The organism is Streptomyces pallidus (ex Mingjun et al. 2026) (assembly GCF_051550185.1).
Lineage (GTDB): Bacteria > Actinomycetota > Actinomycetes > Streptomycetales > Streptomycetaceae > Streptomyces.
This window is the reverse complement of record NZ_CP196181.1, coordinates 5,138,038-5,249,226: the sequence shown is the minus strand read 5'-3', so window position 1 is coordinate 5,249,226 and position 111,189 is coordinate 5,138,038. Positions and strand designations below refer to the sequence as shown.

100 protein-coding genes and 3 tRNA genes (2 of these 103 cut by a window edge) are annotated in these 111,189 nt (G+C 73.0%); 48 read left to right on the top strand and 55 right to left on the bottom strand.

Going from position 1 to position 111,189, the window contains the following annotated elements:
- Window positions 1-325 carry the 5' portion of a pirin family protein gene (locus ACSHWO_RS23210; protein ID WP_361083685.1) on the bottom strand. The gene continues 329 nt to the left of window position 1, outside the view, so 325 of the gene's 654 nt are visible here — the first part of the coding sequence; the start codon lies at window positions 323-325; its stop codon lies off the left edge, out of view.
- 69 nt (window positions 326-394) lie between these two features.
- Here ACSHWO_RS23210 and ACSHWO_RS23205 point away from each other — a divergent pair, with 69 nt between their 5' ends.
- The 5 genes from ACSHWO_RS23205 (at window position 395) to fabF (ending at window position 5,282) form a co-directional block, all read left to right on the top strand.
- Window positions 395-1,600, top strand: coding sequence for a PucR family transcriptional regulator (locus ACSHWO_RS23205; protein WP_361083688.1), 1,206 nt, complete (start codon window positions 395-397; stop codon window positions 1,598-1,600).
- An 89-nt stretch (window positions 1,601-1,689) separates the two neighbouring features.
- The gene (locus ACSHWO_RS23200; protein ID WP_361083691.1) at window positions 1,690-2,607 is read left to right on the top strand and encodes an ACP S-malonyltransferase; all 918 of its coding nucleotides are present in this window, start codon (window positions 1,690-1,692) and stop codon (window positions 2,605-2,607) included.
- A gap of 19 nt (window positions 2,608-2,626) precedes the next feature.
- The gene (locus ACSHWO_RS23195; RefSeq protein WP_361083694.1) at window positions 2,627-3,631 is read left to right on the top strand and encodes a ketoacyl-ACP synthase III; all 1,005 of its coding nucleotides are present in this window, start codon (window positions 2,627-2,629) and stop codon (window positions 3,629-3,631) included.
- 57 nt (window positions 3,632-3,688) lie between these two features.
- The gene (locus ACSHWO_RS23190; RefSeq protein ID WP_361083696.1) at window positions 3,689-3,937 is read left to right on the top strand and encodes an acyl carrier protein; all 249 of its coding nucleotides are present in this window, start codon (window positions 3,689-3,691) and stop codon (window positions 3,935-3,937) included.
- A 79-nt stretch (window positions 3,938-4,016) separates the two neighbouring features.
- Entirely contained in the window at window positions 4,017-5,282 is a 1,266-nt protein-coding gene (fabF, locus tag ACSHWO_RS23185; protein WP_438314453.1) for a beta-ketoacyl-ACP synthase II, read from the top strand.
- Window positions 5,283-5,386: 104 nt separating this feature from the next.
- Here the strand turns inward: fabF and ACSHWO_RS23180 are convergent, their stop codons facing one another.
- Window positions 5,387-5,881, bottom strand: coding sequence for a DUF3145 domain-containing protein (locus ACSHWO_RS23180; protein ID WP_361083702.1), 495 nt, complete (start codon window positions 5,879-5,881; stop codon window positions 5,387-5,389).
- Between the two features lie 248 nt (window positions 5,882-6,129).
- On the opposite strand from ACSHWO_RS23180, the gene ACSHWO_RS23175 reads away from it, so the two are divergent.
- Both ACSHWO_RS23175 and ACSHWO_RS23170 read left to right on the top strand, forming a co-directional pair.
- The gene (locus ACSHWO_RS23175) at window positions 6,130-7,026 is read left to right on the top strand and encodes an SGNH/GDSL hydrolase family protein (RefSeq protein WP_438314450.1); all 897 of its coding nucleotides are present in this window, start codon (window positions 6,130-6,132) and stop codon (window positions 7,024-7,026) included.
- Window positions 7,027-7,121: 95 nt separating this feature from the next.
- On the top strand, window positions 7,122-7,835 hold the full coding sequence (locus ACSHWO_RS23170; RefSeq protein WP_438314447.1) for a carbon-nitrogen hydrolase family protein: 714 nt from the start codon (window positions 7,122-7,124) through the stop codon (window positions 7,833-7,835).
- Between the two features lie 129 nt (window positions 7,836-7,964).
- On the opposite strand, the gene ACSHWO_RS23165 is transcribed toward ACSHWO_RS23170, so the two are convergent.
- The 3 genes from ACSHWO_RS23165 to ACSHWO_RS23155 form a co-directional block, all read right to left on the bottom strand.
- Window positions 7,965-9,557: a DUF2142 domain-containing protein gene (locus ACSHWO_RS23165; RefSeq protein ID WP_438314444.1), complete on the bottom strand. Its 1,593-nt coding sequence runs from the start codon at window positions 9,555-9,557 to the stop codon at window positions 7,965-7,967.
- Window positions 9,558-9,570: 13 nt separating this feature from the next.
- Complete coding sequence (locus ACSHWO_RS23160; protein ID WP_438314441.1) at window positions 9,571-11,277, bottom strand: hypothetical protein; 1,707 nt, start codon at window positions 11,275-11,277, stop codon at window positions 9,571-9,573.
- A gap of 309 nt (window positions 11,278-11,586) precedes the next feature.
- Window positions 11,587-12,213: a DUF1707 and DUF4190 domain-containing protein gene (locus ACSHWO_RS23155; RefSeq protein WP_361083714.1), complete on the bottom strand. Its 627-nt coding sequence runs from the start codon at window positions 12,211-12,213 to the stop codon at window positions 11,587-11,589.
- Window positions 12,214-12,337: 124 nt separating this feature from the next.
- Between ACSHWO_RS23155 and ACSHWO_RS23150 the strand changes: the two genes are divergently transcribed.
- Entirely contained in the window at window positions 12,338-13,063 is a 726-nt protein-coding gene (locus ACSHWO_RS23150) for a hotdog fold domain-containing protein (RefSeq protein WP_438314438.1), read from the top strand.
- Window positions 13,064-13,088: 25 nt separating this feature from the next.
- Here the strand turns inward: ACSHWO_RS23150 and ACSHWO_RS23145 are convergent, their stop codons facing one another.
- A complete protein-coding gene (locus ACSHWO_RS23145; RefSeq protein ID WP_361083719.1) occupies window positions 13,089-13,433 on the bottom strand; it encodes a winged helix-turn-helix transcriptional regulator in 345 nt (114 codons plus the stop codon).
- A gap of 97 nt (window positions 13,434-13,530) precedes the next feature.
- On the opposite strand from ACSHWO_RS23145, the gene ACSHWO_RS23140 reads away from it, so the two are divergent.
- Window positions 13,531-14,421, top strand: a complete 891-nt coding sequence (locus ACSHWO_RS23140) for an NAD(P)-binding domain-containing protein (protein ID WP_385841993.1) — start codon at window positions 13,531-13,533, stop codon at window positions 14,419-14,421.
- A 27-nt stretch (window positions 14,422-14,448) separates the two neighbouring features.
- Here the strand turns inward: ACSHWO_RS23140 and ACSHWO_RS23135 are convergent, their stop codons facing one another.
- The 3 genes from ACSHWO_RS23135 to ACSHWO_RS23125 all read right to left on the bottom strand — a co-directional run bounded on the left by ACSHWO_RS23135 (window position 14,449) and on the right by ACSHWO_RS23125 (window position 17,015).
- On the bottom strand, window positions 14,449-15,429 hold the full coding sequence (locus ACSHWO_RS23135) for an EI24 domain-containing protein (protein ID WP_438314434.1): 981 nt from the start codon (window positions 15,427-15,429) through the stop codon (window positions 14,449-14,451).
- Between the two features lie 70 nt (window positions 15,430-15,499).
- The gene (locus ACSHWO_RS23130; protein ID WP_361083724.1) at window positions 15,500-15,922 is read right to left on the bottom strand and encodes an organic hydroperoxide resistance protein; all 423 of its coding nucleotides are present in this window, start codon (window positions 15,920-15,922) and stop codon (window positions 15,500-15,502) included.
- Window positions 15,923-15,986: 64 nt separating this feature from the next.
- Window positions 15,987-17,015, bottom strand: coding sequence for an NADP-dependent oxidoreductase (locus tag ACSHWO_RS23125; RefSeq protein ID WP_438314430.1), 1,029 nt, complete (start codon window positions 17,013-17,015; stop codon window positions 15,987-15,989).
- Window positions 17,016-17,107: 92 nt separating this feature from the next.
- On the opposite strand from ACSHWO_RS23125, the gene ACSHWO_RS23120 reads away from it, so the two are divergent.
- On the top strand, window positions 17,108-17,530 hold the full coding sequence (locus tag ACSHWO_RS23120) for a MarR family winged helix-turn-helix transcriptional regulator (protein WP_361083730.1): 423 nt from the start codon (window positions 17,108-17,110) through the stop codon (window positions 17,528-17,530).
- 15 nt (window positions 17,531-17,545) lie between these two features.
- Here the strand turns inward: ACSHWO_RS23120 and ACSHWO_RS23115 are convergent, their stop codons facing one another.
- Complete coding sequence (locus ACSHWO_RS23115; protein WP_438314427.1) at window positions 17,546-18,307, bottom strand: SCO2400 family protein; 762 nt, start codon at window positions 18,305-18,307, stop codon at window positions 17,546-17,548.
- A 79-nt stretch (window positions 18,308-18,386) separates the two neighbouring features.
- Between ACSHWO_RS23115 and ACSHWO_RS23110 the strand changes: the two genes are divergently transcribed.
- Window positions 18,387-19,052, top strand: coding sequence for a hypothetical protein (locus tag ACSHWO_RS23110; RefSeq protein ID WP_438314424.1), 666 nt, complete (start codon window positions 18,387-18,389; stop codon window positions 19,050-19,052).
- A gap of 83 nt (window positions 19,053-19,135) precedes the next feature.
- Here the strand turns inward: ACSHWO_RS23110 and ACSHWO_RS23105 are convergent, their stop codons facing one another.
- The gene (locus tag ACSHWO_RS23105; RefSeq protein ID WP_438314421.1) at window positions 19,136-19,858 is read right to left on the bottom strand and encodes an esterase/lipase family protein; all 723 of its coding nucleotides are present in this window, start codon (window positions 19,856-19,858) and stop codon (window positions 19,136-19,138) included.
- A gap of 221 nt (window positions 19,859-20,079) precedes the next feature.
- Here ACSHWO_RS23105 and ACSHWO_RS23100 point away from each other — a divergent pair, with 221 nt between their 5' ends.
- Both ACSHWO_RS23100 and ACSHWO_RS23095 read left to right on the top strand, forming a co-directional pair.
- Window positions 20,080-21,117 carry a rod shape-determining protein gene (locus ACSHWO_RS23100; RefSeq protein WP_179172501.1) on the top strand — a complete coding sequence of 346 codons (1,038 nt, stop codon included), beginning with the start codon at window positions 20,080-20,082 and terminating at the stop codon, window positions 21,115-21,117.
- On the top strand, window positions 21,114-22,748 hold the full coding sequence (locus ACSHWO_RS23095; RefSeq protein WP_438314418.1) for a GAF domain-containing protein: 1,635 nt from the start codon (window positions 21,114-21,116) through the stop codon (window positions 22,746-22,748). The genes ACSHWO_RS23100 and ACSHWO_RS23095 overlap by 4 nt, the downstream gene beginning before the upstream one ends.
- On the opposite strand, the gene ACSHWO_RS23090 is transcribed toward ACSHWO_RS23095, so the two are convergent.
- A complete protein-coding gene (locus tag ACSHWO_RS23090) occupies window positions 22,745-23,200 on the bottom strand; it encodes an Lrp/AsnC family transcriptional regulator (RefSeq protein WP_438314415.1) in 456 nt (151 codons plus the stop codon). The genes ACSHWO_RS23095 and ACSHWO_RS23090 overlap by 4 nt on opposite strands.
- A 70-nt stretch (window positions 23,201-23,270) precedes the next feature.
- Between ACSHWO_RS23090 and ACSHWO_RS23085 the strand changes: the two genes are divergently transcribed.
- Window positions 23,271-24,005, top strand: coding sequence for a LysE family transporter (locus tag ACSHWO_RS23085; protein WP_438314412.1), 735 nt, complete (start codon window positions 23,271-23,273; stop codon window positions 24,003-24,005).
- 17 nt (window positions 24,006-24,022) lie between these two features.
- Complete coding sequence (locus ACSHWO_RS23080; RefSeq protein WP_438314409.1) at window positions 24,023-25,381, top strand: carboxyl transferase domain-containing protein; 1,359 nt, start codon at window positions 24,023-24,025, stop codon at window positions 25,379-25,381.
- A 42-nt stretch (window positions 25,382-25,423) separates the two neighbouring features.
- On the opposite strand, the gene ACSHWO_RS23075 is transcribed toward ACSHWO_RS23080, so the two are convergent.
- Window positions 25,424-28,081, bottom strand: a complete 2,658-nt coding sequence (locus ACSHWO_RS23075) for a tetratricopeptide repeat protein (RefSeq protein ID WP_438314406.1) — start codon at window positions 28,079-28,081, stop codon at window positions 25,424-25,426.
- A 133-nt stretch (window positions 28,082-28,214) separates the two neighbouring features.
- On the opposite strand from ACSHWO_RS23075, the gene ACSHWO_RS23070 reads away from it, so the two are divergent.
- Window positions 28,215-28,337 (top strand): hypothetical protein, encoded by a 123-nt coding sequence (locus ACSHWO_RS23070; protein WP_438314403.1) that lies wholly within the window; start codon window positions 28,215-28,217, stop codon window positions 28,335-28,337.
- Between the two features lie 350 nt (window positions 28,338-28,687).
- Here the strand turns inward: ACSHWO_RS23070 and ACSHWO_RS23065 are convergent, their stop codons facing one another.
- Entirely contained in the window at window positions 28,688-30,040 is a 1,353-nt protein-coding gene (locus ACSHWO_RS23065; RefSeq protein WP_438319243.1) for an MFS transporter, read from the bottom strand.
- 154 nt (window positions 30,041-30,194) lie between these two features.
- Here ACSHWO_RS23065 and ACSHWO_RS23060 point away from each other — a divergent pair, with 154 nt between their 5' ends.
- A complete protein-coding gene (locus tag ACSHWO_RS23060) occupies window positions 30,195-31,364 on the top strand; it encodes a carboxylate-amine ligase (RefSeq protein ID WP_438314400.1) in 1,170 nt (389 codons plus the stop codon).
- A gap of 161 nt (window positions 31,365-31,525) precedes the next feature.
- Here ACSHWO_RS23060 and ACSHWO_RS23055 read toward each other — a convergent pair.
- From ACSHWO_RS23055 to ACSHWO_RS23045, 3 genes are all read right to left on the bottom strand, one after another.
- A tRNA-Ile gene (locus ACSHWO_RS23055) sits at window positions 31,526-31,599 on the bottom strand.
- 200 nt (window positions 31,600-31,799) lie between these two features.
- Window positions 31,800-31,872: transfer RNA gene (locus tag ACSHWO_RS23050), tRNA-Asn, on the bottom strand.
- Window positions 31,873-31,877: 5 nt separating this feature from the next.
- Window positions 31,878-31,950: transfer RNA gene (locus tag ACSHWO_RS23045), tRNA-Asn, on the bottom strand.
- A 145-nt stretch (window positions 31,951-32,095) separates the two neighbouring features.
- On the opposite strand from ACSHWO_RS23045, the gene ACSHWO_RS23040 reads away from it, so the two are divergent.
- The 4 genes from ACSHWO_RS23040 to ACSHWO_RS23025 all read left to right on the top strand — a co-directional run bounded on the left by ACSHWO_RS23040 (window position 32,096) and on the right by ACSHWO_RS23025 (window position 37,788).
- Window positions 32,096-32,404, top strand: coding sequence for a YtxH domain-containing protein (locus ACSHWO_RS23040; RefSeq protein WP_361083764.1), 309 nt, complete (start codon window positions 32,096-32,098; stop codon window positions 32,402-32,404).
- Window positions 32,405-32,555: 151 nt separating this feature from the next.
- Complete coding sequence (locus tag ACSHWO_RS23035) at window positions 32,556-34,010, top strand: FGGY family carbohydrate kinase (RefSeq protein WP_385842051.1); 1,455 nt, start codon at window positions 32,556-32,558, stop codon at window positions 34,008-34,010.
- 125 nt (window positions 34,011-34,135) lie between these two features.
- A complete protein-coding gene (locus ACSHWO_RS23030; RefSeq protein ID WP_385842060.1) occupies window positions 34,136-35,869 on the top strand; it encodes an ABC transporter ATP-binding protein in 1,734 nt (577 codons plus the stop codon).
- Window positions 35,866-37,788 carry an ABC transporter ATP-binding protein gene (locus ACSHWO_RS23025; RefSeq protein ID WP_385842068.1) on the top strand — a complete coding sequence of 641 codons (1,923 nt, stop codon included), beginning with the start codon at window positions 35,866-35,868 and terminating at the stop codon, window positions 37,786-37,788. Before ACSHWO_RS23030 ends, ACSHWO_RS23025 begins: the two co-directional genes overlap by 4 nt.
- 148 nt (window positions 37,789-37,936) lie before the next feature.
- Here ACSHWO_RS23025 and ACSHWO_RS23020 read toward each other — a convergent pair whose 3' ends face one another.
- Window positions 37,937-39,103 (bottom strand): RNA polymerase sigma factor, encoded by a 1,167-nt coding sequence (locus ACSHWO_RS23020; protein WP_385842272.1) that lies wholly within the window; start codon window positions 39,101-39,103, stop codon window positions 37,937-37,939.
- Between the two features lie 174 nt (window positions 39,104-39,277).
- On the opposite strand from ACSHWO_RS23020, the gene ACSHWO_RS23015 reads away from it, so the two are divergent.
- Window positions 39,278-39,868 carry a hypothetical protein gene (locus ACSHWO_RS23015; RefSeq protein WP_385842072.1) on the top strand — a complete coding sequence of 197 codons (591 nt, stop codon included), beginning with the start codon at window positions 39,278-39,280 and terminating at the stop codon, window positions 39,866-39,868.
- A complete protein-coding gene (locus tag ACSHWO_RS23010) occupies window positions 39,865-40,884 on the top strand; it encodes a nucleotidyl transferase AbiEii/AbiGii toxin family protein (protein ID WP_438314393.1) in 1,020 nt (339 codons plus the stop codon). The genes ACSHWO_RS23015 and ACSHWO_RS23010 overlap by 4 nt, the downstream gene beginning before the upstream one ends.
- Before the next feature lie 30 nt (window positions 40,885-40,914).
- Here ACSHWO_RS23010 and ACSHWO_RS23005 read toward each other — a convergent pair whose 3' ends face one another.
- The 3 genes from ACSHWO_RS23005 to ACSHWO_RS22995 form a co-directional block, all read right to left on the bottom strand.
- A complete protein-coding gene (locus ACSHWO_RS23005; RefSeq protein WP_438314390.1) occupies window positions 40,915-42,996 on the bottom strand; it encodes a molybdopterin oxidoreductase family protein in 2,082 nt (693 codons plus the stop codon).
- 105 nt (window positions 42,997-43,101) lie between these two features.
- On the bottom strand, window positions 43,102-43,866 hold the full coding sequence (locus ACSHWO_RS23000; RefSeq protein ID WP_438319240.1) for a glucose 1-dehydrogenase: 765 nt from the start codon (window positions 43,864-43,866) through the stop codon (window positions 43,102-43,104).
- A gap of 134 nt (window positions 43,867-44,000) precedes the next feature.
- Complete coding sequence (locus ACSHWO_RS22995) at window positions 44,001-44,705, bottom strand: SanA/YdcF family protein (RefSeq protein WP_438314387.1); 705 nt, start codon at window positions 44,703-44,705, stop codon at window positions 44,001-44,003.
- Window positions 44,706-45,139: 434 nt separating this feature from the next.
- On the opposite strand from ACSHWO_RS22995, the gene ACSHWO_RS22990 reads away from it, so the two are divergent.
- From ACSHWO_RS22990 to dnaG, 4 genes are all read left to right on the top strand, one after another.
- Window positions 45,140-45,859: a sirohydrochlorin chelatase gene (locus ACSHWO_RS22990; RefSeq protein ID WP_438314385.1), complete on the top strand. Its 720-nt coding sequence runs from the start codon at window positions 45,140-45,142 to the stop codon at window positions 45,857-45,859.
- 63 nt (window positions 45,860-45,922) lie between these two features.
- Complete coding sequence (locus tag ACSHWO_RS22985) at window positions 45,923-47,275, top strand: deoxyguanosinetriphosphate triphosphohydrolase (RefSeq protein WP_438319238.1); 1,353 nt, start codon at window positions 45,923-45,925, stop codon at window positions 47,273-47,275.
- Between the two features lie 93 nt (window positions 47,276-47,368).
- Window positions 47,369-48,643, top strand: coding sequence for an NAD(P)/FAD-dependent oxidoreductase (locus ACSHWO_RS22980; protein ID WP_385842094.1), 1,275 nt, complete (start codon window positions 47,369-47,371; stop codon window positions 48,641-48,643).
- Between the two features lie 33 nt (window positions 48,644-48,676).
- Window positions 48,677-50,599, top strand: a complete 1,923-nt coding sequence (dnaG, locus tag ACSHWO_RS22975; protein ID WP_385842097.1) for a DNA primase — start codon at window positions 48,677-48,679, stop codon at window positions 50,597-50,599.
- A gap of 70 nt (window positions 50,600-50,669) precedes the next feature.
- Here the strand turns inward: dnaG and ACSHWO_RS22970 are convergent, their stop codons facing one another.
- Window positions 50,670-51,152 carry a gamma-glutamylcyclotransferase family protein gene (locus ACSHWO_RS22970; RefSeq protein WP_385842106.1) on the bottom strand — a complete coding sequence of 161 codons (483 nt, stop codon included), beginning with the start codon at window positions 51,150-51,152 and terminating at the stop codon, window positions 50,670-50,672.
- 258 nt (window positions 51,153-51,410) lie between these two features.
- Between ACSHWO_RS22970 and ACSHWO_RS22965 the strand changes: the two genes are divergently transcribed.
- Both ACSHWO_RS22965 and ACSHWO_RS22960 read left to right on the top strand, forming a co-directional pair.
- Window positions 51,411-51,989 (top strand): hypothetical protein, encoded by a 579-nt coding sequence (locus ACSHWO_RS22965; RefSeq protein ID WP_438314380.1) that lies wholly within the window; start codon window positions 51,411-51,413, stop codon window positions 51,987-51,989.
- A 142-nt stretch (window positions 51,990-52,131) separates the two neighbouring features.
- Complete coding sequence (locus ACSHWO_RS22960) at window positions 52,132-52,758, top strand: class F sortase (RefSeq protein ID WP_385842116.1); 627 nt, start codon at window positions 52,132-52,134, stop codon at window positions 52,756-52,758.
- 23 nt (window positions 52,759-52,781) lie between these two features.
- Here ACSHWO_RS22960 and ACSHWO_RS22955 read toward each other — a convergent pair whose 3' ends face one another.
- Window positions 52,782-53,549, bottom strand: a complete 768-nt coding sequence (locus ACSHWO_RS22955) for a sulfite exporter TauE/SafE family protein (RefSeq protein WP_438319236.1) — start codon at window positions 53,547-53,549, stop codon at window positions 52,782-52,784.
- Between the two features lie 248 nt (window positions 53,550-53,797).
- On the opposite strand from ACSHWO_RS22955, the gene ACSHWO_RS22950 reads away from it, so the two are divergent.
- From ACSHWO_RS22950 to nirD, 3 genes are read left to right on the top strand one after another with little or no spacing between them, the layout of a single operon-like run.
- Complete coding sequence (locus tag ACSHWO_RS22950) at window positions 53,798-55,114, top strand: NAD(P)/FAD-dependent oxidoreductase (protein ID WP_438314377.1); 1,317 nt, start codon at window positions 53,798-53,800, stop codon at window positions 55,112-55,114.
- A 2-nt stretch (window positions 55,115-55,116) separates the two neighbouring features.
- Complete coding sequence (nirB, locus tag ACSHWO_RS22945) at window positions 55,117-57,666, top strand: nitrite reductase large subunit NirB (RefSeq protein ID WP_438314374.1); 2,550 nt, start codon at window positions 55,117-55,119, stop codon at window positions 57,664-57,666.
- Complete coding sequence (gene nirD / locus ACSHWO_RS22940; RefSeq protein WP_361083819.1) at window positions 57,663-58,007, top strand: nitrite reductase small subunit NirD; 345 nt, start codon at window positions 57,663-57,665, stop codon at window positions 58,005-58,007. Before nirB ends, nirD begins: the two co-directional genes overlap by 4 nt.
- On the opposite strand, the gene ACSHWO_RS22935 is transcribed toward nirD, so the two are convergent.
- The 5 genes from ACSHWO_RS22935 to dusB all read right to left on the bottom strand — a co-directional run bounded on the left by ACSHWO_RS22935 (window position 57,901) and on the right by dusB (window position 65,840).
- Window positions 57,901-59,085: an endonuclease/exonuclease/phosphatase family protein gene (locus ACSHWO_RS22935; RefSeq protein WP_438314371.1), complete on the bottom strand. Its 1,185-nt coding sequence runs from the start codon at window positions 59,083-59,085 to the stop codon at window positions 57,901-57,903. The two genes, nirD and ACSHWO_RS22935, sit on opposite strands and share 107 nt — an antisense overlap.
- Window positions 59,086-59,361: 276 nt before the next feature.
- On the bottom strand, window positions 59,362-59,823 hold the full coding sequence (locus ACSHWO_RS22930) for a group III truncated hemoglobin (RefSeq protein WP_385842140.1): 462 nt from the start codon (window positions 59,821-59,823) through the stop codon (window positions 59,362-59,364).
- A 346-nt stretch (window positions 59,824-60,169) separates the two neighbouring features.
- The gene (locus tag ACSHWO_RS22925) at window positions 60,170-61,222 is read right to left on the bottom strand and encodes a helix-turn-helix domain-containing protein (RefSeq protein WP_438314367.1); all 1,053 of its coding nucleotides are present in this window, start codon (window positions 61,220-61,222) and stop codon (window positions 60,170-60,172) included.
- A 390-nt stretch (window positions 61,223-61,612) separates the two neighbouring features.
- Window positions 61,613-64,321 (bottom strand): pyruvate, phosphate dikinase, encoded by a 2,709-nt coding sequence (ppdK, locus tag ACSHWO_RS22920; RefSeq protein ID WP_385842147.1) that lies wholly within the window; start codon window positions 64,319-64,321, stop codon window positions 61,613-61,615.
- Between the two features lie 376 nt (window positions 64,322-64,697).
- A complete protein-coding gene (dusB, locus tag ACSHWO_RS22915; RefSeq protein ID WP_438314364.1) occupies window positions 64,698-65,840 on the bottom strand; it encodes a tRNA dihydrouridine synthase DusB in 1,143 nt (380 codons plus the stop codon).
- A gap of 64 nt (window positions 65,841-65,904) precedes the next feature.
- Here dusB and ACSHWO_RS22910 point away from each other — a divergent pair, with 64 nt between their 5' ends.
- Entirely contained in the window at window positions 65,905-67,350 is a 1,446-nt protein-coding gene (locus tag ACSHWO_RS22910) for an MFS transporter (protein ID WP_438314362.1), read from the top strand.
- Here ACSHWO_RS22910 and ACSHWO_RS22905 read toward each other — a convergent pair.
- Together ACSHWO_RS22905 and ACSHWO_RS22900 are read right to left on the bottom strand one after the other, a co-directional pair.
- Complete coding sequence (locus ACSHWO_RS22905) at window positions 67,347-68,345, bottom strand: IS481 family transposase (protein WP_438309881.1); 999 nt, start codon at window positions 68,343-68,345, stop codon at window positions 67,347-67,349. The genes ACSHWO_RS22910 and ACSHWO_RS22905 overlap by 4 nt on opposite strands.
- Before the next feature lie 161 nt (window positions 68,346-68,506).
- Complete coding sequence (locus ACSHWO_RS22900) at window positions 68,507-69,628, bottom strand: IS630 family transposase (RefSeq protein WP_438310239.1); 1,122 nt, start codon at window positions 69,626-69,628, stop codon at window positions 68,507-68,509.
- A gap of 253 nt (window positions 69,629-69,881) precedes the next feature.
- Between ACSHWO_RS22900 and ACSHWO_RS22895 the strand changes: the two genes are divergently transcribed.
- From ACSHWO_RS22895 to ACSHWO_RS22885, 3 genes are all read left to right on the top strand, one after another.
- A complete protein-coding gene (locus ACSHWO_RS22895) occupies window positions 69,882-70,922 on the top strand; it encodes an aldo/keto reductase (RefSeq protein ID WP_438314359.1) in 1,041 nt (346 codons plus the stop codon).
- 21 nt (window positions 70,923-70,943) lie between these two features.
- On the top strand, window positions 70,944-71,537 hold the full coding sequence (locus tag ACSHWO_RS22890; RefSeq protein ID WP_385842166.1) for a TetR/AcrR family transcriptional regulator: 594 nt from the start codon (window positions 70,944-70,946) through the stop codon (window positions 71,535-71,537).
- Window positions 71,538-71,671: 134 nt separating this feature from the next.
- Window positions 71,672-72,397: a VC0807 family protein gene (locus ACSHWO_RS22885; RefSeq protein WP_438314356.1), complete on the top strand. Its 726-nt coding sequence runs from the start codon at window positions 71,672-71,674 to the stop codon at window positions 72,395-72,397.
- A 68-nt stretch (window positions 72,398-72,465) separates the two neighbouring features.
- Here the strand turns inward: ACSHWO_RS22885 and ACSHWO_RS22880 are convergent, their stop codons facing one another.
- A complete protein-coding gene (locus ACSHWO_RS22880; protein WP_361083847.1) occupies window positions 72,466-73,848 on the bottom strand; it encodes a glycine--tRNA ligase in 1,383 nt (460 codons plus the stop codon).
- Window positions 73,849-74,001: 153 nt separating this feature from the next.
- Between ACSHWO_RS22880 and ACSHWO_RS22875 the strand changes: the two genes are divergently transcribed.
- The 4 genes from ACSHWO_RS22875 (at window position 74,002) to ACSHWO_RS22860 (ending at window position 77,193) form a co-directional block, all read left to right on the top strand.
- A complete protein-coding gene (locus tag ACSHWO_RS22875; protein ID WP_438314352.1) occupies window positions 74,002-75,003 on the top strand; it encodes a metal ABC transporter substrate-binding protein in 1,002 nt (333 codons plus the stop codon).
- Window positions 75,004-75,026: 23 nt separating this feature from the next.
- Window positions 75,027-75,818 carry a metal ABC transporter ATP-binding protein gene (locus ACSHWO_RS22870; RefSeq protein ID WP_438314349.1) on the top strand — a complete coding sequence of 264 codons (792 nt, stop codon included), beginning with the start codon at window positions 75,027-75,029 and terminating at the stop codon, window positions 75,816-75,818.
- Window positions 75,818-76,696: a metal ABC transporter permease gene (locus tag ACSHWO_RS22865; protein WP_361083856.1), complete on the top strand. Its 879-nt coding sequence runs from the start codon at window positions 75,818-75,820 to the stop codon at window positions 76,694-76,696. The genes ACSHWO_RS22870 and ACSHWO_RS22865 overlap by 1 nt, the downstream gene beginning before the upstream one ends.
- 62 nt (window positions 76,697-76,758) lie before the next feature.
- A complete protein-coding gene (locus ACSHWO_RS22860) occupies window positions 76,759-77,193 on the top strand; it encodes a Fur family transcriptional regulator (protein ID WP_361083859.1) in 435 nt (144 codons plus the stop codon).
- A 74-nt stretch (window positions 77,194-77,267) separates the two neighbouring features.
- Here ACSHWO_RS22860 and ACSHWO_RS22855 read toward each other — a convergent pair whose 3' ends face one another.
- From ACSHWO_RS22855 to ACSHWO_RS22835, 5 genes are all read right to left on the bottom strand, one after another.
- The gene (locus tag ACSHWO_RS22855; RefSeq protein WP_438314344.1) at window positions 77,268-77,825 is read right to left on the bottom strand and encodes a YcxB family protein; all 558 of its coding nucleotides are present in this window, start codon (window positions 77,823-77,825) and stop codon (window positions 77,268-77,270) included.
- A 64-nt stretch (window positions 77,826-77,889) separates the two neighbouring features.
- Window positions 77,890-78,717: an isoprenyl transferase gene (locus ACSHWO_RS22850; protein WP_438314341.1), complete on the bottom strand. Its 828-nt coding sequence runs from the start codon at window positions 78,715-78,717 to the stop codon at window positions 77,890-77,892.
- A 23-nt stretch (window positions 78,718-78,740) separates the two neighbouring features.
- Window positions 78,741-79,487 (bottom strand): DNA repair protein RecO, encoded by a 747-nt coding sequence (recO, locus tag ACSHWO_RS22845; RefSeq protein WP_361083866.1) that lies wholly within the window; start codon window positions 79,485-79,487, stop codon window positions 78,741-78,743.
- 85 nt (window positions 79,488-79,572) lie between these two features.
- A complete protein-coding gene (locus tag ACSHWO_RS22840) occupies window positions 79,573-81,027 on the bottom strand; it encodes a nucleobase:cation symporter-2 family protein (protein WP_385842202.1) in 1,455 nt (484 codons plus the stop codon).
- A 488-nt stretch (window positions 81,028-81,515) separates the two neighbouring features.
- The gene (locus tag ACSHWO_RS22835) at window positions 81,516-82,211 is read right to left on the bottom strand and encodes a TerB family tellurite resistance protein (RefSeq protein ID WP_438314336.1); all 696 of its coding nucleotides are present in this window, start codon (window positions 82,209-82,211) and stop codon (window positions 81,516-81,518) included.
- Between the two features lie 202 nt (window positions 82,212-82,413).
- On the opposite strand from ACSHWO_RS22835, the gene ACSHWO_RS22830 reads away from it, so the two are divergent.
- A complete protein-coding gene (locus ACSHWO_RS22830; protein ID WP_385842212.1) occupies window positions 82,414-83,172 on the top strand; it encodes an SDR family NAD(P)-dependent oxidoreductase in 759 nt (252 codons plus the stop codon).
- A 134-nt stretch (window positions 83,173-83,306) separates the two neighbouring features.
- Here ACSHWO_RS22830 and leuA read toward each other — a convergent pair whose 3' ends face one another.
- Window positions 83,307-85,070, bottom strand: a complete 1,764-nt coding sequence (gene leuA, locus ACSHWO_RS22825; RefSeq protein ID WP_361083878.1) for a 2-isopropylmalate synthase — start codon at window positions 85,068-85,070, stop codon at window positions 83,307-83,309.
- Window positions 85,071-85,432: 362 nt separating this feature from the next.
- On the opposite strand from leuA, the gene ACSHWO_RS22820 reads away from it, so the two are divergent.
- The 4 genes from ACSHWO_RS22820 to ACSHWO_RS22805 all read left to right on the top strand — a co-directional run bounded on the left by ACSHWO_RS22820 (window position 85,433) and on the right by ACSHWO_RS22805 (window position 88,498).
- Window positions 85,433-86,524 (top strand): M4 family metallopeptidase, encoded by a 1,092-nt coding sequence (locus ACSHWO_RS22820; protein WP_438314331.1) that lies wholly within the window; start codon window positions 85,433-85,435, stop codon window positions 86,522-86,524.
- A gap of 28 nt (window positions 86,525-86,552) precedes the next feature.
- Window positions 86,553-86,822 (top strand): protealysin inhibitor emfourin, encoded by a 270-nt coding sequence (locus ACSHWO_RS22815; protein ID WP_361083883.1) that lies wholly within the window; start codon window positions 86,553-86,555, stop codon window positions 86,820-86,822.
- Window positions 86,823-86,849: 27 nt separating this feature from the next.
- A complete protein-coding gene (locus ACSHWO_RS22810; protein ID WP_438314327.1) occupies window positions 86,850-87,677 on the top strand; it encodes a GNAT family N-acetyltransferase in 828 nt (275 codons plus the stop codon).
- Window positions 87,678-87,793: 116 nt separating this feature from the next.
- A complete protein-coding gene (locus tag ACSHWO_RS22805) occupies window positions 87,794-88,498 on the top strand; it encodes a class I SAM-dependent methyltransferase (RefSeq protein ID WP_385842233.1) in 705 nt (234 codons plus the stop codon).
- 116 nt (window positions 88,499-88,614) lie between these two features.
- On the opposite strand, the gene era is transcribed toward ACSHWO_RS22805, so the two are convergent.
- From era to ACSHWO_RS22790, 3 genes are all read right to left on the bottom strand, one after another.
- The gene (gene era, locus ACSHWO_RS22800) at window positions 88,615-89,565 is read right to left on the bottom strand and encodes a GTPase Era (RefSeq protein WP_385423281.1); all 951 of its coding nucleotides are present in this window, start codon (window positions 89,563-89,565) and stop codon (window positions 88,615-88,617) included.
- A 65-nt stretch (window positions 89,566-89,630) separates the two neighbouring features.
- Window positions 89,631-91,046 carry a beta-xylosidase gene (locus tag ACSHWO_RS22795; protein ID WP_438314323.1) on the bottom strand — a complete coding sequence of 472 codons (1,416 nt, stop codon included), beginning with the start codon at window positions 91,044-91,046 and terminating at the stop codon, window positions 89,631-89,633.
- A 63-nt stretch (window positions 91,047-91,109) separates the two neighbouring features.
- Window positions 91,110-92,153: a GlxA family transcriptional regulator gene (locus ACSHWO_RS22790; RefSeq protein ID WP_385842245.1), complete on the bottom strand. Its 1,044-nt coding sequence runs from the start codon at window positions 92,151-92,153 to the stop codon at window positions 91,110-91,112.
- Between the two features lie 122 nt (window positions 92,154-92,275).
- Here ACSHWO_RS22790 and ACSHWO_RS22785 point away from each other — a divergent pair, with 122 nt between their 5' ends.
- Window positions 92,276-93,601 (top strand): MFS transporter, encoded by a 1,326-nt coding sequence (locus tag ACSHWO_RS22785; protein WP_438319234.1) that lies wholly within the window; start codon window positions 92,276-92,278, stop codon window positions 93,599-93,601.
- Window positions 93,602-93,763: 162 nt separating this feature from the next.
- Here ACSHWO_RS22785 and ACSHWO_RS22780 read toward each other — a convergent pair whose 3' ends face one another.
- From ACSHWO_RS22780 to hrcA, 12 genes are all read right to left on the bottom strand, one after another.
- Window positions 93,764-94,120 (bottom strand): cytidine deaminase, encoded by a 357-nt coding sequence (locus ACSHWO_RS22780; RefSeq protein WP_361083902.1) that lies wholly within the window; start codon window positions 94,118-94,120, stop codon window positions 93,764-93,766.
- A gap of 229 nt (window positions 94,121-94,349) precedes the next feature.
- Window positions 94,350-94,712: an MmcQ/YjbR family DNA-binding protein gene (locus tag ACSHWO_RS22775; RefSeq protein WP_361083905.1), complete on the bottom strand. Its 363-nt coding sequence runs from the start codon at window positions 94,710-94,712 to the stop codon at window positions 94,350-94,352.
- Entirely contained in the window at window positions 94,709-96,019 is a 1,311-nt protein-coding gene (locus ACSHWO_RS22770; RefSeq protein ID WP_361083908.1) for a hemolysin family protein, read from the bottom strand. Before ACSHWO_RS22770 ends, ACSHWO_RS22775 begins: the two co-directional genes overlap by 4 nt.
- A complete protein-coding gene (gene ybeY, locus ACSHWO_RS22765; protein WP_361083911.1) occupies window positions 96,016-96,513 on the bottom strand; it encodes an rRNA maturation RNase YbeY in 498 nt (165 codons plus the stop codon). The genes ACSHWO_RS22770 and ybeY overlap by 4 nt, the downstream gene beginning before the upstream one ends.
- Before the next feature lie 13 nt (window positions 96,514-96,526).
- On the bottom strand, window positions 96,527-97,582 hold the full coding sequence (locus ACSHWO_RS22760; protein ID WP_438314317.1) for a PhoH family protein: 1,056 nt from the start codon (window positions 97,580-97,582) through the stop codon (window positions 96,527-96,529).
- A 178-nt stretch (window positions 97,583-97,760) separates the two neighbouring features.
- Window positions 97,761-98,858: a carbohydrate kinase family protein gene (locus tag ACSHWO_RS22755; protein WP_385848765.1), complete on the bottom strand. Its 1,098-nt coding sequence runs from the start codon at window positions 98,856-98,858 to the stop codon at window positions 97,761-97,763.
- Window positions 98,859-99,022: 164 nt separating this feature from the next.
- On the bottom strand, window positions 99,023-99,934 hold the full coding sequence (locus ACSHWO_RS22750) for a ribonuclease Z (RefSeq protein WP_438314314.1): 912 nt from the start codon (window positions 99,932-99,934) through the stop codon (window positions 99,023-99,025).
- Window positions 99,935-99,938: 4 nt separating this feature from the next.
- Entirely contained in the window at window positions 99,939-100,298 is a 360-nt protein-coding gene (locus ACSHWO_RS22745) for a histidine triad nucleotide-binding protein (protein ID WP_438319232.1), read from the bottom strand.
- Between the two features lie 106 nt (window positions 100,299-100,404).
- Complete coding sequence (locus ACSHWO_RS22740) at window positions 100,405-101,148, bottom strand: 16S rRNA (uracil(1498)-N(3))-methyltransferase (RefSeq protein WP_385848767.1); 744 nt, start codon at window positions 101,146-101,148, stop codon at window positions 100,405-100,407.
- Window positions 101,145-102,236, bottom strand: coding sequence for a nitronate monooxygenase (locus ACSHWO_RS22735; RefSeq protein WP_438314310.1), 1,092 nt, complete (start codon window positions 102,234-102,236; stop codon window positions 101,145-101,147). Before ACSHWO_RS22735 ends, ACSHWO_RS22740 begins: the two co-directional genes overlap by 4 nt.
- Window positions 102,237-102,393: 157 nt before the next feature.
- A complete protein-coding gene (gene dnaJ / locus ACSHWO_RS22730; protein ID WP_385848769.1) occupies window positions 102,394-103,533 on the bottom strand; it encodes a molecular chaperone DnaJ in 1,140 nt (379 codons plus the stop codon).
- Window positions 103,534-104,550: a heat-inducible transcriptional repressor HrcA gene (hrcA, locus tag ACSHWO_RS22725; RefSeq protein ID WP_385848770.1), complete on the bottom strand. Its 1,017-nt coding sequence runs from the start codon at window positions 104,548-104,550 to the stop codon at window positions 103,534-103,536.
- Between the two features lie 144 nt (window positions 104,551-104,694).
- On the opposite strand from hrcA, the gene ACSHWO_RS22720 reads away from it, so the two are divergent.
- Together ACSHWO_RS22720 and ACSHWO_RS22715 are read left to right on the top strand one after the other, a co-directional pair.
- Window positions 104,695-105,456 (top strand): MBL fold metallo-hydrolase, encoded by a 762-nt coding sequence (locus tag ACSHWO_RS22720; protein WP_361083937.1) that lies wholly within the window; start codon window positions 104,695-104,697, stop codon window positions 105,454-105,456.
- Window positions 105,449-106,249 (top strand): DUF3097 domain-containing protein, encoded by an 801-nt coding sequence (locus tag ACSHWO_RS22715; RefSeq protein WP_438314305.1) that lies wholly within the window; start codon window positions 105,449-105,451, stop codon window positions 106,247-106,249. The genes ACSHWO_RS22720 and ACSHWO_RS22715 overlap by 8 nt, the downstream gene beginning before the upstream one ends.
- Window positions 106,250-106,337: 88 nt before the next feature.
- On the opposite strand, the gene hemW is transcribed toward ACSHWO_RS22715, so the two are convergent.
- From hemW to lepA, 3 genes are all read right to left on the bottom strand, one after another.
- Entirely contained in the window at window positions 106,338-107,570 is a 1,233-nt protein-coding gene (hemW, locus tag ACSHWO_RS22710) for a radical SAM family heme chaperone HemW (RefSeq protein WP_385848772.1), read from the bottom strand.
- Between the two features lie 125 nt (window positions 107,571-107,695).
- Complete coding sequence (locus tag ACSHWO_RS22705; RefSeq protein ID WP_361083945.1) at window positions 107,696-109,585, bottom strand: AMP-dependent synthetase/ligase; 1,890 nt, start codon at window positions 109,583-109,585, stop codon at window positions 107,696-107,698.
- 247 nt (window positions 109,586-109,832) lie between these two features.
- On the bottom strand, window positions 109,833-111,189 hold the 3' portion of the coding sequence (gene lepA / locus ACSHWO_RS22700) for a translation elongation factor 4 (protein WP_438314301.1). Its footprint extends 509 nt past the window's final position; only the last 1,357 of its 1,866 coding nucleotides appear in the window; its start codon lies off the right edge, out of view — the gene reads right to left on this strand; it ends in the stop codon at window positions 109,833-109,835.

Below are 111,189 nucleotides of genomic sequence, written 5' to 3'. Positions count from 1 at the left end.
CGTCGTTGCGTTCGACGTGCCGGGCACCGGACCCGGCGCCGAGGTGCTGGACGTCGCCGGGGCGGATCACTGCCTCCTCGCCGGTGCTGCCCTTGTGCGTCAGCTCACCCTCGACGACCCAGGTGACGATCTCGGTGTGGCTGTGCGGGTGCTCGTCGAAGCCGGCGCCCGGGGCGAGGGCCTCCTCGTTGCAGGCGAGGACCGGGCCGAAGCGCAGGTTGTCCGGGTCGTAGAAGCTGCCGAAGGAGAAGGCGTGCCGGGTGGTGATCCCCGCCTCGGGGTCCCCGCCCGGGTACCGGTCGGCACCGCGGCGTACATCAATCATGGGCCCACGGTAGACCTTGGGTATGAGGGCGCACTCCGCGACGCCGTCCCGATAAGGCAGTCTTGTCCCGTGCCCCAACCCGAACGTGAGCATTCCCCCGCGCATCCCGCTGCCGCCCATCCGCATGCCGCGACGCTGCGGCGACTGGAGAGGTCCTCCGGCCGGCTCGCCGCCAACGCCATCGCGCGCATGGACGAGACCCTGCCGTGGTACCGGGCGATGCCCCCGGAGAACCGGTCCTGGATCGGCCTGGTCGCCCAGGCCGGTATCGCCGCGTTCACCGAATGGTTCCGGCACCCCGAGACCCCGCAGGCGATCTCCACCGACGTGTTCGGGACGGCGCCGCGCGAGCTGACCCGGGCGATCACGCTGCGCCAGACCGTGGAGATGGTCCGCACCACGATCGAGGTCATGGAGGCCGCGATCGAGGAGGTGGCTGCTCCGGGCGACGAGTCGATCCTGCGCGAGGCGCTGCTGGTGTACGCGCGGGAGATCGCGTTCGCGACGGCCCAGGTGTACGCGCAGGCCGCCGAGGCCCGCGGCGCCTGGGACGCCCGGCTGGAGTCCCTGGTGGTCAACGCGGTGCTCTCCGGGGAGGCCGACGAGGGCGCGCTCTCGCGGGCCGCGGCCCTCGGCTGGAACTCACCGGAGCACGTCTGCGTGGTGCTCGGCACCGCACCGGAGGGCGACAGCGAGCTGACGGTCGAGGCGATCCGGCGGGCCGCCCGGCACCACAAGCTCCAGGTGCTCACCGGTGTGCTCGGCGACCGCCTGGTGGTGGTCGCAGGCGGCAGCGACAACCCGCTGCAGGTGGCGAAGTCGCTGATCGGGCCGTTCGCGGCGGGCCCGGTGGTGGCCGGCCCGGTGGTCGGGGACCTGCTGAACGCGACCCGGTCCGCGCAGGCGGCCGCGGCCGGTCTGAAGGCCTGCTCGGCCTGGCAGGACGCCCCGCGGCCGGTGCTCGCGGACGATCTCCTGCCGGAGCGCGCGATCGCCTCGGATCCCTCCGCCCGGGAGCAGCTGGTGGAGGAGATCTACAGACCGCTGGAGGAGGCGGGGTCGGCGCTGCTGGAGACGCTCAGCGTCTACCTGGAGCAGGCGAGCAGTCTCGAAGGGGCCGCGCGGATGCTGTTCGTGCACCCGAACACGGTGCGCTACCGGCTCCGACGTGTGACCGATGTCACCGGCTGGTCGCCTTCTGATGTCCGCTCGGCGTTCACACTGAGGATCGCCCTGATCCTCGGGCGCCTGGCCGACAACGATCAGCAGCCCTAGACTTTTGTTGGACTTCAACAATTACCCTGACGGTTCTTGGTCCCTGTCCCCACGGGCGGCTGGGACCCTCGACAAGAGAGAGTGTGAGGGTGCTCGTACTCGTCGCTCCCGGCCAAGGCGCACAGACGCCCGGCTTCCTGACCCCCTGGCTCGAACTGCCCGGCGCCGCTGACCGCGTCGCCGAGTGGTCGGACGCCATCGGGCTCGACCTTGCCCACTACGGCACGAAGGCGGACGCGGACGAGATCCGCGACACGGCCGTGGCCCAGCCGCTGCTGGTCGCCGCGGGACTGCTCTCCGCTTCGGCGCTGGGTTCCCGTACGGCCTTCGGTGCCGTAGCGGGCCACAGCGTCGGCGAGATCACCGCTGCCGCCTGCGCGGGTGTGCTCTCCGAGACCGACGCGCTGTCGTTCGTGCGGACCCGGGGTCTGGCGATGGCCGAGGCCGCAGCCGTCACCGAGACCGGCATGGCCGCGGTGCTGGGCGGTGACCGCGACGTGGTCGTCGCGCACCTGGAGAAGCTGGGCCTGACCCCGGCCAACATCAACGGCGCGGGCCAGATCGTGGCCGCCGGCACCAAGGAGCAGATCGACGCCCTGGTCGCCGAGAAGCCCGAGGGCTCGACGAAGGTCGTCGCACTGAACGTCGCGGGCGCCTTCCACACGCACCACATGGCTCCCGCGGTCGCGACGCTGGGCGAGGCCGCCAAGGCCCTCGCGCCGGCCGACCCGGCGCTGACGTACGTGTCGAACAAGGACGGTCAGGTCGTCGCCTCGGGCGCCGAGGTCGTCGCCCGTCTGGTGGGCCAGGTCGCGAACCCGGTCCGTTGGGACCTGTGCATGGAGAGGTTCGCCGAGCTCGGTGTCACCGGGATCGTCGAGCTGAGCCCGGGCGGCACCCTGACGGGGCTGGCCAAGCGCGCGCTCAAGGGCGTGCCGAACGTGGCCCTGAAGACCCCGGACGACCTCGCGAAGGCCGCGGCGCTCGTCGCCGAGCAGTCGGCCTGAGAGAAGGAGCCCACACAGCATGTCGAAGATCAAGCCTGCCCAGGGCTCCCCGTACGCCCGCATCATCGGCGTCGGCGGCTACCGCCCGTCCCGGGTCGTCCCCAACGACGTCATCCTGGAGAAGATCGACTCGTCCGACGAGTGGATCCGTTCCCGCTCGGGCATTTCGAGCCGGCACTGGGCCTCGCCCGAGGAGACCGTCGCCGCGATGTCGGTGGAGGCCTCCGGCAAGGCGCTGGCCGCTGCCGGGGTCTCCCCCGAGCAGATCGGCGCCGTGATCGTCTCCACGGTCTCGCACTTCCGGCAGACCCCCGCGGTCGCGACCGAGATCGCCCACCGGATCGGCGCGGTCAAGCCGGCCGCGTTCGACATCTCGGCGGGCTGCGCCGGCTTCGGCTACGGCCTGACCCTGGCCAAGGGCCTCGTCGTCGAGGGCTCGGCTCAGTACGTGCTGGTCATCGGCGTGGAGCGACTGTCGGACCTGACCGACCTGGAGGACCGCGCGACGGCCTTCCTGTTCGGTGACGGCGCCGGCGCCGTGGTCGTCGGCCCCTCGGACGTGCCGGCCATAGGCCCCACGGTGTGGGGCTCGGAGGGCGACAAGTCCGAGACGATCAAGCAGACCGTGCCGTGGGACGAGTACCTCGGCAAGGACGCCGGGGAGAAGTTCCCGGCCATCACGCAGGAGGGCCAGGCGGTGTTCCGCTGGGCCGTCTTCGAGATGGCCAAGGTGGCCCAGCAGGCGCTCGACGCCGCCGGGATCACCCCGGACGACCTGGACGTCTTCATCCCGCACCAGGCCAACATGCGGATCATCGACTCGATGGTGAAGACCCTCAAGCTGCCGGAGCACGTCACGGTCGCCCGTGACGTGGAAACCACCGGCAACACGTCGGCCGCCTCGATCCCGCTCGCGATGGAGCGGCTCCTGGCGACCGGAGCGGCGAAGAGCGGCGACACCGCGCTCGTCATCGGCTTCGGGGCGGGGCTCGTCTACGCCGCGACGGTCGTTACCCTCCCCTAGGACCCGGAACCACATCCGGGCCTGTTCCACCGCAGTCAGCTACAGAAGGAGCGCCACATGGCCGCCACGCAGGAAGAGATCGTCGAGGGTCTGGCGGAGATCGTCAACGAGATCGCCGGTATCCCCGTCGAGGACGTCGAGGTCGACAAGTCGTTCACCGACGACCTGGACGTCGACTCCCTGTCCATGGTCGAGGTCGTCGTCGCCGCCGAAGAGCGCTTCGACGTCAAGATCCCGGACGAGGACGTCAAGGGTCTGCGGACCGTTGGTGACGCCGCCGACTACATCCTGAAGCACCAGGCCTGAGCCTGACGAGCGTTTGTCGCCACCCGGCGGTGGCGCCGTGACAATTCAGCACCCCCTGAGACGTGGAGAAAGAATTCCTGTGAGCCCGACCAATCGCACCGTGGTCGTCACCGGTATCGGCGCAACCACTCCGCTGGGTGGCGACAGCGCTTCGACCTGGGAAGGTCTGCTCGCCGGCCGTTCCGGCGTCAAGCCCCTGGAGGGCGAGCGATTCGCCGAACTCCCGGTCCGCATTGCCGCACCGGTCGCAGTCGACCCGAGCGAAGTCCTTCCGAAGCCGCTCGCGCGCAAGCTGGACCGCTCGGCCCAGTTCGCCGTCATCGCGGCCCGCGAGGCATGGGCCGACGCCGGCTTCAAGGCCCCGGCCGGCGAGGACGAGTCCGTCGCGCCGGACCGCCTCGGCACCGTGATCGCCTCCGGCATCGGCGGTGTCACCACTCTGCTCGACCAGTACGACGTACTGAAGGAAAAGGGTGTGCGCCGGGTCTCCCCGCACACCGTCCCCATGCTCATGCCGAACGGCCCGTCGGCCAACGTCGGCCTGGAGGTCAACGCCCAGGCGGGCGTGCACACTCCGGTCAGCGCCTGCGCCTCCGGCGCCGAGGCCATCGGCTACGCCGTCGAGATGATCCGCACCGGCCGTGCCGACGTGGTCGTCGCGGGCGGCACCGAGGCGGCGATCCACCCGCTGCCGATCGCCGCGTTCGCCAACATGATGGCGATGTCCAAGAACAACGAGAACCCGCAGCACGCCTCCCGCCCGTACGACAAGGGCCGTGACGGCTTCGTCCTCGGCGAGGGCGCGGGCGTCGTGATCCTGGAGTCCGCGGAGCACGCCGCCGCGCGCGGTGCCCGCGTCTACTGCGAGGTGCTGGGCCAGGGCCTGTCCGCGGACAGCCACCACATCGCGCAGCCGGAGCCGACCGGCCGCGGTGTCGCCGCCGCCGTGCAGAACCTGCTCGACAACACCGGCCTGGACCCGGCCGAGCTGGTCCACGTCAACGCGCACGCCACGTCCACCCCGCAGGGTGACACGGCCGAGGTGAAGGCCCTGCGCAAGGTCCTGGGCGACGACCTCGACCACGTCGCGATCTCCGCGACCAAGTCGATGACCGGCCACCTGCTGGGCGGCGCCGGCGGTATCGAGACCGTCGCGACCGTGCTGGCGGTCTACCACCGGACGGCCCCGCCGACCATCAACATCGACGAGCTGGACGAGGACATCACCGCGGACATCGTCCGCGGTGAGCCGCGCAAGCTGCCCGCCGAGGGCCCGATCGCCGCGATCAACAACTCGTTCGGCTTCGGCGGCCACAACGTCACGCTGGGCTTCCGCAGCGTCTGAGCCCGAGGGGGCGCCGTCCGCCGCTCCGCGCCGCGGACGGCGCCCCCCGTACGCGAGAGGCCCACCCGGGATCCACGGGTGGGCCTCTCGCGCATGTCACGGCACTAGACCACCTGGTGCAGCCAGCGCACGGGTGCGCCCTCGCCGGCGTAGCGGAAGGGCTCCAGTTCGTCGTCCCACGGCTTGCCGAGCAGCCGGGAGATCTCCTCTTCCAGGTCGGTCTCGCCGCGTGCGGAGCGGGCGAGGGCGGCCCGCAGCCGGTCCTCGGGGATCAGGATGTCGCCGTGCAGGCCGGTGACGGCGTGGAAGATGCCGAGTTCCGGGGTGGAGCTGTAGCGCTCGCCCTCGGCGGTGCTGCAGGGCTCCGCGGTCACCTCGAAGCGCAGCAGGTGCCAGCCGCGCAGCGCGGAGGCGAGCTTCGACGCGGTGCCCGCCTCGGCCTGCCAGGAGAACTCGGCTCTCCAGGTGCCCGGAGCGGCGGGCTGCCGGATCCAGTCGAGGTTCACCCGCACCCCCAGCACGCCCGCAACAGCCCATTCCACGTGCGGGCAGAGCGCGCGCGGTGCGGAATGCACGTACAGAACTCCACGTGTCGTCACCGGGACCTCCAGTGTGGGACGAGGTCGGGAATAAACTCCAGAAAACGGACAGAATGTGACGTGATGTAATGTAACGGAAATAATCTGACATCGCGCTGCGGGACCTGCGGCCGAAACGCCACGGGGAAAAGCTACCGTGCGGCAGGGGTCATGGTGTGTCGTACGGTCGGTCCGAGGCCGCCAAACCCAGAGCTTTCACTCAGCAGGACGCCCCCGTGAGGATGTGGGGCGACAAGGAGGACCACCCTATGCGCACCACCGCTCCCGTACGCCGCACGCGGCGCGCGCTCGCGGGCGCGGCGGCGGCCACGGCCCTCCTGGCCGGGGCGCTGACCGGGTGTCAGGCGGCCGCCACGCCGGAGCAGGGCGGGCGGGGCGCGCAGGCCGGGCCGCGCTGGAACACCGCGCCCGCGTCGATCGCCGCCGTCGGCGACTCCATCACCCGCGGCTTCGACGCCTGTTCGGTCCTGGCCGACTGCCCGGAGGTCTCCTGGGCCACCGGGAACGACCCCGCGGTCCGCTCGCTCGCCGCGCGGCTGCTCGGCGACGCCGGGGTGGCGACGCGCAGTTGGAACCACGCGGCCACCGGCTCACGGATGGCGGACCTGGAAGGACAGCTGGCCTCGGCCGCCGAGCACAAGCCCGAGCTGGTCACGGTCATGGTGGGCTCGAACGACGCGTGCCGCGCGTCGGCCTCGGCGATGACCCCGGTGACGGAGTTCCGGGCGGGCTTCGAGAAGGCCATCGGAGCGCTGCGCGCTGCCTCACCCACCTCCCAGGTGTACGTCTCCAGCATCCCGGACCTGCAGCGGCTGTGGCAGCAGGGCAAGGACAGCCCCATGGTGCGGCAGGTGTGGAAGCTGGGCATCTGCCAGTCGATGCTCGCCGATCCGCTGTCGTCCGCTGCGTCGGCAACGGCCCGGCGCGAGCAGGTGCGGGCGCGGGTGGTCGAGTACAACGAGGTGCTCCGCGAGGTCTGCGCGAAGGACGCGCTGTGCCGCTACGACGGCGGCGCGGTGTTCCAGTACCCCTTCGCCGCCGACCAGTTGAGCCACTGGGACTGGTTCCACCCCGGCAGGGACGGGCAGGCGCGGCTCGCGGAGCTGGCGCACCGCCAGGTGACCGCCGCCGAGCCGCCGCGCTGACGGCCCGCCCCGGCCGCCGCCCGGCCCCGCCCTGCGGCCCGCGTCGACGGGTGTTTTCCGGCCACCGGCCGCGGCGGTCCGGCATCCTGGGGCGCATGAGGATCGCCGCAGCGCAGCTCACCTGCATACCCGCCGACGTCCCCGGCAACACCGCACGGGCCGCCGCCCTCGCCGCCCGGGCCCGGGAAGCGGGCGCCGGGCTCGTGGTCTTCCCGGAGTTGACCCTCACCGGCTACGAGGCGGCCGTCCTGGCCGCGGACCCGGGCCTGTGGATCGCGGACCCGGACGATCCCCGGCTCGACCCGCTGCGGGCCACCGGCACCGCCGTCGCCGTCAACGCCGCGCTGCGCGCCGACGGCCCGCGGCCCGCCATCGCGACGCTGGTGTACGGGGCGGACGGCGGGCACGTCACGACGTACGCCAAGCAGCACCTGTACCGGCAGGAGCAGGACGTCTTCACGGCGGGCGACCGCGACGGGCATTTCGAACTCGGCGGGATCCGCTTCTCGCTCGGCATCTGCTTCGACAACCACTTCCCCGATCTCGCCGGGCGCGCGGCGGCGGCCGGCTGCCGCGTCCACCTCGCCTCCTCCCTGTACGGGACGGGCGGCGGCGTCGAGGAGCGGGCCACCGTCCACCCCGGGCTGGCGAAGGAACACGGCCTGTACGTGGTCCTCGCCAACCACGTCGGCCGGGCCGGCCCGTGGACCGGATGCGGTCGGGCCGCGATCTGGGCCCCGGGCGGCACCCTGCTCGCCGAGGCGGACGACCGTACGGAGGCGGTGGTGACGGCCGACCTCACCGCTTGACCTGCGGCCCGTCCGGCCCCGGCCGGCCCCGACGGGCCCGCCCCGGACGCGCGGGCCGGTCGGAGGGTCGAGCCGTCGAGGGCGCGTCAGGCGGTCGTCATGCGGCCGCGCAGCCGCGCGGGAGTCGGGTCAGCCGGCTGCCGGCACCCGCGGGCGCTGCTGCCACGGGCGGGCGGCGCCGTCCTGCCCCAGGCCGTCCTCCGGCGCCGCGGGCTCCCGGTCCCGCACCAGCGCCGGCAGCACCACGGCGAACGCCGCGGCCGTGTACACCGCGGTCCACAGCATCCAGCCGCCCGGCGGCGCCCAGTGCGCCGCGAACGGCACCCACGGGCCGGAGGTCCCGACCGCGAAGCGCCGCAGCGTCCAGAAGAACGCCGCCGCGTCGGCGAGCGCCAGCCCGGCCACCGCGAAACCGGTGAGCCTGCGCCAGGGGAAGCTCCCCTCGGGCGACCGGCCCGCGGCGGTCATCACGGCCATCAGCGGCAGGCCCACCGCGAAGGGCAGCAGGTACCGGCCCTGCCACACCATGCCCAGCTTCTCCGCCTGGAGCGTCTGCGCCACCACCGGCACCACCACGATCGCCACGAGCATGCCGAGCAGCGCCACCACCTCGCGGCCCCGCCCGTACACCAGCCCCAGCGCCGTCAGCACCGCGAGCACGCCCAGCCACACCAGCCAGGTGAAGGCCGGGGCCGGGGTGTCCAGCCAGCCGAAGTAGCCGAGCATCTGGTGGACGTACGTCTCGGTGTTGCCGAAGGTCTGCCGCGCGGCCTCCTTCATGGTGAGCGTCTTGGGCGTGTTGATCACCGAGTTGTCCGGGTGGGCGCCCGCCCACAGCAGCGCGCCGACCGTGGCCGCGCCCAGCAGCGCCGTCCACGCCCACAGCGCCTTGCGGCGCAGCACCTGGCCCAGGACGCCCCGCTGCTGCAGGAGCAGGGCGAAGAACACCGCGCCGGCGAACCAGATCAGGCCGAGCGGCCGGATGTTGATCAGCACCAGGCCGCCGATGCCCACCCGGGCGAGCCGCCGGTTCAGCAGCCGCGCGTCGGGCGACATCAGGACCGACAGCAGGGCCGTCCACACCAGGATCCCGGCGGCGATCTCACCGCCGCTCGGGTTGACCATGCCCCCCATGTACAGGGCCATGGGCGTAGCCGCGGCGAAGACGCCGAGCAGGGCCGCCGAGCGGCGCCGCCACTCGGCGGCGGTGACGACCGCGCCGGCCAGCAGTGCGGAGCAGAGCGCCGCAGAGGCCAGCCGCATCAGGTACAGCCCGTGCGGCTCCTTCACGAGCAGGCTCGGCCAGCCCGTCGCCAGGTAGTACGCGGGGTGGTAGCGGCCGGCGGCGGTGGTGACCTGGACGGTCTTCCCGGAGTGCCCGAGGGCGGGCGCACAGGACGCGGGCGTGCCCTCCTTCCAGGCGTAGCACTCGTGCTGCCTGGGCAGCTGCGCGTACCACTGCGGCAGCTGCACCCCGGTCTCGGCGAACTTCCCCTCGATGCCCGCCACCATGTGCGGGACCATCACTTCGGGGCCGCCCAGCTGGCCGCGTGCGACGGCCGCGGCACGGATGAAGTGCGCGTGCTCGTCGGGGGAGCCGCCGAGCGGGGTGGCCGCCGCCCAGGAGGCCGACAGGGCGAAGAACAGCGTGAAGGCGACGGCCCAGAGCCGCTTGGGGGTCCGGGCCGACCAGTCGGCCGCCCGCGTCAGTGCGGAGATCATCGGTTTTCCCGGGTCATCGGATGTAGCTCAGCCAGCCCTGGTCGCCGTCCTTCGAGCATTCGCCCTTGGGTGCGAACTTCGGGCACTTCCCGTCCTGCATCCGGATCGTGTGCGACACCCACGGCAGGATCCGGTACGTGCCGTCCTGCGCGGGCATGTAGCGGTCGGACATGGACGAGGAGACGGTACCGAGCAGCAGCAGGAGCGCGCACAGCGCCCCGATCACCGCGCCTTCCCGACCGGGGAAGCCGGCGCCGGTGCCGCCGGCCGGCTCCACGACGGCGGAGGCGGAAGCAGGAGCGGAACCGGAGGCCGTACGCCGCTCGGCCAGCCGCAGCGAGACCAGGTGGGCCACCAGCGCGCACAGGATCAGCCCGCAGTACAGCAGCTGGTTGTTGGTGCGGGTGTACAGCTGGACCGTCTGCGTCTCGTACATGTGCGAGGCGATGTACATGCGCATCACCCAGGCGCTGATGAACATGGCCGCGATGGTGACCACCAGCGGCTTGCGCAGGCCCAGCCAGATCGCCGCGCCCAGGCAGACGAACGTCACCAGCGCGAACAGCCCGACCCCGCCGAACTCCCCGGGCGGCGGCCAGTCGCCGACCTTGCCCGGCATGTCGGTGCGCCACATCAGGTAGTACGCCGGGTCGGTGAAGTTGTCGAAGCGGAAGTTGTAGTCCTTGGTGGTCTGCCCCTCGACCAGCATGACCTTCAGGTAGCGCCCGGCCACCACCAGGAACGCGCCCAGGGCGGCGCCCATGAAGGCCGCGCCCTTGGCCGGCCCGGTCCGCCACGGGAAGTACAGCAGCGCGGCGAAGAACACGCCGGCCGCGCTCCACAGGAACCAGCCCGAGTAGGTGAGGAAGAGCACGCCCAGGACGGCACCGAACCCGGCGCCCTTGAGCAGCAGCGGCCGCCAGCCCTCGGTGCCGGTGCGGCGCAGGGCCACCACCATCGCCACCAGCACCGGCACGAGCAGCACCAGCACGGTCTGGCTGTACGGCTTGTACGAGTCGATCAGCGCGAAGGCGGGGACCACGCCGAAGGCCAGCGCCCGGACGGGGCTCAGCAGCATCCGCCAGGCCAGGTAGACGAGCGGCCCGAACGCGGCGGCGCCGAGGATCTGCAGGTCCTTGAACGCGTACGCGGCGTTGCCGCCGTGGAACCACTCGGCGTAGTAGCCCAGGGTGTACAGGGGCAGCGGCGGGTAGACCGCAGAGCCGGAGGGGCGGCCGTTGGCGACGGCGTGGGCCCACTCGACGATGCGGCCGCTGTCGCCGTTGAGGCCGAACATCGGCCAGGGCGTTCCCAGCAGCGCGAGCACCGCGCCCGCGGCGACGAAACCGCTGGCCAGGCCCGCGATGCCGGCGGATGCGAGCCGGGTGGCCAGGTCGAAGTGGCGGCCGCGGCGCAGCCGCATCGCGAGCACCACCGCGGCGATGAGCACCAGCCCGAGCAGCGCGAACCGCAGCTGGAGCGCGGCGAGGCCGCTGACCTGGGCGATCCGGTTCAGCGGGTCGAGCCTGAAGCTGCGCGCCAGGACGGGCAGGACCAGGGCGGCGCCGAACGCCACGGCGGCTTCCAGCAGCAGGAGGCCGCCCCGGGTGCGCAGGCCGCGCCCCGGGCCGGGGTCCGCGGGTGCGGGGGTGCGCCCGGCGGCCGGTCCGCTCGGGGCGCCCGGACGCACGTCGGCTGCCCCCTCGGTGCTGACTGTCACTGACGGTGTCCCTACTGCTGGTCGGTGCCGGGCCGGGCGGCCGGTCGAAGGTGCGCAGCAAGCCTCGGCCGGCGTCCGGAGTCCGCCGGGCCGGTGCCCTGGGGCTGGTGGATGGGCCGGGGACGACGGTGCGGGCGGCGGTTCCCCGCTCCACTACCTGGCGTACTGACTTTCGCTGCCGGGCATACTATCGGGCCGCCTCGGCGCGGCAGCGGGACCAGGGCGCCTCGGCGTGGTAGCGGGAGCGGGGACCCCGCTTCCGCCGTCCGGTCCGGCCCACGACGGTCCGGCCGCGCCGGCCCGGCCGCCTCAGCCGAGCGCGCCGAAGCCAGCCAGCACGAACAGCAGCGCCCAACCGCCCATCGCCAGCCAGCCCAGCACCAGGCCGAGCGTCGCCGGCGCCTCGCCCTCCTCGCCGCGGGCCCGGATCTGCGCCTTGGCGATGTGGCCGGTGATCACGGCGCCGGGGGCGGCCATGCCGAGGGTCGGCAAACACAGCACCCCCAGGACGAGTGAGGCGATCGCCATCCCGTTGACCCGCCGTGCCGGCAGGGGCACGGGCATGGTCATCGGCATGGCGACGGGCATCGGCACCGGGTGCCCGGCGAAGGCCGGCGCCACCGGTGCGGCGGCACCGTAGGGGACCGCCATCGGCCCGGCCGGCAGATCGGCCACCAGCTGTGCGAGCTGGCCGTACGTCTGCGCCTGGGAGGCCGCGTCGAAGCGCTGCCCGTACTCCTCGCGGGAGAGGCGGCCCTCCGCGTAGGCGGCCTTGAGGACGTCCACCGTGCGGTCGCGGTCGGTGTGCGAGGCGCGCATCGCGGACGCCGGCAGCTGCGCGGGCTGCCAGGCCTGCCCCGGCTGCACGGACGACACACCGTACGGGGACGCGGGCGGATGGACCGGGTACTGCTGCCCCCACGGCTGCTGAGCCATCCCGCCACCTCCGAAACCCCGCACGCGTCCGTCCGCGCGTCCGTCCAAGAATGGAGGACGAACGCGCTGCCGCAAAGGTTGCCGCTCTGCCGCCCGGGCCTGCGCATGTGATGGGGTGGCCGTCATGACCGACTTCGAGACGATCACGGTTCCGGGCCGCCTGTGCGGATACCCCGGAGTCGCCTTCGGCGGGTACGTCGCCGGGCTGCTGGCCGCGCACGCGGCGGCGGAGGGCGTACGGGTGGACTTCCGCCGGCCCGTGCCCACCGACGCCCCGGTGCGGCTCGCCGCCACCCCGGGCGGCGGAGCCGAGCTGACCGACGGTGCGGACCTGCTGGCCGCGGCCGTCCCGGGCGAGCCGACGACCGAGGCCCCGCCCGCCCCGACCTGGGAACAGGCCCTGGCCGCCGCCGAGGCCTACCGGGCAGCGCCGCCCGACGGTTCGGTGGACTGCTTCGGCTGCGGCCTGGACCGCACCCCGGACACCGGCCTGCGCCTGCACTGCGGCCGGGTGCCCGGCACCGCCCTGGTCGCCACCGCCTGGACCCCCGGCCCGGCGCTCGGCGACGCCGACGGGCTGCTGCCCCCCGAGCTGGTGTGGGGCGCCCTGGACTGCCCGGGCAACGCGGTGGGCCGGCTCCTCGACGACCGGCGGCCCGGCGCGGTCACGGCCGCCCTGTCGGGTCGGCTGCTGCGCCCGGTTCCGGTCGGCGCGGGCCTGGTGTCGTACTCGTGGCTGCTCGGCGGCGAGGGCCGCAAGTACCGTGCGGGCACGGCCCTGGCCACGGCCGAGGGTGAGCTGTGCGCCGTCGGCGAGGCCCTGTGGGTGGAACCCCGCACCGACCGCTGACCGCCGGGCGGAAGCCAAGCGGAAGCTAGGCGGAGGCCGCCTCGTCCCGGAGGAGGTGCCTGCTCCCCCACGTCCCGAGGGGCTCCAGGGCCGCGTTCAGGTCGTGGCCCCGTGGGGTCAGGGAGTACTCCACGCGCGGCGGGACCTCGTCGTAGGCCTCGCGGTGCACCAGGCCGTCCGTCTCCAGCTCGCGCAGCTGGGCGGCGAGCACCTTCTCCGACACTCCCGGGACCAGCCGCCGCAGCTCGCCGAAGCGGCGCGGCCGCTGGTCCAGCTCCCACAGGAGGGAGACCTTCCATTTGCCGTCGATCACGGACATCGCCGCGGCCACACCGCAGTGGTCCGCCCCGGGCCTCCGTGCCCCCGCCATCACGCACTCCTCGCCGTCTGCTCACTCACTTTGAAGTAACCACCCACTCCAAAGTACGTACTTGAGGACCTTCCGGCCCGCCACCAGTCTGAACGCCATGACCGACACGAACACCGCACAGCGCTCCCTCACCCTCCTCGGCCTCGGCGACATGGGCACCGCCCTGGCCCGCACCTGGCTCGCCGCCGGCCACTCCCTGACCGTCTGGAACCGCACCGCCGCCAAGGCCGAGGCCCTCGCCGCCGAAGGCGCCCGCGTCGCCGCGAGCGCCGCCGAGGCGGTGGCGGCGAACGACCTCGTCGTCCTCTGCCTGCTCGACGACGCCAGCGTCGGCTCGACCCTCGACGGCGTCGAGCTGTCCGGCAAGGACCTGGTCAACCTCACCACCGGCACCCCGGGCGAGGGCCGGGCCCGCGCCGCCTGGGCCGAGGCCCGCGGCGCCCGCTTCGTGGACGCCGGGATCATGGGCACCCCGGTGATGATCGGCGCGCCCGAGGCCGGCGGCTACGTCCTCTACAGCGGCTCCCGGGCCCTGTTCGACACCCACCGGGCCGTCCTGGAGGTACCCGCCCCCGCCCGGTACGTCGGCGAGGACCCGGGCCACGCCGCCCTGTACGACGTGGCGCTGCTCAGCGGCATGTACGGGATGTTCGCCGGTATCTCGCACGCCTTCGCGCTCATCGAGGGCGAGGACATCGCCCCGAAGGACCTGGTTCCGCCGCTGTCGGAGTGGCTCGGCGCGATGGGCTTCTTCGTGGGCAACGCGGCCGAGCGGCTGACCTCGGGCGACTTCACCACCGGCGTGGTGTCCAACCTGGCCATGCAGGTGACGGCCTCCGGGACGCTGCTGCGCACCGCGCAGGAGCAGGGGGTCAGCGCGGAGCTGATCGACCCCTACTTCGCGCTGATGCGGCGCCGCCTGGCCGCCGACGAGGCTGCGCACGCCGCTGAGGACACGGCGGGCGCGATCACCCTGCTGCGGCGCTAGTGCGGTGACCGGGCCCGCCGGGCCCCCTCAGGAGGCGTACGGGTTCGGCGGCGGCCCGAAGCCCCCGGCGGGACCCTGCGCGGAACCGGAACCGTCCGCCGGGTACTTCGGGGACTGGGGGTACGGGGCGGGCTGCTGCGCCGGGTACGGGGCGTACGGCTGTGCCTGGGCGGGGTACGGCGCCGAGTGGGCGGCGGCCTGGGCCGACGGCCGGCCCGCGGCATGTCCCGCCGCTTCCCCCTCGGCGGCGGCGCCCTCGTCCTCGCCCTCGTCCTCGTCCCGCAGGTGCCGGACCATGAGCGTGGCCCCGGCCACCGCGCCCGGCATCAGGAACACCGCCACCAGCGGCAGCAGGAAGGCGAGCACCAGCGGCACGCCGAAGCCGAGCGCCATCGCCCGCCGCCCGCGCAGCAGCACGAGCCGGTCCTTCAGCTCGACCCCGCGCCGCTGGAGGGCGACGGCGGTGAGCTCCTCGGCGAGGAAGAAGCCGGACACGCAGAACCCGATGACCGGGATCACGGTCTGGCCGACCACCGGGATGAACCCGAGGGCGAACAGCAGGATCCCGTACAGCGCCACGCGGGCGAGGACCTTCAGGCTGTCCCGAGCCGAGATCCACAGCTCCCGGATCAGCGGCAGCCCGGACTCCGGTGCGTCGCCGCCCTCGCTGCGGTCGACCTGCTCGGACAGCGACTCGTAGAAGGGCTGGCCGATGAGCAGGGTCACGGCGGTGAAGGTGATCACCGCGAGGAACAGTCCGAGGCCGAAGACCAGGGCGGTCAGGAAGCCGCGGAACAGCCCCTGCCAGGGCGAGCTCCAGTCGGCGGCGAAGGGCGTGGCCCAGGACGTCAGGTCGTCGGCCCCGTAGCCGAGGGCGATGAACGCGCCGGCGTACAGCACCAACGAGACCAGTCCCGGCAGCAGGCCGAAGCCCAGCCAGCGCCCGTGACGGAACACCCATCTCTGTCCGGCCAGCAGGTAGCCGAATCCCCCCGCAAGATCACGCATGGGGCCAGCTTACGTCGAAGGCCGCCCACCGGTCGGGTGGGCGGCCTTCGGAACGCGAGCGCGGGTCGGATCAGACGGCGAGCTCGACGGTGATGTTGCCCGCGGTGGCCTTGGAGTACGGGCAGACCTGGTGGGCCTTCTCGATGAGCTCCCTGGCCTTGGCCTCGTCCACGTTCGGGATCACGGCCGAGATCTTCACGATCAGGCCGAAGCCCTCGTCGTTCTTGCCGATGCCGACCTCGGCGGTGACGGTGGACCCGGAGACGTCGGCGTTCTCGTTGCGCGCGACGACGCCGAGCGCGCCCTGGAAGCAGGCGCTGTAGCCGGCCGCGAAGAGCTGCTCCGGGTTGGTTCCGGCGCCGCTGCCGCCCATCTCCTTCGGCGGGTTCACCACGACGTCGAGTTGCCCGTCGCTGGTGGAGACGCGGCCGTCACGGCCGTTCTCCGCAGTGGCCACGGCGGTGTAGAGGACGTCGGACTGCTGGATGGACATGGAAGAGGATCCTCCTGGTGGTCGCCGCGACTCGCGCCCACGATCGCGACGGTTCGGGACGAGCCTAACCGGTGAACGAAACGATCATCTTGCCGGTGTTCTCGCCGCGCAGCATGCCGAGGAAGGCCTCGGTCGCGTTCTCCACGCCCTCGACCACCGTCTCGTCGGCGACGAGCTCGCCCGAGCGCAGCCAGCCGGACACGTCCTTGACGAACTGCGGCTGGAGCGCGGCGTGGTCGCCGACCAGGATGCCCTGCAGGCGCAGCCGCTTGCCGATGACCTGGACCAGGTTGCGGGGGCCGGGGGCCGGCTCGGTGTCGTTGTACTGGGCGATCGCACCGCAGAGGGTGGCGCGGCCGTGCACCTTCAGGGAGGAGATCGCGGCTTCCAGGTGGTCGCCGCCGACGTTGTCGAAGTAGACGTCGATGCCCTCGGGGGCGGCGTCCTTCAGCTGCTCGGCGACAGGGCCGTTCTTGTAGTTGAAGGCGGCGTCGAAGCCGTACTTCTCGGTGAGGAGCGCCACCTTCTCGTCCGAGCCGGCCGAGCCGATGACCCGGGACGCGCCCTTGATCCTCGCGAACTGGCCGACCAGGCTGCCGACCGCGCCCGCCGCGCCGGAGACGAAGACGGCGTCGCCCTCCTTGAAGGAGGCCACCTCGAAGAGGCCGGCGTAGGCGGTCATGCCCGGCATGCCGAGCACGCCGAGGTAGGCGGAGAGCGGGGCGAGGGAGGCGTCGACCTTGGTGGCGTGCGCCGCCTCCACGTCCGCGTACTCGCGCCAGCCGAGGCCGTGCAGGACGTGGTCGCCGACCTCGAAGCCCTCGGCCGCCGAGGCGACGACCTCGCCGACCGCGCCGCCGTCCATCGGCCGGTCCAGCTGGAACGGCGGGATGTAGGACTTCACGTCGTTCATCCGGCCGCGCATGTACGGGTCCACGGACATGTGGAGGTTGCGCACCAGGATCCGGCCGGGGGCCGGAGCGGCGACCGCTACCTCGCGCAGGGCGAAGTCCTCGGCCACCGGCCAGCCCTGGGGGCGGCGGACGAGGTGCCACTCACGGCTGACGGCGGGGATGGCGGGGGTCTCGGACATGGGGCACTCCAGATCGGAAAAATGCTTCAGTACGTGAAACAACCATGCGCCTGGATATTTCATGTTGTCAAGCAAATGGGTACGCTGGATCCATGCCCAGTCGTCGTGTGGATCCCTTGACCGTCGAGGTCGTCGAGCTCATCGGCACCGTCGTGGCCCGCTACCACGAGGAGTACGAGCAGGCCGCCGCCAGCCACCAGCTGACCGGCGCGCAGGCGCGCGTGCTGAACCTGCTCTCCCTGGAGCCGATGGCGATGCGCCGCATCGCGCAGAAGCTGAAGTGCGAGCCCTCCAACATCACCGGCATCGTGGACCGGCTGGAGTCGCGCGGCCTGGTCGAGCGCCGGCCGGACCCGGCCGACCGGCGCGTGAAGCTGGCCGCGCCCACCGAGGAGGGCCTGCAGACGGCGGACCGGCTCCGCGAGTCCCTGGACTTCGCGCGCGAGCCGCTGGCCGGACTGTCGACGGCCGAGCGGGCGGTCCTGCGCGACCTGCTCAAGCGGATGCTGGGCTGACCCGCCCGCACCCCGTCAGCAGAAGATCCACCAGCAGGTCTTCGGCGGCTTCGTGGGCGACGGGCTCGGCACCGGCACGACCGGCTGCGGCGTCCCCGAGCCCGAGGCGCTCGGCGAGGGCTGCCCCGACTGCCCCGGCTTTACGGACGGCCCCTTCCCGGAACCCTGCTGCGACCCGGACCCGCCCGGGGCGGAGGCCGACGCCCCCGGCCCCGGCTGCGCCCCGCTCCCGGCTGAGTCCCCGGACCGGGCCGGCTGCGCGGCGCCCGCGGCGGCCTTCGCGCTCGCCGTGGCCTTGACCGGCTTCAGCGCGGCCGGAGCGCTGGGCCCACCGGTACGGCTGGGCAGGGGGGCGGGCTGCTGCGGACCGTTCTCGTCGGTCAGCGTGACGTTCGCCGCCCGGTCGGTGCGGTCACCGTCGGCCATCACCTGCGCCAGGCCCGCCGACCCGCCGACGGCGACCGCGAGCCCGAGCCCGACGGTGACGACGGTCCGCCGGCGGCGGCGGTTCGCGGCCCGGGCACGGGCGCCGGGCCGGCGCTCGGCGGCGCCGCCGGACAGGACGACGACGGAGTCCGCGTACGGCTCGCCGGTATCCGCCCCGGGCGCTCCCGGGGGTACGGAGGGCCCGTACGGCACGTCTGCGGAGCCGTACGGGGCGGCGGGCGCGACGGGCACACCGGACACGGCGGCGGGCAGGTACTCGGCCGGGGTTCCGCACCCGGCGCACGCCAGTGCGCCGTTGAGGTGCCTCCGGCAGGCGTGGCAGTAGTCCATGGCGGATGTGACGCTACGTGGTTTCCGGCCACATCTACATCGCGAGTTCGTAAAGGTCCTGTGTGGAATCGTGGTCCGCATGACACCGCCGCCCCCTCCACCGCCCCCTCCACCCGTCCCGCCGACGCCGCCGACGCCGCCGGCCGCGCCGCCGCCGGGACCCGGGGCTTTCGGCCGGACCGCCTTCCAGTTGGTGCTGCTGCGGCGGATGGCCGACTTCCGGCCGGAGCTGGCCGAGGAGGCCCGGCGGCGGCTCGGCGGCTCCCTCGCCGAACAGCGGGAGGCCAACCGGCGCTGGCAGGCGATGGTCCGCTCGCCCCGCTCGCGCGGGGCCCTCGCGCGCTACCGCTCGGTGCTCGGCCCACCCGAGTCGACGGCCCCGCGGACCGTCGGCGACCTGGAGTGCGAGGCCCTGCTGTGGCCCCTGCCGCTCTGGCCCGACCTGCGCTTCGAGGTACTGGCCGCGCCGGACGGAGCGGTGTGGAACGAGTGGCTGGTCCGCGCCCCGGGCGCGCCCGGCCCCGTCCTGCGCGCACCGGAGGACCTGCTGCCCTGGTCGGCGACGGTGGACGAGGTGGCACGGGCCTTCGCCCCGGTGCGGCCGTTGGAGGGCACCGCGCCGACCCGGTGGCGGCTGGCCTTCGCCGCGCAGGGGCGGCCCTGCGTGGCCGAGTTCACGTACGGGCTGCTCCAGCGGGTGTCCGTGGACGGCACCGAGCTCGACTCCGGTCGGCCCGGTGCGTGACCCCGGCGTCGCGGATCACCGGGGCACCGCCTCCGCCGGGACGGACCAGCGCTGCGGCCGGAGCCCTGCCGCGCCGCGGACGGCTACTCCGCGAGGAAGGCGCGCACCCCGGCCGAGGTGGCGTCGTCGCCCAGCAGGTCGTTGTGTCCGAGGCAGCCGACCGCCGTGTTGGCCGCCCCGGTCAGCGGGACGCTGCCGCGCGGGCTGACGACCTCGTCGCAGTCCGAGCGGAAGGTCGCGTACCGCACCGCGCCCGGGGTCTCGTCGCCGGAGTTGAGGTTCCGCACCACGTACGAGTTCGGCGTCATGTCCCGGCACGCCTGGTCCCACAGGGCGCACGCCCACGCGGTGGAGGTGCCGTGGTTGGGGCCGGCCAGCGAGACCCAGCGGTCCACGGCCGCGGTGCCGCCGCCGTACTTGACGTACCAGCGGCTGACGAGCGAGCCGAACGAGTGCGAGACGACGTCCACCCGCTCGGCACCGGTCTGCCGGCGGACCTGGTCGACGTACGCGCCCAGCTGGCCGGCCAGGACCTCGTTGACGGACCGGTGGGTGTCGTAGCCCCAGGAGAAGAGCTCCGCGTCGGCGTATCCGGCGGCGCGCAGGTCCGCGCGCAGGGAACCCCAGACGCCGGGGTCGGCGTTGTACCCGTGGACGAGGACCACGGGGCGGTGCGCGGGCGCCGCCGGCCCCGCGGCTCGGGCAGCGTGGGCGGCGCGGGCGCCCGGGAGCAGCAAGAGGAGCGCCGCGCAGAGTGCTGCACAGAGCGGCAGGAGCGCCGTCGGCTTCTGGCGGGGTGTCAGCATCGGCTCCCCTTTACCTTGTTACGCGCGGGTATCGCGGACGGTGCGGGCATGGTGCTGCCTGTCGGTACGGAAATCCACCCCCGTGCAGCACCCGACACCCCGTGTGGCGCACCTCGGCTGGAGCATCCCAACAGGCGCCGTGCCCCATTCGCCCGAGAAGATATGAAATGCAACCGGCAGTCGCCGGTCTTCCAGCATCAGCGCCCTCGGGAGGATCTGCCGTGACCGTCAGTCTTGAGCAGTTGCGCCGCTGCCACGTCGCCGTCGACCTCGGGGCCGCGAGGACCCGCGTGTACGTCAAGGGCGCCGGCCTGGTCGTCGACGAGCCCAGCGCGGCCGCCGTCAACACCCGCACCGGCGCGCTCATCGCCGTCGGCAGCTTCGCCGAGCGGATGACCGGCCGCACGCCCGACTACATCAGGGTCGTCCGCCCCGTCTCCGGCGGCACCGTCGTCGACATCGACATGGCCCAGCGGATGCTGCGCCACCTGCTCGGGGAGAAGCTGCGCCGCGCCCTGCGCCGCAAGCCCCGGCTGCGCGCCGCCGCCTGCACCCCGCACGACGCCGACCCGCTCGCCCAGCGGGCCGCCGTGGAGACGATGGTCGGCCTCGGCGCCCGCCGCGTCGAACTCGTCGACACCCTGATCGCGGCGGCCGTCGGCTGCGGCCTGCCCGTGGAGCAGCCGACCGCGACGATGATCATGGTGTGCGGGGCCGCCGCCACCCAGGTCGCCGTCCTCTCCCTCGGCTCGATCGTCACCGCCCAGCGGATCCCGGTCGGCGGCGAGGCCATCGACCACGCCGTGGTCCAGCACCTGCGCCACGCCCACGAACTGATGCTGCCCAGCCAGGCCGTCCGGCCCCTGCAGCTGGCCCTGCACGGCAACGGCATCACCGACGAGGGGCCCGCCTCCACCCTGATCCACGGCCGCGACGTGGCCACCGGCCTGGCCCGCTCGGTCCACGTCGACACCGCGGCCGTCCGCGACGCCATCCACACCCCGCTCACCGCCGTCCTCGACGGCATCGGCAAGGTGCTGCGGGACTGCCCGCCGGACCTGGTCGCCGACCTGACGGACCGGGGGATCATGATGGTGGGAGGCAGCGCCCTGCTGCCAGGCCTGGACCAGATGCTGCGCGACGCCACCGGCATGCCCGTCGCCATCGCGGAGAGGCCGGACGTGTGCGCCGTGCTCGGCCTCGGCGCGATGCTCGAAGGGAAGGTCGCCCCGATGGTCCTCAACCCGCTGACCGGATGACCCCCGAACGGGAGCTGGTCGCCCCCGGTCAGGGGGCCGGCCTCCCCATGCTGCTGGAGGCGGTCCTCAGCGTCGGGTCCGAGCTGGACCAGGAGGCCACCCTCCAGCACATCGTGGACTCGGCCACGGAACTGTGCGGGGCCCGGTACGGAGCGCTCGGGGTCGTCGACCCCGAGCACGTCCGGCTGACCGAGCTGTACACGGCCGGCATGACCGGGGCCGAGCGGGCCGCGATACCCCGCCTGCCCGACGGCCGCAGCGGCATCCTCGGCGCCCTCATCAGCGACCCGCGCCCGCTGATGCTGGCCGACCTGGGGAAGGACCCGCGTTCGGCCGGCTTCCCGCCGGGCCATCCGCCCATGCACGGCTTCATCGGCGTCCCGATCCGCGTCCACGACGAGGTCTTCGGCAGCCTCTACCTCACCGAGAAGCGCGGCGGAGGCCCCTTCCTGGACGAGGACCTCGCCCTCCTCCAGGTCCTCGCCTCGCAGGCGGGCATCGCCATCGGCAACGCCCGGCTGTACGAGACGGCCCGCCGCCGCGAGCGCTGGATCGAGGGCGCCGCCGCCGTCACCACGGCCCTGCTGGCCGGCAGCCCGGCCGCCGACGCCCTGAGGTGCGTGGCCGAACGGGCCCGGCTGCTGGCGGACGCCGCGGCCGGAGTGATCCTCCAGCCCACCCCCGAGGGCGGCATGGAGATCGTCTCCGCCTCCACCCAGGGCGACCCCGGTGACCTGATCGGCACCACCATCGCCCCCGGATCCGCGGTCCTGGAACAGCTGCTGGGCGGCGAGCCGGTCTTCATCGAGGACTCCGCGACCGACCCGCGCATGACCACCCGCGTCCGCAAGCGCTTCGGCCCGAGCATGATGCTCCCCCTGCAGAGCGGCGGACAGCTGATCGGCACCCTGGCCCTGCCCCGGGGCCGCGGCGGCAAGCCGTACGACGCCGTGGACCGGCGGCTGGCCTCGCAGTTCGCCTCCCAGGCCGCGCTGGCCCTGGTCCTGGCGGACGCCCAGCACGACCGGGAGCAGCTGGCCGTCTACGAGGACCGCGACCGGATCGCCCGGGACCTGCACGACCTGGTCGTCCAGCGGCTGTTCGCGACCGAGATGATGCTGGAGAGCACCAGGAAGCGGTCCGCGGCCGCGAGGACGACCGCGGACACGGCCGGGGCCACGGCCGGGGAGACGAGCGGGGAGACGAACGGGGGCGGCCGGGTCGGGGACGCGGTCGGCGAGGAGCTCGGCCGGGCCGTGGACGAGCTGGACTCCACGATCCAGGAGGTCCGTACCGCCATCTTCGCCCTCCAGCAGCCGCCGGCCGACGTGCCCCCGACGTTCCGCGGCCGGGTGCTGCGGGAGGTGCACGGCGCCGCGGTCCTGCTCGGCTTCGCCCCGTCGGTGCAGTTCACGGGCGCCGTGGAGACCCTGGTCACCGAGCCGGTGGCGAAGGGCCTACTGGCGGCGCTGCGCGGGGCGCTGGCCGCGGCGCACCGGCGCAGCGGGGTCACCTCGATCGAGGTGGAGGTGGACGCGGACGCCGAGCGGATCCGCCTGACGGTGACGGACGACGGCCTCGCGCCCGCCGGTCGGCAGGGGACGACGGTGACGTGGGAGTCGGCCCTCTAGGCGGTGCTCTGCGAGCCGGACGGCGGCCGCTGCGCCGCCCGGAGCGCGATCCGCGTGCTGGACTGGGCCACCCCGGCCTCCCGCTTGAGGCGGCGCAGCAGGGTGTCCAGCGCGGCCGGGTCGGCGGCCCGTGCCCGTACGAGGTAGTCGTACTCCCCCGTCACGTGCACCACTTCGGTGATTCCGGGCAGCCCGGCGACGCGCTGCTCGAACTCCTCGTTGGTGGTGTCCTGCCGGAGGGTCAGGTCGATGAAGACCACGAGCCCGCCCCGGGTGTCGGCGGCCGGGTCCACGATGACGGTGAACCCGCGGATCACCCCGTCCCGCCGCATCCGTCGGACCCGGTCGGCGGTCGCGTTGGCGCTGAGCCCGACGCGGACGCCGAGGTCCCGGAACGAGATCCGCGCATCCTGCTGCAGGATGCCGAGGATTTCCCTGTCGAGGCGGTCCATACCGCGATTCTCGCAGCGGCGGCCGATATTCGCCGCCGCGGCCGCCGCAGCACACCGCACCCTGCCGGGCATGACGGAACTACTGACTCCCGCCCTGGCGGGCACGGTCGCCGGGCTCGGCGTGGCGATGCCGATGGGCGCGATGAGCGTGCTGCTGCTCCAGGAGGCGATGCGCGACCGCCGCACGGCCGTGGCCGCGGCGGCGGGCATCGCGGCCGTGGACCTCGGCTACGCGGCCCTGGCCACCGCACTGGGCCCCTGGGTGGCCTCCCACGTGACCCCGGTCGAGGCGTGGATCCGGCTGGCCGCGGCGGCGATCCTGCTGGCCATCGCCGCGCACGGCCTCCGCGGCGCCGCCCGGGATCCGGGCCCCCCGGTGCCGGGCGCCGTGCCGGCGGGGGCGGGGACGGGGGCGGCGGCCGGGGCGGACCACGGTCACGACGGGGTCGGTGGAGGCAGCGCGCCCGGCCGAGGCGGAGACGGAGCCAGTGGCGGAGGAGGCGGTGGCGGTGGCCGCGCCCGGACCTTCGCCCGCTACGTCGGCCTGACCGCCGTGAACCCCACGACCGCCCTCTACTTCGCCGCCCTCACCACCGCCCAGGCCGCGACCCTGCACACCGCCGCCTCCGCCGCCGCCTTCCTCACCGGCGTCGCCGCCGCCTCCCTCCTCTGGCAGCAGACCCTCGTCGCCGTCGGAGCCCTCGCCGGCCGCAAGGTGCCCGCCCGGGTCCGCGTCTGGACCTTCCGCCTCGGCTACGGCCTCGTCGCCGCCTACGCCGTGAAGGTCGCCCTCCCTCTGCCGTGACCCCATAGGGTGAACCCGTGACGACCCGCCTCTCGGCCCGCGCGGCCATCGCCTCCGTGACCGACCCCGGCAGCTTCGCCGAACTGCCCGTGCCAGCACGGGAGTCGGCCGCCGACGGCCCGCTGGCCTGGACCGGGTACGACGCCTCCCGGACCCGCGCCGCGGACCGGACCGGCGAACAGGAGTCCGTGGTCGTCGGCACCGCCCTGGTCGGCGGCCACCGAGTGGCCCTGGTCTCCTTCGAGTTCGGCTTCCTCGGCGGCTCCCTCGGCGAGCGCACCGGGGACCGGCTCGAAGCGGCGTACGCCCACGCCCGCGAACACCGCCTGCCGCTCGTGTCCCTGATCGCCACCGGCGGCTCCCGGATGCAGGAGGGCATGCTCGCGCTGACCCAACTCCAGCGCGTGGCCCGCCAGTCCGTCCTGACCCGGGCCGCGGGACTCCCCCAGATCGCCGTCCTGCGCGATCCCACCACCGGCGGCGGCTGGGCCACCCTCGGCGCCGGAGCGGACGTCGTCCTCGCACTCCCGGGCGCCCAGGTCGGGTTCGCCGGGTCCCGGGTGCGGCCCGCCGACGCCGACCCGGCGGCCTACACCGCGGAGAGCCAGTACGCCTCCGGGCACGTGGACGCGGTGGTGGAACCCGCCCGGCTGCCCGGCCTGCTGGCCGACTGGCTCCGGATCCTGGCCGCGCCCCGCCCGACCGGGCCCGCCGAACCCCCGGCGGCGCTGGGCGGCGTACCCGGCGCGCCGCCCCCGGCCAGCGGCTGGGACGCCGTACGGCAGGCCCGACACCCCGACCGGCCGCGCGCCGGGGCCTACCTGGACGCGTACTTCACGCTGCGCCTGCCGCTGTCCGGGGACCGGGCCGGCGGCACCGACCCCGGGATGCTGTGCGGCTTCGGGCTGCGGGAGGGACGGGCCGTCGCGTACGCCGCCCAGTGCGGCACGGCGACCCGCCCGGCGGGATACCGCACGGCCGCCCGCACGATCCGGCTCGCGGACCGGCTCGGCATCCCCGTCCTGACCCTGGTGGACACCCCCGGCGCGGCCAACGACGCCGCGGCCGAGCGGGCGGGGGCCGGCGCGGCCATCGCCGACACGTTCGCGGCGGTCGCGGGGGCCGCCGTCCCGGTGACCACCCTCCTCATCGGCGAGGGCGGCTCCGGCGGCGCCCTGGCGCTCGCGGCTCCGGGCAACACCTGGGTCACGCCGGACAGCTACTTCTCCGTCATCGCCCCCGAGCTCGCCGCGGCCATCCTCAAGCGGCCCCCGGCCGAGGCGCCGGCCACCGCCGACCAGCTCCGCATCCGCCCCCAGGACCTCGTGTCCCTGGGTGTCGCCCGCGGCATCGTCGGCCCGACGCCCCGGGCTTGAGCCGGCCGAGGGCAGTACGCGTGCGTCATTCAGCCTGCTGCCCTACGGGATGTCCCGCGGAGGCACGCACCACGGAGTGGCGATGGAACCGTCCGGCTCCCAGCCGAAGCGACGCAACCGAGCGGCGTCCTGGGCCCTACTCAGAGCAGTCAGTGCCCACTCTGCGCACTCCAGGCGTTCCCGGACTGAGTCGGGGCCGTGCAGGGTCCGCAACCAGTGGAGGGCTTCTTCCGCCCTGCCTGTGCTGATCATCAGCCTCGTCGCGCTCGATACGGCGTGAACGGCGTCTGCTTCGGCTGCTACCCGGTACCACCCGACTGCTTCATCGGCCCTTCCCTTCTTTTCCAGGAGTTCGGCCAGTCGCTCCGGTACTCCCCATACGCTGGACGTCGCAAGCACCCTCAGGAGCGCCTCGGCCTCGGCGGTCCGGTCCATTTTCAGCAGCAGCTCCGCACGCTGCCAGGCAACAGCAGGATGCCGAACGCATGTCTGCTGCAGCCAATCATCGGCTTCCTCGATGCGTCCGAGCTCAGTGAGGAGCTTGACCAGCTGTTCCGCCGCCGTAGTGTCTCCCCCGCTTCCCCAGGCTTTGAGGAGCTCGATGGCTTCCTCGACGCGGCCTGCTTCCTTCAGGATCTTTACGGTGGTGCTTATCGGATAGATTGCTCCCGCGCCGCCCTGGCCGGCCAGTTCCACGAGCCACTTCAATAGGGACTCAGTTCCTCCCTCCCGTTCGATCACGGCTGCCGCCCTGTTGGCGGAGAAGAAGTCACCGTCGGCAGCACACTCCCGGAGCAGGCTGAGGCCCTCTGACCGGCGCCCCATGATGAGGAGCATCCGTCCTGCTTCCGCTCGCTGTCCTGTCCGCCGGTAGCCTTGCAGGGCGTCCTCGAAACTCACGCTGTCGAGCACATCAACGAGTGCCTGGTCAAGCCACTCGTCGGGATCTCCGGGATATCCGAGCTCCCACATGAAGTCGGCGCACTCGAGCAGGGAAAGCAACTGCCCCGACCGGGCGCTGCGCAGGCAAAGGTCGGTGGCGCGGTCCCACAGCTCGGCACACGCGCACATGTAGGCCGCGAAGCGCAGCCCCTGCGGGCTGCCCAGTCTGTCCGCCGCCTCGTACCACTCCAGTGCCTCCTCGTACCTCTCCAGCAATTCCAGCAGTTGCGCGGCGTCCAGGGCCGCGGCCGCATTTCCCTTCGTAGCCGCCCGTCGGTACAGGGTCATCGCGGTGTGAGGCAGACCCGACTCCTCGGCAGACAGGCCGAGCCGATGGGAATCGGCAGGGGAGGCGTGGGCCACCAGGCATTCCCACAACAGAGCCGGGGGAGCCTGGTAGCGGCGTTCCTTGCGCCCCACATGGTCCAGCGGGTCGGCAAGGCGGTATCGGATCGTCGTGCCCGTCGGCCGACCGACGCGCGAGCGGATACGTGTGAGCGGGCCCCGGGTACCGCGCTGCGGTTCCGCCGCGTAGGCCAGCGCCTTCTCCAGCCAATCGTCCGACAGCAGCTCGAACTGCAGGTCGGTCATGTAGGCACACGCCGCCTGCTCCAGCAGGTCGAGGGCGATGGCCTCACTGTGTCCGAGCCGCCGCAGGTCCATCGCGGCATCGATTAGTGCCCGCGCGGGCGCAGGAGCATTCAGGCGGCGCTGCAACAACGCCGGGACACCTGCTAGGTACTGCGTGATGTGGCCTTCATCTGCATGACTCAGAGCCAGTTCCAGACGGCGGTCCGTCGTACTGGCCTCGACGAGTCTGCCGAGATCCTGCCCTGCGAACACCTCAGGGACGCGAATCGCTGTGCCGTCAAGGAGGTACCGCGCATGCGCGTGGGGGTCCCGCCCATCCTGGCACGGTTCGGCGGTCAGGACGCTCCAGTACTCGGGCCAGAGCGTCGCCAGTACGAGCACGGGCGCACGACTGCGGTCGCCCAACACTCGACGCAGGGCAGCACCGGCCAGCTCACCCGCGCCAGAGCTGTCGGCAAAGAGAGCACGCTGGGCTTCGTTCAGCCAGATCACGGTCCGCGGGCCGACGGAGTCGAGGTCTGCCAGCAACCTGTCCAACCTACCGGAGTCCAGCGGCTGCCACACCCGCCACGATGGCGGCAGGTATTGCAGCGCTTCCCATAATGCCCGGGTCTTTCCTGTCGACGAGCCTCCGGTCAGCGTGGCCATGGCACTCACACCCCCGACGGCTCGCTTCACCACATTCCGGAGTTCGCGGTCGTGGTCGCGCGGCACGTACGAAGGCAAGGTCAACTGCTCAGAGCCCTCCTCCGCCTCGATCGAACGGTGCACCTCAAGTGTGAACGGATCTAGATCGGCGACGGGGAGACCCAAAGGCTCTATAAGCCGTGCTGCCACCCATGCCTGCCGCACTTGTTCCATGGTGTGGACCGGATCCCAGCCTGCTGCCCGTGCCAGTACGGCGGACACCGAAATGGCGTCGGCCTGCCGGGGCGGCAGCTCCTTGGATCCAATGATGCGATGGATCGTGTCCTTCGAGGGAGCTCCCGGAAGCTGGTCATCTGCGCCGATGAGCTCCGAGAGGCGCGCGACGGGCGGCGAGCCTGCTTCCACGTAGAGCTCATAGAGCAGGTGCTTCAGGTTGGCCAGGGCCCCTGGAGCCGTGCGCGGCCGAGGAATGCTGCGCTGACTCCCGGGCTGATACGCCATGCTGCGATCTCGACTCATCGCGCCATCATCCCGCAGGCCGCTGACACAAGCCGTAGTCATCGCAGCTGGTCGCCGCATCCTGCCCAGTGGCGACAGTGGACCCAGGCGTACTGCCGCTGAAGTGCCCGTCCCCAACATCCGGGAGATCTTGATGAAACACCTGCGCCTCAGTCGCGAGGAGAAGATCCTCGTTACCGCGGTCGTTCTCAACAGCATGGTTACGGTGCTGACCGATCACCTGCTGTCGCTCTTGCAGGTCCTGCTCCTCGGCTAGTGCTGTGACCGTGCTGGTCACAGTCCCTCGTTGATGGCTGCGCTCAGCACGGTCGCTCCGTAGCGGACGGCAAGTTTGTCGTACCTGGTGGCGACGGCGCGTTGGTGCTTGAGGCGGTCAATGCCGCATGACGCGGCTTGTAGTCGTCCCCGCAGCGGCTCCGCGCGAGCCGCGCTTCTGCCGGTTGCGGACTCGGTCCGCCGGGATCGGATCGTTGCCTTGATTCCGCGTCTGCCGTTGTCGGCCGGTTCGACGAAGTAGGGCCGTGCCTCCCGGCAGGCTTGGCAGGCCGGTCGCCCTCCTCGAAGTCGCCACTCGGGTCCGCGTGTATTCGCCCTCCCTGGCCACGACTACGGCTGCGGCGAGCGGGCGTCGTAGCGGGCGAAGCCCCGCCAGCGGGCCGCCAGCAGGGCCAGGACGAGGACGCAGGCGAGGCCCCCGCCCGTGATCGCCACCGTCGGGGAGGCGAGGTCGGCGACGGTCCCGGCGAGGAAGTCGCCGAGCCGCGGCCCGCCCGCGACGACCACGATGAAGACGCCCTGGAGGCGGCCGCGCATCTCGTCCGGGGTGGCGGCCTGCATCATCGTGGAGCGGAACACCATGGAGACGGTGTCCGCGGCGCCGGCCAGGGCGAGGAAGAACAGGCCGAGCCACAGGTTCCGGGTGAGCCCGAACACGGCGACGGCCAGCCCCCACGCGGCCACGGACAGCAGGATCGCCAGCCCGTGCCGCCGGATCCGGCCCTGCCAGCCGGAGAACAGCCCGCCGAGCAGCGCCCCGACGGCGGGCGCCGCGACGAGCAGGCCGACGGTGGTGGCGTCGCCGCCGTACCAGAGCACGGCGACGGCCGGGAACAGCGCCTTGGGCTGGGCCAGGACCATCGCGGCCAGGTCGGAGAAGAAGGTCATCCGGATGTTGGGCCGGGTGCCGAGGAACCGCAGCCCGTCGAGCACGGACGCCCTTCCGCGCGTGCCGCCGTCCCGGTCGGGCAGCATCGCCGGCAGCCGCCACATCGCGTAGAGGGCGGCGGCGAAGGTGACGGCGTCGATCAGGTACGCGGCCTCGTAGCCCCAGCGGCCGACGACGAGCCCGCCGAGGACCGGGCCGAGCATGGTCCCCGAGGTCATCGTCACCGAGTTCAGCGCGTTGGCGGCGGGCAGCTGCTCCGCCGGCAGCAGCCGGGGGATCATGGCGGTCCGGGCGGGACCGCTGAGGGCCCCGCAGACGGCCTGCAGTGCGACGATCGAGTACAGCAGCCAGACCCGGTGGTAGCCGAGCAGCGCGGCGCCCGCCAGCAGCACCGACAGGACGGCCAGGCCCACGGAGCTGTACAGGCCGAGCCTGCGCCGGTCCACGGTGTCGGCGATGGCGCCGCCGTAGAGCCCGAAGACCACGAGCGGGACGAGGGAGAAGAGTCCGACGAGGCCGACGGCGAAGCTGGAGCCGGTGATGTCGTAGACCTGGAGCGAGATCGCCAGGGCGGTCATCGCCTGGCCCATCCAGGAGATGGTGCCGCCGACCCACAGCCGCCGGTAGTCGGGCGAGGTGCGCAGCGGGGTGAGGTCGGCGAATATCCGCGAGAGGCGCCGCGGGGGCGCGGACCCGGGGGCGGGCGTGGGGGTGGGTGCGCTCGTACCGGTCACAGCGGATGATAACCGGCGGCCGTCTCCGGGCCTCGGGCCGGAACGCCGCCCTTCGCGCATACGCAACAGTCGCCCCACCCGGATCCGCGGTTGCAGGCCGCCCGGATCCTTGCCGGTAACTCGCCATCACAGCAGGACATTTGACTGAATCGGCGTGCGCTCACCGCCTGGTGTCGGCTCATGATGAAACGACTCGTATGTCCAGGGAGGCGTAGTGATCGAACCTGGCAACAGCACCACGAGCACCGACAACACGGGCGCGACCGTCAATGCGGACGACGGCGTCCACGCACCCCTGACGGTCGGGGTCGAGGAGGAGTTCCTCCTCGTCGACGCCCGCACCTTCCGGGTGGTCCCGGCCGCCCCCCGTGTCCTCGAGACCGCCGCGGGACTCCCCCACGAGGTCCACGCGGAGGGCACCCGCTACCAGGTGGAGATCTCCACCCCGGTCGCCGACTCGGCCCCGAAGCTGCGCGAGGAGCTGGCGGCGCTGCGGCGCACCCTCTCCCGGGCGGCCCGCGCCCACGGCTGCCGGCTGCTGGCCGCACCCACGCCGGTCATGGCCGTCGAGGGGCCGCTGCACCTGACCGACGACGAGCCGCGCCAGCGCGAGCAGCACCGCCGCTTCGGCGCCCTCACCGACACCCTGGTCAGCTGCGGCCGGCACATCCACATCGGCACCTTCGACGTGGACACGGCGGTCGCCGTGTCCAACCGGGTCAGACCGTGGCTGCCCACCCTGATCGCACTGGCCGCCAACTCGCCGTTCTGGGGCGGCCGTGACACGGCCCACGCCAGCTGGCGCGCGATGGCCTGGTCGGGCTGGCCCTCGGCGGGCCTGCCCCCGCACTTCACGTCCACGGCCCACTTCCGGCGCTCGGTGCAGGCCCTGCTCGGCTCCGGGGCGGCCCTGGACACCAAGATGGTCTACTGGGACCTCCGCCCGTCCGGGCACTGGCCGACGCTCGAGATCCGGGCGCCCGACATGTCCTCCGACATCGACACCGCCATCCTCCAGGCCGAACTGGTCCGCGCCCTGGTGGCCACCGTCCTGGGGGACATCGCACAGGGGCGCCCCGAGCCGGTCGTGCGGGACGACGTCCTGTACCTGGCCCGCTGGCGCGCGGCCCACGACGGCCTGGAGGGCTTCGGCCTGGACCCGTACACGGGGGCCGAACTCCCGGCGGCGGACCTGGCGGAGGCCCTGCTCGACCTGGTGGCCCCGGAGCTGGCGGCCTGCGGCGAGCTGGACCACGCGGCGGAGACCCTGGGCCGCCTGCTCCGCGACGGCTCGGGCGCCCACCGCCAGCGCGCGGCGTACGCCCGCCGCCAGGACCTGAGGGACGTCCTGCGCCACCTCACGGACGAAACGGAGAACGTCTGACCCATCCGGGCCGCAGGCGGGCCACCCCTCCGCCCGCGACCCCGGCCCCCGGAGTGACCAGCGCCACACCCCACGGCCCCGGCACCCCGGGCCCCCGGCCCACCCGAACCCCGGAAAACCAAAGCCGCAGGTGCAATCGTTTCTGCACCTGCGGCTTACGGTGGGGCGGGTGGGACTCGAACCCACGGCCGACGGATTATGAGTCCGCTGCTCTAACCGGCTGAGCTACCGCCCCTTCACGGCGTGGCGCGTACAAGTGTGCGCGCCGTCTGCCGCAGCATAGCCGCTCATACGATCTCCTGCCTCGGCTGGGCCGTGTGATCGGCTTCGCTGTCGGTGGAGACCGGTTTCAGGCCTGCCCGGTTCCACTGACGGGGCAAAAGTTTCGTTCGCGGACAAAAAAGAAGAGGACCCCTCGGGGCCCTCTTCCCTCTGCTCCCCCGACTGGACTCGAACCAGTAACCTGCCGGTTAACAGCCGGCTGCTCTGCCAATTGAGCTACAGGGGACCGCGCTCCCCCGACTGGACTCGAACCAGTAACCTGCCGGTTAACAGCCGGCTGCTCTGCCAATTGAGCTACAGGGGATTGCTGCGTTGCACCGAACGGCCCACCTCCGGCCTTGCCGGGGGGCGAGTGCCCGTTGCGAGTCATAGATTAGCGCAAGCAGGGGGGTGCTCCGCCAATCGGTATCGGCAGCGGGCCGGGCACCACACGACGAAGGGTGGCAGGCATGCGCTACAAGGTCACGTTCGTGAGCGGAGTGGCCCTCGGGTACGTCCTCGGGACGCGGGCCGGGAGGGAACGCTACGAGCAGATGAAGAAGTGCGCGCGGGAGGTCGCGCAGAACCCGGCCGTGCGCAACGTGGCCGAGACCGCCGGCCAGCAGGGGCGCCAGTACGCCGGCAAGGCCTTCACCGCCGTGAGCGACCGGGTCGGGGACGTCCTGCCCGCCTCGGTGGCCGACCGGGTGCGGGTGCTGCGCGGCCGGGCGGGCTCCTCCACCGCCTCCGAGGACGACTGGGGCACGAGCAACACCTGAGCCGTCCGGTCCGCCGGTCCACCCCGGTTCACGCCGCGGTTCGCGCCGCGGTTCACCGCCGCTCCGGGGCCGGTTCGCCGCTGCGGCCATGCCGGATCCGCCGCCCGCCGGGACGGCGGATCCGGGCCTTCCGTGCGGCAGAATTCTCCGTATGGGGATAGTCGCCGGGCTGGACAGCTCTTCCGCCTTCACTCGCATCGTCGTGTGCGACGCCGACACCGGTGCCGTACTGCGCCAGGGCTACGCGCCCCATCCGCAGCCCGCGGGTGACCCGGAGGGCATCCACCCCCACGAGACCGACCCCCAGGCCTGGCTGCTCTCCCTCGGGGAAGCCGCCGGCGGCGGCCTCCTCGAAGGCGTCCAGGCCATCGGCGTCTCCGCGCAGCAGCACGCGCTGCTGCCCCTCGACGCGCAGGGCGCCCTCGTCCGCCCTGCCCTCGTCGGCAACGACAAGCGCGGCCAGGTCGCCGCCGCCGACCTCGTCGAGGCCCTCGGCGGCCGGCAGGCCTGGGCCGAGGCCGTGGGCTCCGTCCCGCACTCCGCACAGCCGGTGGCCAAGCTCGCCTGGCTGGCCCGCAACGAGCCCGACGCCGCCCGCCGGGTGGCGGTGCTGATGTCCCCGCACGACTGGCTGGTCTGGCAGCTGCTGGGCCGGCCCGCCCGGCGCACCACCGACCGCGGCGGGGCCTCCGGGACCGGCTACTGGTCGCCGGCGACCGGCGGCTACCGCCCCGACCTGGTCGAGCTGGCGCTCGGCCACACGGCGCTGCTGCCGGAGGTCCTCGCGCCGGCCGAGGCCGCCGGGATGACCCCGGAGGGGCTGCTGATCTCCGCCGGCACCGGGGAGACCATGGCCGCCGCGCTCGGCCTGGGCCTGGCCCCCGGGGACGCCGTGGTGTCGCTGGGCGCCTCGGGCTCCGTGATGGCCGTCCACCACTCGGCCGTGCAGGAGCCGAGCGGCCTGGTCACCTCCCTCGCCGACGGCAGCGGCATGCACCTGCCGGTGGTGAACACCTCCAACGCGGTACGGGCCCTGCGGGGCACCTCCGACCTGCTGGGCACCGATCTGGAGGGGCTGTCCGACCTGGCGCTGAAGTCGACGCCGGGCGCGCACGGCCTCGTCCTCCTGCCGTACCTGGAGGGCGAGCGCACGCCCGGCCTGCCGCACGCCGCGGGCACCCTGTCCGGGCTGCGGCGCGACTCGATGAAGCCGGAGCACCTGGCGCGGGCCGCCTTCGAGGGCATGCTGTGCGGGCTGGCCGACGCGCTCGACGTGCTGCGCCTGCGCGGGGTCGAGGTCCGCCGGGTGTTCCTGCTGGGCGCGGCGGCCGAGCTGCCCGCCGTCCAGGTGGCGGCCCCCGGGCTGTTCGGTACGCAGGTCGTCGTACCGGCACCCGCCGACTACGCGGCGCTGGGCGCGGCGCGCCAGGCGGCCTGGGCGCTCGGGGTGCAGCGGGGGACGCTGGCCCCGCACACCCCGCCGGTGTGGCCGGCGCCGGCCGCGCAGGTCTTCGAGCCGGGCGAGGACTACCCGGCCTGGCAGGCGGTGCGCCAGCAGTACATCGCGACGCGGGAGCAGATCCACCCGGGCGCCTTCCAGTCGTAGGACCGTGCGGGGGCCTAGGACCCCCTCCTCCTTTTGTCCGGGCTTTGCGAAAACCGGTGGGGTTTGCACGCACAGGTGGCCGAAGATGGGTTGCCCCCCTCGACCGTGCCGACCGGAGCCTGCGCGTGCTCATACGACTTCTGCGGACCCATCTGGGTCCGTACCGCAAACCCATCGTCCTGCTGGTGCTGCTGCAACTGCTCCAGACCAGCGCGAGCCTCTACCTGCCCACGCTGAACGCGGACATCATCGACAAGGGTGTCGTCCACGGCGACACCGGCTACATCCTGCGCTTCGGCGCGCTGATGCTCGGTGTCTCCCTCGTCCAGCTCGGCTGCAACGCCGGCGCCGTCTACTACGGCGCCCGGACCTCCGCGGCGTTCGGCCGCGACGTCCGCGCCGCCGTCTTCGGCCGGGTGCAGAGCTTCTCCGCCCGGGAGCTCGGCCAGTTCGGCGCGCCGTCTCTGATCACCCGTACGACGAACGACGTGCAGCAGGTCCAGATGCTGGTGCTGATGACCTTCACCCTGATGGTCTCGGCGCCGATCATGTGCATCGGCGGCATCGCGATGGCGCTCTCGCTCGACGTGAAGCTGTCGGGCGTCCTGCTGGCCGTGGTGCCCGTCCTCGGCCTGTCCGTCGGCACGATCGTCTGGAAGACGCGCCCGCTGTTCCGCTCGATGCAGCAGCGCCTCGACGTCGTGAACCGGGTGCTGCGCGAGCAGATCACCGGCAACCGGGTGATCCGCGCGTTCGTCCGCGACGACTACGAGAAGGGCCGCTTCCGCGGCGCCAACACCGAGCTGACCGACGTGTCGCTCGCCTCGGGCCGGCTGCTCGCGCTGATGTTCCCCACGGTGATCGTGGTCGTGAACATCTCCAGCGTCGCCGTGATCTGGTTCGGCGCGATGCGGATCGACAGCGGCGGTATGGAGATCGGCCAGCTGACGGCCTTCCTCGCCTACCTGATGCAGATCGTCATGTCCGTGATGATGGCCACGTTCATGTTCATGATGGTGCCGCGCGCCGAGGTCTGCGCCGAGCGCATCCAGGAGGTCCTCGACACCGACTCCAGCGTGGTCCCGCCCGCCGAGCCGGTGACCGAGCTCTCCCGGACCGGGGTGCTGGAGCTGCGCGGCGCCGACTTCCGCTATCCGGGTGCCGAGGCGCCCGTGCTGCGCGGGGTGGACCTGGTGGCCCGCCCCGGCGAGACCACCGCGGTCATCGGCTCGACCGGCAGCGGCAAGTCCACGCTGCTGGGCCTGGTGCCGCGGCTGTTCGACGCGACGGGCGGCCACGTCCTGGTCGACGGCGAGGACGTCCGCCGGCTCGACCCCGAACTGCTGGCCAGGACGGTCGGCCTGGTGCCGCAGAAGCCGTACCTGTTCTCCGGGACGATCGCGTCCAACCTGCGCTACGGGTCCCCCGACGCCACCGACGAGGACCTCTGGCGCGCTCTGGAGGTCGCGCAGGCCGCGGAGTTCGTCTCCGCGCTCGAAGGCGGCCTGGACGCCCCGATCACCCAGGGCGGTACGAACGTCTCCGGCGGCCAGCGCCAGCGCCTGGCCATCGCCCGCACGCTGGTGCAGCGCCCGGAGATCTACCTGTTCGACGACTCCTTCTCGGCCCTGGACTACGCCACGGACGCGGCGCTGCGCGCGGCGCTCGCCCGCGAGACGCAGGACGCGACGGTGGTCATCGTCGCCCAGCGGGTCTCGACGATCCGCGACGCCGACCGGATCATCGTGCTCGACGAGGGCCGGGTCGTGGGCGAGGGACGCCACCAGGAGCTGATGGCCGGCAACGAGACCTACCGGGAGATCGTGCTCTCCCAGCTGACGGAGGCGGAGGCCGCATGAGCGGGCCCGGAGGACGGATGATGGCGGGACCGGCCCAACGGTCCCTGGACTTCAAGGGCTCGGGCAAGCGGCTGCTGCGGCAGCTCGCACAGGACCGGGCCAAGCTGTGGGGCATGGTCGCGGCGGTCTTCGGCAGCGTCGTCTGCACGGTGATCGGCCCCAAGATCCTCGGCAACGCCACCGACCTCGTCTTCGCGGGGATCGTCGGCCGGCAGATGCCGGCCGGGATCACCAAGGAGCAGGCGCTCGACGGGCTGCGCGCCAAGGGCGAGGACGGCATGGCGGACATGCTGTCCGGCACCGAGTTCACCCCCGGTGAGGGCATCGACTTCGGTGCCGTCGGGGTCGTGGCGCTCTGGGCGCTGGCGGTCTTCGTCCTGGCGGGCCTGTTGATGCTGGTGGCGACGCGGCTGTCGAACCACATCATGAACGGCACCGTGTACCGGATGCGCGAGGAGCTCCAGGACAAGCTGGCGCGGCTGCCGCTGTCGTACTTCGACCGGCAGAAGCGCGGCGAGGTGCTCAGCCGGGCCACCAACGACATCGACAACGTCGGGCAGACGCTCCAGCAGACGATGGGGCAGCTGCTGAACTCGCTGCTGACGATCGTCGGCGTGCTCGCGATGATGTTCTGGATCTCGCCGCTGCTGGCGCTGGTGGCGCTGGTGACGATCCCGGTGTCGGTGGTCGTCGCCGCGAAGATCGGCAAGAAGTCGCAGCCGCAGTTCGTGGCGCAGTGGAAGTCCACGGGTGCCCTCAACGCGCACATCGAGGAGATGTACTCGGGCCACACCCTGGTGAAGGTCTTCGGCCGGCAGAAGGAGTCCGCGGCCGTCTTCGCCGAGCAGAACGAGGCGCTGTTCCGGGCCTCGTTCAAGGCGCAGCTGGTCAGCGGCATCATGCAGCCGGTGATGTTCTTCATATCGAACATCAACTACGTGCTGGTGGCGGTCGTCGGTGGTCTGCGGGTGGCCTCGGGCAGCCTGTCGATCGGTGACGTGCAGGCCTTCATCCAGTACTCGCGCCAGTTCTCGATGCCGCTGACGCAGGTCGCGTCGATGGCGAACCTGGTGCAGTCCGGGGTGGCCTCGGCGGAGCGGGTGTACGAGCTGCTCGACGCCGAGGAGCAGGAGCCGGACGTCGCGGTTCCGGAGCGTCCGGAGAAGCTGCGCGGCCAGGTCACGCTGGACAAGGTGGCCTTCCGCTACGAGCCGGACAAGCCGCTGATCGAGAACCTGTCGCTGACCGTCGAGCCCGGCCAGACCGTCGCCATCGTCGGTCCGACGGGCGCCGGGAAGACCACCCTGGTGAACCTGCTCATGCGGTTCTACGAGGTCACCGGCGGCCGGATCGCGCTCGACGGCGTGGACATCGCGAAGATGACCCGCGAGGAGCTGCGCGGCGGCATCGGCATGGTGCTCCAGGACACCTGGCTGTTCGGCGGCACGATCGCGGAGAACATCGCGTACGGGGCCTCGCGCGAGGTCACCCGCGCCGAGATCGAGGAGGCGGCGCGGGCCGCGCACGCCGACCGGTTCGTCCGCACCCTGCCGGACGGCTACGACACCGTCCTGGACGACGAGGGTGCGGGGGTCAGTGCGGGCGAGAAGCAGCTGATCACCATCGCCCGGGCGTTCCTGTCGGACCCGGTGATCCTCGTCCTGGACGAGGCGACCAGCTCCGTGGACACCCGTACCGAGGTGCTGATCCAGAAGGCGATGGCGCGGCTCGCGCACGGCCGCACGTCCTTCGTGATCGCGCACCGGCTCTCCACGATCAGGGACGCGGACGTGATCCTGGTGATGGAGAACGGCTCCATCGTGGAGCAGGGCGCGCACGAGGAGCTGCTGGCGGCGTCGGGCGCGTACGCGCGGCTGTACACGGCGCAGTTCGCGCAGGCGGTCGCCGAGGTCGACTGACCGGACGCGGCCCGGATCGCGGGACGCGGGCGCGGGTACGCGCGTGGGGGCGGGGCGGGATCCGGCGGAGCCGGGCCTGTCCCGCCCCCACGGGCGGGATCCGGCGGAGCCGGGCCTGTCCCGCCCCCGCCGTTCGCGGGGCCGACCGTCAGTCGAGGTAGCCGCGGAGCTGGTCGGCGAAGGCGTGGTCGCGCAGCTTGCCCAGGGTCTTGGACTCGATCTGGCGGATGCGTTCGCGCGTCACGCCGAAGATGCGCCCTATCTCCTCCAGGGTGCGGGGCCTGCCGTCGGCCAGCCCGTACCGCAGCTGGACGACCTTGCGCTCCCGCTCGCCGAGGGTCGACAGGACCGCCTCCAGGTGCTCGCGCAGCAGGAAGAAGGCTGCGGACTCCATGGGCGAGGCCGCGTCCCCGTCCTCGATCAGGTCGCCGAGGGCGACGTCCTCCTCCTCGCCGACCGGCGCGTGCAGCGAGACCGGCTCCTGCGCGAGGCGCAGCACCTCCCGCACCCGCTCCGGCGTCAGTTCCAGGTGGACGGCCACCTCTTCGGCGGTGGGCTCGTAACCGCGTTCCTGGAGCATGCGCCGCTGGACGCGCACGACGCGGTTGATGAGCTCCACCACGTGGACGGGGACGCGGATGGTGCGGGCCTGGTCGGCGAGGGCCCGCGACATCGCCTGCCGGATCCACCAGGTGGCGTAGGTGGAGAACTTGTAGCCGCGCGTGTAGTCGAACTTCTCAACGGCCCGGATCAGGCCGAGGTTCCCCTCCTGCACGAGGTCCAGCATCGTCAGGCCGCGGCCCACGTACCGCTTGGCGACGGAGACGACGAGCCGGAGGTTCGACTCGATCAGGCGCCGCTTGGCCATCCGTCCCATGACGACGAGCTTGTCCAGGTCGAGGGCGAGCCCCAGGTCCAGGTCGGGGGTGTTGCCCAGCTTCTCCTCGGCGAACAGCCCGGCCTCGACGCGCCGCGCGAGCTCGACCTCCTCGGCGGCGCTGAGCAGCGGGATCCTGCCTATCTCGCGCAGGTACTGGCGGAACAGGTCGGCCGAGGGCCCCGTCCCGGCGGGGCCGTCGGCGCGCCGGCGCTGCTCGGGCACCTGCTCGATCAGCTCCAGCACCTCGGGCTCGTCGCCGTCCTCGTCCGCGGCTTCGGCCTCGGCCTCGGCCTCCTGCCCGGTGCCGGGCCCGGGCTCCGTCCGGGGATCCGTCCCGGGCTCGGGATCGGCCTCGGGCTCCCCGCCCTCCGGGGCCTGGGCCGCGACGGCGGGGACGGGCGGGCTCACGTTGACGGTCAGGATCCGGGTCTGCACGGGGGCGACCTCCAGGGCTCCGAGGACGGTGGCACCGCACCTCAGTGTGGGGTACGACACATCGTCGCCACGAGGGGCATGCGGGCACTTTCTGAGCCCGGTGCGTGACCGGATGGTTACCCGCCGGGGGGAACGCCGATGCGGACCGGACGCATGTACGACAGGATCGCCTGCATGTCCGCGTACGAAACCCATGTCACGCTGCACTGCCCGGACGCGGCAGAGCTGGCACGACTCCACGCCTGGGCCGGCGCCCGGGGCCTGAAGGTGACCCACATCGTGCTGGCCCGCGGCCGCATGGTGTCGCAGCCGATGCTGACCCTGCCCGACCGCGACGGCCACGAGGCCCTGGTACCGCTGTTGCGGGCGGCCGGCTTCGACCCGGTCCGGGTCAAGGTGGAGACCGTCCCGTGGACCACGGACCGACCGGGCCCGGGCGGCGGCTACTTCGAGCACCACCTCAAGCTGCTGCTCCCCGCCGGCTTCGACCGGGCCTCCCTGGAGGCCCTCGTCACCCCGCACGGGGCGCACCTGTCGTGGAACGCCCGGCGCGCGGCGCAGGACGGCGGGAGCCACGAGCGGTTCGTCACCCAGCGGTACCGGGGCCCCGCGGGGGCGGCGGGGGCCGGCCGGGCCTGCGACGCGCTGGCCGCCGCGCTGACGGCCGCCGGGTACGACATCCGCGCGCAGGAAAGGGAGTTCGTGCTGCACGACAGCGACCTGTCGGTGGACGACGGGTGGATCGAGGAGGGGGTGGCCGCATGAGCGGCACGCCGTGGGAGCCGTCGATCCCGGGCGGACCGGACGACCCGGCGGAGCCGGCCGAGGAGAGGAGGCGGCGCGGGGCTTCACCGCCGCGCACCCTGCTGGCGGGCGTGGGGCCGCAGGCCCCGTCCGCGGTGACGTTCGATCCGGCGCTGAAGCACTTCGCCGAGGCGTACCGGCCGCTGGATCCGGCGATCGGGGACCCGGCGGTCCGCGAGGCCTGGCTGGGGGCGCGGCGCACCGCGATGGCGGTCGGCCTGCGCGCCGTCCACGCCTCCGGGTGGGCGCCGTCGCTGGTGCTGCGCGGCAGCATGCTGATGGCGCAGTGGTTCGGGGCCGCCGCTCGGGAGCCGCACGACCTGGACTTCGTCGTGGTCCCCGCCGACTGGCGGATCGAGGAGGACCGCACCGGGCGCATGCTCGGCGACATCGCGGCGGCCGCCGAGCGCCTGGCCGGTGATCTGGCCGGAGATCGGGCCGGGCATCCGGCCGAAGGGCTGGACATGCCGGCCGAGGAGGCGGTGTCCGAGTACATCTGGACGTACGAGCGCGTCCCGGGCCGGCGGCTGGTGCTGCCCTGGACCGCACCCGGGCTGCCCGGCGGGCAGGTGCAGCTGGACTTCGTCTTCAACGAGCCGCTGCCGGTTCCCGCCGAGCCGGTGGAGGCGGCCGGGGTGGCGCTGCTCGGCGCCACCCGGGAACTGTCCCTCGCGTGGAAGCTGATGTGGCTCGCCGGGGACCTGTACCCGCAGGGCAAGGACCTCTACGACGCGGTGCTCCTGGCGGAGGGCCGTACCCCTTCGCGCGCGCTGGTGGAGGAGGTGTTCCGGCTGTCCGGCGAGTTCGAGGAGCAGGGACGTACGGCGCGGTTCACGCCCGACGTGTTCGCGGCCTTCGCCCACGTCGACTGGAGCGGCTTCCGCCAGGAGTACCCGGGGCTCCGCGTCGACGAGCGGAGCCTCGCGGAGCGGTTGACGGCCGCCCTGGAACCGGTCTTCACCCAGGACGGTTCGTGAGCGCCCGGCCGGCGCGGGCGGTGGTGGCGGCTAGCGCACCGGTTCGACGCGGACCGCGCAGACCTTGAACTCCGGCATGCGGGAGACGGGGTCCAGGGCCGGGTTGGTCAGGGTGTTGGCGCGGCCCTCGCCCGGCCAGTGGAACGGCATGAAGACCGTGTCGGCGCGGATGGCGTCCGTGATGCGGGCCGGGGCGACGGCGCGGCCGCGGCGGGAGGTGACCGCGAGCGGGTCGCCGTCGGCCACGCCGATACGGGCCGCCAGGCGCGGGTGGAGTTCCACGAACGCGCCGGGGGCGGCCGCGTTCAGCTCGTCGACGCGGCGGGTCTGGGCGCCCGACTGGTACTGGGCGACCACCCGGCCGGTGGTGAGCAGGAACGGGTATGCGGCGTCCGGGACCTCGGCCGCATCGCGGTGGGAGACGGGCACGAAGCGGGCGCGGCCGTCGTCGGTGGCGAACCGCTCCAGGAAGAGCCGCGGCTGCCCCGCGGAGCCCTCGGGGCAGGGCCAGAAGACGCCCTGCTCGCTCTCGATGCGGGCGTAGGAGATGCCCGAGTAGTCGGCCGGGCCGCCGGCAGAGGCCCGCCGGAGCTCCTCGAAGACCTCCTCGGGGGCGGTCGGGAAGCCCTTCTCGACGCCGAGGCGGGCCGCCAGGCCGTGCAGGACCTCCAGATCGCTGCGGACGCCCGGCGGCGGGGTGAGGGCGCGGCGGCGCAGCAGGACGCGGCCCTCCAGGTTGGTGGTGGTGCCGGTCTCCTCCGCCCACTGCGTGACGGGCAGGACCACGTCGGCGAGGGCCGCGGTCTCGGAGAGGACGACGTCCGCGACGGCCAGGAAGTCCAGGGCGCGGATGCGCTCCTCGACGTGCGCGGCGCGGGGGGCCGACACCACCGGGTTGGAGCCCATCAGGAGCAGGGCCCGGACGTCGGTGCCGAGGGCGTCGAGGAGTTCGTAGGCGCTGCGGCCGGGGCCCGGGAGGCTGTCGGGGTCGATGCCCCACACCCCGGCGACGTGGGCGCGGGCGGCCGGGTCGGCCAGTTTGCGGTAGCCGGGGAGCTGGTCGGCCTTCTGGCCGTGCTCGCGGCCGCCCTGGCCGTTGCCCTGGCCGGTGAGGCAGCCGTAGCCGGAGAGGGGGCGGCCGGCGCGGCCGGTGGCCAGGCACAGGTTGATCCAGGCGCCGACGGTGTCGGTGCCCTTGGACTGCTGCTCCGGCCCGCGGGCGGTGAGGACCATCGCGGAGGACGGGGTGCAGAACAGCGAGACGGCCTCCCGCAGCTTCGGCACGGGGACGCCGGTGATCCGCTCGACCAGCTCCGGCCAGTGCGCCATCGCGGCAGCGCGGGCCTCCTCCCAGCCGGTGGTGCGCGCGGCGATGAACTCCTCGTCGGTGTGGCCCTCGGCGACGACCAGGTGCAGCAGGCCCAGCGCGAGGGCGAGATCCGTACCGGGGCGGGGAGCCAGGTGCAGGTCGGCCTGCTCCGCGGTGCGGGTGCGGCGCGGGTCGACGACGATCAGGGTGCCGCCGTTGGCCTTCAGCTCCGTGAGGTAGCGCAGGGCGGGCGGCATGGTCTCGGCGAGGTTGGAGCCGACGAGGACCACGCACCCGGTCCGCGGGACGTCCTCCAGCGGGAACGGCAGCCCGCGGTCCAGGCCGAAGGCCCGCTGGTGGGCGGCGGCGGCCGAGGACATGCAGAAGCGGCCGTTGTAGTCGATCTGCGAGGTGCCGAGGGCGACGCGGGCGAACTTGCCGAGCGCGTACGCCTTCTCGTTGGTCAGCCCGCCGCCGCCGAAGACGCCGACCGCGTCCGGGCCGTGGGTGCGCCGGGTGCCGGCGAGGCCCGCGGCGACGGCGTCGAGGGCCTCCTCCCAGGTGGCCGGTTCGAGCTGCCCCGCGTGGGTGCGGACGAGCGGCTCGGTCAGTCGCACCCGGGAGGAGAGCACGGCGGGGGCGGTGCGGCCCTTGCCGCACAGCGCGCCCCGGTTCACGGGGAAGTCGGCCCGCTCCTCCACCGCTGCCGGGTCCGCCCCCTCCGGAGTGGGGCGGAGCTTCATGCCGCACTGCAGCGCGCAGTACGGGCAGTGCGTGGCGGTGGCGGTCCCGGGCGTGTGCATGGTGCCAGCGTGCGGCGGTGGTGTTACGCGGGCCGCCACCTGACGGTTACACCTGCTGTACGGGCACCTCAGCGCGGCCGCCGCCGCCCGGTGAGGGCCCGGGCGTCACTGCCCGGTCAGGTTCCGCACGGTCAGACCCGCCGTCCAGCCGCCGTCGACCGCCAGCTCGGCGCCGGTGACGTACGCGGCGGCGTCGGAGAGCAGGAAGGCCACCGCGGCGGCCGTCTCCTCGGGCGCTCCGACCCGGCCCAGCGGGGCGCCGGGGAAGTTGCCCGCGCCGGACCTGATGCCGATCTCGGCGGTCATCGGCGTCATCGTCATGCCGGGGTGGACCGAGTTGACCCGGATCCCCGCCTCGGCGAGCTCCACCGCACCGATCTTGGAGAGCCCGCGCACACCCCACTTGGAGGCCCCGTACCCGGCGGTGAGCGCCATGCCGGTGAGGCCGGCCGCGGAGGAGACGTTCACGATGGAGCCGCCACCGTTCGCCCGCAGCAGCGGGACCGCGGTCCGGATGCCGATGAACACGCCGACCAGGTTGGTCTCGACGACCCGGCGGAAGTGCTCGACGCTCTCCTCCTCCAGCAGCGTGCCGGTGGCTATGCCCGCGTTGTTGACGAGCCCGTCGAGCCGGCCGAACTCGGCCACGGCGTGGCCGAGGGCGGCCTGCCAGTCGGCCTCGCTGGTGACGTCGTGCCGCAGGAACCGCGCCGCGCCGCCGAGCTCCGCGGCCGTCCGCGCACCCTCCGCCTCCAGCACGTCGGTGATCAGCACCCGGCCGCCGCCCTCCACGACGGCCCGCGCCGCCGCCGCGCCCAGCCCCCGGGCCCCGCCGGTGACCACCACGACCTTGCCGCTCAGATCCACCACTGCCACGCTTCCCACCCCTGTCCTCGCCCGAACCGGCCTCGCACCCGCCCGACTTCGCCCCCGCCGGCCCGCGGCCGCCCGGCGCGGGCTCCGCGGCCGTGGTCACCGGCAGCGGCCCGGCCGACAGCGCCGCGTCAGTCTCGCAGAGCGCCGAGGGCCCGGGGCACGCCCTGCTCCTTCGGCCCGAGGAAGTGCGGCTCGGGCTTGAAAGCCGCGTCCAGGGCCGCCTTGCCCGCCGCGAACACCTCGCGGGTGCCGCCGTAGTACCAGGTCGCGTCGTGCTCGTCGTCCACGCCGACCCCGTACGAGTCCAGGCCCGCCGTCTCGCACAGGGCGACGGCCCGGCGTATGTGGAAGCCCTGGCTGATCAGCACCGCCCGCTCGACCCCGAATATCTCCCGGGCCCTGACGCAGGAGTCCCACGTGTCGAATCCGGCGTAGTCGCTGACGATGTGCGCGTCCGGCACCCCGTGGCCCGTGAGGTAGGTCCGCATCGCGCCCGGCTCGTCGTACTCGGTGCGGCTGTTGTCGCCGGTGACGAGGACGACCTTGACCTTGCCGGCGCGGTACAGCTCCACGGCCGCGTCGAGCCGGCGGGCCAGGTACGGCGTCGGTCTGCCGTTCCACAGCCCGGCCCCGAACACCACCGCCACCTCGGCCGACGGGGCGTCCGCCGTGCCGCCCAGCCGGTCCGCGGCCACCGCGTGCGTCCACGTCGACGGCAGCAGGGCCAGCACGCAACCCGCCATCACCGCCTGCACGGCCCGCCGCCGGCCGCGCACCCCGCGCGGCAGCCGCGGCCGCAGCAGCGCCGTCGCCCGCACCGCCCGGTCCCACATCCCCGTCCTCCCCGTGCTCCCCGTCGTCCTCGTGGTCCTCATGGTCCCCGTGGCCCTCATGTCCTGTCCCCCCAGCCGCGCTCGCCCCGGACGTCTGTCCGCGTGCCCTGTCCGGGTGTCCCGCGGTCCTCCGCACACACCGTTCGCACAGATTGACGATCGAGTCCGCGGCCCGGGTTCCCCCCATCCCCTCTTTCACTCGTGCGAATGACCGAGTGAGCAGCTTGAAAACACCCGTCATCCCGGCGCAACGCCCCTGCAACCTGCACCCCGCAGGATCGGTTCATGACGGAGCCGGTGCACCCTCCCGAGTCCCCATCCCTCCCGCTTCCCGCCGCCACGGCCGCTGAGCTGCTGACCCGGATCACCGCCCAACTCGGCACGCAGCTGCGCGGACTGCGACCGCCGGGGGCCCGGTCCCACGGAGTCCACGCATGCAGCCCACCCTCGTCGCCGTCGCCCACGGCAGCCGCGACCCGCGCGCCCTCCCCACCGTCCAGGCCCTGGTCGAGCGGATCCGCGAACTGCGCCCCCGCCTCGACGTCCGGCTCGGCCACGTCGAGCTGAACCGGCCGCTGCTCGCCGACACGCTGCGGCGGACCCCCGGCCCGGCCGTCCTCGTCCCCCTCCTCCTCGGCCGCGGGTACCACGTCAAGCGGGACCTGCCCGCGGCCGCGGCCCGGCACGCCGACGCCCGCGTCGCCGCCCCGCTCGGCCCGCACCCGCTGCTCGTCGAGGCCCTGTACGAGCGCCTCCTGGAGGCCGGCTGGAACCCGGACGCCCACACCGCCGTCGTGCTCGCCGCGGCCGGCTCCCGCGACCCCGACGCGGCGGCCGACACCCGGCGCACCGCCACCCTGCTGTCCGAGCGCCTCGGCGGGACGGCCGTCGTCCCGGCCTACGCCTCCGCCGCGGCGCCCGCCGTGCCCGACGCGGTCCGCGCCCTGGCCACCCGCGGCCACCACCGGGTCGCCGTGGCCTCGTACTTCACCGCGCCGGGCCGCTTCGCCGCGCAGGGCGCCGCCGCCGCGACCGGTCCGGCGGCCGCCCCGCTCGGCGCCCACCCGGCCCTGGCCCGCCTCGTCCTGCGGCGCTACGACCAGGCCCTGGCCGCCCCGACGGCCGGGACCGCGCTGGAACTCGCCACCGCCTGAGGACGGGCGGGCCGGATTCCTCGGATTGTCGGCGTCTGCGGTTACCGTCGGAGCATGGAAGGCATGGCAGGCACCTCACCCGTCCGTCCGCACGACCCCGCCGACCCCGCAGGCACCGGGGGACCCGCAGGCCCCTACTCCGCTGCCGACACCGAGCGCTGGGCCCCCGAGCCCGACAAGCGCCCGGGCCGGACCGCCTTCCAGCGCGACCGCGCCCGCGTGCTGCACTCGGCCGCGCTGCGCCGCCTCGCCGGGAAGACCCAGGTCGTCACGCCGGGCAGCCGCTCGTACGACTGGGACGCCAGCCCCCGCACCCGCCTGACGCACTCCCTGGAGTGCGCCCAGGTCGGCCGCGAGCTCGGCGCGGCTCTCGGCTGTGATCCCGACCTGGTGGAAGCGGCCTGCCTCTCGCACGACATGGGCCACCCGCCCTTCGGGCACAACGGCGAGGAGGCGCTGAACGAGTTCGCCAAGGACTGCGGCGGCTTCGAGGGCAACGCGCAGTCGCTGCGCCTGCTGACCCGCCTGGAGCCGAAGCGGTTCACGGCCGATCCGGCGACCGGTGGTGCCGTCAGCGTCGGCCTCAACCTCACCCGGGCCTGCCTGGACGCCGCCACCAAGTACCCCTGGGCCCGCGGCGGCCACCCCGCCGACCCCGACTCGGTCAAGTTCGGCGCGTACGAGGACGACCTGCCCGTCTTCGCGTGGCTGCGCCGCGGCGCGCCCGCCGGCCGCAAGTGCTTCGAGGCCCAGGTCATGGACTGGTCGGACGACGTCGCGTACTCCGTCCACGACTTCGAGGACGGGCTGCACGCCGGGCACATCGACCCCAACCTGCTGTTCGCCGAGCCGGAGCGCGCCGCGATCCGGCAGGTCGCCATCGGCCGGTACGTCCCCGCCGACACCGACCCGGAGGAGTTGCGCGAGGCCCTCGACCGGCTGATGGAGCAGGAGTGGTGGCCGCACGGCTACGACGGCTCGGCCGTCGCCCAGGCCCGTCTGAAGGACGCCACGAGCCAGCTGATCGGCCGGTTCTGCCTGGCCGCCGAGGGCGCCACCCGTGCGACGTACGGCTCGGGCCGGCTGACCCGGTACGCGGCCGAGCTGGTCGTGCCGCGCGAGGCGCGCAACGAGTGCGCGGTCCTCAAGGCCGTCGCCGACCTGTACGTGATACAGCGCGACGAGCAGGAGCGGCTGCGCGCCGACCAGCGCATCGTCCTGGCCGAACTCGCCGAGGCGCTGCTCGCCCGCGCGCCCGAGGGCCTCGACCCCCAGTTCCGTGCGATCTTCGACGGGGCCCCGGACGACAAGGCCCGCAAACGCGCCGTCATCGACCAGATCGCGTGCCTGACCGACGCATCGGCGCGCTCCCTGCACGCCCGGCTCACCCGCCGCACCCACCGCACCGAAGGGTGATCCGATCGGGCCACTCCCCCTTCACGCGGCAGGCTCGGTGCGGGACGCTCGCATGTGGTCGCAAGTGGCGGTGAGGCTATGAGGAGGCATCAGGTGGTCGACGCACACCGGACGTTCGTCATCGTGGGCGCGGGTCTGGCCGGAGCCAAGGCGGCGGAGACGCTGCGCTCCGAGGGGTTCACGGGGCGGGTGATCCTGATCGGCGACGAGCGCGACCACCCGTACGAACGGCCCCCGCTGTCCAAGGGCTACCTCCAGGGCAAGGAGGAGCGCGACAGCGTCTTCGTCCACGAGGCGTCCTGGTACGCCCGCGCCGACGTCGAGCTGCACCTCGGCCAGCCCGCGGTGCACCTCGACCGGGAGGCGAAGAAGGTCGTCCTCGGCGACGGCACCGCCCTGCACTACGACAAGCTGCTGCTCGCCACGGGGGCCGAACCGCGCCGCCTGGACATCCCGGGCACCGGCCTGGCCGGGGTGCACCACCTGCGCCGGCTGGCGCACGCCGAGCGGCTGCGGGCGGTCCTGGCCGGCCTCGGCCGGGACAACGGGCACCTGCTCATCGCGGGCGCCGGCTGGATCGGCCTGGAGGTGGCCGCCGCCGCCCGCGAGTACGGGGCCGAGGTCACCGTGGTCGAGCCGCTGGCCACCCCGCTGCACGGGGTGCTCGGGCCGGAGATCGGCCGCCTCTTCGCCGACCTGCACGCCGAGCACGGCGTCCGCTTCCACTTCGAGACGCGCCTCACCGAGATCGTCGGGCACGACGGCATGGTGCTCGCCGCCCGCACGGACAGCGGTGAGGAGCTCCCGGCGCACGCGGTGCTCGCCGCGATCGGCGCCGCCCCGCGCACGGCGCTGGCCGAGACCTCCGGCCTGGCGCTCGTCGACCGGGAACACGGCGGCGGCATCGCCGTGGACGCCTCGCTGCGCACGTCGGACCCGGACATCTACGCGGTCGGGGACGTGGCGGCCGCCCACCACCCGCTGCTGGGGACCCGGCTGCGCGTCGAGCACTGGGCGAACGCCCTCAACGGCGGCCCGGCCGCCGCGCGGTCCATGCTCGGGCAGGAGATCAGCTACGACCGGGTGCCGTACTTCTTCTCGGACCAGTACGACGTCGGCCTGGAGTACTCGGGGTACGCCCCGGCGGGCGGCTACGACCAGGTCCTCATCCGCGGCGACGCGGCCAAGCGGGAGTTCATCGCGTTCTGGCTGTCGGACGGGCGTGTGCTGGCCGGTATGAACGTGAACGTGTGGGACGTCACGGACGACATTCAGGCCCTGATCAGCTCGAAGGCGCAGGTCAACCGCGAGGCCCTCGCGGATCCGTCGGTTCCGCTCAGCTCGCTGGTGGCGGGCCGGGGCGCCTGAGGGTTTTCCCGCGGCCGGCCGTAGACTTCACGGGTGGCAGGACGGATCAACGACGACGACGTGAAGGCGGTACGGGACGCGGTCCCGATCGACGCCGTGGTCTCCGACTACCTGCAGCTGCGCAACGCCGGCGGCGGCAACCTCAAGGGACTGTGTCCCTTCCACGACGAGAAGTCCCCGTCCTTCCAGGTCAGCCCCAGCAAGGGCCTCTACCACTGCTTCGGCTGCCAGGCGGGCGGGGACACCCTCGACTTCATCATGAAGATCGACCACCTGTCGTTCTCGGAGGCGGTCGAACGGCTGGCCGCCCAGGCGGGCATCACCCTGCGCTACGAGGAGGGCGGCTACACCGCGGGCACCAGCGGCCGCGGCGAGCGGATCCGGCTGGTCGAGGCCCACAAGGCGGCCGCCCAGTTCTACATCGACCAGCTGAACGGTGCCGAGGCGGAGATCGCCCGCAGGTTCCTGGCCGAGCGGGGTTTCGACCAGGCCGCGGCCACCTACTTCAGCGTCGGCTACAGCCCGGCCGGCTGGGACCACCTGACCCGCTTCCTGCGCGGCAAGGGCTTCACCGACCGCGAGCTGATCACCTCGGGCCTGTCCCAGGACAGCCGCAGCGGCAAGCCCATCGACCGCTTCCGCGGCCGGCTCATGTGGCCGATCCGCGACATCAGCGGCGAGGTGGTCGGCTTCGGCGCGCGCAAGCTGCGCGAGGACGACAACGGTCCCAAGTACCTGAACACGCCCGAGACGCCGATCTACAAGAAGTCCCAGGTGCTGTACGGCATCGACCTGGCGAAGAAGGAGATCGCGCGGACCTCGCGGGCGGTGGTCGTCGAGGGCTACACCGACGTGATGGCCTGCCACCTGGCCGGGGTCACCACCGCGATCGCGACCTGTGGCACCGCCTTCGGCGGCGAGCACGTCAAGATCCTGCGCCGGCTGCTGATGGACAACGCCACCGCCGAGGTGATCTTCACCTTCGACGGTGACGCGGCCGGTCAGAAGGCCGCGCTCCGCGCCTTCGAGGACGACCAGAAGTTCGCCGCCGAGACCTCGATCGCCATCACCCCGGGCGGCATGGACCCCTGCGACCTGCGCCTGGCCCAGGGCGACGGGGCCGTGTCCGCGCTGGTGGAGTCCCGCACCCCGCTGTTCGAGTTCGCGCTGCGGCACATCGTGGCCCGGCACAACCTGGAGAACCCGGCGGGCCGCGCGGCCGCCCTCGACGAGGCCGCCCCGATCGTCGCCAACATCAAGAACATCGCGATCCAGCACGAGTCGGCGGTCCAGCTGGCGGGCATGCTCGGCATCCGCGACGAGCAGTTCGTGGTCAAGCGGGTCGCGCAGCTGGCCCGCTGGGCGCGCGAGCGCGGCGGGCGGCCGGGCGCCGGGGACCGGTCTGCCCGGCCTCCGGCCACCGCCGCGGGACGCCCGTACGAGGCCGTGCAGGCGCCGGCCGCCCCCGCGGGCGGTCCCGCGCTCAACCTGCGCAACCCGGTCCACGTGACGGAGCGCGAGCTGCTCAAGCTGGCCCTGCAGCGGCCCGAGCTGGTCTCGCCGGCGTTCGACGCGTACGGGGTGGACGAGTTCACCGCCCCGCCGTACGGGGCGGTCCGCCAGGCGATCCTGGACGCGGGCGGCGTCTCGCTCGGCGGCGACGACTACCTGGCCCGGGTCCGTGCCGCGGCGCCGAACGACACCGTCCGGGCGCTGGTCACCGAACTGGCGGTGGAGGCCATCCGCTCCCGGACGGTCGACGAGGCCTACGCCGGGGTCCAGCTGGTCCAGGTCCGACTGCGCGCGGTCGACCGCCGGGTCCACGAGATCACCGGCACCATGGCCCGGCTGGGCGTACAGGCGCCGCCGGAGCAGCTGGCGGCGGTCCAGGAAGAGCTGTGGGTCCTCCAGCAGTACGGGCAGCGGCTGCGCAACCGCGGCGCCGAGGGGCTGTAACCACCTCGGGAGCGGTCGCTGCGGCCCGGGCCGTACGGTCCGGGCGCGGGCGGGGTCGGCCCGGGCGCGGTCAGCCCGGCGGCAGGGGCCTGCCCGGCGGCCGGCGGCCGAGCCAGTCCCCGCCGGGTATCTCCGTGCCCGACGCGCGCAGCCTGCGGGCCAGCGGCGGGGCCGCCAGGTAGACCCAGGCGGGTGTGCGCGTGCCGTCCGGACGGACCGCGTCGCAGCGGACCCGGTCGTACACGTTCACCGGCAGGCCGGGGCCGTGGAACTCCTCCAGCCGGTCCAGCTCGGCCAGCAACGTCGCGTAGGCGCCCGGTGCCGCGGTGATCAGCTCGCCCACGACCTCCGCCCCCTCCTGCCGGACGGCGTACGGGTAGCCGGGGCCGTCGTACAGCAGCGCGCCGGGAAGCCGGGCGGGGTCCTCGGCCGCGGTGCGGCCGCGCAGGAACAGGGCGTGGTTGACCTCGCCGGGCCGCAGGGTCCCGTACACGAAGAAGGGCAGCTCGGCGCCCACCGGGCCGCCGCCACCTCCGCCGATCGCTGATGTCACGGGCCCTCCGTCTCGTCTCCCCGGACCTGGTCCCGGACCTCCCCCGGGCCCCTCCACGGTACGCACCGCCGTCACCCGGACGGGCCCGGTCCCCCGGTCGGCCGCATCGCGGGCCATGAGCTGCGGGAACACCGACCGCGTCGACTCGGCTGACGCGGCATCAGCAGGCGGCGGCCCGCGCGGAGGGGGTACCACGGGAGCACGACCTCGTGTCTCCACGACCCCGTGTCGCCAGGAGCCATTGCCCCGGGAGCCGCCATGCGCCGTCGCACCGCCCACGTGCTCACCGTCACCGCGCTCACCGCCGCCGCGTTCGCCGGCCCGGTCGCCGGTGCGGTCGCGGGTGGCACTGCGAGCGGGGCCGCGCGCGGGACCGCCGCCGCGGGCCCCGCCAGGCCCGGCTCCGCCCCGGGAGACTTCGCCGTACTGGAGGTCTGGCCCACGTCGGCCGCCCCGGGGGGCACGGTCACCGCCAACACCACGGCCTGCGGGCCGGGCGGGCGCGCCGACGGCGACGCCACCATGGTCGGCGGCGGCCGCTTCAGGCTGGTGCCCGGCACCCACGAGGAGGTGGTCGTCGGGCAGTTCCAGGTCGCCCGCGACACCCGACCGGGCACGTACAGCATCGGCGCGACCTGCACCGACGGGAAGTACGCCAGCGGAGACCTGGTCGTCACCGCACGCGGCCCGCAGGGCCACGTGGCAACCGGGGTGGGTGGTGGGACGACCACCACCGCGAACCCCGTCCGGATCACGGCGGGAGCGGCCCTGCTGGCCGCGGCCGCCGTCGGCGGTACCTGGCTCCTGCGTCGCCGGGCGAGCGGCACGCGGAGCTGACGGGCGCCCACCGCGGCTGCGGCCGCGGTCCGACCGGTACCGCCCCCCGTCGCCCGCCCCGCGAGGTCCCCCCGTTCGCGGGGCCGGGCGACGGCTCACACGCAGGGCCGCCGTACACGGCCGTACACCAAGGGGGCATTGCATGGGCGCCAGCCAGGCCGGCCGCGGCGGGCTCGTCGCGCTCACCGCCTGCATCGGCATCTGGCTCGTCGGCACCGGCTCCGGCGAGCCGGTCGGGCCCCCGCTGCCCTCCCCCGCCGAGGCCCTGAGCGGCAGCGGGCAGGCGCACTACCCGGGCAGCATCGACCCGCTGGCCGGATCCCCGCCGACCCGGATCCGGATCCCGTCCATCCGGGTGGACGCCCCGCTGACCGGGCTCGGCCTGGCCCGCGACGGGAGTCTCGAAGTGCCGCCGCCGGCCCGGCGCGACCTGGCGGGCTGGTACCGGGACGGCACCACCCCGGGCGCCGTGGGCACGGCGGTCGTCGTCGGGCACGTGGACCACGCCTCCGGGCCGGCGGTGTTCTACCGGCTGGGCGCGCTGCACCGCGGGGCGACCGTGGAGGTACCGCGCGCGGACGGACGGACGGCCGTGTTCACCGTCCACGCGGTCGAGGTGTACGACGCGCAGCACTTCCCGGACGCGCGCGTGTACGGGCCCTCACCGCGCGCCGAGCTGCGGGTGATCACCTGCGGCGGGGGCTTCTCGCCCCGGACCGGATACCGGGGGAACGTGGTCGTCTTCGCCCACCTGACGGGCACGTACTGACGGTCCGGACGCGGACGGTGCCCTCAGCCCCACTGCTCGATGCCGAGCTTGACCACGAGGGCCCCGACCACGGTCAGCAGCACCCCGCGGACGAAACCGCTCCCCTTCTTCAGCGCCATCCGCGCCCCGATCATGCCGCCGGCCAGGTTGAAGACCGCCATCAGGGCGGCCAGCTGCCACAGCACCATGCCCTGGTAGGCGAACATCGCGAGCGCGCCCACGTTCGTGCACACGTTGACGATCTTGGCGGTCGCCGAGGCGGTGACCAGGTCCAGGTGGAGCAGCGCGGTCAGGGCGAGGACCAGGAAGGTACCCGTCCCGGGGCCGATGAGCCCGTCGTAGAAACCGATGCCGAGCCCGGCGAGCCCGATGGCGAGCAGTACCCGCTGCCGACTGACCGCGGCGGCCGCCGGCGCGGCGCCGAACGCGGGCCGGAAGGCGACGAACGCGCCGACGACCAGGAGCACCAGCATGATCATCGGGCGCAGGGCGTCCTTGCTGATCCCGCCGGCCAGCGCGGCGCCGCCCATGGATCCGGCAAGGGCCGCCAGACCGATCCGGACGGCGAGTCCCACGTCCACCGGCGCCTTGCGCGCGTACGCCACGGCAGCACCCGTGGTCCCGACGACGGCGACGGCCTTGTTGGTGCCGAGCACCGTTGCGGGGTGGGCGTTGGGCAGGCCGAGCAGCAGGGCCGGCAGGAGCAGCAGTCCGCCGCCGCCCACCACCGCGTCGATCCAGCCGGCCGCGGCGGCGGCCGCGCAGAGGACGATGAGCATGGTCGTTGACATGTCAGGCACACGACGACCCTAAGGACTGGTTCGGTGCAACGGCCATCGATCCCCGGAAACTTGCGCAAAGGTTGAGCTTCGCCCGTGTCCCGACGCCGGCCCCGCCGCCGGCCCCGGTGCCCGCGCCGGCGGCCCGGACCGGGGCCCTGGGAGCCTCACCGCCCGCCGGCCCGCGCGCTGAGGTGGGCGTTCCGTTCGGGTAACAAGCGCGATGCCGAGGGGAAACAGCCTCCCCGCACGCTCGTGTCATGACCTCGGAGCAGCAGCGCGTGGTGGTGATCGGCGGCGGCCTCGCGGGCCTCAGGCTCGCGCAGCGGCTGGGCGCGAGCCCGGCCGTGCGGGTCACCGTCCTCGGCGAGGAGACGCACGTCCCGTACAACCGGGTGCTGCTCGCCGAGGTCCTCGCAGGGCGGTACGCGCCGGAGGTCGCCGCCCTCCCGGATCCCGGCCCGGCGCTGCGGCGGGGGGTGCGAGCGGTCCGGATCGACCGGGCCGCCCGGACGGTGCAGTGCGACGACGGCACCGCGGAACCGTACGACGCCCTGGTCCTGGCCACGGGCTCGAACGCCGTGCTGCCGCCGCTGCGCGGCCTGTTCGAGCCCGGCGGCCCCGCCGGAGCCGGGGCGGCCTCCCGGGAGGGCCAGGACCGGGAACTCCCGGACGGGGTCCACGCGTTCCGGACCATGGACGACTGCCTGGCGCTGTCGGCGGCCGCGACGGCCGGGCCGGGCGGGCCGGGCGGGCGCGCGGTGGTCATCGGCGGTGGCCTGCTCGGCGTGTCCGCGGCCCGCGCGCTGGCCGAGCGGGGCGCCCAGGTCGTGCTGGCCCAGCAGGGCGAGCGCCTGATGGAACGCCAGCTCGACGCGGAGGCCTCGGCGCTGCTGCACGCCCATCTGACCACCCTCGGCATCGAGATCCACACCGAGTGCCGGGTCCGCGGACTGAGCACCTCCCCCCACCCCGGTCCCGCCGCTGGCGCCGGCTCCGGCCGCCGGGTCACCGCCGTCGAGCTCGCCGACGGCTACCGCCTCGACGCCGACCTCGTCGTCCTGGCCTGCGGCGTCCGCCCCCGTACCGGCCTGGCCCGGGCCGCCGGGCTCACCGTCCGCACCGGCATCGTCGTGGACGACCGGCTCCGGACCGACGACCCGCGCATCCACGCCGTCGGCGACTGCGCCGAGCACGCCGGGCGGGTGTACGGCCTGGCCGGCGCCGCACTGGAGCAGGCCGACTCCCTCGCCGCCCTGCTGACCTCCACCGCCCCGCCCGCGCCCGGCTACACCGGAACCCGCGCCCTGACCCGCCTGACCCTCGCGGCCGGCGGCACCGGCCCGCTCGACCTCGCCGCCTTCGGCGAGACCACCCCGCTCCCCGGGGACGACGTGGTCCGACTCTCGGACGCCACCCGCCGGACCTACCGCAAGGTCGTCGTCCGCGGCGACCGGCTCGTCGGCGGCGTCCTCCTCGGCGAGCTCTCCAGCGTCGGCGCCCTCGCCCGCAGCTGGGAGGACGAGGAAGTCCTGACCGACCTGTTCCACCTGCTCACCGACGACGGAGGCTCCTGATCATGGCCGCATCCACGCCCACCCCCGCCATCGTGCTCATCGGCCACGGCATGGTCGGCCAGCGCTACCTGGAGGCGCTCGCCGAGCGCGGAGCCACCGCCACGCACCGGATCACCGTGCTGTGCGAGGAGCCCCGGCCCGCGTACGACCGGGTCCACCTCACCTCGTACTTCTCCGGCAGCAGTCCCCAGGACCTCTCCCTCGTCCCCGCCGGCTTCATGGAGCAGCACGGGATCGCCCTCCACCTCGGCGACCCGGCCGAGAGCATCGACCGCGAGGCCCGTACCGTCACCTCCCGCTCGGGGCGGGTGTTCCCGTACGACGTGCTCGTCCTGGCGACCGGCAGCTACCCCTTCGTGCCGCCCGTGCCCGGCAAGGACGCCCCCGGCTGCTTCGTCTACCGCACCGTCGAGGACCTCCTCGCCATCGAGGAGTACGCCGCGACCCGCACGTCCGGAGCGGTCGTCGGCGGCGGTCTGCTCGGCCTGGAGGCCGCCGGCGCACTCAAGGGGCTCGGGCTGGCCACCCGGATCGTGGAGTTCGCGCCGCGCCTGATGCCCGTACAGGTCGACGAGGGCGGCGGCGCGGCGTTGCTGCGCACCGTCGAGAGCATGGGCCTGACCGTGCACACCGGTGTCGGCACCCAGGAGGTCCTCACCGGCGGGGACGGCCGGGTCAGCGGAATGCTGCTCTCCGACGGCTCCACCGTCGACACGGAACTCGTCGTCTTCTCCGCCGGCGTCCGCCCCCGCGACCAGCTCGCCCGCGACGCGGGCCTGACGGTCGGCGAGCGCGGCGGCATCGCCGTGGACTCGCGCTGCCGCACCTCCGACCCGCGCGTCTACGCCGTCGGCGAATGCGCCCTGGCCGCCGACGGCCGGGTGTACGGCCTCGTCGCCCCCGGCTACGAGATGGCCGAGACCGCCGCCGAGGACCTGCTGGGCCGGGAGAAGGAGTTCACCGGCGCGGACCTGTCCACCAAGCTCAAGCTGCTCGGTGTGGACGTGGCCTCGTTCGGCGACGCGCACGGCACGGCCGAGGACAGCCTCGACGTCGTCTACTCCGACTCCCGCTCGGGCGTCTACAAGAAGCTGGTCGTCTCCCCCGACGGGGTGCTGCTCGGCGGGGTCCTGGTCGGCGACGCCGACGCGTACGGGCTGCTGCGGCCGCTCACCGGCAGCGTCCCGCCCGTCAGCCCGGACCAGCTGGTGCTGCCCGCGGGGCTGTCCCCCGCCGCACAGCTCGGCCCGTCCGCACTCCCCGACACGGCGGTCGTCTGCTCCTGCCACAACGTCACCAAGAAGGCGATCACCGCCTGCGCCACCCTCCCCGAGGTCAAGAAGTGCACCAAGGCGGGCACCGGCTGCGGCGGCTGCGTCAAGGTGATCGAGCAGCTGCTGCCCGCCTCCGCCGACAAGGGCCTGTGCGGCTGCTTCCCGTTCACCCGCGCCGAGCTGTACGAGATCGTCCGCACCCGGCGGCTCACCTCGTACGAGCAGCTCCTCGACGGCCACGGCCGGGAGGGGGCCCGCGGCGGCGACGGCTGCGAGGTCTGCAAGCCGGCCGTCGGCTCGATCATCGCCTCGCTCGCCCCCACCCTCGGCGCGAGCGGGTACGTCCTCGACGGCGAGCAGGCCTCCCTCCAGGACACCAACGACCACTTCCTCGCGAACCTCCAGCGCAACGGCTCGTACTCGGTCGTCCCGCGCATCCCCGGCGGCGAGATCACCCCGGACAAGCTCATCGTGATCGGCGAGGTGGCCCGCGACTTCGGCCTCTACACGAAGATCACCGGCGGGCAGCGCATCGACCTCTTCGGTGCGAGCGTGGACCAGCTCCCGCGGATCTGGGCCCGGCTCGTCGACGCCGGCTTCGAGTCCGGGCACGCGTACGGCAAGGCGCTGCGGACCGTGAAGTCCTGCGTGGGCCGGACCTGGTGCCGCTACGGGGTCCAGGACAGCGTGCGGATGGCCATCGACCTGGAGCTGCGCTACCGGGGCCTGCGCGCCCCGCACAAGCTCAAGTCGGCGGTCTCCGGCTGCACCCGCGAGTGCGCGGAGGCGCAGAGCAAGGACTTCGGCGTGATCGCGACCGCGAACGGCTGGAACCTGTACGTCGGCGGGAACGGCGGGGCCGTCCCGCGCCACGCCGACCTCCTGGCCCAGGACCTGTCCGACGCCGAACTGGTCCGCCTCATCGACCGGTTCCTGATGTTCTACATCCGCACCGCGGACCGGCTGGAGCGCACCTCCACCTGGCTGGACCGGCTGGAGGGCGGCCTGGACCACCTCCGGGACGTCGTGGTGCACGACTCCCTCGGGCTGTGCGAGGAGCTGGAGGCGCTGATGGCGGACCACGTCGCGAACTACCGCGACGAATGGGCCGAGACCTTGGAGGACCCGGAACGGCTGCGCCGGTTCGTCTCCTTCGTCAACGCGCCCGGGGCCCCGGACCCGACCGTCCGGTTCGTGCCCGAACGCGACCAGGTCAAGCCCGACCTGGCGATCCTGACCGGCCGGCAGCCGCTGGAAGCCGTGGGAGGCACCCGATGACCGTGGAACTGCAGGTGGACGAAGGCTGGCTGACGGTGTGCGAGCTGTCCGACATGATCCCGGGGCGGGGGGTGGCGGTGCTGCTGCCCGACGGCGGCCAGGCCGCGGTGTTCCTCGGCCGCTCGGGGTGGACGTACGCCATCGACAACCGGGACCCCTTCACGGGTGCGGCGGTGCTGTCCCGGGGGCTGGTCGGCTGTGTGGAGGGGCAGCCCTTCGTGGCCTCGCCGCTGCTCAAGCAGCGTTTCGACCTGGAGTCGGGCCGCTGCCTGGACGACGAGGAGGTGTCGGTGCGGACCTATCCGGTGCGGACCGCCGTGACCTCGGCCGCGGTGGCCTAGGCGCACCGACCCGCGGCGGCCCGGTCCCGAGCCCGGGCGACGGGCTGCCCGGCGGAGCGGCCGCCGCCGGGCTGTCGAGGGGGCCGCAGTCGGCCCGGGCGGCGGCGGCGCCGCGCAGCATCCGGTGGTCGGAGACCAGGGGGTCGAGGGGCAGGGAGTCGCCCCGGGGGGTCGTGAAGTGGCAGGCGGAGAAGAAGATGTAGTCGATCTTCTTCTCGTTCCAGGTGGGCTCGCCCGAGCGGCACAGCGGGTCCGACCCCGCCGGCGACCCCGCCGTGCAGACGGCGGGGTCGAAGAAGTCGGTGTCGGTCTCGTCGGCCTCCAGGAAGACGCCCTGCCCGCCGTCGCCGACGGCCGGGTCGTAGAAGTGCGTGAGGATGCTGGTGCGCGGCGAGTGGTTGAAGTCGCCGCCGAGTACCACGGGTATGCCCTGGGCCTCCCAGGCCTCGGCCCGGGAAGCCAGCTCCTGCGCTTCGGGGGCGGCGAGCGTGCCGTCGTCCCAGTACAGGTGCACGGAGCAGGCCCAACTGACGCGGCCCCGGAGCAGGCTGCGCACGCAGGGCACGGTGATGGGCTCGCTCTCCCCGCCGACGGTGAGGTCGAGTGCGACGCTGTCCGTGACCGGCCCCTTCACCAGGACCGCGTTGCCGTAGTCGGCGCCGCCGCAGACGGACGCCCGGCCCACGAGGGTGGCGGCGTAGGAGCCGTCGAAGCCGAGCGGGGCGAGCCGGCGGAGGATCTCGTCGTACTGGGGGCGGCAGACCTCCTGGAGGAAGACCTGGTCGGCGTTCCAGGTGGCGACCGCGGCCTGGGTGACGACGCTGTCGATCCGCCGCCGGTCGTCGTACGGGGCGGCGCCGCACATGTTGCCGCAGATGTTGTAGCTGACGAAGCGGAGGGCGGGCGCCGCGTCGGGGGTGACCGTGTCGGCGCGGGCGGGTGACTCCGGGACCGCGGCCCCGGCGAGCGCGAGAGCCAGGAGCAGGGCCAGGGCCAGGACGGGGGCGAGGGCGGGAAGCGGGGCGGGGGTGATCCGGCCGGCCGCGGGCACGCGGGGGCACAGGGGACCACGGCGCATGGGGGCACTCCACGACGGCGGGGGCGGGCGGGCTTCGGTGCCGCGTGACTACCCCGCCGCCGGTGCGGTTCCGCAGGGTGGGCCCCGGCGTACGGGAGCGCGTCGAGAGGGCCCGGGGTCATTGCGATCCCCGGGCCCTCTCGCGTGCTCCGGTCGTCCCGGCGGGCGGTACTGCCGGGCGCCGCTGCCGGCCGCGGCCGGTGCCGGTCCCGGCCCGGGCGCCGGGCGCCGGGTGCCGGGTGCCGGGTGCCGGGTGCCGGTGGCAGGGCCGCCCGGTCAGGCGGCCGAGCGGAGCCGCAGCGCGGCGAGCGGGACGAAGCCCGTGCCGCCCTCACGGTGCAGCGGGGCGTCCGCCCCGGCCAGCCGCCGGTGCATGGCCAGCGCGATCCGCTCGCCCATCGCCTTGGCCCGCTCGGCGACGGGGCCCCGGTGCCGCCCGTCCACGGCCGCGTGCCAGAGCTGCACCCAGCGGCCGAAGTCCTCGGCGGTCATGGCCCGCGCGGCGTGCAGCGCGGCGTGCGGGGCGAAGGGGTCGCGGTCGTACGCGGCGCTGCGGAACAGGGCCCGCTCCCAGAAATCGGTGATCAGGGGCAGGTGGACGTCGAGGTCCGTGCCGGCGATCTCCGTGAAGAACGGGCCGATCCGCCCGTCGGCGAAGGCGGCCGTGTAGAAGCGGCGCAGCACGACCTCGAGGTCGGCGCGGCCGCGGATGTCGTGGTCGGCGGCGGAGGGGTCCATGGCCCCAGCATCCTCGCCGACGCGGGGGCCGGCCAGGGGCGCAAGGTCCCGACGCGTCCGGAATACGGTCCCGTCGTACACGGCTCCTCGGGCCCGGGATCCGTCACGCACAGCGCACGGACGCCTCTCCCGCGGTGGTCGGCACGGCCTTCCGGACCGAACACCCGTGTGGCTTGAAATCGCCGTTGGAATACGGATCTCGCGCCGGATTCCGAACGCCGAGGACCGGATATCGGTGCAGACCGCACCCCGGAACGGCCCCGCGCGAACCTCCGGGCGGCCCCGGAGCGGAACGCCGCGCCCGCACCCGGGCCCCCTCGGCCCGGGTGCGGGCCCGCGCCGGACGCTACGAGGCCACCGCGCCACCCTTGAGCAGCGCGGCCCCGAGGGGCGTCACCGTGTGCAGGACGGCGTTCCCCCGGCGCAGGGTGGTCACCAACCCGGCTTCGCGCATCACGCAGGCGTGCTGGCTCGCGGAGGCCAGCGAGACCCCGGCCCGCCGGGCGAGCTCGCTGGTGGTGGCTCCGTCGCCGATGGCCCGCAGCACCACCGACCGGGTGTGCCCGACGAGCTTGCCCAGGGTGCGCTGGCGCTGCTCCTCCAGGGGGCGAATCGATTCGCTTCCGGTGGGCGCCGAGGCCAGCTGCGCCGCCGCCGGGTAGACCAGCACCGGCGGCAGCTCCGGGTCGTGCAGGGTGACGGCGGTGCGCCGGCAGAAGAACGACGGCTGGAGCAGCAGCCCGCGCCCGCGCAGCCACACGTCGCGGTCCACGGGGTAGTCGCATTCCAGGACCGGGGCCCGCCAGCGCAGCATGGGCGGCAACGAGGCCAGCAGCTCGTCCGCGCCGCCGTCCAGCAGGGCCCGGCCGCGCGCGGCCCGCTCGGCTTCGATCTGGGCCTGGATGTGGTTCCAGTACGGGGCAACGGCCGCCCGGTGGTATCCGCGCAGCTCCGCCAGCAGCCTCGGCAGGTGCTCCGTGCCGCCGTCCATGAATTCCCGCAGCCGCCGCGGCACGCCCGTGTCGCAGCCGCCGCCCGTGCCCGCGGGCATGCCGAAGGCGGCACCCACGCGCGCGCCCGTGCCGAGCAGGGCCAGCTCGCGCCGGATCCGCTCCGGGTGCAGCCCGCGCAGCGCGTCGAGGCCCACGTCCCACCCGTACTGCCCCTCCGCAGGGGTCAGGAAATCAGGGAAATAGCCGCGACTCGGTATGAGCGCGCCGAGCAAGCGTGTTTCACCATTCAACCTGCTGCGGGTTTCCGTACGCCATTCACCGAAGAGCCGGGCATCACGCCGGTCTCTTAAGCGGTGAAAACTCAGAATCGTTTCCCACAACGCATCGGGACGCCCTGCCATCCGCACGCGTGCCAGGTCCACTCCAGTGAAATGGATACGCAGCACCGAACCCCCACCTGTGCAACCGCAATCCCCCCGCCCCATGAGTATGCACGCCGTCACACGACGTCACCACGCCCTTTCGGCCACAGTTGAAACCCCTTTCGGCGGGGGCGTGACAACCGAAATGCTGTACTCCGCCAGACACACTCCAGTGCGACCGAAACGCTCCGTGAAGGCCGTGGGGGGCTTTGCGGGGCCTGGCGGTCGGTCGCACCGGGATGCGCCGACGTGCCTGGCGGATTGACAGCAGGCGGTGGACGGGTGGGGATCCGTCCACCGCCTGCTGGCGTAAAGATTTGTTGAACAACAAAAAATCGCCCGCCTGCCCTCGGGGGTCAGGGAACCCGGGGGCAGGCGGACTCTCAGGCGGCCTCAGCGGGCCTCAGGCGGGCCTCAGCGGCTGTCGCTGCCCGTCGACTCTGCGGCGGCACGACCGGCCTCCAGACGCGCCACCGGAATCCGGAACGGCGAGCAGGAGACGTAGTCGAGACCGACCTCGTGGAAGAAGTGGACGGACTCGGGGTCACCGCCGTGCTCGCCGCAGACGCCGAGCTTGAGGTCGGGGCGGGTGTCCCGGCCGGCCTGGGCGGCGCTGCGGACGAGGGCGCCGACGCCGTCCTTGTCGATGGTCTCGAAGGGCGAGACCCCGAAGATGCCCTTCTCCAGGTACGCGGTGAAGAAGCTGGCCTCGACGTCGTCGCGGGAGAAGCCCCACACCGTCTGGGTCAGGTCGTTCGTGCCGAAGGAGAAGAACTGGGCGGCCTCGGCGATCTGGGCGGCGGTCAGGGCGGCGCGCGGCAGCTCGATCATCGTGCCGATGGTCAGCTTGAGGTTGGTGCCGGTGGCGGCCTCGACCTCGGCGATGATCGCGTCGGCCTCCTCGCGGACGATCTCCAGCTCCTGGACGGTGCCCACGAGCGGGATCATGATCTCGGCGCGCGGGTCGCCCTTGGCGTCCTTGCGCACCGCCGCGGCCTCGGCGATCGCCCGGACCTGCATGGCGAACAGGCCGGGGATGACCAGGCCGAGACGGACACCGCGCAGACCCAGCATGGGGTTCTGCTCGTGCAGCTTGTGGACGGCCTGGAGCAGGCGCAGGTCGTTCTCGTTGGGGTCCTTGCGGGCCTCGGCGAGGGCGACGCGCACCGACAGCTCGGTGATGTCGGGCAGGAACTCGTGCAGCGGCGGGTCGAGCAGGCGGACGGTGACGGGCAGGCCGTCCATCGCCTCGAACAGCTCGATGAAGTCGTTCTTCTGCAGCGGCAGGAGCTCGGTGAGGGCGGCCTCGCGCTCGTCCTCGGTGTCCGCGAGGATCAGGCGCTCGACCATCTCGCGGCGCTCGCCGAGGAACATGTGCTCGGTGCGGCACAGGCCGATGCCCTGGGCGCCGAAGCGGCGGGCGCGCAGCGCGTCCTCGGCGTTGTCGGCGTTGGCGCGCACCCGCAGCCGGCGGACGCGGTCCGCGTAGGCCATGATCCGGTGGACGGCCTGGACGAGCTCGTCGGCGTCGTCGGCGCCGGCGTGCATACGGCCCTCGAAGTACTCGACGACCGGGGACGGTACGACGGGCACCTCGCCCAGGTACACCTTGCCGGTGGAGCCGTCGATGGAGACGACGTCGCCCTCTTCGATGACCGTGTCGCCGACCGTCATCCGGCGGCGCTTGGTGTCGACGTCGAGCTCCTCGGCGCCGCAGACGCAGGTCTTGCCCATGCCGCGGGCGACGACGGCGGCGTGCGAGGTCTTGCCGCCGCGGGAGGTCAGGATGCCCTCGGAGGCGATCATGCCGTCGAGGTCGTCGGGGTTGGTCTCGCGGCGGATGAGGATGACCTTCTCGCCGGAGCGGGACCACTTGACGGCCGTGTACGAGTCGAAGACGGCCTTGCCGACCGCCGCACCCGGGGAGGCGGCGATGCCGCGGCCGAGCAGCTCGGTCTTGGCGTCCTCGTCGAAGCGCGGGAACATCAGCTGCGCGAGCTGGTGGCCGGTGACGCGCTGGAGGGCCTCGGCCTCGTCGATCAGGCCCTGGTCGACGAGCTGGGTGGCGATGCGGAACGCGGCGCCGGCGGTGCGCTTGCCGACGCGGGTCTGGAGCATCCACAGCTGGCCGCGCTCGATCGTGAACTCGATGTCGCAGAGGTCCTTGTAGTGGGTCTCCAGCGTCTCCATGATCTGCATCAGCTGGTCGTACGACTTCTTGTCGAGCTGCTCGAGGTCCGCGAGCGGCACGGTGTTGCGGATGCCGGCGACGACGTCCTCGCCCTGGGCGTTCTGCAGGTAGTCGCCGTAGACGCCCTGGTGGCCGCTGGCGGGGTCGCGGGTGAAGGCGACGCCGGTGCCGGAGTCCGGGCCGAGGTTGCCGAAGACCATCGAGCAGACGTTGACCGCGGTGCCCAGGTCGCCGGGGATGCGCTCCTGGCGGCGGTAGAGCTTGGCCCGGTCGGTGTTCCAGGAGTTGAAGACCGCCTCGACGGCGAGGTCGAGCTGCTCGCGGGCGTCCTGCGGGAACTCGCGGCCGGCCTCCTTCGCGACGATCTTCTTGAAGGCCTTGACCAGCTTCTTGAGGTCGGCGGCGTCGAGGTCGGTGTCGACGGTGACCTTCTTGGCCTCCTTGGCCGCGTCGAGCGCGTCCTCGAAGAGCTCGCCGTCGACGCCGAGGACGGTCTTGCCGAACATCTGGATCAGGCGGCGGTACGAGTCCCACGCGAAGCGCTCGTTGTCGGCCTGGGCGGCGAGGCCGACGACCGAGGCGTCGGAGAGGCCGATGTTGAGGACGGTGTCCATCATGCCGGGCATCGAGAACTTGGCGCCGGAGCGGACGGAGACCAGAAGCGGGTCGTCCGACTGGCCGAGCTTCTTGCCCATCTTCGCTTCGAGGGCGGCGAGGTGGGCGCTGACCTCGTCGCGGAGGGCGGCCGGAGCCTCACCGCTGTCGAGGTACACCTTGCAGGCCTCGGTGGTGATGGTGAAGCCGGGAGGGACCGGCAGACCCAGGTTGGTCATCTCGGCGAGGTTGGCTCCCTTGCCGCCGAGAAGGTCCTTGAGGTCGCGGTTCCCCTCGGTGAAGTCGTAGACGAACTTCTGGTTCTTGTTTTCCGACACGGGTCTCGACTCCTCGAGGACTCGGTGGCTGCCCTGACGGCGAGGAACATACCCAGATCGAAGGCTTATGGGTACGTCCACTTGGCCGACATGCGGCCGTAACCACACGTGCGCCCCTGGATCGAAAGTAACTCGCAGGTAGCCAGAACCTACGAACAGCGTTCACATCCCGAAGGGTGAGCCCCCTATCGAGGCTTGAATGCGCTCGGATGAGCGATCATCGATACATTTGCGTTCAAGAGTTGAACGAACAAAGGGTGGCACCCAGTGCCACCCTTTGGAAGTCTTAGCCGCGATTTTTGCGCTCATGTGAGCGCAACCCCACCCATGCGTGGCGTATGTCACGCCGTCGGCGGCATAGTTTGTCAGCTGATTCTCAGCCTCCGGACGTGTCCAGTTCGGCGTCCTCGCCGACTCCGGCGCAGTCGTACGGATCCTTCAGCCAGCCGTCCGGCAGGACAACCCGGTTGTTTCCGGACGTGCGGCCACGGGGCCCGTCCGCGCTCTCGGGCCACGGCTGGTCCAGGTCGAGCTCGCTCAGATGAGCGTCGAGCTCGGCCAGGGAGGAGGTGACCGCCAGCTTCTTGCGCATCTCGGAACCCACCGAGAAGCCCTTCAGGTACCAGGCCACGTGCTTACGGAAGTCGATCACCCCGCGCGCCTCGTCGCCGATCCACTCCCCCAGCAGTTCCGCATGCCGGTGCATGGTCGCCGCGACCTCGCGCAGCGCGGGCCGGTGGAAGTCCTGCGGGCGCCCCTCGAAGGCCGCCACCAGGTCGTTGAACAGCCACGGCCGCCCCAGGCAGCCGCGTCCGACCACGACGCCGTCGCAGCCCGTCTCGCGCACCATGCGCAGCGCGTCCTCGGCGCACCAGATGTCGCCGTTGCCGAGCACGGGGATCTCCGGGACGTGCTCCTTGAGCCGGGCGATGGCCTCCCAGTCCGCGGTGCCGCCGTAGTGCTGGGCGGTGGTGCGGCCGTGCAGGGCGATGGCGGTGACCCCCTCCTCGACCGCGATCCGGCCGGCGTCCAGGTAGGTGAGGTGGTCGTCGTCGATGCCCTTGCGCATCTTCATGGTCACCGGCAGGTCGCCGGCGCCCGCGACGGCCTCGCGGAGGATGGCGCGCAGCAGGTTCCGCTTGTAGGGCAGGGCGGAGCCGCCGCCCTTGCGGGTCACCTTGGGGACCGGGCAGCCGAAGTTGAGGTCGATGTGGTCGGCGCGGTCCTCCTCGACGATCAGGCGGACCGCCTTGCCGACCGTGACGGGGTCGACCCCGTACAGCTGGATCGAGCGGGGCTTCTCGGTCTCGTCGAAGTGGATCAGCTGCATGGTCTTCTCGTTGCGCTCGACCAGCGCCCGGGTCGTGATCATCTCGCTCACGAACAGCCCCTTGCCGCCGCTGAACTCGCGGCAGAGGGTACGGAACGGGGCGTTGGTGATGCCGGCCATGGGCGCGAGCACCACCGGGGGCTGCACGGTGTGCGGGCCGATCGCGAGGGGGGCGGGGAGCGTGGTCATCCCCCCATTGTGGCCCAGCGGCCTCCCCCTACACATCTCTTTAGTTAGGCGTACTATCGGAAGCATGCAGGAGCCGAGCCGCCGCCGGAGGATGCTGGTGCTGGCGATCTGCTGCACGAGCCTGCTCATGGTCAGCCTCGACAGCACGGTCCTGAACGTCGCACTGCCCTCGATGCGCCGCGAGCTGGGCGCATCGGTCTCCGGCATGCAGTGGACGATCGACGCCTACACCGTGGTCCTGGCCTCGCTGCTGATCCTGGCGGGCTCCACCGCGGACCGCGTCGGGCGCCGTCGGGTGTTCGCCGCCGGCCTGGTCCTCTTCACGGCCGGCTCACTGCTGTGCTCGCTCGCCCCGGGGCTGCACTGGCTCGTCCCGTTCCGGATGGTCCAGGCGGCGGGCGGCTCGATGCTGAACCCCGTCGCCATGTCGATCATCACGAACACCTTCACCGAGCCGCGCGAACGGGCCCGCGCGATCGGCGCCTGGGGCGCGGTGGCCGGCCTGTCCATGGCGGCCGGGCCCGTGATCGGCGGGCTGCTCGTGGAATCGGCGGGCTGGCGGTCGATCTTCTGGGTCAACCTCCCCGTCGGGCTGCTGGGCCTCGCCCTGACCCTGCGCTACGTGCCGGAGTCGCGGGCCGAGCGGCCGCGCCGCCCGGACCCGGTCGGCCAGCTGCTGGTCATCGGCCTCCTCGGGGCGGTCACGTACGGGATCATCGAGGCCCCCGCCCTCGGCTGGCGGTCCCCGGTGATCCTCGGCTGCGCGCTCCTCACCGCGGCCTCGCTGACGGGACTGCTGCTGTACGAGCCCCGGCGGCCCGACCCGCTGATCGACCCGCGGTTCTTCCGCAGCGCCCCCTTCAGCGGGGCCACCGTGATAGCGGTCAGCGCCTTCGCCGCACTGTCCGGGTTCCTGTTCCTGAACACCCTCTTCCTCCAGGACGTACGCGGGCTGGACGCGCTGCACGCGGGGCTGTTCATGCTGCCCATGGCCGCGCTCGCCTTCGCGTGCTCGCTCCTGTCCGGGCTGCTCGTCGCCTCCCGCGGGCCGCGGCTGCCGCTGGTGCTGGCCGGGGCCGCGACGGCCGCCAGCGGGCTGATGTTCGCGGCGTTCTCGGCGGCCGACTCGTACCCGCTGATGTTCACCGGGTACTCCCTCTTCGGGATCGGCGTCGGCCTGGTCAACGCACCCGTCACGAACACGGCCGTCTCCGGCATGCCGCGGGCGCAGGCGGGCGTCGCCGCCGCGATCGCCTCCACGAGCCGGCAGACCGGAGCCACCCTGGGCGTCGCCGTCATCGGTACCGTCCTGGCGGCCGGGGTCGCGGGCGGCGCCGACGGCGCGGGCCTGTCGGACCCCGCGCTCTTCGCCGCGGCCGCCGCTCCGGCCTGGTGGATCATCACCGCCTGCGGCCTGGCCATCCTGGCCGTGGGGCTCGTGACCAGCGGCCGCTGGGCCAGGAAGACGGCCCTGCGGACGGCCCGCAGGTTGGAGCGGGCCGCGGCCTAGCTGTATTGCCCTGTGAGGTTGGGGACGCGGCTGGAGGGTGGCTTGCCTTCGAGTGCGGTGTGTCCGCGGTGGTGATTGTAGGAGTGCAGCCACTGCGGGAATGCCTCGCGCCGTTCGGTCTCTGACCGGTAAGGGCGGGCGTAGGCCCACTCGTCGAGGAGGGTGCGGTTGAAGCGTTCGACCTTGCCGTTGGTCTGGGGCCGGTAGGGCCGGGTTCGCTTGTGGGCGATCCCGGCCGCGGCCAGGGTGTCCCGCCAGGTGTGGGAGCGGTAGCAGGAGCCGTTGTCGGTCAGGACCCGTTCGACGGTGATCCCGGCGTCGGCGAAGAATGCCTGTGCGCGGGTCCAGAACGCGGTGGCGGTCTCCTTGGTCTCGTCGGCCAGGATCTCGCTGTAGGCCAGGCGGGAGTGGTCGTCGACGGCGGTGTGGAGGTAGCTGTAGCCGAGGTTGGGGCGGCCGTGGGCGGTGCGGGGCCGGGCGGGGTCCCGGTGTGCCGAGCTGTTGCGGCCGCCGCGGGCACGGCCGAGGGTTCTGTGTCCGCCGCCGTCGGGGATGTTGCCGAGCTTCTTGATGTCCACATGGACCAGTTCCCCGGGCCGCTCGCGTTCGTAGCGGCGTATGGGCCGGCCGGTGGCCCGGTCCAGGTGCGCCAGGCGGGCCAGGCCGAACCGGGCCAGGACCCGGTGGACGGTCGAGGGCACCAGCCCCAGCAGATACGCGATGCGGGCCGGGCCCCACCGGCGGGCGAGACGGACCTTGATGATCCGGCGCTCGGTGCGGGTCGGCGTGCGGCGGGGGCTGTGCAAGGGGCGGGAGGACCGGTCTGCCATGCCGGCCTCACCCAGGGCCCGGTAGCGGACCGCCCACCGCTGGGCCGTGGTCGGCGAGACCCTGAAACGCTCGGCTGCCCTCCGCAAGGGCCAGCCGTCCTCGACGACGCAGCGGGCCAGGCGCAGACGACCGGTCTCGGTCAGGGGTGCATTACGGTGGGGCATGAGGGCCTTCTGTCGTTCGGTGGAGATGTCGCAATCCACACCGAACCCGGAAGGCCCTCACCCGTTCAAGATGCTCCAACCGAGACCTGCATCACCTGTACACAACCTCCCCGGACAGAACACCTAGTGCTGTGACCGGGAACGTTTGCCGGGTCGGGTGGTCAGGCTGCGGTTGGTAGTGGTCTGCCGCCCCAGCGGAGGCCTTTCTCGCTTCGGATGCGGGCGCGTTCGCGTCGTTGTGCGGCGAGGACGTCGGGGTGGCGGGCGTTCTGGTTGCGCCAGCGCAGGTAGGCGTGCAGGGACCGGGTCTGGACGGTGTGGTTCGGATGGTTGGAGTTGGCCAGGGTGAACTGCCGCAGCGGCCCGAAGTGGGCCTCGATGGGGTTCGCCCAGGACGCGTAGGTCGGCGTGAAGCACAGCTCGACCTTGTTTCGGTCCGCCCACCTGCGGATTTTCCAGTTCAGGTGGGCGGAGAGGTTGTCGAGGATCACGTAGATCGGGGCGCCGTCCGGGCGGGCGGCCCGGATCGATCGCAGGGCGGCCCAGGTGTGGTCGATGCCTTTGCGCCTGCGGTTGATGCCCCACAGTTTGTCGTCGCCGACCGAGTAGCAGCCGTGGAAGTAGGTGATGCCGTGGGTGCGGCGGAAGGTGGCCGGCAGCCGGTCGGGCCGGCCCTGCTTCTTCCAGCAGGATCCGGCGGTCGGACGGATGCCGAGGGGGCCGAACTCGTCGAAGGCGAACGTGCGGTCGGGACGCTTGTTGACCGCGTATTCGATCCGGGCCAGCTTGGCGTCGAAGGCCGGGTCCGGGGACTCCTTCCAGGTCTTCGTGCGCTGGAAGGAGATCCCCCGGCGGGCCAGCAGGCAGCGCAGGGCTTCCCGGCCGATCCGGACGGGCCGGGAGATGTTGCGCCGCAGGTGATCGGCGAGTTTGCGGACCGACCAGCGGGTGAAGGGCTTGCCCAGCGCGGTCGGGCGGGTGGTGGCCGTCTGGACGACGAAGTCCTCGTCGTCACGATTCAGCAGGCGGGGACGGCCTCCCGCCCACCGAGGGTCCAGGCATGCGAGCCCGATCTCGTTGAAGCGGTGGATCACGTCGCGGACGGTGTCCTCGTCCGCCTGGACCAGCCGCGCGATCACCGGGACCGTGCTGCCGCCAGCGGAGGCCAGCAGCATCATCGCCCGCCTGAACCGCACCGAGCTGGTGCTGCCCCGCCGAACGATGTGCTGAAGCTTCTGCCCCTCCTGCTCGGTTAGCCCGCGGACCCTGACCGGTAACGCCATCCCGCCTCCCCATGCCAGTCGAAGTCGTCACATCCGACCAGCACAACGAGCAACCCGGCAAACGTTCCCGGTCACAGCACTAGCCGCCGGCGCCCTCCACCGGCCTCCCTGCATCCGGCTGCCCGCACTTCGACGTCCCCGCGAGGCCCTTCCCGCCCGCGTCTCGGACTCCCTGCCACCCCCTCCGCACCACCCCGGCCCTGACGGGTGACAGATATTGAAATCTGTCACCCGTCATGCCATTCTCGTTTCCATGGAAACGAACCAGAGCACCGGCCCGACCCCCGCCCACCCCCGCCGCACCCTCGGCGCCACCGGCCCCGCCGTCTTCCCGCTCGGCCTCGGCTGCATGGGCATGTCCGCGCTCTACGGCGAGGCAGACCGCGGCGAGTCGATCGCGACCGTCCACGCGGCGCTGGACGCCGGCGTGACACTGCTCGACACCGGCGACTTCTACGGCATGGGCCACAACGAGCTGCTCATCAACGAGGCCCTGCGCACCGCGCCGGCCGCCGCCCGCGAGCAGGCGCTGACCAGCGTGAAGTTCGGCGCGCTGCGTACGGTCGAGGGCGGGTTCACCGGCTACGACGGCCGCCCGGCGGCCGTGAAGAACTTCCTCGCCTACTCGCTGCAACGGCTGGGCCGGGACCACATCGACATCTACCGGATCGCCCGCGTGGACCCGGACGTGCCGATCGAGGAGACGGTCGGCGCCATCGCCGAAGCCGTGGAGGCGGGGCACGTGCGGCACATCGGCCTGTCCGAGGTCGGGGCGCAGACCCTGCGCCGGGCCGCGGCGGTGGCGCCCATTTCCGACCTCCAGATCGAGTACTCGCTGGTCTCCCGCGGCATCGAGGAGGAGATCCTGCCGACCGCCCGCGAGCTCGGCATCGGGGTCACCGCGTACGGGGTCCTCTCCCGCGGCCTGATCAGCGGCCACTTCTCGCGCGACCGGGAGCTGGCGCCCGGCGACTTCCGCGGCATGAGCCCCCGCTTCCGGGGCGAGAACCTCCAGCGGAACCTCGACCTGGTCGAGGCGCTGCGCAAGGTCGCCGAGGGCAAGGGCATCAGCGTGGCCCAGGCCGCCATCGCCTGGGTGCTCTCGCGCGGCGAGGACATCGTTCCGCTGGTCGGCGCCCGCCGCCGGAACCGCCTCGCCGAGGCACTCGGTGCCATGGACGTGGAGCTGACACCGGCCGACCTCACAGCCATTGAAGACGCGGTCCCGGCCGGGGCCGCCGCCGGTGCGCGCTACCCGGAGGCCCAGATGGCCCACCTCGACAGCGAGCACTGAGGCGGCTGTACGGTCGTACCCATGTCACCCGCTGCCGCCGAGCCCCTGACCCCCGAGCGCATCCTCGAAACCACCGAGGAGGTGCTGCGCCGCTTCGGCCCCACCAAGGCAACGGTGGTGGACGTGGCACGCGCCCTGGGCGTCAGCCACGGCAGCGTCTACCGGCACTTCCCGTCGAAGGCGGCGCTGCGCGAGGCCGTCACGGACCGCTGGCTCTCGAAGAGCGTCGACCGCCTGGAGGGGATCGCCTCCGCCTCCGGTGAGAGCGCCCCCACCAAGCTGGAGGCGTGGCTGGAGGCACTGTTCGACGCCAAGCGCCACAAGGCGGGTGACGATCCCGAGCTGTTCGCGACGTACACGGTGCTGCTGGCCGAGAACAGCAGGGTGGTGGACCACCACCTGACCCAGCTGATCGGCCAGCTGGGCCGGATCATCGCCGAGGGGGTCGATGCGGGCACCCTCACCGCCGCGGACGTCCCGGCCGCCGCCCGTGCGGTGTTCGACGCCACCGGGCGGTTCCACGACCCGCAGTACGCGGCCGAGTGGAACTCGCCCACGATCGTCGAGGAGTTCGAGGCGGTCACCGCCCTCGTGGTCCGGGGCCTGCGCGCCTGACGAGGTCCGACCATGGCCGGAATGAATCATCCCGCACGGTTTGATGATCATTTGGCGCGCGTCATGCTTGTTCGTGACTCGTCAAAACTTACGGTTCCCCTACCGCACTTGTCAGGCACCTTCCAGGGGGAACCTTGTCCACTCACACACCTCAGGCAGCACAGCCGGCGCCTCCGGCGCGCTCCGGCGGCGCGGCCGCGATCGGCTGGATCCTGACGATCGGCCTCAACGTGGTCGCGCCGATCATCACCTACAACTACCTGCACGACCACGGCTGGAGCGAGGTCAGCGCACTGCTCATCAGCGGCGCCTGGCCCGTGGTCGACAACATCGTGGTCCTCGCCTGGCGCCGCAAGCTCGACGAGTTCGCCATGGTGACGCTGGCGTTCCTCGTCATCACGGCCGTGGTGTCCCTGGCCGGTGCCAACTCGACCCGCACCCTGCTCATCAAGGACTCCTGCGTCACCGGACTGTTCGGGCTGCTCTGCCTGGCCACCCTGCTCGCGCCGCGCCCGCTGATGTTCTACTTCGGCCGCAAGTTCGCGACCGACGGCACGCCGGAGAGCACCGCCTGGTGGAACGGCCTGTGGCAGCTGGAGGGCTTCCGGCGGACGCAGACCGTGATGACCGCGGTCTGGGGTGTGGCCTACCTCCTGGAGGCGGGCGTGCGCATTGCTCTGGCCTACGTGCTGGACACCGACACGATGGTGGCGATCAGCCCCGTCATGGCCTACGGGGTGCTCGGCGCGCTGGCGCTGTGGACCGTGTACTACGGCAAGAAGGCCAAGGCCGAGGGCGCGCGCCGCGCCGCCGCCAGGGCCGCGGCCGAGGCGGAGGCCGGCCGCACCGCCACGGCCTGACCCCCGGGAACACGACGGTGGCCCGGTGCGCAGCACGCGCACCGGGCCACCGCCCGTTCCAGCGGGACCTAGCAGCCGAGCAGGCGGCTGCCGAGGTAGGCCTGGATCTGGTCCAGGGAGACGCGCTCCTGCTTCATGGTGTCGCGCTCGCGCACGGTCACCGCGTTGTCGTCCAGGGTGTCGAAGTCGACGGTGACGCAGAACGGCGTACCGATCTCGTCCTGGCGGCGGTAGCGGCGGCCGATGGCGCCCGCGTCGTCGAACTCGATGTTCCAGTTCTTGCGCAGGTCGGCGGCGAGGCCCTTGGCCTTCGGCGACAGCTGCGCGTTGCGGGACAGCGGCAGGACGGCGACCTTGATCGGGGCCAGGCGCGGGTCGAGGCGCATCACGGTGCGCTTCTCCATGACGCCCTTGGCGTTCGGGGCCTCGTCCTCGTTGTACGCGTCGAGCATGAAGGCGAGCATGGCGCGGTTGACACCGGCCGCCGGCTCGATGACGTACGGGGTGTAGCGCTCACCGGCCTCCTGGTCGAAGAAGGTGAGGTCCTGACCGGACGCCGCGGAGTGCGCCTTCAGGTCGTAGTCCGTGCGGTTGGCGACGCCCTCCAGCTCGGAGAACTCGCTGCCGCCGAAGTTGAAGCGGTACTCGATGTCGGCGGTGCGCTTCGAGTAGTGGGAGAGCTTCTCCTTCGGGTGCTCGTACCAGCGGATGTTCTCCTCACGGATGCCCAGGTCGCGGTACCAGTTCCACCGCTCCTGCATCCAGTACTCCTGCCACTGCTCGTCCTCGCCCGGCTTGACGAAGAACTCCATCTCCATCTGCTCGAACTCGCGGGTGCGGAAGATGAAGTTGCCGGGCGTGATCTCGTTGCGGAAGGACTTGCCCATCTGCGCGATGCCGAACGGCGGCTTCTTGCGCGAGGAGGTCTGCACGACGGCGAAGTTGGTGAAGATGCCCTGGGCGGTCTCGGGACGCAGGTACGCCTTGGAGCCGGTGTCCTGGGTCGGGCCGAGGTGGGTCTCCAGCATGCCGGAGAACTGCTTCGGCTCGGTGAACTGGCCCTTCACACCGCAGTGGGGGCAGTTGATGTCGGCCAGGCCGTTCTCGGGGAGGCGGCCGTGCTTGGCCTCGTACGCCTCTTCCAGGTGGTCGGCGCGGTGGCGCTTGTGGCAGGCGGTGCACTCGGTCAGCGGGTCCGAGAAGGTGGCGACGTGGCCCGAGGCCACCCAGACCTCGGGGGCCAGGATCACGGAGGAGTCGATGCCGACGACGTCCTCACGGCCGGTGACCATCGCCTTCCACCACTGGCGCTTGATGTTCTCCTTGAGCTCAACACCAAGCGGACCGTAGTCCCAGGCAGCCCTGGAGCCACCGTAGATCTCACTGCACGGGTACACGAAGCCACGGCGCTTGCTCAGGCTGACGATGGTTTCGATCTTGTCGGCGGCCACGGTGCTCTCTTCATGACGAGGACGAACGCGAATGCCTCAGGGTAGCGGCGCCCGCACCCTCCCTTTCAAATCGGTATCCCCTTTCACGGTCCGCCCGACCCCCACGACCAGGGTTTTTGACAACGGTTTCCATTCCTGATGAAAATGGATGTCATGAACGCACGACGCCTCATACCCTCCGCCGCCCTCGCCGGAGCCGTCGCCCTCGCCGCCACGGCCCTCACCGGCTGCTCCGGAGCAGCCGCCTCGAGCACCGGCAAGGACGGCAGGCTCGCCGTGACGGCGTCGTTCTACCCGATGCAGTTCCTCGCCGAGCAGATAGGCGGGGACCACGTGGCCGTCGTCTCCCTGACCAAGCCGGGCGTGGAGCCGCACGACCTGGAGATCACGCCCAAGCAGACCGGCCGGCTCGGCCAGTCCGACGTGGTCGTCTACCTCAAGGGCCTCCAGCCCGCCGTCGACGAGGCCGTCGCCCAGTCCGGCGTGAAGGCCGTCGTCGACGCCGCCGCGCTCACCGAGCTGGAGGCCCACGGCCCCTCCGGCCACGACCACGACCACGCCCACGGCGACGCCCACGCCCACGAGGGCGAGGAGGGCCACGCCGAGGGGCACGCCCACGACCACGGCGAGTCCGGAGCCGACCCGCACCTCTGGCTCGACCCGGCGAAGTACGCCGAGGTCGCCAAGGGCGTCGGCGCGGCCCTGGAGAAGGCCGACCCCGACCACGCCGCGGACTACCGGAAGAACACCGACGAGCTGGTCGGCAAACTCACCGCGCTCGACGCCGAGTTCAAGAACGGCCTGCAGAACACCGCCTCCCGGACCTTCATCACCACCCATGCCGCCTTCGGCTACCTCGCCGAGCGCTACGGCCTCGACCAGGAGGGCATCTCCGGCGTCGACCCCGAGTCCGAGCCGAGCCCCGCCCGGATGAAGGAACTCCAGGAGCTGGCGAAGAAGGAGAATGTCTCCACCGTGTTCTTCGAGACCCTGGCCAGCGACAAGACGGCCAAGAGCCTCGCCACCGACACGGGCCTGAAGACCGACGTCCTCGACCCGCTCGAGGGAATCACCGATCAGTCCCAGGGCGCTGACTACTTCGAGGTCATGCGGTCCAACCTCAAGAACCTGCAGAAGGCGCTCGGGAGCAAGTGATGGCAGTAACGGAGGCGCGTGCCATGGAATCCCAGCCCGCGGAGGTAGCGGACCAGCCCGTCATATCCCTGCGCGGGGCCGTCGCCTCGCTCGGCTCGCGCCCCGTACTGCGCGGGGTGGACCTCACCGTCCGGCGCGGCGAGGTCGTCGCCCTGCTCGGCGCCAACGGCTCCGGCAAGTCCACGGCCGTGCGCGCCGTCGTCGGCCAGGTGCCCCTGTCGGGGGGTGAGCTGTCACTGTTCGGCACGGACTTCAAGCGCTTCCGCGACTGGTCGCGCATCGGCTACGTCCCGCAGCGCACGACCGCCGCCAGCGGCGTCCCGGCCACCGTCCGCGAGGTCGTCTCCGCCGGCCGCCTCGCCCGGTCCCGGTTCGGCATCCTGCGCAAGGCCGACAAGGCCGCCGTCGAGCGGGCCCTGTCCCTGGTCGACATGGACGCGTACGCGCAGTCCTCCGTGAACGCCCTCTCCGGCGGCCAGCACCAGCGCGTGCTCATCGCCCGGGCGCTCGCCGTCGAACCCGAACTACTGATCATGGACGAGCCGATGGCCGGCGTCGACCTCGCCAACCAGGAGGTCCTCGCGGCCGCCCTGCGCGAGCAGGTCGCGGCCGGCTCGACCGTCCTGCTCGTCCTGCACGAGCTGGGCCCGCTGGAGCCGCTGATCGACCGCGCCGTCGTCCTGCGCGACGGCTGCGTCGTCCACGACGGACCGCCCCCGGAGGCGGTGGGCCAGCACGCCCTGCCCGGCCACGACCACGTACACCCCCACGCGGCGCACGACGCCGAGCCCCTGCGGACGGGACTGCTGAGCTGATGGAACTCCTCACCTTCGCCTTCATGCAGCGGGCGCTGCTCGCGGCCGTCCTGGTCGGCCTCACCGCGCCCGCCATCGGTACGTACCTCGTCCAGCGCCGCCAGGCGGTCATGGGCGACGGCATCGGGCACGTGGCCATGACCGGTGTCGCGCTCGGCTTCCTGCTGAACGCCAGCCCGGTGTGGATCGCCACCCTCGTCGCCGTCATCGGCGCGGTCGGCATGGAGCTCATCCGCTCCCGCGGCAGGACGAGCGGCGACATCGCGCTCGCCATGCTGTTCTACGGCGGCCTCGCCGGCGGCGTCATGATCATCAACCTGGCTCCGGGCGGTTCCACCGCCAATCTGACCAGCTACCTCTTCGGCTCCATCACCACCGTCTCCGCCGAGGACGTCACCGCCGTCGTGGTCCTCGCCGCCTTCGTGGTCGCCGTGACCCTGGGCCTGCGCCGGCAGCTGTTCGCCGTCTGCCAGGACGAGGAGTTCGCGCGGGTCACCGGTCTGCCGGTGCGCCTGCTGAACCTGCTCATCGCGGTCACCGCCGCGATCACCGTCACCGTGGCCATGCGGATCGTCGGCCTGCTGCTGGTCAGCGCCATGATGGTGATCCCGGTCGCGGCCGCCCAGCGGATCACCCGCGGCTTCACCGCCACGCTGGCGACGGCCATGGCCATCGGCGTGCTCGTGTCCCTGTCCGGGACCGTGGCCACGTACTACCTCGACGCCCCCTCCGGCGGCACCATCGTGCTGCTCGCCATCGGCGTCTTCATGGTGATGACGGCGCTGTCCGCGCCACTGGCCCGGCGCAGGGCGAAGGCCGCCCGCGCCGCCGAGGCGGTCTGCACCCGGGACGACGTGAAGGTCGATGTGACGGTCTAGGACGGCCGGGGAGGGACCGCCGCCTGGCACAATGGGCGCGAGGCCGACACGAGGAGGAACCGGTGGCGACTGCGCCTGGCGAGACGAATGCCGCGCCAGTACGAGGACGATCCACCCGGCAGCGGGCAGCCGTCGCGGCGGCGCTGGACGAGGTGGACGAGTTCCGCAGCGCCCAGGAGCTGCACGACATGCTCAGGCACCGCGGTGACTCCGTGGGCCTGACCACGGTCTACCGGACCCTCCAGTCCCTCGCCGACGCCGGTGAGGTCGACGTGCTGCGCACCAGCGACGGCGAGTCCGTCTACCGGCGCTGCTCCACCGGGGACCACCACCACCACCTGGTCTGCCGCGGCTGCGGCAAGGCCGTCGAGGTCGAGGGCCCGGCCGTGGAGAAGTGGGCGGAGTCCATCGCCGCCGAGCACGGCTTCGTGAACGTCGCCCACACGGTGGAGATCTTCGGCACCTGCGCCGACTGCGCGGCCGCGGCCGCCTCCTGAGCACTCCCGCCCAACCTGCGGGCCGGTGCTGCGGCCGGAAGGATCACCGCCCCGCCGCGACGCCCGGCACCGCACTAGAGACGGCGCAGGCGGCCGTCCAGGAGCGTCCGCAGCCGGTCCACGTCCCCCGGTTCCCGGACCCCGCGCTTGGGGATCACCGTCATGGCAGCCGCCCCCTTCGCGACGTCCAGCAGGACGAAGGTGTCGGCGGTCTCCGCGTACGCGGGCTGCGCACCCCACTCCAGCCGGGTCGAGGAGCGCGCCGTGGCCACCAGGATCCCGGTCCCGTCCACGCGAGTCCGGGTCTCGCCGGCCCTCGCGAGCAGCCCGGCGAAAGCGCGCGCCTGGAGCCGCGGCCCGAACAGCGCGAGCCCGCAGATCACCAACCCGCCCGCGAGCACGGCCAGGCTCTTGGGCACGGGCTGCCCGACCGCGAGCGTGCCGCCGCCCAGGGCGACGAGCATGACCCCGACGAGGGGCACGAGCCACCGCTGCCGGCGCAGCTCGGGCGTGGCGGTGTTCCGGACCCTGATCGCCTGCGCCAGGTCCGCCGTGGTGACCTCGTAGACGAGCTCGACGGCCGCCTCCCGGCCATCGGCCACGCCCGACCGCCCCATCTCCTGCATGTGCATGACCGGGGAGCCTACAGCCGCGACAGGGCTCCCGCGCCGGCGGCGCGGGAGCCCGGGGGTGACGTCAGACCGCGGAGGTGGGCGGTTCGACCTGGTTCGGGACGGCGCCGCCGAAGCGGCGGTCGCGCTGGGCGTACTCCAGGCAGGCCTGCCACAGGTGACGGCGGTCAAAGTCCGGCCACAGCACGTCCTGGAAGACCATCTCGGCGTACGCGCTCTGCCAGATCAGGTAGTTGGAGGTGCGCTGCTCGCCGCTGGGGCGCAGGAACAGGTCCACGTCCGGCATGTCCGGGTAGTACAGGTACCTGGCGAGGGTCTTCTCGTTGACCTTCGACGGGTCCAGCCGGCCGGCCTTCACGTCCTCGGCGAGCGCCTGGGCGGCGTCGGCGATCTCCGCGCGGCCGCCGTAGTTCATGCAGAAGTACAGGGTCAGCTTGTCGTTGCCCTTGGTCTGCTCCTGCGCGATCTGGAGCTCCTTGGCCACCGACTTCCACAGCTTCGGCATGCGGCCCACCCAGCGCACCCGGATGCCGAGCTCGTCGAGCTGGTCGCGGGTCTTGCGGATGAAGTCGCGGTTGAAGTTCATCAGGAAGCGGACCTCGTCGGGCGAGCGCTTCCAGTTCTCGGTGGAGAAGGCGTACAGGGAGATGCTGCCGACGCCCATCTCGATCGCGCCCTGGAGGACGTCGAGGACCCGCTCGGCGCCCACCTTGTGGCCCTCGGTGCGCGGCAGGCCGCGCTCCTTGGCCCAGCGGCCGTTGCCGTCCATCACGATGGCGACGTGCTGCGGGACCAGCTCGCCGGGGATCTTCGGCGGCCGGGCACCGGTGGGGTGCGGCTCGGGGAGCGTGTACTCGCGGCGGGAGCGTCCCAGGAATCCGCGTACTGCCATGGCGCTTTGGTCTCCGATCTCGGTCACTTCTCTACGTAACGCAAGGAACGCAGCCCGCGCTCCAGATGCCAGTGCAGATAGGCGGAGACGAGTCCGCTCCCCTCGCGCACGTACCGCGGCTCCGCCGCGTCGGCGGTCGCCCAGTCCCCCGTCAGCAGGGCGCTGAGCAGCCCGATGGCCTCAGCTGATGGTACGACGCTGCCGGCCACCCGGCAGTCGCCGCAGACGACCCCGCCCGCGCCGACGGAGAAGTGCCGGTTGGGGCCGTGGATCCCGCACTTCGCGCAGTCGTCGAAGCTGGGCGCGTAGCCGTTGACCGCGAGCGAGCGCAGCAGGAAGGCGTCCAGGATCAGGTTCGGTGCGTGCTCGCCGCGGGAGAGGGTGCGCAGGGCCCCGATGAGCAGCAGGTACTGCTGGACGGCGGGCTCGCCCTCGTTCTCGGTGAACCGCTCGGCGGTCTCCAGCATCACGGTGCCGGCGGTGTAGCGGGCGTAGTCGGTGACGACGCCGTTGCCGTACGGGGCGATGATCTCGGTCTGGGTGCACAGCGGCAGGCTGCGGCCGACGAGTTCGTTGCCGCGGGCGAAGAACTGCACGTCGACGTGGGAGAAAGGTTCCAGCCCGGCGCCGAACTTCGACTTGGTGCGCCGTACCCCGCGGGCGACGGCCCGCACCCGTCCGTGGCCGCGGGTCAGCAACGTGATGATGCGGTCCGCCTCCCCGAGCTTCTGGGTGCGCAGCACGATGCCGTCGTCGCGGAACAGACTCATGCGCCCATTGTCGCCTGTGCGGGGGAAGCGGCGGCCCCCGCCCGGACACCGGTCCGGACGGGGGCCGCACGCCCCTCGGGAGGGCTCAGGAGGCGGGTGCGGGCGCGCCCTCGGCGTCCTGAGCACCCTGGGCGTCGGGTTGGGCGGGCAGCTTCGCCGGGAGGGCCACGGCAGTGTGCGCGTCGTCCCTGCTCAGGCCGTTGAAGACCAGGTTGAGCACGATCGCCGCCGTGGCGCCGAGCGTCACGCCGCTGCCCAGCAACGAGGAGAGGTCCGGGTCCATGTGGTCCTTGAAGAGGACCGGGACGGTGGCCGGGAGCAGGGCGAAGGCCAGGGAGACGCCCACGACCAGCGCGTTCTTCTCCTCCTTGAGGTCGGCTTTGGCGAGGGTCTGGATGCCGGCCAGGGCGACCATGGCGAACATGACGGTCGCGGCCCCGCCGAGGACGCCGTGCGGGACGGAGGCGACGATCGCGGCGGCCTTCGGCAGCAGACCGAGGAGGATCATGAACACGCCGGCCGCGACGACCACGAAGCGGCTCTTGACCTTGGTCATCCGTACGAGGCCGACGTTCTCGGCGAAGGCCACGTACGGGAAGGAGTTGAGCACGCCGCCGAGGGCGGTGGCGGCCCCGTCGGCGCGCAGGGCGCGGGCCACGGTCTCGCTGTCGACCTCCCTGCCGACGATGTCGCCGACGGCGTAGGTGTCGCCGGTCGTCTCGACCATGGTGATCAGCATGACGACGAGCATGAGGACGATCGGGAACCACTCGAACTTCGGCGTCCCGAAGTGGAAGGGGGTCGTGATGCCGATCCAGTCCGCCTGGGAGACGCTGCCGAACTTCGCGTCCCCCAGCAGGAAGGCGACGGCCGTTCCGCCGACCAGGCCGAGCAGGATGGCGATCGAGGACAGGAACGGCCTGCCCAGCCTCATCAGCACCAGGATGAAGAGCATGGTGCCGCCGGCGTAGGCGAAGTGCTTCGGGTCGCCGAAGTCCGGGCTGCCGAGGCCGCCCGCCGCGTCGTTCAGGCCGACCGGCAGCAGCACGATGCCGAGGACCGTGATCACGGTGCCGGTGACGACCGGCGGGAACAGCCGCATGACCGCCCGGAAGGCCTTGGCGGGCAGCCAGGCGAAGGCGAAGGTCGCCATGCCGGCCGTGATGACGGCTCCGTAGACCACCAGGAGGGCCGCGGTGCCCCCGCCGGCGCCGAGGCCGATGGCGATCATCGGGGAGACCGCCGTGAAGGTGACGCCCTGGATCAGCGGGAGGCGGGCGCCGATCCGGCCGATGCCCCATGCCTGGACGATGGAGGCGATGCCGCAGGTGAACAGGTCCGCGTTGATCAGGTAGACCAGGTCTTCGGGGCTCAGCTTCAGTGCGCCGCCGACGATGATCGGGACGATCACCGCGCCGGCGTAGAAGGCGAGTACGTGCTGGAAGCCGTACAGGGCGAGTCGGGGTACGGGAAGCACCTCGTCGACCGGGTGGGTGCTCTGCTCTCCGTCGGCGGAGAGCCGGGCGGCGACACGTGCCATCGGGCTTGCCCTTCAAGAGGTGGTGAACGGGAGGAGGCTGGTTGTCCCTGGGCGAAGTGGGTCGGACCCGTTGGTCCGCCAGGGTTGTCAGTGCGTTCACGTGAATCGAAGCCCCGCTGTGTTACCGGCGGTGTCTCGGCGTGTGACCGGAATTGAACGCCCGTGGGAGGGGGCACACCTATCGTCGACTTCCACAAACTGTCGACGCCTGGGGAAGGCCCGATGTGTGGGTTCCTCCAGTGGTCTACGCCGTCGCGACGGGATATGGCCGGCCGCCGGCCGTTCCCCCGGCCCCGGCCGCACGAACGCTCGGCCCGTCCTGTGCGACCTGCGGCGATGCCCTGCCCGGGCACGCGGACGGCGCGGGCCGTCGGCCCGCGCCGGGTGTCCACGTGCTGGAACCGCCCGCCGCGGCGCAGCCGGAACCCACCCGCCCCGCGGTGTGTTCTCGGCCCGGCGAGGCCGGATCGTTACCTCCGCACGGCCCGTCAGGGGGCCCTTACGGCCGACAGCAGGCGCGCCACCTCGTCGGAGCCCAACCGCAGCGCCGCGCCGACCGTGGCGAGGACCTCGCGTTCGGCGGGGGTGTACGGGCCGTCCGCCAGGGCGATCCGCGCGCCCTGGAGCAGGATCGACGCCCGGCCGGGTGCGGCCAGGTGCGGCGCCAGCGGTTCCAGGGCCTCGTGCAGCTCGATGGCCAGGGCGGCCCCGCAGCAGTCGGGGGCGTCGTACAGCCCGAGCCGGCCCTCCTCGCTGGCCAGCGCCTGGACGAGGGACTCCAACTGCTCCTGGGTGCAGTCCTGGAAGCCCGCCGCCCGGACGGTCGACACGGCGGCCTCCAGCGCGCCGCGCGCGGCGGTGCCGCCCGCCGCGAGCACGGCCAGGGCGACGGTGTGCACGGCGTCGCGCAGCAGCGCGGAGAAGCGGGTGGTGGTGAGCTGGTCGAGGACCTCGGTGTCGAAGCGCTCCCGGCAGCCCTGGCATTCGACGACGGGGCCCGCCTCGCCGCGCGGCAGCAGCGGGACTCCGAGGACGGTGAACCGGCGACGGCCGGTCCGCCGGCGGTAGTTGCGGTCGCCGCCGCAGCCCGGGCAGAAGAACTCCCCGTCGCCCACCGTGCTCCACGTGGTACGGATGCCCCAGACCGCCGGCTTCCGGTCGTCCCCACCCCGAACTGGCAGCACGTCGCACCTCCGTAACTCCCCCGTGGCTTTGCGGGCACGGGCGGGACCCCAGGCGCCATCACCGGGTTGGCGTGATGTTAGCCACATCGGTGAGGATGCGTCAGTCGTGTGACAAGACAACATCCCCCATCGGCAGCACTTGGCCGGTCTGTTCCCCTGCGCCTCCCACAGCGGCCCGCCCGTTGTCCCTACGCTCGCCCGCGTGAACGACACGTCCTGTCTGGTCACGGGGGCTGCGAGCGGGATCGGCCGGGCCACCGCGCGGCTGCTGGCCCGCTCCGGCGCCCGGGTGACCGCGGCCGACATCAACGGCCCCGGGCTGGCCGACCTGCGTACGGAACTGGCCGCCGAGGGCTTCGACGTCACCCTGGTGACCGGTGACGTCGCCGATCCGGAGGACAACCGGGCGATGGTCCGGGCCGCGGTCGAGGCATACGGGCGGCTCGACGTGGCCGTGGCGAACGCCGGGGTGCTGCCGCTTTCGGACGTACGCGAGACCAGTCCGCAGGACTGGGACCGGGTCATGGCGGTGGACGGCCGCGGGATGTTCCTGACCTGCAAGTACGCGATCGAGGCGATGATCGCGCAGCCGGAGGCCGGGGGTGCGCTGGTCTGCGTCTCCTCGATCTCGGGGGTGGCCGGGCAGGCCCGGCAGGCGGCCTACGGGCCGGCGAAGTTCGTCGCGTCGGGGCTGACGAAGCACCTGGCGGTGGAGTGGGCGGCGCACGGGATCCGCGTCAACGCGGTGGCACCGGGGACCATCCGGACGGAGCGGGTGCTCGCGCTGTCGGACGAGCCGGGCGGGCCGGAATACCTCGCCGAGGTGTCCGCAGCGCATCCGATGGGACGGCTCGGGGAGCCGGACGAGGTGGCCCGGGTGATCGCCTTCCTCGCGTCGGACGCGGCCTCGTTCGTGACGGGCGTGGTCCTTCCGGTGGACGGCGGCTACCTGGCCCGCTGAGCGGCCGGCGCAGCGCGCCGGCGGCCCGCGGAACGCCGCTGCCCCGCGCCTCCGGACGGAGGGGCGGGGCAGCGGCGCGCCAGGCGCGGTGACACGGGTGCTGGCAGCCGGTCGTACCGGCCGCAGGCGGATGGTCAGCGGCCGGCGCGGTTGACGGCGGAGACGACCGCCTTCAGCGAGGCGCGCGTGGTGTTGGCGTCGATGCCGATGCCCCACAGGACGCGGCCGTCGATCGCGCACTCGATGTACGAGGCGGCCACGGCGGAGGCGCCCTCGCTCATCGTGTGCTCGGTGTAGTCCAGCAGGCGCGCGTCGATGCCGATGGCGGCCAGCGCGTCGAAGAAGGCCGAGATCGGACCGTTGCCGGTGCCGTTCAGGACCGTCTCCACGCCGTCCACGACCGCCTCGACGGTCAGCGTGTCCGTGCCGTCCTTGTCGGTGGCCGTCGAGCCGGCGCGCAGCTGGATGCGGCCCCACGGGTTGTCGGGGTTGGGCAGGTACTCGTCCGAGAAGATGTCCCAGATGGCCTTCGGGGTGACCTCGCCGCCCTCGGCGTCGGTCATGGCCTGGATGATCTTCGAGAACTCGATCTGCATGCGGCGCGGCAGGTCCAGCTTGTGGTCGTTCTTCAGGACGTACGCGACGCCGCCCTTGCCGGACTGCGAGTTGACGCGGATGACCGCCTCGTAGGAGCGGCCGACGTCCTTGGGGTCGATCGGCAGGTACGGCACGGCCCACTCGATCTCGTCCACCGTCTTGCCCTGGGCGGCCGCGTCGGCCTCCATGGCGTCGAAGCCCTTCTTGATGGCGTCCTGGTGGGAGCCGGAGAAGGCGGTGTACACCAGGTCGCCCGCGTAGGGGTGGCGCGGGTGGACCGGCATCTGGTTGCAGTACTCGCTGGTGCGGCGGATCTCGTCGATCTGCGAGAAGTCGATCTGCGGGTCGATGCCCTGCGAGAACAGGTTCATGCCCAGGGTGATCAGGTCGACGTTGCCGGTGCGCTCGCCCTGCCCGAACAGGCAGCCCTCGATGCGGTCGGCGCCGGCCATCAGCGCCAGCTCGGCGGCGGCGACGGCGGTGCCGCGGTCGTTGTGCGGGTGCACGGAGATGCAGATGTGCTCGCGGCGGGTCAGGTTGCGGGCCATCCACTCGAAGCGGTCCGCGTGCGTGGACGGCGTCGAGCGCTCCACGGTGGCGGGCAGGTTCAGGATGATCTCGCGGCCGGGTCCGGGCTGCCAGACGTCGCAGACGGCCTCGCAGACCTCCAGGGCGAAGTCCAGCTCGGTGTCGGTGAAGATCTCGGGGCTGTACTGGTAGCCGAAGACGGTCTCGGGGCCCAGCAGCTTGTCGGCGTACTCCATGACCAGGCGGGTGCCGTCGACGGCGATCTGCTTGATCTGCTCCTTGGAGCCGCGGAAGACGACCCGGCGGAAGGTCGGGGCGGTGGCGTTGTACAGGTGGACGGTGGCGCGCTTGGCGCCGACCAGCGACTCCACGGTCCGCTCGATCAGGTCCTCGCGGGCCTGGGTCAGGACGGAGATGGTGACGTCGTCCGGGATCGCGCCCTCTTCGATGATGGAGCGGACGAAGGCGAAGTCCGTCTCGCCGGAGGAGGGGAAGCCGACCTCGATCTCCTTGTAGCCCATGCGCACCAGCAGGTCGAACATCTCGCGCTTGCGGGCCGGGGTCATCGGGTCGATCAGCGACTGGTTGCCGTCGCGCAGGTCGGTGGACAGCCAGCGGGGGGCCTCGGTCACGCGCGCGTCCGGCCAGGTGCGGTCAGGCAGGTCGACCTGCTCGTAGCGGCCGTACTTGTGGATCGGCATCCCGGAGGGCTGCTGGGTGTGGGTCGCGTTCGTGATCGGCGTGGGGCGACCGGCGAAGGGGTGCTGACTCATGCGTAGGGCTCCTCGGGTGTCCGCGGGGGGATCGCTGGAACGGCCGACGGCGGTCGTAAACCGCAACACCAGACTCCGCGGGGAGGGGGTCGACCTACGACTACAGACCCTCGCCGCGGCAGCTAAGCAGAAGCAGCCCGAAACGCATGATGGGCCGAGCCTAGCCGAGCCGCGCCGTGGCGCGAGGGACCGTTTCAGTATGCGGGACCCGCCTGTCCGATTTACACCCCTTTATGAATTTCGCCTCTTTCGATCACTGGAGGTCCGGTGGAAGCGTCAACACCGCCGACCGCTTTCAGACAACCGAATGAATCATGGTTGCAGGTAGTGACAGCACCGTGACCCGCTGCCACATTGCCGGGATGGATGCATCCCACGTTCACGCCCCCACCCAGGGCAGTACCCCCCGCCACCCGGTCTTCTGCACCGTCGTGCCGCCGCACCTGCTCGACCGGATCGCCCGGTCCCAGAACGCCCGGCGCGCCGAGGCCGCCCTGCGCACCCTCGAACACGACGGGCCCCTGCGCACCCGGCGCAGGATCACCACCGTCCGCGGATTCGCGCCCCCCACCCTCGGGGCGCCCGTGCCGGACGGGCCCCGCCGGACGATCCACGACGCCCAGCACCGCACCCGGCTGCCCGGGAAGAAGGTCCGCGTCGAGGGCGACCCGGTCGCCCAGGACGCCACCGTCAACCGCGCCTACGCGGGCCTGGGGGCCACGTACGAGCTGCTTTTCTCGGCCTTCGGGCGGCGCTCGATCGACGACGCCGGCCTGCCCCTGAGCGCTTCCGTGCACTACGGCCAGGACTACAACAACGCCTTCTGGGACGGCGAGCAGATGGTCTTCGGCGACGGCGACGGCGACCTCTTCCTCGACTTCACCGTCGCCGTGGACGTCATCGGCCACGAACTCGCCCACGGCGTCACCCAGTACACGGCCAACCTGGAGTACTACGGCCAGTCGGGCGCCCTCAACGAGTCGATGTCCGACGTCTTCGGCTCGCTGATCAAGCAGTACACCCTCGACCAGACGGCCGACCAGGCGGACTGGCTGATCGGCGCCGGCCTGCTCGGCCCCGAGGTCAGCGGGGTCGCACTGCGTTCGATGAAGGCGCCCGGCACCGCGTACGACGACGACGAACTCGGCAAGGACCCGCAGCCGGCCACGATGGACGACTACGTCCGCACGAACCGGGACAACGGCGGCGTCCACATCAACTCCGGCATCCCGAACCACGCCTTCTACCTGGTCGCCACCGACCTCGGCGGCAAGGCGTGGGAGCGCGCCGGGCAGATCTGGTACGACGCGCTGACCGGCGGCGAGCTCAGCGCCGACGCCGACTTCACGGACTTCGCCCGGCTGTCGGCGGCGGCCGCCGCGACCCGCTACGGGGACGGCAGCGCGGAACACCGCGCCCTGCAGAAGGCCTGGGCTGCGGTCGGCCTGGGCTAGGCGGCCGCTGCGGGGTAGAAGGACGGGCATGCGGATTCAGGTGGTACGGACGGGCGGTTTCGCGGGCATCGAGCGCCGGGCCGAGGTGGACACCTCGGGCCGGTCGGACGAGGACGAGTGGCAGGCCCTGGCGCAGCTGGCGCTGCGGCCCGCCGCCGCCTCCCCGGGGGCGGCCCGGGTCCGGGACGGTTTCTCGTACCGGATCACGGTCGACGGGCGGACGGTGACCTGCGAGGAGCCCGACCTGTCGGAGGCCCAGCGGACCCTGATCACAAAGCTGCTCAAGGAAGGTGCCTGAGCAGGGCGCCTTTGCTTGGATGAGCGGATGACGCAGACACTCCTGTCCCGCTTGGAGCAGTACTACGACGCCGTGCCGCGGGCCGGGGGCGCGCGGGCCGAGGACTTCGGCCCGCTGACCCTGTTCGTCCGCGAGGGTGCGGGCTGGCCGTACTACGCGCGGCCCGCACTCGGCAGCACCGGTGCCGGCACCGCCGACGTGGAGCGCGTCCTGGCCCGGCAGCGGCAGTTGGGCGTCCCGGAGTCCTTCGAATGGGTGGCCGAAACCAGCCCCTGGCTGCGGGCCCCCGTCGAAGCGGCCGGCCTGCGGGTGAGCGCGCATCCCCTGATGGTGCTGGAGCCGTCCGCGCAGCCGCTGCCCGCCCATCCGGAGGTGCGGCTCCTCGACGCCGGCGACGAGCTGCTGACGGCGGCCGTGACGGTGCCGCGGCTGGCCTTCGCCGACCCGGGGACCGCGGTCGGCGACACGGGCCCTGCCGAGCTGGCCGTGGCGACGGCCGACCCGTCCGCCCTGGTCCACCGCAACGCCGTGGCCGACCGCCTGGCCTCGGGCCGGACGGCCATGGCCGCGGCGGTGCGCGACGGCGTGGTCCTCGCCGCCGGCCAGTACAACCCGGTCGGCGACGTCGCCGAGGTCGCCGGGGTCGGCACCCTGCCGTCCGCCCGCCGCCAGGGCCTGGCGCTCGCGGTCACCGCGGCGCTGGTCTCGGACGCCGTCGCGCGGGGCGTCCGTACGGTCTTCCTGTCGGCCGGGGACGAGGCGGTGGCCCGGATCTACGCGCGGGCGGGCTTCCGTACGGTGGCCACGGCCCTGATCGCGGAACCCGCGCAGGACGCGGAGCCGGCCGGGGCGTAGCGGGCCGCGGCTCCCGCGGAGGCTTGCCGAAACGGCAAAGGCCTTTGGCCCCGCGGCGGCGGGCGGCGCAGCATCGGGCACGTCCGGAACCCCGGACCAGCAGAGGAAGGGACCCCATGCCCGAGCACGCCCACGAACACCACGACCGGCACGCCCACGACCACTCCCACCACCACGGCGGGTCCCCGTCCGAGCAGCCGGCCGGGGACCAGGAGTTCTGGGACTCCCGCTACGCCGAGAGCGACCGCATCTGGAGCGGCAACCCCAACTCGGCGCTGGTCCGCGAGGTCACCGACCTCGCCCCCGGCAGCGCCCTCGACCTCGGCTGCGGGGAGGGCGCCGACGTCGTGTGGCTGGCCGGCCGGGGCTGGCGGGTCACCGGGACCGACATCTCTCCCGTGGCGCTGGAGCGGGCCGCCGCGCACGCCGCCGATGCGGGCGTCGCCGACCGCGTCGAGCTCCAGCGGCACGACCTGGCCGAGTCCTTCCCCGCCGGGGAGTTCGACCTCGTCTCGGCGTGCTTCCTGCACAACTACGGGGACTTCCCCCGGGCCCGGGTCCTGCGGGCCGCGGCCGCGGCCGTGGCCCCGGGCGGGATCCTGCTGGTCGTCGGCCACGGCGGGTGGGCGACCTGGCAGGAGGACGAGGTCCGCCCGGGGATGCACTTCCCGACCCCCGGCGAGGTGCTCGACCAGCTGGAGCTGCCCGAGGGCGCCTGGGAGGTCCTGCGCGTGGAGGAGTACGTACGGGAGCAGTGCAGCCCGGACGGCCGGACCGGGACCCGCGCGGACAACACGGTGAAGGTGCGCCGGCTGCCGTAGGCGCGGGCCCGGTGGACCGGTCGCACCCGTCGCACCGGTCGCACCCGTCGCACCGGACGCACCCGTCGGACCCGTCCGCACCCGTCGGACCCGTCGGACCCGTCCGCGCGGTGGGGCTAGAAGCCCAGCTTGCGGAGCTGCTTGGGGTCGCGTTGCCAGTCCTTGGCGACCTTCACGTGCAGGTCGAGGAAGACCGGGGTGCCGAGCAGCGCCTCGATGTGCTTGCGCGACTTCATCCCGACCTCCTTCAGGCGGGAGCCCTTGGGGCCGATGATGATGCCCTTCTGGCTGGGCCGCTCGATGTAGACGTTGGCGTGGATGTCGAGCAGCGGCCGGTCCGCCGGGCGGTTCTCCCGGGGGATCATCTCCTCGACCACGACGGCGATGGAGTGCGGGAGCTCGTCGCGGACGCCCTCCAGGGCGGCCTCGCGGATCAGCTCCGCGACCATCACCATCTCGGGCTCGTCGGTGAGGTCGCCCTCCGGGTAGAGCGGGGGGCTCTCCGGCAGCATCGGCGCGATCAGGTCGGCCAGCAGCTGCACCTGGTTGTCGCCGACCGCGGAGACGGGGACGATCTCGGCCCACTCGATGCCCAGCTCGGCTCCGAGCTGCTGGATCGCGATGAGTTGCTCGGCCAGCTGCTTGGACTCGACCAGGTCGGTCTTGGTCACGATGGCGATCTTGGGGGTCTTCTTGATCCCCGCGAGCTCCTTGGCGATGAACTTGTCGCCGGGGCCGAGCTTCTGGTCGGCGGGCAGGCAGAAGCCGATGACGTCGACCTCGGCCCAGGTGGTCCGCACGACGTCGTTCAGCCGCTCGCCGAGCAGGGTGCGCGGCTTGTGCAGGCCGGGGGTGTCGACCAGGACCAGCTGGGCGTCGGGGCGGTGCACGATGCCGCGGACGGTGTGGCGGGTGGTCTGCGGCCGGTTGGAGGTGATCGCGACCTTGGTGCCCACGAGTGCGTTGGTCAGGGTCGACTTCCCCGCGTTGGGGCGGCCGACGAAGCAGGCGAAGCCCGCACGGTGCGGGCGGTGGGACTCGGGGGAACGATCGCTCATACGGGCCATTCTCCCCGATGCCGCCCGGGGCGCCGACCAGACCGCCGCCGCACCGCCGCCGGGCCCGGCCCGGATCACGAGAGGGTGAGCGTCAGGACCGCCCGGTAGGCGCCAGGCGGGGTGTACGGCGGCAGGCGCAGGGAGAGCGCGGCGTCGACCGTGAAACGGGCCGCACCCCCGGCCGGTGGCGACCCGGCCCCGGTGGCCAGGACCGCTCCCTGCGGGCCGACCGGGCCCGGGCTGCCGGACGTACAGCGGCCGGCGGGACCGCCGCCCGGAGCGGACGGGGCTGCGGGAGCGGCCTCGGCGGACGTGCAGGACGGGGTCCAGCTCAGGGCGGCGCCGGGGACGGGCATCCCGTCCGGGCCGGTGAGCTCCGTGATCCTGCCGGTCAGGGTCCAGCCCGCCGGGCCCCCGCGGGTGTCGGTGACCGTGACCGTGCCGATCCGGCCGGGGGCCGCGCCGCCCGCCCCGTACCCGACCGCGCCCAGGGTGATCGCCGCGCCCGCCTGGGCCAGGGACAGCCCGCCGGGTGGCGCGGGCGTGGGCGCCGAGGCGGGCGCCGGGGCGGGCGCCGGGGCGGGAGCGGGGTCGAGCACCGTGTAGGACGCCGGGCGGGAGCCCTCCTGCGGGGTCCACACCGGGCCCTCGTACGCCACGACCGCCGTCGTCGCCGGGTCCCCTACCGGCAGTTCGGCGGCCAGCCGGCCCCACGCGTCCGCCGCGGTCGGCGCCCGGTCCGCGGTCTCGGCGCCGCCCGCCCGGCCGGCCACGGTCACGGGAGCGCCCGGGGTGAAGCCGACTCCGGTGACCCTGACCCGGGCGCCGGGGGCGCCGTGCGCCGCGGCGAGCGAGACCGACCGCAGGTTGGGGCGGGGCAGCGCAGGCGCGGCGAGGCGCGCGGCGACCGGCGCCGACGGCCCGGTGGGGGTGCAGGCGGTGCCGGTGGGGAGGGTGTAGCCGCCCGGGGTGAGGGTGATCTCGCCGGGCGCGGTGACGGTGAACGTGCCCGTCAGGACGAGCTCGGCCGCCTCCGCGGTCGCGTCCGGGCCCACCTCCGCAGGCTCCGGGTCCGGGCCCGTGTCCGAAGGCTCCGCTCCGGCGGTGGGTCGTACGGCCGTGACGACGACCTCCCCCTGCTGGGCGCCGCCCAGCAGGACGTGCCCGGCCGCGACGGGGACTCCGGCCGGCGCCGTCGCGCCGGCCGCGTCTGCGGCGGGGGTCCTGGCCACCCGGTAGGTCACGGTGACCGTGTCGCCGAGGCGCGGCGGCGCGGGGTGGTCGACGGTGATCCGGGCCCCGGTGGTGCCTTCGGCGGGCGGCAGCCCCGTCTCCGGCGACGGCAGGCACTGCGTCGGGAACTCCACCCGCCCCGGGGGAGTCTCCTCCTCGGCGGCAGCGGGCGGGCCCAGCGCGCCTCCGGTGGCGGCCGCGAGCACGGCCAGGCCGACCGCCGCCGACCACCTCCTGCTGCCCGCCGCTGCTCGCACTGGCCGCTCCCCGGTTCCCTCGGCGCCGACAGGGCGCCATTGACGGGCGGGCGGCGGAAGAAGTCAATGCACGCGCCGACCGCTATCTGATGGCCCATCAGGAGACGGCGGGATGCCGCTGCGGCCCGGGCCGCCGTTCCCGCCCGCCGCCCGGAACGTCCGCCGGTACGCCGTCGGACTCACCCCGAGCGCGGCCTGCACGTGCTTGCGCAGCGACTGCGCCGTCCCGAAGCCGGTCTCCCGTGCGACCTGCTCCATCGCCAGGTCCGTCTCCTCCAGCAGCTGCCGGGCCCGCTCCACCCGCTGCGCGGTGATCCACTCGCCCGGGCTGGTGCCGGCCTCCTCCCGGAACCGGCGCGTGAAGGTACGGACCGACATGGACTCCTGCCGGGCCAGGTCGGCCAGCCGCACCGGCTCGTGCAGCCGCCCCAGCACCCAGGCCCGGGCCGTCGCGGTGCTGGCCACCTGCGGCTGCGGCACCGGGCGTTCGACGAACTGGGCCTGCCCGCCGTCCCGGTGCGGCGGTACGACGGTCCGCCGGGCCACGTCGTTGGCGACGGCCGCGCCGTGGTCGCTGCGCACGATGTGGAGGCACAGGTCGATGCCGGCGGCGACCCCGGCGGAGGTCAGCACGTTCCCGTCGTCCGTGTAGAGCACGTCCGGGTCGACCCGGACGGCCGGGAAGAGCCGCTGGAAGTGCTCGGCGTGGAACCAGTGCGTGGTGGCCCGGCGGCCGTCGAGGTATCCCGCGGCGGCCAGGACGTAGCCGCCCGTGCAGATCGAGACGAGCCGGGTGCCGGGCCGGACGCGGGCCAGTGCCGCGGCGAGCTCCTCGGTCAGCCGGCCCTCCTCGTACACGGGCCCGAGCTCGTACGACGCCGGCACCACGACGGTGTCGGCGGTGGCGAGCAGCTCGGGGCCGTGCTCCACCTGGACCGCGAAGTCCGCGTCCGTCCGAACCGGGCCGGGGGCCAGGCCGCAGGTCAGGATCTCGTACAGGGGCGCCCCGGCGGCGTCCCTGGCGCGGCCGAAGATCCGGTGCGGGATGCCGAGTTCGAAGGGCAGCAGCCCGGCGAGCGCGAGGACGGCGACACGGTGGAGGGCCATGGCCCAATCGTATCGAAGGGTGTCAGTCAGGCCACTGTCGCGGGAGGGCGTCCTGGCCGGATGCTGTCGGCGTGAATCAGTCAGCCCCCACCCCGGCGCCCAGTTCCCCGCCGCCGTCGCCCTTGTCCTCGCCCCCGCCTTCGCCCTCGCCGCAGCCGTCGGCCGCAGTCTCGTCCGCCTCCTCCCCGGCCGCGCCCGGACGCTTCCACCGCGCCTGGTTCGTCGCGGCCGTCACCTTCGTGACGATCGTCGGCGCGGCCGCCTTCGCCTCGCTGCCCGGTCTGCTCATCGAGCCGCTGCACCAGGAGTTCGACTGGTCGCGGGGCACGATCGGCTTCGCCGTCTCGGTCAACCTCGCCCTCTACGGGCTCACCGCGCCGTTCGCCGCCGCCCTGATGGACCGCTTCGGCATCCGCCGGGTGGTGGCGCTGGCCCTGCTGGTCATATCCGCCGGGTCGGTCGCCACGGTGTGGATGACCGCCGCCTGGCAGCTGGTGCTGTTCTGGGGCGTGCTGGTGGGCCTGGGCAGCGGCTCGATGGCGCTGGCGTTCGCGGCCACCGTGACCAACCGCTGGTTCACCGCCCGGCGCGGCCTCGTCACCGGCGTCCTGACGGCGGCCGGGGCCTCCGGCCAGCTGGTCTTCCTGCCGCTGCTGTCCTGGCTGGTGGAGCACCACGGCTGGCGGCCCGCGGCCGTGACGGTCTCGCTGGCGGCGCTGGCCGTCGTGCCGTTCGTCTGGCTGCTGCTGCGCGACCATCCGGCGGACGTGGGCCTCGCCCCGTACGGGGGCGCTTACACGGCCAAGCCCGCACCGGTGCCGGGCGCGGCCCGGCGGGCGGTGACGGTCCTGGTCCGGGCCGCCGGGACCGGCCCGTTCTGGCTGCTGGCGGGCACCTTCGCGATCTGCGGCGCCTCGACGAACGGCCTGGTCAAGACGCACTTCGTGCCGGCCGCCCATGATCACGGGATGCCGGTGACGGCGGCCGCCGGGCTGCTGGCGGTCATCGGGGTCTTCGACGTCGTCGGCACCGTGGCCTCGGGCTGGTTCACCGACCGCTTCGAGGCGCGGCGCCTGCTGGCGGTCTACTACGCCCTGCGCGGGGTGTCGCTGCTGTTCCTGCCGATGCTGTTGGCCCCGTCGGTGCACCCGCCGATGGTGTTCTTCATCGTCTTCTACGGGCTGGACTGGGTCGCGACCGTCCCGCCGACGATCGCCCTGTGCCGCGAGCACTACGGGGACGACAGTGCGATCGTCTTCGGCTGGGTGCTCGCCTCGCACCAGGTGGGCGCCGGGCTGGTGGCGTTCCTGGGCGGTGTGGCCCGGGACGTGTTCGGCTCGTACGACGTCGTCTGGTACGCGTCGGGGGCGCTGTGCGCGGCAGCCGCCATGATGGCGATGGTCATCCGCCGCCGGCCGGCCGCACCGGCCGTCGCCGCCGCCGTCTGACGTTCCGGCCGGACGCGCGCCGCCCCGAGGGCCGGCCGGTGCCGTCCGTACGGGGCCGCGGTCGGGCTGCGGTACCCGTACGGCGCCGGCAGGGGCTCACGGCGAGGGCGACGGCGCAGACGGCGTCCGGCGCGGGGCCGGCGGCCCGGTTCCGCGGGCGGGTCAGGCCCCGGCCGGGGCGGTCGAGCGGAGCGTGCCGTCCGGGGCGGCCAGCAGCACCGGGGTGTCCGGGCCGCCGAGGTCGCGGACCGCGGCCCGGTCGGCGTCGGCCACCGCGTCGGCCGTGCCGACCACGGCCGCGGCCTCCAGGGACTCGGCGCCGCTCGCCACGGCCATGGCGACCGCGGTCTGGAGCGCGCTCAGCTTGAGGGAGGGGAGCTCCACCGTCCCGGCGACGTACGTGCGGCCCGTCTCGTCCCGGACCGCCGCGCCCTCGGGCACGCCGTTGCGGGCCCGGGCGCTGCGCGCCAGCGTGATGATCTTGCTGTCCTCGGGGCTGATCCCGGTGCTGTCGGTCATGGCGAAAGCATATGGAGCGCCTCGGCGGGGCCGTACGACGGCCCCGCCGAGGCGCTCTCCCCTCCGTCCCCCGTCCGTCCCCCGCGTCACACCGGTCTCAGGGATTGGCCTGGACCAACATAAGGGCATGCCAAGCAATTTGCCCCCGGCCGGGGACCACGGAAAACAGTGACGTTCGTCCCACCCCGCGACGGCACCGGGCAGCCGGACCGCCGGTCAGCCGGTCCGCTCAGGGCCGGTCCAGGCGCAGCCGCTCCGCCTTCGGCAGGCCCGCGACCACCAGGTCGTAGCTGTCCTCGACGAGCTCCCGCACCATCGCGTCGGGCAGGGCGTCGGACCCGCCCACGGTCACGGTGTTCCAGTGCCGCTTGTTCATGTGCCAGCCCGGCACGATCGCCGCGTGCTCGGCGCGCAGCCGCACCGCCAGCTCGGGCTCGCACTTGAGGTTCACCTTCAGCGGCTCCGCGTCGAGCGCCGACAGGGCGAACACCTTCCCGAGCACCTTGAACACCGAGGTCTCGGGGTTGAAGGGGAACTCCTCCACCGCGGCGTTGAAGCCGAGGCACAGCTCCCGCAGCTCGGCCGGAGTCATTCGCGCTCCTCCCCGTCGCCCTCGGTCTCCGCCGGGGACACGGGCTCCACGAGCACCGTCACGATCTTGTTCCGGCGGCCGGCCGGAGCCTCGGCCGTCAGCCGCAGCGGCCTGCCGTCGGGCAGCTCGACCAGCACCGAGGCGCCCGCGATGGGTACCCGGCCGAGGGCCTTGGCCAGCAGTCCGCCGACCGTCTCGACGTCCTCGTCGTCGAAGGCCTCGACCTTGAACAGCTCGCCGAGGTCGGTGATGTCGAGGCGGGCCGTGACCCGGTAGCGGTCCTCGCCCAGGTCCTCGACGGGCGGCAGCTCCCGGTCGTACTCGTCGGTGATCTCGCCGACGATCTCCTCCAGGATGTCCTCGATGGTGACGATGCCGGCCGTGCCGCCGTACTCGTCGACCACGACGGCGACGTGGTTGCGCACCTGCTGCATCTCCCGCAGCAGGTCGCCCGCGTTCTTGGTGTCCGGCACGAAGGCCGCGGGCCGCATGGCCGTCGAGACCAGGTCGGACTCCGCGTCCCGGCTGATGTGGGTCTTGCGGACCAGGTCCTTCAGGTACACGATCCCGACGATGTCGTCCTCGTTCTCCCCGGTCACCGGGATGCGCGAGAAGCCCGAGCGCAGGGCGAGCGTGGTCGCCTGGCGGATCGTCTTGTACCGCTCGATGCAGACCAGGTCGGTGCGCGGCACCATCACCTCGCGCACCAGCGTGTCGCCCAGTTCGAAGACCTGGTGCACCATCCGGCGCTCCTCGTCCTCGATCAGCGACTCCTTCTCCGCCAGGTCGACCATCGCGCGCAGCTCGGCCTCCGAGGCGAACGGCCCCTTGCGGAAGCCCTTGCCGGGGGTCAGGGCGTTGCCGATGAGGATCAGCAGCTGCGGGATGGGCCCCATGACGCGGGCGAGCGGCACCAGGACGTACGCGGCGGCCGTCGCCGTGCCGAGCGGGTGCTGGCGGCCGATGGTGCGCGGCGAGACGCCGACGGCCACGAAGGAGACCAGGACCATCACGGCGATGGCGGTGAGCAGCGCCTTCCAGTTCTCGCCGAGCGCGTCGAGGCACACGTACGTGACGAGCACCCCCGCCGCCATCTCGCAGGTCACCCGGACCAGCAGGGCGACGTTGAGGTAGCGGGTGGTGTCCTGGGCGACCTGGAGCAGCTTCTCGCTGCCGCGCCGGCCCTCCCGTACGGCCTGTTCGGCGCGGAAGCTGGACACCCGGGCGAGGCCCGACTCGGCGCAGGCCGCGAACCACGCGACCACCACCAGCAGGACCGCCCCGGTGATGAGTTGCGGGGCGGTCACGAGACGGTCGGGGCCGGGGAGGGGCCCGTCAGGCCGCGCTCGCTGCGCCAGCCGTCCACGATGGCCGCCTGGAGGCCGAACATCTCGGCCTTCTCGTCCGGCTCCTCGTGGTCGTAGCCGAGCAGGTGCAGCACCCCGTGGACGGTCAGGAGCTGGAGCTCCTCGTCCATGGAGTGCCGGGTCGGGGCCTCGTCACCCTGCTTCTTCGCCACCTCGGGGCAGAGCACGATGTCGCCGAGGAGCCCCTGCGGGGGCTCCTCGTCGTCCTTGGCCGGCGGACGGAGCTCGTCCATCGGGAAGGACATGACGTCGGTGGGTCCGGGCAGGTCCATCCACTGGATGTGGAGCTGTTCCATGGCGTCCTCGTCGACGACGATGACGGACAGCTCGGACAGGGGGTGGATCCGCATGCGGGTCAGCGCGTAGCGGGCGATGTCGAGGATCGCCCGCTCGTCGACCTCGGTTCCGGACTCGTTGTTGACGTCGATCGACATGGTGCGCTGGGTTCTACTTCCGCTGGGAGCCGTTCCGGGCCGGCCGGGATTCCCGGTCCGCCTGGCTGTCGTCGTACTTCTCGTACGCATCGACGATACGGCCGACCAGCTTGTGCCGGACGACATCCTCGGACGTGAGCCGCGAGAAGTGGATGTCCCGGATCCCTTCGAGGATCGACTGGACCTGGCGCAGACCGGACGTGGTGCCGCCGGGGAGGTCGACCTGGGTGACGTCACCCGTGATGACGATCTTCGAATCGAAGCCGAGCCGGGTCAGGAACATCTTCATCTGTTCCGGGCTCGTGTTCTGCGCCTCGTCGAGGACCACGAAGGCGTCGTTGAGGGTGCGGCCGCGCATGTACGCGAGCGGGGCCACCTCGATCGTCCCGTTGGCCATGAGCCGCGGGATCGAGTCCGGGTCGAGCATGTCGTGCAGCGCGTCGTACAGCGGCCGCAGGTACGGGTCGATCTTGTCGAAGAGCGTGCCGGGCAGGAAGCCGAGCCGCTCTCCGGCCTCGACGGCCGGGCGGGTCAGGATGATCCGGCTGACCTGCTTGGACTGCAGGGCCTGGACCGCCTTGGCCATGGCGAGGTAGGTCTTGCCGGTACCGGCGGGGCCGATGCCGAAGACGATCGTGTGCTTGTCGATCGCGTCGACGTACCGCTTCTGGTTCAGGGTCTTCGGGCGGATGGTGCGGCCGCGGCTGGAGAGGATGTTCTGCGTGAGCACCTCGGCCGGGGTCTCCTGCGGACCGTTGCCGTCGTCACTGGCCCTGAGCATGGCGATCGAGCGTTCCACTGCGTCCTCCGTCATCGGCTGCCCGGTGCGGAGCACGAGCATCATCTCGTCGAACAGGCGCTGGATCAGGCGGACTTCCGCTGCTTCGCCGATCGCGCTGACCTGGTTGTCCCGAACATGGATGTCGGCCTTCGGGAAGGCCTTCTCGATCACACGAAGCAGGGCGTCACCGGGACCGAGCACCGCCACCATGGGGTGGCTGGCCGGAACGGTGAAATGGGCTCGCGCCTGTCCCTGCGCCGGGGTGTGAGCTGTCGATGTCTGAGTCATGGGCCGGCACTGTGGCCTGCACATACCTCCCGCTGAGGGGCCGCGCCGATCGACGACCTCCGGAGTACCAAGGGTACGTCGCCGCGGCGGCGGTACCGAGGGGTTTTCCAGCGCCCCTCCAGCCGGCCCCGAGCGGGCCGCGCACGGGCGTCCGGCCCCGGTGCGGGGCGCCGGGCCGCTACGCGGAGTGGCGGAAGCCGATCGTCGGGACCGCCCGGCGGCGCGGCCCCCGGGCCGCGTCCCGCGGAAGCAGCTCGTCGAGGAAGCCGTAGCGGCCGCGCAGCCCGTCCGGGGCCGTCTGCCACCAGTGGGCCACCTCGGCCCAGCCCGGGGCCGACAGGGAGCCGCCGAACTCCTGGACCGACAGGGCCGCCGTCAGGCCCGCGAAGGCGAGCCGGTCGACCAGCGGCCACCCGGCCAGCGTCCCGGTGACGAACCCGGCCACGTAGACGTCCCCGGCGCCGGTCGGGTCGAGCGCGTCCACCGCGATCCCCGGCACCTCCGCCGTCTCACCGGACCCCGAATCCACCGCGTACGAGCCCTCCGCGCCCAGCGTGACCACGGCGACCGGGACCCGCTCGGCCAGCGCCCGCGCCGCCGCCCTCGGGCACTCGGTCCGCGTGTACCGCATCGCCTCGCCCGCGTTCGGCAGGAACGCGTCGCAGTGCTCCAGGTCGGCCAGTGCGCCGAGGTCCCAGCGCCCCGTCTCGTCCCATCCCACGTCCGCGAAGATCCGCGAACCGCGGCGGGCCGCCTCCCCGATCCAACCGTCCGCCCGGTCCGGGGCGAGCGAGGCCACGGCCGCCCGGGTGCGCGGCGGGCACTGCAGGAAGGGGGCGGCGTCGGGCGGGGGCGGCGCTTCGTGGCCGTGCGAGATCATCGTCCGCTCGCCCTCGTACGCCATCGAGACGGTGACCGGGCTGTGCCAGCCGGGGATGGTCCGCGACATGGACAGGTCGATGCCCTCGCCCTGTTCCAGCGCGTCCCAGCAGTACTCGCCGTAGTGGTCGTCCCCGAAAGCCGCGGCCAGCGAGGTCCGCAGGCCCAGCCGGGCGAGCGCGGTGGCCATGTTGGCCACGCCGCCGGGGCTGGAGCCCATGCCCCGCGCCCAGGACTCCGTACCGCGCACCGGGGCGGAGTCGAGGCCGGTGAAGATGATGTCGAGGAAGACCGTGCCGGTCAGGAAGACGTCGTACCCCGGGTCCTGGGGGTCGCGCAGCGGACCGAGCGGGTCCACGTCGGCGCTGAGGCTGAGTCTGCTGTCCCGGTTGGTCACGGTGCACTCCCCGATCGGCGCGAAGGGTCGTCTCCGCCGGCGGTCGTTCCCGGCGGAGGGCCGGCAGCCCGCCCGTCCGGGCCGGACTCACAGCCAAGTGTGGCGTACGTCACCGCCGGGACGCTGCCCCACCGGCCGGGACGCGGGCGCCCGCCCGCGCCCGGTCAGTCCTGGCGCCGCTTGGGCACCGGCACCCGGGCGAGGTCGGCGGCGACGGTCAGTTCGCCCTCGAAGCCGGCCGCGCGGGCCTGCCGCTCGAACTCGAAGGGGTCGCCGTAGCGCTGCGAGAAGTGCGTCAGCACGAGGTGGCGCACTCCGCCGTCGCGGGCGACGCGGGCCGCCTGGCCGGCGGTCAGGTGCCCGTGGTCGGCGGCCAGCTGGGCGTCCTCGTCGAGGAAGGTGGACTCGATGACCAGCATGTCGCAGCCCTCCGCGAGGGCCTCCACGCCGGGGCAGAGCCTGGTGTCCATGACGAAGGCGAAGCTCTGGCCGGGCCGCAGCTCGCTGACGTCGTCGAGCATGACCCCGTCCAGTCGGCCCTCGCGCTGGATCCGGCCCACGTCGGGGCCCTTGATCCCGTGCCGGGCGAGGAGTTCTGGCAGCATGCGGCGCCCGTCGGGCTCGGTGAGCCGGTAGCCGAAGGACTCCACCGGGTGCGACAGGAGACGGGCTTCGAGGACGTACGAGGGCCCCTCGGCCAGCGTTCCGTCCTGCGCCACGGGCTCCTCGCGCAGCTGGACGGTCTCCCGGTAGGCGGTGGCGTACCGGAGCCGGTCGAAGAACTTCTGCCCGGAGGCCGGGTAGTGCGCGGTGACCGGGTGCGGGACCTGGTCGAGGTTGATGCGCTGGATGACTCCGGCGAGGCCGAGGCTGTGGTCGCCGTGGAAGTGCGTGACGCAGATCCGGTTGATGTCGTGCGCGGCCACCCCCGCGCGGAGCATCTGCCGCTGGGTCCCCTCACCCGGGTCGAAGAGGATCCCCTCGCCGTCCCAGCGCAGGAGGTAGCCGTTGTGGTTGCGGTGGCGGGTGGGCACCTGGCTGGCGGTGCCCAGCACCACGAACTCTCGTACGGACACGGCCTTATCCCGGCGGCCACTGCAGGCCGCGCCCGCCCAGGACGTGCGCGTGCGCGTGGAAGACCGTCTGGCCCGCGCCGGAGCCCGTGTTGAACACGATCCGGTAGCCGTGGTCGTCGACCTTCTCCTGGGCGGCGATGGCCCCGGCCTCGCGCAGCACGTCGGCGGCGAGCTCCGGCGCCCCGGCGGCCAGCGACGCCGCGTCGGGGTAGTGCGCCTTGGGGATGACGAGCACGTGCGTGGGCGCCTGCGGGTTGATGTCCCGGAAGGCGACGACCGTGTCGGTCTCCAGGACCACGGTCGCCGGGACCTGCCCCGCGACGATCTTGCAGAACAGGCAGTCCGCCTGCGGTTCGCCGGCCATCGATGCGCCTTCCGTGAGGTGGGGTGGTGACCCGGGCGGGCGGCCCGGACCGGTGTGGATCATTCTGGAGATCGTATCCGGCGCCGACCCGCCCCCACGGGGGATTTCAGGACCAGCGGCCGGTACGGGCCAGCAGGACCGCCGTCGCCGCGGTGCCCGCCGTGGACGTGCGCAGCACCGAGGGGCCCAGGCGGAAGGGGTGGGCGCCCGCCTCCGCGAAGAGGGCCAGCTCCTCGGGCGAGACGCCGCCCTCGGGGCCGACCACCAGGACGATGGAGCCCGCGGCCGGGAGCTCGGCCGTGGCCAGTGCGCCCGACGGGTGGTCGCGGTCCTCGTGGAGCACCACCGCCAGGTCGGCGTCGGCCAGCAGGGCCGCGACCTGCTTGGTGGTCATGGCCTCGGCCACCTCGGGGAAGCGGACGCGGCGGGACTGCTTGCCCGCCTCTCGGGCGGTGTTGCGCCACTTGGCCAGCGACTTGGCGCCGCGGTCGCCGCGCCACTGGGTGATGCAGCGAGAGGCCTGCCAGGGGACGATCGCGTCCACCCCGGTCTCGGTCATGGTCTCGACGGCCACCTCGCCGCGGTCGCCCTTGGGCAGGGCCTGGACCACGGTGATCCGGACCTCCGGCTCGGGCTCACGGCCCGTGGCGGACACCGCCACGGCCAGCCGGTCCTTGCCCTCCGCCGCCTTGACGACGGCCTCGGCCCAGCCGCCGCGGCCGTCGGTGAGGACCACCTCCTCGCCCGGGTTCAGCCGCTTCACGGACACCGCGTGCCGGCCCTCCGGGCCGTCCAGGACGAACTCCGGCCCCGCGGGGACCTCCTCGACCACGAACACGGGGGCGGTCATGACGTACTCCTCTGCTGCATGTCGTTCAACGCGCTCTGCGCCTCGGCCAGTTCCGCCGCCAGCACCTCCACCAGCTCCCCGGCCGGCATCGCCCGGGCCAGCCGGTGCCCCTGCCCGGCCCACAGGGCCATGCCCTGCGGGTCGCCGGCCGCGGCGGCCGCCTTGCGCAGCCCCGCGGTCATGTGGTGGACCTGCGGGTAGGCGGCGGGGGCGTAGGGGCCGTGCTCCCGCATGAAACGGTTGACCAGGCCGCGGGCCGGGCGCCCGGAGAACGCCCTGGTGAGCTCGGTGTGCGGGAACAGGGGGTCCGTCAGTGCCTTCTTGTGCAGCGGGTGCGCCCCGGACTCCGGGCAGGCGAGGAAGGCCGTGCCGAGCTGGGCCGCCTCCGCGCCGGCCGCCATCAGCGCCGCGATCTGCGAGCCGCGCATCAGTCCGCCCGCCGCGATGATCGGGAGGGCCACCGCCTCGCGGACCTGCGCCACGAGCGCGAGCAGGCCGACCCCGGCCGTGGCGTCGGCCTGCGGGTCGTCGCGGTGGGTGCCCTGGTGGCCGCCCGCCTCCACGCCCTGGACGCAGACGGCGTCGGCGCCCGCCGCCTGGGCGGCGCGGGCCTCGTCGATCGAGGTGACGGTGACGATGCTGTACGTGCCCGCCGTGTGCAGGGAGGCGATGACGGCGGCCGTGGGGCAGCCGAAGGTGAACGACACCACCGGGACCGGGTCCTCCAGGAGGATCGCCAGCTTGGCGTCGTAGCCGTCGTCGCTGGTGCCGAGGGTGTCCTCTTCGGCGATCGAGACGTCGTACCAGGTGGCCTCGCCGGCGAGTTGGCCGCGGTAGGCCTCGACGGCGGCCTGGTCGACGGGGCCGGTCTGCGGCATGAAGAGGTTCACGCCGAACGGGCGCCGGGTGAGCGCGCGCAGCCGTTTGACCTCCTGGTACATGCCGTCGGCGGTCTTGTAGCCGCCGGCGAGGAAGCCCAGGGCGCCCGCCTCGCACACGGCTGCGGCGAGCGGCGGACAGGAGGCCCCGCCCGCCATGGGAGCCTGCACGATCGGGTACCGGTGGAGACCGCTCAGTGCCAAGGACATGTCCAGCATCGTGCCACGTCCCGCCCCCGGCGCCGAATCTCCGTGACCGCCCCGCGACCACCCCGCCCGACCGGTGTCCCGGCAGGAGCGCCGAGCCCGGCCCGGGATGTCCCCGGACCGGGCTCGTACGTCGTGTGGGCGGTCTCCCGCGGGCCGCTCAGCGGCCGTTGAACGCGTCCTTCAGACGGCTGAAGAGGCCCTGCTGGCCCGGCGCGAACTGGCCCATCGGCCGCTCCTCGCCGCGCAGCTTGGCGAGCTGGCGCAGCAGCTCCTCCTGCTGGGCGTCCAGCTTGCCCGGGGTCTGCACCTCGACGTGGACGATCAGGTCGCCGCGGCCGCCGCCGCGCAGGTGCGTCACGCCCCGGCCGTGCAGCGGGATCGACTGGCCGGACTGGGTGCCGGGCCGGATGTCGACCTCCTCCATGCCGTCGAGCGTCTCCAGCGGGCACTTGGTGCCGAGGGCCGCCGCCGTCATGGGGATGGTCACCGTGCAGTGCAGGTCGTCGCCGCGCCGCTGGAACACCGGGTGCGGCAGCTCGTGGATCTCGACGTACAGGTCGCCGGCGGGGCCGCCGCCGGGGCCGACCTCGCCCTCGCCCGCGAGCTGGATCCGGGTGCCGTTCTCGACGCCGGCCGGGATCTTGACCGTGAGGCTGCGGCGGGAGCGGACCCGGCCGTCGCCCGCGCACTCGGGGCACGGGGTCGGGACGACGGTGCCGAAGCCCTGGCACTGGGGGCAGGGGCGCGAGGTCATGACCTGGCCCAGGAAGGACCGGGTGACCTGCGACACCTCACCGCGGCCACGGCACATGTCACACGTCTGCGCCGAGGTGCCGGGCGCCGCGCCCTCACCGGAGCAGGTGGTGCAGACGACGGCGGTGTCGACCTGGATGTCCTTGGTCGTACCGAACGCGGCCTCGTCCAGCTCCAGGTCGAGGCGGATCATGGCGTCCTGGCCGCGACGGGTCCGCGAGCGCGGTCCGCGCTGCGCCGCCTGGCCGAAGAAGGCGTCCATGATGTCGGAGAAGTTGCCGAAGCCGCCCGCGCCGAAGCCGCCCGCGCCACCGGCGCCGCCCGAGGAGGACAGCGGGTCCCCGCCGAGGTCGTAGACCTGCTTCTTCTGCGGGTCCGAGAGGACCTCGTACGCGGCGTTGATCTCCTTGAAGCGCTCCTGCGTCTTCGGGTCCGGATTCACGTCCGGGTGGAGTTCACGCGCCAGGCGGCGGAAGGCCTTCTTGATCTCGTCCTGCGATGCGTCGCGGCGTACGCCGAGTACGGCGTAGTAGTCCGTGGCCACTTACGACTCCGCCAGGATCTGTCCGACGTAACGTGCCACTGCGCGTACCGCTCCCATCGTTCCGGGGTAGTCCATGCGGGTCGGTCCGACCACGCCGAGTTTGGCGACACTCTCGCCGCCCGAACCGTAGCCGACCGACACGACGGACGTGGAGTTCAGTCCCTCGTAAGCGTTCTCATGCCCGATTCGTACAGCCATACCCGATTCACTGGCCTCGCCGAGCAGCTTGAGGAGCACGACCTGCTCCTCCAGCGCCTCCAGCACCGGCCTGATCGTCAGGGGGAAATCGTGTCCGGAGCGCGTCAGATTGGCGGTGCCGCCGATCATCAGCCGCTCCTCCGCCTCCTCCGCCAGCGTCTCCAGCAACGTCTGGAGCACGGTCGCGACCGTGCCCCGGTCGTCCGGCTCGAAGGCCTCCGGGAGGTCCTGCACGAGCCGCGGGACATCGGTGAACCTGCGGCCGACGACCCTGCTGTTGAGCCTCGCCCGCAGATCGGCGAGCGAGGTCTCGGCGAACGGCGCCGGGCAGTCGACCAGCCGCTGTTCGACCCGACCGGTGTCGGTGATCAGCACCAGCATCAGGCGGGCCGGCGCCAGCGCGAGCAGCTCGACGTGCCGGACCGTGGAGCGGGTCAGCGACGGGTACTGCACGATCGCGACCTGCCGGGTCAGCGTCGAGAGCAGCCGCACCGTCCGGCCGATGACGTCGTCGAGGTCGACGGCGCCGTCGAGGAAGTTCTGGATGGCCCGGCGCTCCGGCGTCGACAGCGGCTTGACGTCCGCCAGCTTGTCGACGAAGAGGCGGTAGCCCTTGTCCGTGGGGATCCGGCCGGCACTGGTGTGCGGCTGGGCGATGTAGCCCTCCTCCTCCAGGACGGCCATGTCGTTGCGCACGGTGGCCGGCGACACGCCGAGCTTGTGGCGCTCGGTCAGCGCCTTGGAGCCGACCGGCTCCTCCGTCCCGACGTAGTCCTGGACGATGGCGCGGAGCACCTCGAGTCTGCGTTCGCTGAGCATCGCGCACACCTCCAGCTGTGATGCGGGTCGTCGTGGTCCACTGCTTCTGGCACTCGCCTCGTCGGAGTGCCAGCGATCCCCCGGCCAGTGTACGGCCGGGTAGTGCACGGCTAGCAAGGGTGGCCCGCCAGGTAGCGTCGCGGTATGGACGTACGGTGGGAAGACACGAATTGGGAACGTTTGACACGGCGGACCGGCCGCAAGCGTCTTCCGGTGTGGGATTGCACGGTGGGACTGGTGGTCGGGGACGATTCCGTCCTGATGATCGACCCCGGTTCGAGCGTTCGTGAGGGGGCCTCGCTGAGGGCCGAGGCCGAGCGGCTGACGGGCCGGCACGTGACCCATATCGCATTCACCCACGGACATTTCGATCATGTCCTGGGCAGCGCGGCCTTCTCCGGGGCCGAGGTCTACGGGGCGGTCGGGCTGGACGGCGAGCTCCGCTCGCGGCGCGACGAGCTCCGGGAGGACGCGGTGCGCCAGGGCCTGGACGCGGCCGAGGCCGCCGAAGCCGCGGACCTGCTGGTGCCCCCGCGGCACCTGGTATCGGGCGAGTGGACGCTGGACCTGGGCGGCGTCCAGGTGCTGCTGGCCAACGTGGGGCCCGGCCACACCCCCTACGACCTGGCCGTCTTCGTGCCGGGCGAGCGCGAGACGGTGTTCTGCGGCGACCTCGTGGAGGAGTCCGGCGAGCCCCAGGCGGGCCGGGACGCGCTGCCCGAGCAGTGGCCGGCGGCCGTGGACCGACTGCTGGCGCTGGGCGGGGAGGACGCGCTGTACGTGCCGGGGCACGGCGCCGTGGTCGACGCGGCCTTCGTCCGCGCGCAACGCGACGCACTGGCCGTCCGGTTCGGCCTGTCGGACCCGGGCGCGCACCCGCTCTCCCAGGGGCGGCCGGATGCGTGAGTACTCCCCCGACCTGACCCCGCCGTGGAAGCGCGCCCCGGCCGTGCCCGAGGTGCCAGCCGATCCCGACCTGGTGGTCGAGGTGGCCGGTACGGACTTCTGCGGCGCCGTGGTGGCCTGCGAGGCGGGCACCGTGACCCTGGAGGACCGCTTCGGCAAGCGGCGGGTCTTCCCGCTGGAGCCCAGCGGCTTTCTGCTGGAGGGCGCCGTGGTCACCCTCGTCCGGCCCGTCGCCCGGGCCTCGGCGGGGCCGCGGCGCACGGCCTCGGGCTCGATCGCGGTCCCGGGGGCCAGGGCCCGGGTGGCGCGGGCGGGGCGGATCTACGTGGAGGGCCGGCACGACGCCGAGCTGGTCGAGCGGGTGTGGGGCGACGACCTGCGGATCGAGGGCGTCGTCGTGGAGTACCTGGAGGGCGTCGACCACCTGCCCGACGTCGTCGCGGAGTTCGCGCCCGGCCCGGACGCCCGCCTGGGCGTCCTGGTCGACCACCTGGTGCCCGGCTCGAAGGAGTCCCGGATCGCCGCCGCCGTCGCCAGTGACGACGTGCTGGTGCTGGGCCACCCGTACGTGGACGTCTGGCAGGCCGTGAAGCCCTCCGCGCTGGGCATCGCCGCCTGGCCCGAGGTCCCGCGCGGCCAGGACTGGAAGACGGGCGTCTGCCGGGCGCTGGGCTGGCCCGAGCACACCGGGGCCGCCTGGCAGCACGTCCTGTCCCGGGTGACGTCGTACAGGGACCTGGAGCCCGCCCTGCTGGGCGCGGTGGAGCACCTCATCGACCACGTCACGGCCTGACCCGGCCCACACCGCCGGCCCGCGGCCAGCCGGCCCCGACCCGCGCCGCGCCGCGCCGCGCCGCCGAGGTTCGGGCCGGGCGCCGGTGTCAGTCGACCAGGTCCCGGACCACCGCGTCGGCCAGCAGCCGGCCCCGCAGGGTGAGCACGGCGCGCCCGGCCGCGTACGGGCCCGACTCCAGCAGGCCGTCCTCCACGGCGCGGCGGGAGGCCGCCAGGCCGGCCGGGGCCAGCAGGGACAGCGGGCAGCCGTCCACGAGCCGCAGCTCCAGCAGGATCCGCTCGACGCGCCGGTCCTCCTCGGACAGCAGCTCGCGGCCGGCGCCGGGGGACCGGCCCGCGGCCAGCGCGGCCGCGTAGGCGCCGGGGTGCTTCACGTTCCACCAGCGCACCCCGCCGACGTGGCTGTGCGCGCCGGGGCCCGCGCCCCACCAGTCCGCGCCCCGCCAGTACAGCTCGTTGTGCAGGCAGCGGCCCGCCTCGGAGGCGGCCCAGTTGGAGACCTCGTACCAGGAGTAGCCGGCCGCCGCGAACACCTCGTCCGCGATCAGGTACCGGTCCGCGTGGACGTCGTCGTCGGTCATGGGGACCTCGCCGCGGCGGATCCGGCGGGCGAGCTGCGTGCCCTCCTCCACGATCAGGGCGTACGCGGAGACGTGGTCCGGGCCGGCGCCGAGGGCCGCGTCCAGCGACGCCCGCCAGTCGTCGTCCGACTCCCCCGGCGTGCCGTAGATCAGGTCCAGGTTGACGTGCTCGAAGCCGGCCCGGCGGGCCTCCGCGACGCAGGCCTCGGGGCGGCCCGGGGTGTGCGTGCGGTCGAGCACCTTCAGGACGTGCTGCCGCGCGCTCTGCATGCCGAAGGAGATCCGGTTGAAGCCGCCGGCGCGCAGCTCGGCCAGGTAGGCCGGGTCGACCGATTCCGGGTTGGCCTCGGTGGTGATCTCCGCGTCGTCGGCCAGGCCGAACTCGTCGCGGATCGACGCGAGCATGCGGACCAGGTGCGCGGCGGGCAGCAGGGTGGGTGTGCCGCCGCCGACGAACACCGTGCGGACGGGCCGCGGGTCGTCGCCGAGGACCTTGCGGGCGAGGCGGACCTCGTCGATCAGGGTGTCGGCGTAGTTCTCCCGGGAGGCGAGCACGCCGCCGGAGCCGCGCAGCTCGGTCGCGGTGTAGGTGTTGAAGTCGCAGTACCCGCAGCGGGTGGCGCAGTACGGGACGTGCAGGTAGAACCCCAGCGGACGGTCCCCGGCGCCCGCCAGGGCGTGCGGCGGCAGCGCGCCGTCTTCGGGCACGGGCTCGCCGTCGGGCAGTGCGGAAGGCATGCGCCCATTGTCCCGTACGCGGGCCGGGGGCCGGTCCGGGCGGGCGCCCGGCGGCCGCCTCGGCCGGCCCGGCAGCCGCTGCCGCGGGAGGGCCCGGCGGTCCGCCGGGCCCCGTACCGCAGGGCTCAGGCCTCGCGGGCGCCCTCGTACATCTCGTCGATCAGGTGCTTGAACTCACGCTCGACGACCGGCCGCTTCAGCTTGAGGCTGGGCGTGAGGTCGCCGTGCTCCACGTCGAGGTCGCGCGGCAGGATCCGGAACTTCTTGATCGTCTGCCAGCGCTGCAGCCCCTCGTTGAGGGTCTGTACGTAGGTCTCGACCAGCCGGTTCGTCTCGGCGGCGGCCAGCACCTCGGCGTACGTCCTGCCCTCCAGCCCGTTCTCGGCGGCCCAGCCCATGATGGAGGGCTCGTCGAGGGCGACCAGCGCGGAGCAGAAGTTCCGGTCGGCGCCGTGCACGACGATGCTCGACACGTACGGGCAGATCGCCTTGAACTGGCCCTCGATCTCGGCCGGGGCGACGTACTTGCCGCCGGAGGTCTTGATCAGGTCCTTCTTGCGGTCCGTGATGCGCAGGTAGCCGTCGGGCGAGAGCTCGCCGATGTCGCCGGTGTGCAGCCAGCCGTCCTCTTCGAGCACCTCGGCGGTCTTCTCGGGCTGGCCGTGGTAGCCCTGCATGACGCCGGGGCCGCGCAGCAGGATCTCGCCGTCGTCGGCGATGCGGACCTCGGTGCCGGGGAGCGGCTTGCCGACGGTGCCGGTGCGGTAGGCCTCGCCGGGGTTGACGAAGGAGGCGGCGCTGGACTCGGTCAGGCCGTAGCCCTCCAGGATGTGGATGCCGGCGCCGGAGAAGAAGTAGCCGATCTCGGGGGCCAGGGCGGAGGCGCCGGAGACGGCGGCGCGCAGCCGGCCGCCGAAGGCCTCGCGGAGCTTGGAGTAGACGAGCGCGTCGGCGATCTTGTGCTTGGTGGTGAGGCCGAAGGGGGCGGTGGCCCGGCCGGTGCGGCGGTAGTTGTCCTGGGTGACCTTGGCGTATTCGCGGGCGACGTCGACGGCCCACTGGAAGATCTTGTACTTGGCCCCGCCGCCGGCCCGGGCCTTGCCCGCGGCGCCGTTGTAGACCTTCTCGAAGATGCGCGGGACGGCCGCCATGTAGGTGGGCTGGACGACCGGTAGGTTTTCGACGATCTTGTCGATGCGGCCGTCGACGGCGGTGACGTGCCCGACCTCGATCTGTCCGGAGGTCAGGACCTTGCCGAAGACGTGCGCCAGCGGCAGCCACAGGTACTGGACGTCCTCGGCGGTGATCAGGCCGGTGGCCACGGTGGCCTTGGCCATGTACGACCAGTTGTCGTGCGGGAGCCGCACGCCCTTGGGGCGGCCGGTGGTGCCGGAGGTGTAGATGAGGGTGGCGAGCTGGTCGGCGGTGATGGCGCCGATGCGTTCCTCGACCGCCTCCGGGTACTCGGTGAGGTACTGCTTGCCGCGGGCCTCCAGATCGGCGAGGGAGACCACCCAGCCCTCCGGGTCGCCCTCGGCGGGGACCGCGTCGGCGGCCTCCAGGACCACGACGTGCCGGAGGTCGGGCAGGTCGGTGCGGCGCTCGCGGGCCTTGGCCAGCTGGGCGGCGTCCTCGGCGATCAGCACCCGGCTGGCGGAGTCCTTGAGGATGAACGCGGACTCGTCGGCGTTGGTGCTGGGGTAGATGGTCGTGACCGCGCCGCCCGCGCACATCACGCCGAGGTCGGCCAGGATCCACTCGACGCGGGTGTTGGAGGCCAGCGCGACCCGCTCCTCGGCCTTGAGGCCGAGGTCGATCAGGCCGGCTGCGATCGCGAAGACCCGCTCGGCCGCCTGGCCCCAGCTCAGCGACCTCCAGTCGTCGGGGCCGCTGCCGGAGGCCGGGGGCACCGGGTACCGGTAGGCCTCGGCGTTGGGCGTGGCGGCGACACGCTCAAGGAAGAGGGCCGCCACGGAGGGCGGGCGGTTCTCGATCAGGGTCTGTGTGTCGCTCACGGACGTCCTCCGGACCACGCGGCAGGGCCTGCCGACCGGGGGTGGGCGGCGGGCTTCCGACAGGGCTGGCAGCAATCTTGCGGCCAAGGTGTTGTAACTCGCGGGTAACCAACGGCAGTGATCAGGGTAGGGGCCCTCCGCCTGCCGCGTAAGGGCCCTTGAGCCGCCGATTCATAACGAAACAGGCCCCCGCATGTCTACGCGGGGACCTGTTCCGCCTGCAACGGCGGGTGGCTGCGGCGAGCTGCTACTTCTTCTTGCCGCCGGAATCGTCGCTCGACAGGACGGCGATGAAGGCCTCCTGGGGGACCTCCACGGAGCCGACCATCTTCATGCGCTTCTTGCCTTCCTTCTGCTTCTCCAGCAGCTTCCGCTTACGGGAGATGTCACCGCCGTAGCACTTGGCGAGGACGTCCTTGCGGATGGCGCGGATGGTCTCGCGGGCGATGACGCGCGAGCCGATCGCGGCCTGGATCGGCACCTCGAAGGCCTGCCGCGGGATGAGCTCGCGCAGCTTGGCGACGAGGCGCACGCCGTAGGCGTAGGCGGCGTCCTTGTGGGTGACGGCGGAGAAGGCGTCGACCTTGTCGCCGTGCAGCAGGATGTCGACCTTGACCAGGCTGGAGGCCTGCTCGCCGGTGGGCTCGTAGTCGAGGGAGGCGTAGCCGCGCGTCTTCGACTTCAGCTGGTCGAAGAAGTCGAAGACGATCTCCGCGAGCGGCAGCGTGTAGCGGATCTCGACGCGGTCCTCGGAGAGGTAGTCCATGCCGAGCAGCGTGCCGCGACGGGTCTGGCACAGCTCCATGATCGCGCCGATGAACTCGGTGGGCGCGAGCACGGTGGCCCGCACGACCGGCTCGAAGACGTCGCGGATCTTGCCCTCGGGGAACTCGCTCGGGTTGGTGACCGTGACCTCCGTGCCGTCCTCCAGCACGACGCGGTAGACCACGTTCGGGGCGGTGGCGATCAGGTCGAGGCCGAACTCGCGCTCCAGGCGCTCGCGGACCACGTCCAGGTGGAGCAGGCCGAGGAAGCCGACGCGGAAGCCGAAGCCGAGGGCCGCGGAGGTCTCCGGCTCGTAGACCAGGGCCGCGTCGTTGAGCTGGAGCTTGTCCAGGGCCTCGCGCAGCTCCGGGTAGTCCGAGCCGTCGAGCGGGTACAGGCCCGAGAAGACCATCGGCTTCGGGTCCTTGTAGCCGCCGAGGGCCTCGGTGGCACCGCCGGTCTGCTGGGTGATGGTGTCACCCACCTTGGACTGGCGGACGTCCTTCACGCCGGTGATCAGATAGCCCACCTCGCCGACGGAGAGGCCGTCGGCGGGCAGCATCTCGGGCGAGTTGGTGCCGATCTCCAGCAGCTCGTGCGTGGCGCCGGTGGACATCATCCGGATGCGCTCGCGCTTGTTGAGCGTGCCGTCGACCACGCGGACGTACGTCACGACACCGCGGTACGAGTCGTAGACCGAGTCGAAGATCATCGCGCGGGCGGGGGCGTCCTTGACGCCGACCGGCGCCGGGACGGTCTGCACGACGCGGTCGAGCAGGGCCTCCACGCCGACACCCGTCTTGGCGGAGACGCGGAGCACGTCGTCCGGGTCGCAGCCG

What these genes read in the sequence shown, in the direction of transcription:
- ACSHWO_RS23195 (WP_361083694.1), top strand. Translation starts at nt 2,627, where the DNA reads ATGTCGAAGATCAAGCCTGCCCAGGGCTCCCCGTACGCCCGCATCATC.
- ACSHWO_RS23190 (WP_361083696.1), top strand. Translation starts at nt 3,689, where the DNA reads ATGGCCGCCACGCAGGAAGAGATCGTCGAGGGTCTGGCGGAGATCGTC.
- ACSHWO_RS23175 (WP_438314450.1), top strand. Translation starts at nt 6,130, where the DNA reads ATGCGCACCACCGCTCCCGTACGCCGCACGCGGCGCGCGCTCGCGGGC.
- ACSHWO_RS23170 (WP_438314447.1), top strand. Translation starts at nt 7,122, where the DNA reads ATGAGGATCGCCGCAGCGCAGCTCACCTGCATACCCGCCGACGTCCCC.
- ACSHWO_RS23165 (WP_438314444.1), bottom strand. Translation starts at nt 9,557, where the DNA reads ATGATCTCCGCACTGACGCGGGCGGCCGACTGGTCGGCCCGGACCCCC.
- ACSHWO_RS23155 (WP_361083714.1), bottom strand. Translation starts at nt 12,213, where the DNA reads ATGGCTCAGCAGCCGTGGGGGCAGCAGTACCCGGTCCATCCGCCCGCG.
- ACSHWO_RS23150 (WP_438314438.1), top strand. Translation starts at nt 12,338, where the DNA reads ATGACCGACTTCGAGACGATCACGGTTCCGGGCCGCCTGTGCGGATAC.
- ACSHWO_RS23145 (WP_361083719.1), bottom strand. Translation starts at nt 13,433, where the DNA reads ATGGCGGGGGCACGGAGGCCCGGGGCGGACCACTGCGGTGTGGCCGCG.
- ACSHWO_RS23140 (WP_385841993.1), top strand. Translation starts at nt 13,531, where the DNA reads ATGACCGACACGAACACCGCACAGCGCTCCCTCACCCTCCTCGGCCTC.
- ACSHWO_RS23135 (WP_438314434.1), bottom strand. Translation starts at nt 15,429, where the DNA reads ATGCGTGATCTTGCGGGGGGATTCGGCTACCTGCTGGCCGGACAGAGA.
- ACSHWO_RS23130 (WP_361083724.1), bottom strand. Translation starts at nt 15,922, where the DNA reads ATGTCCATCCAGCAGTCCGACGTCCTCTACACCGCCGTGGCCACTGCG.
- ACSHWO_RS23125 (WP_438314430.1), bottom strand. Translation starts at nt 17,015, where the DNA reads ATGTCCGAGACCCCCGCCATCCCCGCCGTCAGCCGTGAGTGGCACCTC.
- ACSHWO_RS23120 (WP_361083730.1), top strand. Translation starts at nt 17,108, where the DNA reads ATGCCCAGTCGTCGTGTGGATCCCTTGACCGTCGAGGTCGTCGAGCTC.
- ACSHWO_RS23115 (WP_438314427.1), bottom strand. Translation starts at nt 18,307, where the DNA reads ATGGACTACTGCCACGCCTGCCGGAGGCACCTCAACGGCGCACTGGCG.
- ACSHWO_RS23110 (WP_438314424.1), top strand. Translation starts at nt 18,387, where the DNA reads ATGACACCGCCGCCCCCTCCACCGCCCCCTCCACCCGTCCCGCCGACG.
- ACSHWO_RS23105 (WP_438314421.1), bottom strand. Translation starts at nt 19,858, where the DNA reads ATGCTGACACCCCGCCAGAAGCCGACGGCGCTCCTGCCGCTCTGTGCA.
- ACSHWO_RS23095 (WP_438314418.1), top strand. Translation starts at nt 21,114, where the DNA reads ATGACCCCCGAACGGGAGCTGGTCGCCCCCGGTCAGGGGGCCGGCCTC.
- ACSHWO_RS23090 (WP_438314415.1), bottom strand. Translation starts at nt 23,200, where the DNA reads ATGGACCGCCTCGACAGGGAAATCCTCGGCATCCTGCAGCAGGATGCG.
- ACSHWO_RS23085 (WP_438314412.1), top strand. Translation starts at nt 23,271, where the DNA reads ATGACGGAACTACTGACTCCCGCCCTGGCGGGCACGGTCGCCGGGCTC.
- ACSHWO_RS23075 (WP_438314406.1), bottom strand. Translation starts at nt 28,081, where the DNA reads ATGAGTCGAGATCGCAGCATGGCGTATCAGCCCGGGAGTCAGCGCAGC.
- ACSHWO_RS23070 (WP_438314403.1), top strand. Translation starts at nt 28,215, where the DNA reads ATGAAACACCTGCGCCTCAGTCGCGAGGAGAAGATCCTCGTTACCGCG.
- ACSHWO_RS23065 (WP_438319243.1), bottom strand. Translation starts at nt 30,040, where the DNA reads ATGCGCGAAGGGCGGCGTTCCGGCCCGAGGCCCGGAGACGGCCGCCGG.
- ACSHWO_RS23040 (WP_361083764.1), top strand. Translation starts at nt 32,096, where the DNA reads ATGCGCTACAAGGTCACGTTCGTGAGCGGAGTGGCCCTCGGGTACGTC.
- ACSHWO_RS23035 (WP_385842051.1), top strand. Translation starts at nt 32,556, where the DNA reads ATGGGGATAGTCGCCGGGCTGGACAGCTCTTCCGCCTTCACTCGCATC.
- ACSHWO_RS23025 (WP_385842068.1), top strand. Translation starts at nt 35,866, where the DNA reads ATGAGCGGGCCCGGAGGACGGATGATGGCGGGACCGGCCCAACGGTCC.
- ACSHWO_RS23015 (WP_385842072.1), top strand. Translation starts at nt 39,278, where the DNA reads ATGTCCGCGTACGAAACCCATGTCACGCTGCACTGCCCGGACGCGGCA.
- ACSHWO_RS23010 (WP_438314393.1), top strand. Translation starts at nt 39,865, where the DNA reads ATGAGCGGCACGCCGTGGGAGCCGTCGATCCCGGGCGGACCGGACGAC.
- ACSHWO_RS23005 (WP_438314390.1), bottom strand. Translation starts at nt 42,996, where the DNA reads ATGCACACGCCCGGGACCGCCACCGCCACGCACTGCCCGTACTGCGCG.
- ACSHWO_RS22995 (WP_438314387.1), bottom strand. Translation starts at nt 44,705, where the DNA reads ATGTGGGACCGGGCGGTGCGGGCGACGGCGCTGCTGCGGCCGCGGCTG.
- ACSHWO_RS22990 (WP_438314385.1), top strand. Translation starts at nt 45,140, where the DNA reads ATGCAGCCCACCCTCGTCGCCGTCGCCCACGGCAGCCGCGACCCGCGC.
- ACSHWO_RS22985 (WP_438319238.1), top strand. Translation starts at nt 45,923, where the DNA reads ATGGCAGGCACCTCACCCGTCCGTCCGCACGACCCCGCCGACCCCGCA.
- ACSHWO_RS22965 (WP_438314380.1), top strand. Translation starts at nt 51,411, where the DNA reads ATGCGCCGTCGCACCGCCCACGTGCTCACCGTCACCGCGCTCACCGCC.
- ACSHWO_RS22960 (WP_385842116.1), top strand. Translation starts at nt 52,132, where the DNA reads ATGGGCGCCAGCCAGGCCGGCCGCGGCGGGCTCGTCGCGCTCACCGCC.
- ACSHWO_RS22955 (WP_438319236.1), bottom strand. Translation starts at nt 53,549, where the DNA reads ATGTCAACGACCATGCTCATCGTCCTCTGCGCGGCCGCCGCCGCGGCC.
- ACSHWO_RS22950 (WP_438314377.1), top strand. Translation starts at nt 53,798, where the DNA reads ATGACCTCGGAGCAGCAGCGCGTGGTGGTGATCGGCGGCGGCCTCGCG.
- nirB (WP_438314374.1), top strand. Translation starts at nt 55,117, where the DNA reads ATGGCCGCATCCACGCCCACCCCCGCCATCGTGCTCATCGGCCACGGC.
- nirD (WP_361083819.1), top strand. Translation starts at nt 57,663, where the DNA reads ATGACCGTGGAACTGCAGGTGGACGAAGGCTGGCTGACGGTGTGCGAG.
- ACSHWO_RS22935 (WP_438314371.1), bottom strand. Translation starts at nt 59,085, where the DNA reads ATGCGCCGTGGTCCCCTGTGCCCCCGCGTGCCCGCGGCCGGCCGGATC.
- ACSHWO_RS22930 (WP_385842140.1), bottom strand. Translation starts at nt 59,823, where the DNA reads ATGGACCCCTCCGCCGCCGACCACGACATCCGCGGCCGCGCCGACCTC.
- dusB (WP_438314364.1), bottom strand. Translation starts at nt 65,840, where the DNA reads ATGACCACGCTCCCCGCCCCCCTCGCGATCGGCCCGCACACCGTGCAG.
- ACSHWO_RS22910 (WP_438314362.1), top strand. Translation starts at nt 65,905, where the DNA reads ATGCAGGAGCCGAGCCGCCGCCGGAGGATGCTGGTGCTGGCGATCTGC.
- ACSHWO_RS22905 (WP_438309881.1), bottom strand. Translation starts at nt 68,345, where the DNA reads ATGCCCCACCGTAATGCACCCCTGACCGAGACCGGTCGTCTGCGCCTG.
- ACSHWO_RS22900 (WP_438310239.1), bottom strand. Translation starts at nt 69,628, where the DNA reads ATGGCGTTACCGGTCAGGGTCCGCGGGCTAACCGAGCAGGAGGGGCAG.
- ACSHWO_RS22895 (WP_438314359.1), top strand. Translation starts at nt 69,882, where the DNA reads ATGGAAACGAACCAGAGCACCGGCCCGACCCCCGCCCACCCCCGCCGC.
- ACSHWO_RS22890 (WP_385842166.1), top strand. Translation starts at nt 70,944, where the DNA reads ATGTCACCCGCTGCCGCCGAGCCCCTGACCCCCGAGCGCATCCTCGAA.
- ACSHWO_RS22875 (WP_438314352.1), top strand. Translation starts at nt 74,002, where the DNA reads ATGAACGCACGACGCCTCATACCCTCCGCCGCCCTCGCCGGAGCCGTC.
- ACSHWO_RS22870 (WP_438314349.1), top strand. Translation starts at nt 75,027, where the DNA reads ATGGAATCCCAGCCCGCGGAGGTAGCGGACCAGCCCGTCATATCCCTG.
- ACSHWO_RS22865 (WP_361083856.1), top strand. Translation starts at nt 75,818, where the DNA reads ATGGAACTCCTCACCTTCGCCTTCATGCAGCGGGCGCTGCTCGCGGCC.
- ACSHWO_RS22855 (WP_438314344.1), bottom strand. Translation starts at nt 77,825, where the DNA reads ATGCACATGCAGGAGATGGGGCGGTCGGGCGTGGCCGATGGCCGGGAG.
- ACSHWO_RS22850 (WP_438314341.1), bottom strand. Translation starts at nt 78,717, where the DNA reads ATGGCAGTACGCGGATTCCTGGGACGCTCCCGCCGCGAGTACACGCTC.
- recO (WP_361083866.1), bottom strand. Translation starts at nt 79,487, where the DNA reads ATGAGTCTGTTCCGCGACGACGGCATCGTGCTGCGCACCCAGAAGCTC.
- ACSHWO_RS22840 (WP_385842202.1), bottom strand. Translation starts at nt 81,027, where the DNA reads ATGGCACGTGTCGCCGCCCGGCTCTCCGCCGACGGAGAGCAGAGCACC.
- leuA (WP_361083878.1), bottom strand. Translation starts at nt 85,070, where the DNA reads ATGAGTCAGCACCCCTTCGCCGGTCGCCCCACGCCGATCACGAACGCG.
- ACSHWO_RS22820 (WP_438314331.1), top strand. Translation starts at nt 85,433, where the DNA reads ATGGATGCATCCCACGTTCACGCCCCCACCCAGGGCAGTACCCCCCGC.
- ACSHWO_RS22815 (WP_361083883.1), top strand. Translation starts at nt 86,553, where the DNA reads ATGCGGATTCAGGTGGTACGGACGGGCGGTTTCGCGGGCATCGAGCGC.
- ACSHWO_RS22810 (WP_438314327.1), top strand. Translation starts at nt 86,850, where the DNA reads ATGACGCAGACACTCCTGTCCCGCTTGGAGCAGTACTACGACGCCGTG.
- ACSHWO_RS22805 (WP_385842233.1), top strand. Translation starts at nt 87,794, where the DNA reads ATGCCCGAGCACGCCCACGAACACCACGACCGGCACGCCCACGACCAC.
- era (WP_385423281.1), bottom strand. Translation starts at nt 89,565, where the DNA reads ATGGCCCGTATGAGCGATCGTTCCCCCGAGTCCCACCGCCCGCACCGT.
- ACSHWO_RS22790 (WP_385842245.1), bottom strand. Translation starts at nt 92,153, where the DNA reads ATGGCCCTCCACCGTGTCGCCGTCCTCGCGCTCGCCGGGCTGCTGCCC.
- ACSHWO_RS22780 (WP_361083902.1), bottom strand. Translation starts at nt 94,120, where the DNA reads ATGACCGACAGCACCGGGATCAGCCCCGAGGACAGCAAGATCATCACG.
- ACSHWO_RS22775 (WP_361083905.1), bottom strand. Translation starts at nt 94,712, where the DNA reads ATGACTCCGGCCGAGCTGCGGGAGCTGTGCCTCGGCTTCAACGCCGCG.
- ybeY (WP_361083911.1), bottom strand. Translation starts at nt 96,513, where the DNA reads ATGTCGATCGACGTCAACAACGAGTCCGGAACCGAGGTCGACGAGCGG.
- ACSHWO_RS22760 (WP_438314317.1), bottom strand. Translation starts at nt 97,582, where the DNA reads ATGACTCAGACATCGACAGCTCACACCCCGGCGCAGGGACAGGCGCGA.
- ACSHWO_RS22745 (WP_438319232.1), bottom strand. Translation starts at nt 100,298, where the DNA reads ATGGCCGGCGAACCGCAGGCGGACTGCCTGTTCTGCAAGATCGTCGCG.
- ACSHWO_RS22740 (WP_385848767.1), bottom strand. Translation starts at nt 101,148, where the DNA reads ATGACCGCCCCCGTGTTCGTGGTCGAGGAGGTCCCCGCGGGGCCGGAG.
- ACSHWO_RS22735 (WP_438314310.1), bottom strand. Translation starts at nt 102,236, where the DNA reads ATGTCCTTGGCACTGAGCGGTCTCCACCGGTACCCGATCGTGCAGGCT.
- hrcA (WP_385848770.1), bottom strand. Translation starts at nt 104,550, where the DNA reads ATGCTCAGCGAACGCAGACTCGAGGTGCTCCGCGCCATCGTCCAGGAC.
- ACSHWO_RS22720 (WP_361083937.1), top strand. Translation starts at nt 104,695, where the DNA reads ATGGACGTACGGTGGGAAGACACGAATTGGGAACGTTTGACACGGCGG.
- ACSHWO_RS22715 (WP_438314305.1), top strand. Translation starts at nt 105,449, where the DNA reads ATGCGTGAGTACTCCCCCGACCTGACCCCGCCGTGGAAGCGCGCCCCG.
- hemW (WP_385848772.1), bottom strand. Translation starts at nt 107,570, where the DNA reads ATGCCTTCCGCACTGCCCGACGGCGAGCCCGTGCCCGAAGACGGCGCG.